A 112,370-nucleotide genomic window follows, 5' to 3' on the forward strand; every position below is an offset into this window, starting at 1 on the left:
CCGGTGTACATGGGCAGCGCCAGGTTGGTGAGCAGCTGCCGCGCTCCTTCCACCAGTTGCGGGGCGAGCTCCCAGTCGCGGGGGACCTGCCAGAAGTTGTGCGGGGTGATCTCGCTGAACTCACCACGCTCACCTGGGAAGCCGTGGTCGCGCGGCAGCATCGCCGTCGCCGCGGCCTCGAGGGCTTCGCACCAGCCGCGGGCGGCGTCGAGGCGCTCGGCGGGACCGGCCTGCGGGGCGCCGGCAGCACCGCGGGGAAGCACACCGCTGCGCCCGCGACCGTGGCGGACCCACTGCAGCAGTGCGTCGTTGGCCTGGCGCTCCTGGGGATTCTGCAGGTGGCGTCCGAGGTCGAAGAGCGCCTGGTAGGGCTGCAGGGCGATGAACTGCGTGTCGCCGTCGCACTGCGCCAGGGCGAGCGGCATGGATTCGACCACGGCGGCGAGCAGCTCCCAGCCCGGCGCGTCCCGGGCCGGGTCCTCGACTCCGAGAAGCGGATGCGGCAGGCGCGTCCAGTCCTGCTGGGCCGGCGACCAGACGGCCACCCCGCCGTCGTGGATCGGCCCCTCTCCCTGCCACAGCACTTCGCCGGTGAGGCGACCGATCATCCACCCGGTGACCAGCGACTGCAGCCAGCTGCGCGAGACGGGGACGAAATCGACCAGCGACCTCCCGCGGCGCATCGTCCAGAACGCCCCGCGCAACTGCGGCGACGCGGACTCCGTCCACTGCTTCTTGATCGGCCGCTGCAGCGACGAGAAGACGATCGGGTTGTAGAGGTCCGAGTAGTTGCCCAGGATCGTGATGCTCCTGGTTCGGGTGCCCTGGTTGACCGCCCGGTGCATGCGCCCGACCGTCTCGGGGTCCACCGAACCCTTCCGGCCCAGCTCATCGGCGATCATCGCCACCACGTTCGGGCTCTTGCCGAGGGGCATCTCGCTGAACTGGTAGCCAATCCGCACATCCTTGCCGTGGGTGGCGGAGACCATGCCGGCATCGACGGCGACGAGCGGAGCAGCGAGCTGCACGGCGGTCATGAACTTGTCCACGAACCTCCGGGCGGTCTCCTCCAGCTCGTAGGGGCCGGCGCCTGGACGGCTCAGGTACGCATCGAGCCCCTGGGTGATGAACGCGCCCATGACCTCGTTGGCCCGACCGACCCACACCCGAGCGCCCGCGAGGAGGGCGTCGTGGTCGAGGTCCACCTGGTAGACGGCCTGCCGCGACGGACCGGCAGCGGACAGCGCCTGCGGCCACCACTCCGAACGGCGTCCGATCCGGGCCGGGTAGCCGTTGCCGACCAGGCCCTTCAACCGGTTGGCCGTGCGTAGCTCGCTGCGGGAATCGGCGTGCAGCCAGGTCAGCACCTCGAAGACGGCGAGATCCTCGGACTGGTCCGCCGAGGGCGTCCCTCCTCCGGCGGCGAAGCCGCTGAAGGTCTGCACGAGATGGTCCGTGTAGGCGCGGGGGTAGCTGTTGATGTCCTCCAGCAGCACCTCGTTCTGGGCGGTGGCGAAGCGGCTCGGCACGTCCTCGCCGACCGGCCACTGGTGAACCAGCGACGTCGCCACCGTCGCGACCGGGGCGGAGCCGGCGGAGGCCGTCTCGGCATTCTCGAGCTCCTCGCGGCACTGGGCCAGCCCGGTGCGCAGCGGGCCGAGCAGGTCGCTGATCAGCTGGCTGAGCAGTTCCCCGACCTGAACACCGCCCTGCCGGAGGAACTGACCGCTCAACTGCTCCCGGAGGCGGTTCCCCGCCTGCCCGAGGGCGCCGTGACGGGCGTCGATGTTCGACGTGATCGCCTGCAGCTCGGCGGTGACCTCCTGGGCGATCTCCTGCGGGTGGCGCACCCCAGCGGAGCTGCGCATCAATGCTTCCGCCCCAGCCTGCAGGTCGGTGGCGAAGGTCTGCAGGACCCGCTCGGCGACCGGGAGGCCCCGCTCGCCGGCCACGCGCAGCGCCGCCGTCTCCAGCCGGGCCTGGATGCGGGGCACCCAGTTCACTGCGGCGTTCCGGAGCTCGAGCTCGGCCTGGTTCCGCACGCTGCCGAAGGTGGAGGTGATCTGCCCGGCCAGCTGCTGGGCGAAATAGGAGCCCTTGCCGCTCGGGCCGGACATGATCGGCCCCAGCATGTCCTGCACCGTCGAGGCGGTCAGCGCTTCCCGGCTCTGCGTGGACCAGACGTCGTCCACGAGTGCCGTGATCGTCTCGATGTTCCTGACCCGGAGGTCGGGGAGCCCGGTCCACGCGAGGAACTGCGGGTAGTACTCCGCCGCGGTGGTGCCGATGGCCTGCTGTGGGCTGCGCTGCCCCTGCTGGACCGACAGGTCCTCGTGCCCACGCAGCAGCCGGTCCAGGCCCTTGCGGGCGAGGCGCTGGGCGGCGTACTCGGCGTAGCGCTCGCGTCCGAGCCCGATCGAGGCGAACCCGATGGACCCGAAGACCATCGGCTCGGTCGTCTCGCCCTCGACTCCGCCGCGGGAGGGTTGGACGCCCAGCAGCGTGCGGTCCTCGAGGGAGGTGGCGGCCGACTCGAGGTTGCCGATCGCGTAGGCCTGCAGGTCGTTCTGCTGCGAGTTGGAGAGGAAGAGCGCGGTGAGCGACCGCGCGAAGCCGCGGTAGATCGTGTGCGACTCGCCGTCGCCGAAGCGGGCGCCGCTCGTGCCGTTGTAGGAGCCGACCGGGAAGGCCAGCATCGGACCGCGGCCCGGCGCCTGTGGGCGCGGTACGCCGCCGTAGACGGACCACTCCGCCGCGGTCCAGGGCTGCTGGCGGGCCGCCATGGCCGACATCAGCTCGGCGACCGTGCCGAGCGCGTTGGCGTTCACCCCGGCGCGGCGGTTCTTCTGCAGTTGGTCGAAGACGTCCGGCGTGTACAGAAACGCCAGCGACTCGGCGCGGAAGTTGGGCACCTGCGCCGCGACGGCGCGCAGGAGGTTGCAGACGTCCAGGGTCATCGAGGCGCCGGTCCCGCCTGCCAGCGAGGACACGACGAGGACGAGGGTCCCCTGCGCGGGCTCCGGCTTGAGCCCGAGCAGGGAGGAGAGCTCCCGCAGATCGCTGTCGGCGGCGCTCTGGTTGAGCCGTTCGGCGACCGGGACGAGCCGCTCGTACACGACCCGGGCACGGGCCAGGGTCAGCAGCCTGCCCACGGCCCGGAACTGGCCGGCGCCCAGGGTGATCGGCGTGTTGACCCGGGCGGCGTTGGGCCGCCAGCGCACCAGCTGGCTGAGCTGGCTCCCGGTGGGCTGGTTCCCGAGAGTGGCCTGCAGCGCCGAGTCGAGCACGGCGTAGTTGTCGGTGGGGGTACTCACCGGGATGTAGCTGCCGCCCTGCATCGGCACCGTGGGGGGCAGGCCGGCGTCCACGCCGTCGGGCGTCGGGGGGACGTCGACGTGCACGAACTCCCAGCAGCGGGGGAGGTGGTCCGCCGTCCAGCCGATCGCGCCGAGCTCGGACCGCAGCTGGTCCATCTGGTACTGCAGGGTCTTGCCGCCGGAGCCGCCGAGCCCGACGACGCAGATCTTGTACATGGTGGTTCTCCTGGTCTCGGTGTCGTCAGGTCAGCTGCGGAACGGGTCGTCGCCCGGGGAGGCCTAGAGATCGGCGCCTGCGCCGCCCCAGCCGGAGGTGAAGGGATCGCCCGGCTGCGTGCGGGTCGTCGAGCCGCCCTGCGCGGCGGGGGTTCCCCAGCCGCCCGAGGCGAACGGGTCGCCGCTCGAGGCCGCGGGCGTCCCGACGCCCAGCGGCGAGGGAGCGGGTGCCGGGACACCGCCATCCCATCCCGTGCTGAACGGGTCGTCCGGCAGCGGGGTCGGCTGGACAGGTCCGGCGGAGCTCGTACCGCCCGTGCCCTCACCCCTGCCCACGGCGGTCCGCAGAGACTCCACGGCGGCCGGCGCCTCGGCTCGGGCGCGCACGAGGATCTCCTCCCGCTGCGTCGGGGCAGCCGCGGAGTCGCTCACGAGGAGGAGCTGAGCCGCCACGTCCGGCTCGTCGGATGCGGCGGCCGAGCGCTCGACGAGCACGGTCCAGCTCCCGGCCAGGGCCAGAGGCAGCCGCGCACGCAGCGTCCTCGGCGCGCGCCCCCCCGGTGCGCCCGAGACGCCGACCCGGCCGTCCCCCTCGACCTCGGCGAACCCGGCCGCCGTGAGCTTCGCGCCGGCCCGGGCGCGCACGCCCACGCCTGACAGGCGCGCGCGGCGGCGTCCGCCCTCGATCGGCGGGACGAGGTCCCACTGCTCGGGCAGGACGGGTGTCCCGCCGTCGGCGCCCTGCAGACCGTTCGGGCCGATGCGGACCGGGAGCAGCACCGACCGGAGCGCGGTGTCAGGAAGCCGGGCGGCCAGCTTGCGGCCGAGCAGGAAGACCAGCACGGGGACGCCGATCCCGACGACCAGAGCCGCGAGGAGCACGAGCAGCCGGACGGAGCCGTTCGCGGGGCGGACCAGGTCGGCCAGGAACGGCACCTGGACCTCCGTCACCCGCTCCGGGTGGTCGGCGGGCGCGAGGGCCAGCGTGACGTCGCCCTGCAGGTCACCGGCGCCGATGTCCCTGGAGGCCAGCTCGAGGTCGATCGTCCTGTTCTCCCCGTCGGCGAGGCACAGCTCGTCGCCGTCCTTCAGCGCGGCCGTCACGTTCTCGACTTCCGAGGGGCGGACAGTGAGAGCTGCGCCCACGACCGAGACGCAACCCGGACCGCTGACCTCGAGTCCCCCGGTACCGGCCGCGGTGCCCTCGAGGCGCCCGAAGTCGATGCGATCGCTCTTCACCGTGGGAAAGCCCAGCGGAGGGAGGACGGCGATCTGCTGGGTGCGCACCTGCGGTTGGAGCACCAGGCCGCTGACGGTCGTCACCGAGAGCTCGGTGCGTAGCTCCGCCTGACCGGAGGGAAAGTCCTCGGGCACGGAGAGCGGGACGCCGGCGATCAACTGGGCGCCGGGAACGTTCTCCGCGAGGACTTCCTCCCGACTCGACGCGCCGAGCAGCACGACCTTCAGCGCCAGCGTCGGCGCGGGAACACCCAGCACGGCAGGAGTGCCGTCGGTGCGGACGAGCGCCATCGGCACCGCCCCCAGGTCATCACCCACGCGCCATTCGACGTCGGTTCCCGGGGCGACGACCGCGCCGAGGTCCGCCTGGATGGTCAGCTGGGTCCGCGACACCGCGTCCGGGTGCTGCCCGGTGGGATCGACGAAGACGACCTGCCACTCGCCCGTCCAGTTCCCCCCGCCGGCCGGAATCTGCGCGTCCACGGAAAAGGCTCCGTCGGAGAACCATGTGTACTCCAGGGCCAGGTCGCCAGCCGCGGCCGTGCCGGCCGGCGCCGCCGCGTCGTAGGCCAGCCGCACCGGGGTGGCGACGTCCGGCGGCTGCACGTAGACCTCGACCCCTGCCGCGTCGCTGGTCCCGACGAGGTGAAGGGACTGGATGGACGCGTCGAGGACGAAGCTGTGCGCCTCCTGGGGGCAGGTGCTGAACTCGCACACGCCCTGCTCGTCGACCGGCTGCGGGGGGTTCGCGGGATCGCCGATCGCATCGAACGCGAGGACCAGGTCCTCGACGTCGGACGCGGCGAGGAAGAAGCCGTAGGGGGCGATGGTCCCGCAGGGATCAGGAGCGCTCTCCGCGATGCTGCTGAGCAGCCCGAGGTCGATGCTGCCCCCGCCGGAGAGGCCGATCGCGATCGTCAACACCTTGTCGCGGCGCAGGCCGTCGGTCACACCACCGGCGCGGCAGATGTCCTCCCGCCCGGCGGCCTCCACCCGGTCCGCCGCCTCCTCGGAGGTGATCGGGACGCCCTCGACCCCGGGAATCGGGATGGTCTGCCCGTGCTCCGCCACCTCCGACGGCGTGGTGCGGGGAGTCAGGTCGTACTCGCCATCGGTGAAGAGCACGAGCGCCTGGCACGGTTGGGCGGCGTCGGGCTCGCGGCGGTCCAGCAACTGTTGGTGAGCCGTGCTGAGCGCCGTCCAGTAGTCGGTCTCGAAGCCGTCGTCGCGGATGGCGAAGTCTGCGACGGCCGCGATAGCACCCGCCTTCGTCTGGGTGTTCAGCGGCTGCCAGTCCAGCGCGGGGCGGACACCGGACGAGAACCCGTTCACCGCCAGGTCGATCGTGCTGTCGGTGCGCGCCGCTGTGTCTGCCAGCCGGTCCAGCAGCAGCTGGGCGGCCGTGACGCGGGCGTCGGCCGGATCGGAGGCGGTCAGGCTGTGGCTCTCGTCGACGAGCAGCAGGACATCGGCGTGCTTTGTCCCGGTCAGGCAGGCGCCCAGGCTCTGCAGCGACTGGCTGCCCGTGGGGCTAGGAACCGCGCCTGCGGGAGAGGGGTGAGTCAGCGCTACGCCGAGGAGGCCGACGCTGAGGGCCCAGAGGACGAGCGCCCGGCGTACCCAGTTCGGGGAGGTGGGGCGGGTCATGACGTGAACTCCTCGAGACGAGAGACCCAGTCGGCGAAGCGCCAGGCGTGTGCGGCGGCCATCCCGAGGGCGAGCAGCACGGCGCCCAACCGGAGCAGCTGGACCAGCGCCTCGTTGCCGAGGTACCAGGCGCTCGCTCGCCGACGGGTGTCCTGCACGGTCGCGACGATGAGCAGGCTCGTCGCGCCGAAAGTCGCCACCGCCCAACCGAGCACGTGCCACAGCCAGCCGTCGAGGAACAGCAGGGGGACGGTGATCAACGGCACCATCACGACAGCGGCTAGCAGCGCGATCGGCGGGCCCGTCCTGTGTCCCGAAGTCGGGGACGACAACCCCTGGGCGGGCGTGCCGAGACCCCAGGGATCGGATGCAGAGATCTGCGCGCCCAGCCCGGGGAACCCGGAGGGGGCTGCGCCGAACTCGCCAGGGGTCCCGCCGAGTCCGGGGAACGATGGCGTGCTCATGCGGACAGTGCGGCCATGGCGCGCGTGCAGGCGCGGGTGACCGTTGAGCGGTGCAGCAAGTGTTCCCCCGTTTGATCGGTGTCCGTCACGTGCGCGATCGACATGCAGTGGGCCGGCTCAGCTCGCGAGAAGCATGAGCTGAGGCTTCGGGTTGTGTCCGGTGCCCGACGAAGCCGTTCGTGGCCCCCTCTGCAGCGGGGGCACGGGAGCGTGCCGATCCCCACGCTCGAGCGGCAATGCCACGGTCCCCTCCTCGGCGGCGTTCCAGCCGCCAGGACCATAGGTGCGATATCGGGCGGTGTCGTTCACCAATGACGGCCCGTCGGGAAGGCTGGGGCGAGCGGTGCGGATTGGGTCCAGTGGGACTCGGGCGGATGAGCGGCATAACACGAGGCGGTGATCGAAGTCCTCATCCATACCTGACCAGAAGCCAGTCCTGTCGGCCGCTTTGACTGTGGAATCTTGATGCGATCCCTGAGCGCGGATTCGGGTTGATAGGTGGTGTTGTGTTGCTTCCCCAAGTCCTCGAGGAGCCCACCACCGACCGGATTTACGAGATGGCCCGACGAGCCAACACCTGGACCGTAGGGCGCCAAGTTGCGCCGGTCGGCCACCACGTTGGCGTCCGAAAGGCAAAGATCGTGCTGACCAGCGGCTCCCGGCCGACTCCCGCTGGAGCTGTCCGTGCCCTGCCGATAGAGGAAGGGTGCCTCGTTCCACCGTGCCCCGGCGCCGACCTGCCGTGAAGGGCCCCGCGGCCAGGAAGAGGAAGCCGGCGAAGGGCCGGCGCCGCTCCAGGCCGAAGCGCGCGTTCCGAACGGTCCTGCTAGTGATCCTCGTGACGGCCGGTGTGGTCGGGTGGCAGGCGGCCGGACAGCCCCTGCCCGGGCTGCCGTTCCTCGCCCCGGACGCCGCAGGGCGCGCCTGGCCGCTGACCGGCGTCCCCGTCGACGCCGTCGCCGCCCGGCCGGGGCTCGCGGTGAAGATCGAGAACTCGATTGACGCCCGCCCCCAGACCGGCCTGAACGCCGCCGACATCGTGTGGGAGCAGGTCGTCGAGGGCGGCATCACGCGGTTCGTCGCCGTCTACCACTCGAATCTCCCGCCCGAGGTCGGCCCGGTGCGGTCGATCCGGCCGATGGACCCCGCGATCGCGGCGCCACTGCACGGAATGCTGGCCTTCTCCGGCGGGCAGCAGCAGTACGTCGACGCCGTGGCAGCGGCCGGCTTGCAGGTGCTCAGCAACGACGCCGGCGCCGACGGCTTCTCTCGAACGACGACCCGCAGCGCGCCGCACAACGTCTACGCGGTCCCTCAGGCCCTCGTCGCCCAGGCCGACGTCGCGCACGGCGACCCGCCCGCCGCCCAGTTCGACTATGCCGCAGCCGATGAGCGACCCACGGCGGCTACCGCGGGGCAGCCGGCCACCACCCTGGCGCTCGAGCTGTCCGGCATCAGCCGCCCGGGCTGGACGTGGAGCGCCGCCGAAGACCGCTGGCTGCGCGCCGAGAGCAGCACCCTGTCCGTCGAGGCGGACGGCCGCCAGATCAGTGCCACCAACGTCGTCGTCCTGCGGGTCGACGTCGTCCAGACGGACGCCCTCGATCCGGCCGGCAACCCGGTCCCGGAGACCATCCTGACCGGCGGAGGCGACGCCCTCGTCGCCTCGAACGGCCACACGGTCGCGGCCACCTGGTCCAAACCCGGCACCGGCGACCGGGTGACGTTGACCGCAGCGGACGGCGCGCCAGTCACCCTGGCGCCCGGGACAACCTGGATCGAGCTGGTTCCCAACGGCACCGGTTCGGTGGCGACCGCCTGACAGGACACGGGCTGCGGAACACCCCGCCCGTTCGGCTGCGTTCCGTACGCTTGTCGATACCCAACGTGAAAGGATGGCGATCGTGGGCAAGCACCTGCGCGACGAGACGGCGGAGTTCAAGATGCCCCGGATCGGGCGGCACGCCGCCGACGACGAGGACGCGCTGGAGATGACCCACCGGTTCGATCCCGGCTTTCGCCGGCAGCCTCCCGTGCCAGGGGCGCAGGAGGATGCCGAGTCGCGGTAGCGGCCGTCTGCAGCCGTAGGACAATGGGGTCCGATCGCGGGTCGATGCCCTGTGCCGGCTCCTCGAGGCGCCGCCTGCAGTCGTCGGCGCCGATGCGGACGGGAGGCCCCACGCGGGCTCCGGGTGGTGGATCGGGACCCAGTTCAAATGGCCCCCAGCGGCTACGCGGGCTGCCGTAGTCATGTCGCCAGGCGGCGAGGCCTGAAGTCGGATTCCCGGCTGAGCCGCCGGGCTGAGCGGCGGCCTCCTGGAGCATCAGTGCTGCTGGTCACGTGCATCCAGCTCCGAGACCTCCGGCGAGAGGTTCATGCGACGCCGCGTGCGCTGCCGGTCGGCGCGGACCCATGGTGGCTCGGGCGTCGCTGCCCGACAACGGCGTGATGACGCCCGGAGAATGTGGTCTGCCGATCCCGGTCTCGCCCGTGAACTGGGTACTGGACGCCCAGACCTGGGGCGGGGCTTTGACGATGGTGGGTTTGTCGACCTCAACAGCGCACCCGCAACGCTGATTGCACGTGTGTGTGGGATCGCCACCGCGGAGGCAGAGACGGTTGACGAGGCGCGCAACGCTCGAGGCGGCAGGACTTCAACCTCGGCGAGCTGTTCGTCGACGTCTCGTTGTCCGCGGACGTGCAGGCGGTGCTCGACGAGCGCGCTCCTGTGAGTCACCTGTGACAGCCGTGACGGTGCACTCGCTTTGATGGCACAGCGACTGGTGATGGTCGGCGCGTTCGTGTAGGGCCCGAAGTTGCCGATAGTGGCTACGGACTCACTACGTGTCCTCGATCACCGCCGGACGAGCCGGCGACCAAGTACGGGGGGAACCCATGTCCACGCTTGAAGAGCCGACCGGCCAGGTGTACGCGCCGGGGCCGCAGCAGTACGCCCAGTCGCCCTACGCCCAAAATGCACCGGTGGGCTACAGCCAGCCGATGCCCCCGGTTCTGCACGGCCGCCCGCTGGGGCCGATTGGCAAGATCCGTAGCACCTGGGCGGTCATCGGGCTGAGCATCATCACCTTCGGCATCTACGGGCTGTACTACTACTTCGCTGCGCACGAAGAGATGAAGCAGCACTCCGGGGACGGCCTCGGTGGCGCGATCGGTCTGGTGCTCGCCATCTTCACCGGCGGTCTGGTCACCGTGTTCGCCCTGCCCAATGAGGTCGGCAACCTCTATGCCCGGCAGGGGCGCACCCGTCCGGTCTTTGCCACGACCGGTCTGTGGGTGGTGCTCGGCTGCCTCATCCTGGTCGGTCCCCTCGTGTGGCTCATCAAGACCAACGGCGCTCTGAATGCCTACTGGCGGAGCGTCGGCGCTCGCTGACTCTGCACGGCACCACGGAGCCCGCTTCCTCCTGATGGAGGGGCGGGCTCCGTGCGTTCATCAGGCCGGTCACAGCCAGGCCTCGATCTCGTCCAGCTGTTCGTGGGTGAGCCCCGCGAGGAGGTCCGGCGCCACCACCAGTACGTGCGGATGGGCGGCCAGCCATTCCCCGGTCTCGGCGGCCTGCTCGGCCAGGTCGTCGTCGATCCAGATGATCCGCCGGTCCGGCTCGGCCTCGGCGACCTCACGGGCGGCCGCCAGCTTCCACCAGCCCGTGATGCCGGCCAGTCGTCCGAGAAAGCCCTCCGGCGCGGAGTCGTCCCGGTCGTGGGTCTTCAGCCCGCGTGGCAGGCCCATCGGCTCGGCGAGCAGCCGGTCGGCGTCCGTCGTCCAGGTGGTGAGCCACTGGATCTCGACCCGGCCCGACTCGTGCAGTCGCCGCAGGCGGGCGGTGACGGTCGGGTCCCACGACAGCACGTATCCGTTGAAGGTGCCCCGCTGCCAGCCCTCCGGCAGGTCCACGCACACGGCGTTGAGCACGCCGTCGACGTCCAGCAGCAGAATGGGGACGTCGTCGGGCATGCGGAACACCTCCGGGTAGCAAGCCTTCAACCCCCGGGCCGCACCTTCAAGCGGAGGCGGACTTGCGCGCCATGGCCGTGATGCGGTCGGACGTCGCCCGCGGCTCGATGCCCAGCCCGCGCAGCGGCTCGGCCGCGACCTGCTCGCCCTGCAGATCGCGGGCCAGAGCCATGCCGAGCAGCGAGGCCAGCTCAGGCTTGCGACGGCGCAGCGCCCGTGCGCCGAGCCGCAGCACCGGCCGCGGCACCGAAAGCCGCCGGAACCGGACGCCGTAGGCGCGCTCGAACGCGTCCACCACCTGCTGCCGAGTCAGCGCCTCCGGGCCGCCGAGCTCGATCTCCTCCGGCGGATCGGCCATCGTCGCCAGCCGCACGCACGCCTCGGCGACGTCGTCCGCCGCGACCTCGTTGGACAGCGACCGCCCGCGGCCGAAGACGACCGCCAGCCGCTTGTCCGGCCGGATCCCCGTCTCCGGTGACAGCCACAGGTCCTGGAACGGCGCCGGCCGCACGATGACCGAGCGCATCGGCGAGGCCCGCAGCAGCTGTTCCGTCCGCAGCTTCGCAGCCATGAACGGCGCCAGGCGCACCATCAGGTCGGTCAGCCCCGCAACCGATACGAACACGAACCGCTCGACGCCGGCCGCCTCGGCGGCGCGGATGAGGTTCTCGTTCCCGCGGACGTCGACCTTCTCGATCGAAGTGTTCCGGTCGCCGGCCAGGGAACGGCCGATCCCGTTGGCGGTCGTGATCACGGTCCGGATGCCGGTCAGCGCGTGGTCGAGGCTCGCCCGGTCGGCCAGGTCCCCGACGGCCAGCTCGGCACCCAGCGACCGCAGGGCCTCGACATCGCTCGTCGCGCGGACCAGCGCCCGGAAGGGGATGCCGCGTTCGGCCAGGCGCGCGGCGATCCGGCCGCCCAGGTCCCCGGTGCCGCCGCAGAGCAGAACCTCGGTCATCGCGGTCCCTCCCGTCGCGACTCGCCATCCTCGCGCACCGGAGGCTGGGCGCCGACCACGCCGGCGACCACCGCGGCCGCGGCGTGGCCCGCCCTTACGGCCTCCAGGACCGGTGCCCCGGCGCGCCAGCCGGCCAGCACGCCGGCGGCGAAGGCGTCACCGCAGCCGGTCGTGTCACGCAGCCGCCCGTACGGCAGGGGCTCCACCGGCACCTGCCACGCGCCCGCCCGCGTCACGACGCGGGTCGGCCGCGCACCGGCGTGCACGAGCACCAGCTCCGGCGCCCACCCCGGCAGGTCGCCGACCAGCCCCAGTTCCTCCGCCTCGGCCGCATTGCAGAACAGCACGCCCGCCCGCAGCGAGGCGAGCAGGTCCACGTATCCGTCGACACCGTGGCGCCGGATCCGCGTGGCAGCCGCGACGTCCGCGCTGACCGGCACACCGTCCTCGCGCGCCAGCGACGCCGCCGTCCGCAAGGCCTCGGGAAAGCGCAGCAGGTCGTAGCTGTCCAGGTGCACGACCGCGGCACCGGCCAGCCACCCGGCACTGACGTCGTCCGGCTCGAGCGCACCCCCCCCCGCGGTCGGTGAGAAGCGTCCGCTCGCCGTCCGGATGGACCAGCACGGTGGACAGCGGCGTCCGGCCGCGGCGCACCAGCGCCGTCTCGACGCCGCGCCCGACGAGCTCCGCGAGCAGCCCGTCGGCCAGCGGGTCCGCGCCGGCCCAGCCGGCCAGCCGCGCCGGGACACCCAGTCGCGCCAGGTTCGCCGTCACGTTGGCCGGCGCCCCGCCCGCCGTGGTCGTCCGTACGACGCGCTGCTGGCCGCCGATGGTCAGGGGCTCGGACAGCTCCAGCACCTGGTCGGCCACGAGTTTGCCCAGTGCCACGACGGGGCCTGAGCCGGCCGGTCGCGGCCAGCCGGGAGCGTCCACGGCGTGCCCGGATCAGCCGGCCGGCTCACAGTCGGGCGCCGGGAGGCCCGCGAACTGCTCGAGCGAGACCAGGAGCGACTCGAGGCCATCGGGGCCGAGGACGACGGTGACGTGCGGGACGTCGGCGGCCTGCAGGAGGTCCGCGGCACCCAGCGCCTCCGCGAGCAGCGAGGCCTGCTCCTGCTCGGCGGCGGGGTAGGCGATCGCGCTGGCTGTGGCGTCGCCGGTCGTCGTGACCGTGCCGACCACCACGCCGGGGACCGCGAGGAGGTCGGCGGCCTCGTCGGCCACCGCCGGATCACCGGTCGTGTTCAGGATGTCGACGACGACCGACGCCTCGGGGGGGACCGGGCAGGACTCTCCGGTGGGCGTTGGCGTAGGCGTCGGGGACGCCTCCGGCGTGGTGGTGTCCGCGGCGGCCGGTGTCGACGTGGGAGCCGGAGACGTGGAGGTCGGGGTCGGCTCCGGTGTCGTGGGCTCCGGGGAAGTGGGCTCTGGCGAAGTCGACTCGGGGGAAGTCGGCTCGGGGGAAGTCGGCTCGGGGGAGGTCGGCTCCGGAGAAGTTGGCTCGGGTGTCGTGGGTTCCGGTGTCGTCGTCTCCGGGGGAGTGGTCGGCGGTGTCGTCGGGGTGACTGCCGGCTCGGGAGGGGGCGGCGGGGTCGTCTCGGGTGCCGGGGCCTGCGCCGGGGGAGCGGCGGCCGACTGCTCGATCGCCGGCGGCTCCGGGGGAGCGGCCGGCGGCACCGGCGCCGGCGCCGATTCGATGACCGTCGGCGGGAGAACCGGCGGCTCGATCCCGGCGTACGTCGCGGCCAGGCGCAGCACGAGGGCCACGTAGCTGCTCGAGTGGTTGTACGCGAACACCGCACGGGCCATGCCTGCCGTCGAGGACAGGTCCCCGCCGGCCCGGCAGAGGTACGCGGTGGCCGCGGCGGCCGCGTCGTAGATGTTGAACGGGTCCTCGCGGCCGTCGCCGTTACCGTCGCGGGCGAACGTCCGCCACGTCGACGGGATGAACTGCATCGGTCCCACGGCGCGGTCGTGCACCGTGTCGCCGTCCAGCCGGCCGCCGTCGGTGTCCGTGATCAGCGCGGTGCCGACGCCGTCGAGCGCGATGCCCACGATCGGCGGCGCGGACAGCCCGTCGGTGTGCAGGACCGCCCCGGCGAAGCGGCCGTGGTTGGACTCCACCCGGCCGATCGCCGCGAGCAGCGGCCAGCCGATACCGCAGCCGCTCGGGGCGCCCTCGGCCGCGCGCGTGTAGGCGTCGAGCGCGGTGGCGGGGATGCCGCTGGCGGTCAGCGCCGACGCGAGGGCGGTGTCCACCGCGACGGACCGGGTCTCCGGTTCGGGGGCGGGTGCGGGCTCCGGCGCCGGTGGAGGAGGCGGCTGCGCCGGAGGGACGGGAGCGTCGCCGGGCGCACCCTCCGGAGGAGCCAGAGTGGGTGGCATCGGCACCGAGGAGGGCGCGCTGCTCGCCGCTTCGGCGTGGGACCACGACACGTCGGCCCACGACGCAGAGGGCGTGCCGACGGCGGGGGCGAGCTGCTGCGGGAACACCAGCAGGGCGGCAGCCGTGAGGCCTGCGGTCGCGGCGGCCGACGTGAACCTGGCGTGCCGAACGGCCATCGGGCGCTCCCCATGCTGGAGGCTGGCGGGCGCGCCGCCGTCCGCGCGCCTTCCACTGCCCTCCATACCAGTGCGAGCAGGGCGGACGTTCAGACCGCCCACGCCATCCAGCGACACCCCGGCGTGCCGCTGACCCTCCGCATCGGGTCGAGCATCGCTGCTGGAGGCCGGCACGCGGTAACCGAGGCACGCACGGACGTCTGGTGCTCCAGCGGTCGGAGGTCTTCGATGGCCCGAAGCGCGGAAGACATCGTGCCGGCCGGGGGGAACCATGGCTGTCCGGCGAGGTCTGTGGGCGGGGAAGCGCGGTGTCCTGATCGGCGTCCTGGCCGTGCTGCTGATCATCGCCGGAGCGTCCGCGTGGTGGTTCTGGAGTAATTCCGGTGACAGCGGCAGCGCCGGGCCGACGCCGGCCGCGGCCCCGCGCCTGACCCAGCCGCAGGCGGATGAGCTGGCCGCACAGCTGGGCGACCCGGAACCCGCACGGGTCGCGGAGGCGTTGACGGAGGACGCCGCCGCGGCCTTCCTGGAGTCACCCGCGCCGCTGGTGCCTCCCGGCGCCACATTGACCATCGACGCGGCGTCCTTCACACAGACCGGCGACGTCGACGCAGTGGTGGCCGCCACCGTGAGCGGCGCGCAGTCCGCCGAGCTCGTCCTCTACCTGGGCCTGGAGGCGGGGGAATGGCACGTGATCAGCAGTTCGACCGTGTGAGCCACGCGCTCGCCGCCGTGCTGGGCCTCCTCCTGGTCGCCGCCGTGCTGGCCGGTACCCGCCCGGCGGTCGCGGCGTCCTGCGACACCGGCGGTCTGGGCCGTCAGGTCCCGGTGCTCCTCGTGCACGGCTTCCGCTCGAAGGGCGAGCACTGGAACAAGGAGCTGTATCCCCGCGGCAAGGAGCTGCCGGGCGCCCCGAACACGTTCGTCGTCCCGCCTTTCGACTACCACGGGCAGAGCACCCAGTGGATCCAGAACAACCCGGACAGCATGGCCGCGCTCGAGCTGGCCGAGCACATCGAGTGCCTGGCGAAGGCCTCCACGGACGCCGGCGGGCCGGGGAAGGTCGCTCTGGTCGGCCATTCCATGGGCGGCCTGCTGATCCGGTGCGCACTGACGCCCAGTTGCTCACACGGTCCCGACGTGGCGGCCGCCGCCGGACAGGTCGTCACCATCGGGACGCCGAACCTCGGCAGCATCCTGCGTCCCGGCCCCGAGGCCTCCGAGGCCGAGAACCTGTTCGGCCGGACCGTTCAGGCCGTGTGCGCGGCGAAGCGAGCCGGTGTTCACCTGTCCCTCAAGCTGGAGGTCTTGATCCGGGTCAGTGCCTGGGCCGGCCGGCCGCTGTGCCAACTCGTCGACGAGCTCTTCAACAGCTCTGCCGGTCAGGCGTTCGTCGAGTCGAAGGGCGAACCGGCGGGCAAGCTCGCGGACCTCCCGCAGTGGCCGGCCGGCGTGCACGTCCGCACCCTGGCCGCGGACATCCGGTTCACCTACCAGGTGGTCCTCTGGCAGCTGCCCGTGTACAGCGTCGGCGATGCCGTCGTCGGCCTCGATTCGGCTCGCTACGGCGCATCGAACGAGCAGCAGGACCCGCTCGGCGGCTCGCGCGTGGTGGACTGCGGTGCGATCGTCCTCAACGCCGTGTCGCTGCCCCCCACGTGCACGCACGTCACCGAGACGAGCGACGCGCGGTTCGCCGCGATGGTCGCCGAGGCCATCCGCGCTTGGATCCCGACCGTGGTCGACCCCTGTTCCGGGAACGAGGCCTTTGCCGCCGTCGCGGAGTTCACAGCTCCGGACCTGAACGCCGACGGCACCTTCGGGGGGTACGAGCTGCGCGGTTGCGCCGACGACTACGTGGTCGGCGTCGGGCTGCCGGTGGCGCGAACGGACTGGACCTACCTCGTCCTCAAGCGGCTGGCATCGGGCTGGGGCGAGCTCCAGCGGTTCCCGGTGGGATTGACGTGCGGCGAGTCCGGCCTGCCCGACGCGGTGGACGAGCTGATCGGGTGCGTGCCCACCGCGCCGACGGCACCCCCGCTCCCGGACGGCGCGATCGCGCTGCACGAACTGCTCCTCGGCTCCGGGGGTGACGGCCCCTCTGGAGAACCCGTGGACGCACTGGTGGCCGGTGCCGAGGCTGCCGACTCCACCACGCAGTGGGTGGGCTGCTCCGGCAGCACGGCCTGGGCCGAGTACCCCCTCGGCGGTCGGACGCGGCTGACCGCGCTCCTGGGTCCGCGGGACTTCGCCCCGGCCGACCTCGTCACGACCGTGCGAGTCCTCGTGGACGGCGACACGGTCGACCGGCTCACCGTGGACCGGAACGGCGTCGACGTCGACCTGACGCTGCCGGCCGGGGACGTCCTGAGGTTCGAGGCGCAGCTGGAGTCCGGTACCTGTGTCGACGTCCCCGAGGGCTTTCTGGCCTGGGGGAACGGGGCGCTGTCCGGTGGTGCTTCCGAACCGGAGTCGGAGCCGGTGACGGTCGAGGTCGACTCCCGGGCCGGGTGGGTGCAGGCTCCCGTCGTCCTGGAAGCCGGCCGGCGGTACGCCGTCCGCGTCTCGGGCTCCTGGACGGTGGACTACCGGAACTTCGCGGAGGTGGGCCCGGCCGGGTACGACGCTGCCACGGACGCGACCATCTACCCGGGCTGTCGGGACTGGCCGTATCCGTACGGGACCTTGCTCGGCCGCGTGGGAACCGACGGGGGCGTCGTGCCGGTCGGCGACTCCATCTCCTCGGCCACCGGCGGACCGCTCTTCCTGCGCATCAACGACGCCGACAGCTGCCTGGTCGACAACCAGGGGGCGCTGACGGTCGTTCTCGAGTCATGACCGGCCACCGGGGAAGCGTGGCGGGGAAGTCGGCCGCCGTCCTCGCCGTCTGCCTCCTGCTCGCCGGCTGTGGCCCGACCGAAAGCGCTCCGAGCGCACCGACCCCGACCGACTGGCGCAACACCACGTACACGGTGACCTGCGACGGCGTCGACCCGGACGGCTTCCGGGCCACCCTGGAGGACGGCGTCGCGCGGGTACCCGCCGACACGAAGTCCGGCTACGACCACTACGACGTCGCCTACGAGTCCGAGGCCGGCGGGGACGTCGACGGCGACGGCACACCGGACACCGTCGTCCTGCTGCAGTGCTCGCCGCAGCCGTCGAACGGCGTCCTCCAGGAGGTGCACGTCTTCGCCGCCGACGGCGACGAGCTCGGCGTCCTGCCCAGCCCGCGCGCGCTGCGCAAGGACACGATCCTGGCCCCGCTGTACGACCCGGACGGGCTGTCGGTGGAGGACGGCGACGTCGTCGCCCGGATGCACGCCTATGGGCCGAACGACAGCCACGCGAGCGGACCCTCCGTACCCCTCACCGTGCGCTGGCGCTGGGACGGCGAGAAGTTCGTCCGGCTCCCCTGACCGGCATCTGGACATCGCTCCGCCCTCGGGTGTCTGCTGACCCCACCACCCCCGTTGGTCGCCGTGCTCCGAGCGGAGGAGAAGCGGATGAACGGTGTGCACGATCTCGGCGGCACGGACGGGCTGGGTCCCGTCGTCGTCGAGAAGGACGAACCGGTCTGGCACGCGGACTGGGAGAAGGTCTGCTTCGCCCTGTTCCCGACCAACGCCGTCAAGGGTTACTTCGGCGTCGACGAGTTCCGCTACGGCATCGAGCAGATGCACCCCGCGGAGTACCTGCTCTCGCCGTACTACGAGCACTGGCTGCACACGGCCACGCACTACACGGTGAAGGCCGGCGTCATCGACCCCGACGAGCTCGAGCGGCGCACGCAGTACTACCTCGACAACCCCGACGCCCCGGTGCCGGAGAAGCGGGACCCCGAGCTGGCCGCGTTCATGGAGACGCTGGTCCGCCAGGGCGTGCCGGCCCGCCGCGAGTCCGACAAGCCGGCGAAGTTCGCCGTCGGCGACCGGGTCCGCATCAAGGACGACAGCCCGTTCGGCCACACCCGCCGGGCGCGCTACATCCGCGGCCGAACCGGCACCATCGAGGCCGCGCACGGCACCTTCATCTACCCCGACAGCGCCGGCAACGGCCAGGGCGACGACCCCCAGCACGTCTACACCGTCGTCTTCCGCGCCACCGACCTGTGGGGCGAGCACGGCGACCCGAACTCGACGGTGACGTTCGACGTCTGGGAGCCCTACCTCGAGAAGGCCTGATCCACTCCACAACGCCTGAGGAGAAGCCGGATGACCACCGAGACCCCGCTGCCGATCCCCAAGGCCGCGCAGCGCTCCGAGGAGGAGATCGCGGCCCGCGTCAAGGCGCTCGAGTCGATGCTGATCGAGCAGGGCGTCATGACCACCGACGCGATCGACCGCCTCGCCGAGATCTACGAGAACGAGGTGGGCCCCCACCACGGGGCCCGCGTCGTCGCCAAGGCGTGGACCGACCCGGAGTACAAGGCGCGCCTGCTGGCCAACGCGACCGAGGCCTGCCAGGAGCTCGGCATCGGCGGGCTGCAGGGCGAGGACATGATCGCCGTGGAGAACACCGACACGGTGCACAACGTCATCGTCTGCACGCTGTGCTCCTGCTACCCGTGGCCGGTGCTCGGGCTGCCGCCGAACTGGTACAAGGCGCCGCCGTACCGCGCGCGGATGGTCCGCGAGCCCCGCCGGGTGCTGCGCGAGGACTTCGGGCTCGACGTCCCCGAGTCGGTGGAGATCCGGGTGTGGGACTCCAGCGCCGAGCTGCGCTACTTCGTCCTGCCGCAGCGGCCGGCCGGGACGGAGAACCTGAACGAGGAGCAGCTCGCCGAGCTGGTCACCCGTGACTCGCTGATCGGCGTCGGCCAGCCGCTGGCGCCTTCGCGCGCGTGACGTCGCGGGACGACCGCGAGGCCGCCCGGCGCCGGGTCGAGCACCTGCTCCTGGAGCTCCCGCACCAGGAGCAGATCCGGCCCGAGGACGGCGACGTCGCGTTCGAGACGGCGTGGGAGATCCGCGCGTTCGCCCTCGCGCTGGCCGCGCACCAGAGCGGTCAGTACGACTGGCCGGAGTTCCAGCAGGCGCTGATCGCGGCCATCCGAGCGTGGGAGGACGCCGGCACCGGTGAGGAGTGGCGCTACTACGACCGGTGGCTGGAGGCGCTGGAGACCCTGCTCGCCGAGCGGGGGCTGCTCGACCCGGCGGAGCTCGACGAGCGCACCCGGGTGGTGCTGACGACGCCGCGCGACATGCACCACCAGCGGGCGAAGCGGGAGCCGGTCGCCGTCGACGCCGCGCGCCGATAGCTCTCCACGCCGCCCGCCGGGGAGCCGCGAGTGACGACGGTGGTCGCGTGGTACACCGATCACCGCCGTCCACGCCGTTCGACTTGAGGCTCTCAAGTCGAACGTCGATACCGATGCATGGCCAGCGGCACGACCGAGGTCGTCCAGGGACGCGTTTCCGTCGAGCAGCGCGTCACGCCCGCGCGCTGCCCGCAGTGCGTCATCACCCTGTCGCTCGACGACGAGCGACCACGGATCGGGTGGCTCCTGTGGGACGTCCACGTGCGGACGCACGCCCGCATCGGGATCGCGATCCGCTTCGAGTGCCCGAACGGCCACTGCAGTGACGACGACCCGGCCCTGCTCAAGGTCTTCCCCTCCCGCCGGTTCTGAGGCCGGCCGGCTCGGCTTCAGGCCAGGCATGCGGTAGGACGGCGACGTGCATCGGATCGCCGTCCTCGACGACTACCAGTACGTGGCCGCGAGCTACGCCGACTGGTCGCGGCTGCGCGAGCCGGTCGAGGTGGTGGAGTTCGCCGACCACGTCGACGATGTCGACACCCTGGTCCGGCGGCTGCAGCCGTTCGACGTCATCGTGGCGATGCGCGAGCGGACGCCGTTCCCGCGCGCTCTGCTCGAGCGGCTGCCGAACCTGAAGCTGCTGGTCACCACCGGCGGGACCAACAAGTCGATCGACGTCGCGGCCGCTGCCGAGCGCGGCGTGGTCGTGTGCGGCACGGGTGCGCACCCGTCGGGGACGGCGGAGCTCACCTGGGCGCTGATCCTCGCCGTCGCCCGGCACGTGCCGCAGGAGGACGCTGCCGTGCGCGCCGGCGGCTGGCAGCAGACGGTCGGCCTCGACCTGGCCGGCGGGACGCTGGGTGTGATCGGGTTGGGCCGGCTCGGGTCACGTGTCGCCGGGATCGGCCAGGCCTTCGGCATGGACGTCGTCGCGTGGAGCCAGAACCTCACCGACGAGCGCGCCGCCGAGGTCGGGGTGCGCCGGGTGTCGAAGGAGGAACTGCTCTCGTCTGCGGACGTCGTCACGATCCATCTGCAGCTGTCGGACCGGACCCGCGGGCTGATCGGGCGCGCGGAGCTGTCGCTGATGAAGCCGACGGCGATCCTGGTCAACACCTCGCGCGGCCCGATCGTCGACGAGCAGGCGCTGGTCGAGGCGCTGCGTGGCGGCGCGATCCACGGCGCCGGGGTGGACGTGTTCGACCAGGAACCGCTGCCGAGGCACCACCCGCTGCGGGAGCTGCGCCGCGCCGTCCTCACCCCGCACCTCGGCTACGTCACCGAGAAGACCTACGAGGTCTTCTACCGCGACGCCGTCGACGACGTCGCCGCCTGGCTGGCGGGTGAGCCGATCCGCGTCGTGACCGCGTGAGAGTCAGGCCGACCAGGGATCGACGAGCTCGACGCCGGTCCCGGCGAAGTCTCTGGCGTTGCGGGTCGCGAGCCGCGCCCGACGAACGAGGCAGATGGCAGCGATCTGTGCATCGAGAGCGGCGATGGGATGACCGGCCCGTTCGCGTGCCTCGGCGATGTCGCCGTACGCGCGCGCCGCAGCAGTGTCGAACGGAAACACTTGGGCGGGAAACGCGTCCAGCACGTCTTCGGCGAGTTGCCGCAGCTCGGCAGCACGGCGCCCCTCGGGCAGGCGTGCGAGGCCGAACCCGATCTCCGCGAGGGTGATCGCGGTCGTCGCCAAGGATCCTGGGGCCTGACCTCGGAGCCAGGCCACCACCGGTGGCGCCGGCGACGGTCGCATCAGCTCGGACACCACGTTCGTGTCGACGACGATCATGCGGAGAAGTCGGCCGCTCGCGCAGGTGACGTGCGTGGCGGGACCGCCAGGTCGACCCCGCCGTACTCGGCGAAGCGATCGAGCAGGGTGACGAAGAGATCGGCGGTCGGCTCGTCCTCCCGAACCGCGGCCGTCAGGATCGCGCGGATCTCGGCCTCCATCGAGCGACCGTTGCGCGCGGCGCGCACCCGAAGCATCTCGCGCACGTCCTCGTCGAGCCCACGCACACTGATCGCCGCCACCGTCCCACCTCCTGCTAGCAATGCTAGCGTCCTGTTCGCGACGCGGCGTCCCTCCCGGTGCCCGCGGCGAGCGTAGGGGACAACCAGGCGGCTGGAGAGCGGACGCGGTGATCTGTGGGCGACGGGCGATCCGGCCGGCGACTTGGGGCAATGGAGGCGGTGCTCACCAACCCACGCTCGCGTCCGGATGATCACACTGGCCTGGCGTGCACTGCCGCGGTCATCGTGCGCAACCGGGTCGTCGCTCGACCGTCTCGTCTCGGCTCGGCGACAGCCGCTGACCCGTTCCCCCTGCTGAGCCGCTCGCCGCCCCGCCGCTGGAAGATCCACCGGATGGGTCATGACGTTGCGGCGCCGCCCTCGCTCACCCCGCCGCTGGGGTGAGCCGGAAGGGCGGGGGCTCGATCAGGCCTCGTCGTCCTCGGCCCATCGGACCGGCACGAGCGGGTCCAGGTCGTCCTCCGGGAAGCCGAGCTGCTGCCGGATGCGGCGTCGCGAGCGCAGCAGGAGGAGCGCGCGGTAGTCGTCGTCGGCAGGGGGCCGGGCTTCCGGTGGGAGCAGGCGGGACGTTCCCATGGCCAGCCAGCGATGGGTCTGCTTCAGGTCGCCCGTGATCTCGTAGTTCTCCGCCATGAACACGTAGACGTCGGCGCTCGTCGGAGCCGCACGCCGGACCTCGTCGGCGATGCGGTCGGCCTCGTCCCGTAGGCCCGCGCGCAGCAGTGCCAGGTGCAGGTAGCAGCGGGCGTCCGGCTCGACGTGCCCCGGAGCGGCGACCGCGCGGCGGTGCATCTGCAGTGCGGCGTCATCGTCGCCAGCAGCGGCGAGATGCCACGCGGCTGCGTTCAGGAACTCCGCAGGAGTGACGTCGTCGTCCTGCGGGTGCGGCTCCTCTGCCCAGGTGACCAGCGTCTGCGCCGCCGCGCGGTGCGCCTTTGGGGTCCGGGCGGAGAACTCCAGCCGCTCGATGTCGTCATAGCTGAGCGGACCGCGCACGGAAGCACCGTAGGGCCTCACTCGCAGGGTAACGCGTGCCGACCAGCCATCTGCCGATGAAGAGCGCTCAGCGTTTGAGGCCGCTCAGCTGGATCCGTAGCGGACCCGCGCTGACGAGCAGACCGGCTCCGCGCTCCGGCGCGGCCGCGACCTTCGGTCGGGCCCAGCGCAGCGGCGTCACCTGCATCTCGAACGTCGGATTGCGACGCTCCGCCGGCACTGTGGCCGGCTCCGATGGCGCCTCCGCCGGCTCTGCAGGCGTCACCGGGATCGGCGCGGCGGTCCGGAGATCGGCCAGGAGTTCGTCCTGCAGCGAGCTGCGGCGGGTCGTCATGCGGGGATCCTCTCGGCGGCGGCGAGCACCTCGTCGGCGAGCGCCGCGTACGCGGACCCCGCCGGGCTGGCCGGGCTGGACAGGGTGATCGGGCGCTTGGCCAGCGTGCTGGTGACCACACGGCGCGACATCGGCACCCGGGTCTCGAAGATCGGCAACCCGGTGCCCTCCAGCGCGCCGGCGACCTCGCGGGCCGCCCGCCCGCGCTGGTCCCACAGCACGCAGGCAGCACCGGTCAGGACGGCGGAGGTGTTCTCGTACGCCTGGTGCTGCTGGACGAAGGCGGCGACCCGCAGGACCCCGATCGCCGAGCCCGGGTCGTTCGTGAACACGGCCAGCACCGAGTCGGCGGCGGCGACCGCTGCGAGCGTCAGGCCACCGAGGTCCCCGCGGGTGTCGAGCACGACGTGGTCGTAGTCGGCGAGCAGTGGTCGCAGCGCCCGCCGGACGCTCGTGGTCAGCCCGCCTGCCGCGGCCAGTTGGGCGGCGACGGTCTCGAGCACCGGATGAGCCGGGATCACGTCGAGCCCTGGGGCGACGTCGTGCCGGACGACGGCGCGCGGGTCCGCGGTCGGATCCTCGAGCAGGCCGGCGAGGCTGTCGTCCGCCGTCTTCGCGACCACCCCGAAGGCCCGCCCGAGGCTGTCCTGCGGATCGACGTCCACGGCGAGGACGCGGCCGTGCCGGGTCAGGGCGACGGCGAGGTTGGCCGCCGTCGTCGTCTTCCCCACGCCGCCCTTCGAGGAGCACACCGCCAGGCGCATGGCGGGAAGTGTGACGGAATGCGGCCCTCGCCCCGGGTAGGCGTGCCGGGTCGGCGGTGACGGTGCTCACGCATCGCACCGAGCCCACCGGCCTCACCGGTTCGTCGCCGCAAGTCGTAGCGGAGCGCTCACTCGGTTGCGGGCTGGCAGGCTCGGCAGGCATGAGACCCGAGGTCGCCGACGTCGTCGCCCGGCTCCGCGGATCGCGCCGCGCGGAGCTGCTCCGGGTGGTGAAGGACGCTGGACTCGACGGCGAGCCGCCGGCTCCCGAGCCGGACGTCGTCACTCCGTACCTCTGGTTGCTCGGCCGGATCGGCACCGGCATTCGGCTCACCCCGGCCGGCTTCCTGCCGACGGCGGTCGTGGAGGAGGCGATGCGGGCCCTCGGCTGGATCGACGACTGGCCCGGTAAGCGGTACCGCGAGGACCTGACCGCCCCGGTCCTCGACCTCCGGGAGTCGGCCCGGCAGCTCGGGCTCGTGCGTGTGTACCGGCAGGAACTGCGCCGCACGACCGTGGGCACCCGGCTGCTCGACGACCCGGTGGGTCTGTGGCGGCACATCGCGACGCACCTGCCGATCGGGCGCGGCCAACCCGAGCGGGACGCCGGCCTGCTCTGGCTGCTCGCGGTCGCCGCCGGCCGGCGCCGTCCCGACGTCGCCGTCGCGCAGGGCATGGCGGTGCTCGGCTGGGTCGAGGGCCGCACCGGCCGGCCGCTCGACGACTTCGCGGCGAGCCTGGCAGCGCGCGACACCTGGGCGGTCTTCTCCCGACTGGGGTTGCTCGGCCGGCGGGCCCTCGACGAGGAGCCGACCGCTTCGGCGGTCGCGCTGGCCCGCGCCGCCCTGCTGCACGAGGAGCCGCCGCAGCGGGCGAAGTCCGTGCCGGCCGTCGAGCTGACAATCACGCTCAAGGGCGTCGAGCCGCCGGTCTGGCGGCGGGTCGCCGTCCCCGCGCGGACGACGTTGGAGCAGCTGCACGGCCTGCTCCAGGCAGCCCTGGGCTGGGAGGACCGCCACCTGTGGCAGTTCGAGGTGGACGGCGTCGCGTACGGCGACCTCGAGGACGCCGACGACGAGCTCGCCGACCCCCGGAAGCTCACCGTCGGGTCGCTCGCCGACGGCACGGTGTTCAGCTACGAATACGACTTCGGCGACGGCTGGGAGCACGACGTCCGGCTCGAGCGCCACGCCACCGCGGCCGCTCCCGCCTGCCTGGACGGGGCCCGCGCCTGCCCACCCGAGGACTGCGGCGGCCCGCACGGCTACCGGCGCCTGCTCGAGGTGCTCACCGATCCGAGGCATCCCGAGCACGCCGACCTCGCCGACTGGCTCGGCGGCCCGTTCGACGCCGAGGCCTTCTACCCGGCCGCCGCGACCAGCGCGATGCAGCGGGCGGCACGCCGCCGCCGCTGACCCTGGGGACTTGAGGAGGTCCAGCGCGGAGGGGGCGTCCCGTCGCGCGTCCTCCGGAGCAGCAGCCGGATCGTTGCCGTCGGGTTGGGGACGTGCGTGCGGAGCTGCAGCGGCCGCGAGCGGTCGCTGGCCGCCGACATAGGGCGGCCGACCAGAACCAGCTCAGCAGGGAGCGACGGCGTCGATGCGACGCAGGTCAGTTCACCGAGGAAGGGAAGGCAGCGGCTTTCCGCCTCGAGCACGCCCGGCAATTGCACCGCCAGACCAAGGCGCTCCAGTCCATCAAGAACTACGTTGCGATCTGGTTCTGGTACTCGGTGGCTGCAGCCGTCTTCTTCATCGTCTCGCCGATGATGGCTGCGAGTAGCGGCTACTGAATCCGGTGACGAAGCGCCGTACGGACTTCACCGCCGACGCGCCTCGGCGAGATGGCGGTAGTGAGCTTTCTGTGACCGCTGGGAGGCCTGCGCCGTCTCCGGGACGAATTCGTCCGGAAAGTCGCGGCTCTCGCCCTCCGTGTGTCACCTTGGCCGCGACGGGGGTTCGCCGATGCAGCGGTCGGCGCTTGTAAACCGCCTCCGCAGATCACCGACAGGACACGCACGTGACGCACCCGCCCTACGGCTCGCCGCCCCCCGGAGAGCCCATGCCCGGACAGCCCTACCCGCCCATGCAGAGCGGGCAACCGGCCTTCCCCCCTCCGCAGCCTCCGCAGAAGAAGTCGGGATGGAAGAACCCCTGGGTGTGGGTCGCCCTGCTGGCGATCGTGGTCATCGGTGGCACCCTCGCCGGCCGCGGGAAGGACTCCACGGACACCAACACGGCCGCCGCTCCGACGACTGCCTCCACGACGACCGCCGAACCTCCGGCGAGCGTAGCCCCGCAGCCTCTCGCGCCCACGCAGGCGACAACCCCGCCGCCGGCCGCGCCCACCTCGGCCGGTGTCGACTTCCCGATGCCGGACGTCGTCGGCATGGATCTGCAATCAGCGCAGGACCTCATCCAGACGTTCGGGGTCTTCTTCAGCGTCTCGCACGACCTGCGCGGGTCGCGTCTGCAGGCGATCGACTCCAACTGGATCGTCTGCACGCAGAACATTCCCGCGGGTCAACAGGTGACCGGGGACGCCGAGGGGAAGATCGACTTGGGCGTCGTCAAGCGCGACGAGACCTGCCCCTGAGCGGAAGATCGCCGAACGGGGCGACGGTGCCCCGGTCGACTTCGGCCGGGGCACCGTCCGTTCTGGGCGGAACTGGTTGCCTAGACCTGGGACTCCGGCATGCCGGGAGAGAAGGTCAGCGGCCGGAGGAGCCGAACCAGTCGACGTCTTCCAGCAGGGCGAGCGCGTCGTCCAGCCGGGTGCGGAACGAGTGCAGGTCGCCGAAGTCCGTGGCGCCCAGGGCCGCGCCGGCGATGACCCCCATGCAGGCCCCGACCAGCGCCATCACCGCGGGGTCGTCGGCGGGCCGGCCGGCCGACTCGGCCAGGGCGATCCGCGACTGGTCCGACACCGCCAGCAGGTTCTCCAGCGACCGCGCCCGCAGCGCCGGCTCGCGCCGCACCAGAGCGGCCCGCGCCGCGCTCAGCTCCCACGCGTCCTCCGGCACGACGGCCAGCGTCCCGGCGAGGATCTCCCGAAGCGTCCGGACGGGCTTCGGCGACCTGCCGGCCTGCCGGAACGCCTCGACGAAGAGGTCGTCGTACTCGTCCTGGACGACGACGTCCTCCTTGGTGGCGAAGTAGCGGAAGAAGGTGCTCGGCGAGATCTCCGCGGCGGCGGCGATCTGGTCGACCGTCGTCCCCGCGTAGCCCTGCTCGCCGAAGAGACGCATCGCGTGCTCCTGGATCGCCCAGCGCGTCTTCGCCTTCTTCCGCTCGCGCAGCCCCTCCGTCATGCCGCGATTGTCACCGACTCCCGATCGGCGGACGGCGACGAACCGCGGGCCGGCAGCCGCAGCGCCGCCACCAGCGCACCGGCCACCGCCACCGCCGCGGTCACCAGGAGGACGACGGTCATCGCGTGCACGTACGCCGCGGACACCGACGCCGCCAGCGCCGGGTTGCCCTGCGCGACCGCCATCCCCGCGGTCACCGACTCCTGCGCCGCCTCGGCCGCGGGCGCGGGCAGCCCCGTGAGGTCGAGCCGGCCGGTGTAGGCGGCGCTGGCCAGGCTGCCGAGCACGGCCACGCCCAGCGCGCCGCCGACCTGCCGCAGCGCCATGGTGAGCGCGGTCCCCGATCCGCTGTGCTCCTCCGGCACCTCGTCGAGGACCGCGTCCATCGCCGGGGTGATGGTCAGCCCGAGCCCGGCGCCGGTCAGCCCGAGCCAGCCGGCCATCAGCGCGTACGGCGTCCCGACCTCGAGCGTCGCGCCGGCCCAGACCAGCGCCGCGGCGATGACCAGCAGCCCGGCGGCCACCGGCACGCGCGCGCCCAGCCCCACGGTCAGCCGCTCGCCGGCCTTCGCGCCGACGACCAGGCCGAGGATCAGCGGCAGCAGCCGCAGCCCGGTGCCCAGCGGGTCGAACCCGCGCACCGACTGCAGGTACAGCGGCACCACGAACAGCAGGCCGAGCATCGCGAACATCGCCACCGTTGCGCTGACCGTGCCCCAGGTGAACCGCGGCCGGCTCAGCAGCGCCAGGTCGACCATCGGCGTCGCCGTCCGCCGCTCCCACGCGACGAACCCGGCGAGCAGCGCGATCCCCGCGAGCCCGGTGAGCACCACCGGCGCGCTCGTCCAGCCGCGCACGGGCGCTTCGACGACGGCATACACGAGCCCGACCAGCCCGGCGGTCGACAGCGCCGCACCCGGCAGGTCAAGGGCCGACGGCGAGGTCTCCCGGGACGCCGGCAGCAGGACGGCGACCCCAAGCGCGGCCACGACCCCGAGCGGCACGTTGATGAGGAAGACCGAGCCCCACCACACGTGCTGCAGCAGCCAGCCGCCGAGGATCGGCCCCAGCGGCAGACCGAGCCCGAGCGCCACGGTCACCGACGCGATCGCCTTCGGCCGCTCGTCCGCCTCGAAGATCGACGGCAGCACGGCCAGCGGCACGGTCATGATCACGGCGGCGCCGATGCCCATGACGGCGCGGGTGACGATCAGCCAGGTCGCCGTCCCGGAGTAGGCGGCGCCCAGCGAGCCGAGGGTGAAGATCGCGATCCCGGTGACCAGCACCGGTCGCCGGCCGAGCCGGTCGGCGACCGCGCCCGCCGGCAGCAGCAGGCCGGCCAGCACCAGGACGAAGGCGTCGACCGTCCACTGCAGCTGAGCGGTGGACGCGCCGAGGTCCGCGGCGAGGGTCGGCAGCGCGACGTTGAGGATCGTCGAGTCGAGCCCGACGAGGACGACGGCGAGCATCAGGGCGCCGAGCACCCACCACCGCCGCGGATCGGGGGAAGTCGTCATGGCGGACCCTCCTGACAGACGCTACGAATCGATAGCTTCTACAGAATGAGAGTCGCTGTCAGATTTGTCCAGAGGCGGTCGGATGGTCTTGCACGGCTCCGCGGTCCTCGACAGGGTGCCCTCGCTGAGCATCGGCCGAGGGGAGCAGACGATGAAGTACGTCGTGACCTGGCGGGAGCGTCCGACCGGTTCGGCCGCGGAGTACGAGGCCGCGCAGAAGCGCGTGCTGGAGGTCTTCGCGGGCTGGACGATGCCCGAGAGCCTCACCTTCCACCAGTTCCTGGTACGGGTCGGTGAGTTCGGCGGTTACGCGGTCATCGAGACCGACAGCCCGGGCGACCTCCACTACCTCTGCACGGTGTTCGCGGCGTTCGCCTTCACCGTCGAGCCGGTCCTGGACGTGATGGACGCCGTCGCCGCCGAGCAGCGCGCGATCGGGTACCGGGACGCGCTCGCCACGGGGTGAGGACGGCTACAGGCCGAGGTCGCTGAGCCCGGGGTGGTCGTCGGGGCGTCGGCCCTGCGGCCAGTGGTACAGCCGGTCGGCCTCGGTGATCGGCAGGTCGTTGATGCTGGCCAGCCGCCGGCGCATCAGGCCGTCCTCGTCGAACTCCCAGTTCTCGTTCCCGTACGAGCGGAACCAGTTGCCCGAGTCGTCGTGCCACTCGTAGGCGAACCGGACGGCGATGCGGTTGCCGGCGAACGCCCACAGCTCCTTGATCAGCCGGTACTCGAGCTCCTTGGCCCACTTGCGGGTGAGGAACTCGCGGATCGCCGCCCGCCCGGTGAAGAACTCGGAGCGGTTGCGCCACTGCGAGTGCTCCGAGTAGGCGAGCGCCACCTTCTCCGGGTCGCGGGAGTTCCAGCCGTCCTCGGCCAGGCGCACCTTCTGCACGGCGGAGTCGTGGTCGAACGGCGGGAGCGGCGGGCGGGTCATGACAGCCTCCTGTCCAGGCCGAGCAGTGCGGCGCGGAAACAGCCCAGCGGCGCCTCGGCGACCCCGGCGCCGATCTGCCCGCTGCCGTCGGAGTTGTGCAGGATCCCGGTGGTCACCTTCGGCGTGATCCCGTGCTCGACGACCCGGCGGACGTCGACCGCCACCGGCGTGCCGCGCCCGCCGGAGGCCGGCAGCAGGATCCGGCTCGACCGGCCCACGCACACCCGGTCCAGCTCCCGGGTCAGCGCCGCCGCCGCCTCCAGCCCGCCTACCAGCGAGCCCACGGACGGCGACCCCTCCGCCGCCGCGCCGCCGAGCCCCACCAGCTCGAGCACCGCGCTGTCGCCGATGTCCGGCGCCCCGTCGTCCGGACCCCGACCCGGGTGGAACAGCGCGCGGCCCACCGGAGGCGCCGGCGCGAGGAACCACGCCGAGCCTGGCAGCCGGACGCCGAACGTCGTCCCGTTGCGGGCCATCGTCGTCACCACCGATGAGCCGGGCACCCGACAGGCCCACTCGGTCAGCGCCCGCGCCGCGGCCATCGCCAGGGTCAGGAAGAGCAGGTGGTTGGCGGAGAGGAACCGCGCCACCTCGACCCGCCGGGGGTGATCCGCGGCCATCAGCCCCGGCAGCAGCACCTTCAGCAGCAGGTTGGTCGCGGCCTGGGTGCGCACGTGCACGTCGTCGCCCATCGCCACCCCCTGGGCGGCCAGCGACAGGACGTCGACCGGCTCCTCGGCCGCTGCCACCGCCGAGGCCAGCACCGGCGCCACCGCCTCCCGCAGCAGCACCAGCCGCGCGACGGCGCCATCCGTGTCCCTCCCGAACCACGGCACGTCGCCCGCGCCCTGGCCCAGCGGCGCCCAGGCGGTGACGTCGTCCAGCGCGACCACCCACACCGGCGTCGACGGACCCACCACCGCCGCCATCGGGACGACGCCGCCGGACTCGTTCGCCGGCCCCAGCCCGACCGACCCCGACGTGAGCAGTTCGTCGGCCTCGCCGACCGAGGACGCCCACCCCTCGGCGACCACCGCCGCCCGCATCGACCGCCGCAGCGGATCGCCCACCTGGTCGAACGGCAGGGCCGGGCCCGCGTGCCGCAGCGACCGCCCGGTCAGCCCCGGCACAACCTCGCCGGCCGGGCGGACGGCGGACAGCACCGGCACCCCGGTGTCCAGCCGGCGGAAGACCTCCGCGTTGGCCTCGTCGATCCGCTCGTTCAGCGGTCCGCAGAGCCGGCGCAGCGCGCGCAGCGCCTCGACGTCGCCCCCGGCCGGCACCCGCCAGTCGACCTGCACGGCAGGCCGGCCCTGCGCCCGCACCGCGTCGGCGAACAGCGGCAGCCCGACGTTGACCACGGCCACCTCGTCCGGCAGGACCACGTCGGTGCTCATGAGGATGCCCCCTCCGTTCCGGGCTTTCGGTACAGAAAGCCCGGAGGTTCTCCCGGGCTTTCTGTACCGAAAGCCCCGGTGGCCAGCGCGGTGGCCCGCTCGATGAGCGCCCGCTCCGCGCCGCGGAACCCCGCCCGCCGCTCCCGCGCCAGGGCCAGCCACCGCGCCGCCTCGGTGGCGCAGGCCGCTGCCATCGCCTCCACCACCGGCGGCGCCGCACCGCCGGCCGCCGTCCGCGTCTCGACGATCCGCCGCGGGTCGAGCACCTCGGTCAGGTCCCGCCCGGCCAGCCCGATCGGCGCGCCGGTGATCTCCGCGGCCGCGGCGTCGAGCATCGCCCCGGTCAGGTCGACGCCGCGCAGCCCCGCGGCCTGCGCCCTCCGGACCGCCCGGCCGACCACCTCGTAGGCGGTGCGGTAGTCGACGTCGCAGGTCTGCATCACGTACTCGGCGAGGTCGGTGGCCTGGCTGAAGCCCGACTCCAGCGCCGCGGCCATCCGGGCTGCGTTGACCGTCAGCGTCCGCACCACGCCCGCGGTCAGCCGGGTGGTGCGCAGCGCCAGGTCCAGCGCCCGCGGCACCTCGCCGTACGCGTAGATGAGGTTGTCGCTGCGCGCCGACGGGCTCTTCACCACCGCCAGGAAGCCGCTGACCCGGCCGATCAGCGTGCCCGACGCCCCGCGGACGATCGACAGCGCGTACGGGTTGCGCTTCTGCGGCATGAGCACGCTGGCCCGGCTGTACCCGTCGGCCAGCGTCACGTAGTCGAACTCCAGCGACGCCCAGATCTCCAGGTCCTCGGCGAGCTTGCTCTGCGTGCCCACCAGGCTGGCCACCACCGCGAGGACGTCGACCAGCCCGTCGGTCTGCCACATCGCGTCGCGGGTGTGCTCGATGACCCCGTCGAAGCCGAGCATCGTCGCGACCGGGCCGCGGTCGTCGAGCAGCCGGCTGCCGTTGACGCATCCCGCGCCGCCGGGGCTGGCGTTGATCCACGCCAGCGCCTCGACCAGCCGGCGCACGTCGCGCAGCACCGGATAGGCGAACGAGAGCAGGTAGTGCCCGAACGTCGAGGGCTGGGCGTGCTGCAGGTAGGTCTGGTCGGGCATCCAGGTGCGGCTGTGCCGCGCGCTCACCGCGGCGAGGACGTCGGCCAGCGCCGCGCCGGCCTCGATCAGGTCGACCACCTGGTCGCGCAGGTGCAGCCGCAGCGCGATCCGCACCGCCTCCCGCCGCGGGCGGCCGGCGTGCAGCCAGCCGGCGTCGGTGCCCAGCTGCGAGACGAAGTAGCGCTCCCGGCTGTTGTACGGCTCCCCGAACGCGGGGTCGTAAGGGAACTCGTCGGGCGCCGTGCGGTCGGCCTCGAGCAGCAGGCGCAGCAGCCGGCGGGCCGGCTCCTCGCGCACCACGCCGCGGGCGTGCAGGTCCAGCACGTGGGCCAGGTCGGCCCGGTTGAGCCCGGCGTGCAGCAGCGGCGCGTCGGCGTTCTCCAGGTGGAAGCCGGACTCGACCAGCTCCGGCGCCGGCCCGCCGAGACTCATCGCAGCCATCCCGCGACCGCGTCGAGCAGCCCGCCGGTGTGCCAGAACAGCGCCGGCCGGTCGCCGGCCACCGCGGGCAGCGCGGCCAGCGCCTTCGCCGTGTAGACCGGGTCGAGCACCAGCCCCTCGGTGCGCAGTGCGAGGTCCGCGGCGGCCGAACCCTCGGGGGAGGGCAGCGCGTGCCCCGGCCCGCGGACGTCGACGATCTCGACGTCCGCGGCGGACGGCGCCGGCTCCCCGTGCAGCGCCGCCACGTCCTGCGCGAGTCCCAGCACCCGGGCGGCGATCTCCTCCGGCGGCCGGCTCACCGACGCGCCGACCAGCCGCAGCGGCCGGCCGTGCGCCACGTTGCCCGCCACCAGCCCGGCCAGCGTGCCCCCGGACCCGGTCGGCACGACCACCACCAACGGGCCAAAGTGGCCACTTCGGCCATGAAGCTGGGGGAGCACCTCGTCGACGGCGTCCCGGTAGCCCGACGCCCCCACCGGGCTCGCCCCGCCCCGGGGGACGACGTAGGGACGGCGGCCCGCGGCGGCCAGCTCCGCGGCCACCGACGGCAGGCAGGCGTCGACGGACGCCCGGTCGGGGTCGCCGGTGAACCGCACCGTCGCGCCCCACGCCCGCGCCGCGGCCAGGTTCGGGTGCGCCGCCCCCGCCGACCCGGCGAGCACGAGCACGCACTCCATCCCGGCCCAGGCGGCCGCGGCCGTCGCCGCCTGCACGAAGTTGGAGCCGGGCACCCCACCGGTCACCAGGACGTCGGCGCCCGACCGCCGGGCCTCCTCCATCAGCGGCCCGAGCTGCCGGGCCTTGTTGCCGGCGACCGCGAACCCGGTGAGGTCGTCCCGCTTGACGAGCAGCGGCGCGGCCAGCCCCAGCGCCGCCCCGAGCCGGGGCGCCTCCACCAGCGGCGTGGGGAGCAGCGCCGGGGTCACGGAGCCTCCCGCGCCGCACGGCCACGGGCCACGACCAGGTCGACCATCTCGCCGACCGCGGCGACGTCGGGCTCCAGCGCCTTGACGTCCTCCTCGCCGAGCAGCCCGGCGTTGATCAGCGCCCGGCGCATCGGCCGCCCGGTGAGCCTGGCGTCGGCGAGCGCGGCCTGCAGCGCCTCCCGGGCGGCGTCCCGGCCCAGCCGCGGGGTGAGCAGGGTCAGCGCCTGCTCGCTGCCGGTGGAGTCGTCGAGGTTCCGGGCCATCGCCGCGGCGTCGACCTCCAGGCCGGCCAGCAGCTCGGCGCCCATCGCGCACGCGGTGGCCGTCAGCAGGCAGACCTCCGGCAGGGCCACCCACTCGGCCTTCCAGCTGCGCCCGTCGCGCTCGTGCACGCCCGACATCCCCTCGAGCAGCACCCCTGCCGACGCGCGGGTCAGCCGCGCCAGGGTGTCGAGGTGCTCGCTGCGCTCGGGGTTGCGCTTGTGCGGCATCGTGATGCTGCCGACCGTGCCCTCGGCCCGTGGCTCGCCCAGCTCACCGAGCTCCGGCCGCTGCAGCTCGAACACCTCGTTGCCGATCCGCGCCAGCGTCCCGGTCACCATCGCGAAGACCGCGCCGACCTCGGCGATCCGGTCGCGGGCGGTCAGCCACGAGATGCCGGGGTCGCCCAGCCCGAGCTCCGCGCAGAACCGGCGCCGCACCGCCAGCGCGCGCGGCCCCTGCCCGGCGAGGCTGCCGACCCCGCCGCCGAGCTGGCCGACCAGCCAGCGCGGCGAACCCTCACGCAGCCGGTCCAGGTGCCGCCGCAGCTCGTCGGCCCACGAGGCCGCCTTCCACCCGAAGGTGACCGGTGCGCCCGGCTGGCCGTGGGTGCGCCCGGCCATGAGCGTGTCCCGGTGCCGCTCGGCCAGCTCCAGGGCGGCGTCCTCGGCACGCAGCAGGTCGCGGCGCACCTCGCCGAGGACGGTGCGCAGCGCCGTCGCCGTCCACGTGTCGGTGAGGTCCTGCACCGTCGCGCCGACGTAGAGGTAGCGGTGCACGTCCTCGGGCAGCACCTCCCGCAGCGCGCGGATCAGCCCGAGCGTGCTGTGCCCGCTGGCCCGGGTCTCGGCGGCGACCAGCGGGAGGTCGAGCAGCTCGACCCGCGCCCGCATCGTGAGGACGTCGGCGGCCGGGCCGGGGACCAGCCCCTCCGCGGCCTGCGCCCGGGCGAGTGCGGCCAGCACGTCGAGCCAGCCCTGCAGCCGGCCGCGCTCCTCGAACACCGCGCGGACGGCGGGCGTGCCCCACAGGTGGGCGTACATCTCCGAGTCGGCGATCCGCGCCCCGCTCACCGTGCTCATGGTTCGCTCCCGCGGGGCGCTCCGCTCCTCGCTCGTTCCTCGCTGCGATGCTCACGCCCCTGTCCGCTCACGCCGTCACCGCCGCCGCCAGCGCCGCGCGCAGCTGCCCGAACGACGCGCCCCACGGGGTGACCACCGTGCGCCCGTCGACCTCGTTGCGGTCCTCGAACAGGCAGCACTTGGTCACCAGCGCCTCGCCGGCCGGCAGCTCGAGACCGCAGGCCAGCGTGCGCGGGCACATGTCGATCTGGCGCACCGTGCCGCCGTAGAGGAAGTCGTGGATCGCCCGCGACCGCGCGCAGCCGACCAGCGTCCAGTCCGCCCGCGGCGGCACCTCGTCGAGGTAGGCGACGTCCGCCCCGGGCACGTCCATTCCGCCGCCCCGGCAGGGCAGCAGGTAGGCCGGGTCACGCGGTTCGGGCAGCAGGTCGGCCAGCTCGACGACGTGCGGCACGAGCTGCACGCCGGGCAGGTCGTCGGCGGTCGCCAGCACCCGCTGCAGCTGGTCGACCAGCTTCGCCGGCCGCGGGGGGACGACGTCGAGCACGTGCACCCGCACCGGCGCCGGGTCCAGCACGAAGCTCACGTGCCCGTACGCGCCCTCGACCACGACGCACCGCGCGCCGGGCGCCTCCGCGGCGGCGGCCAGCAGCTCGGTGGGCACGCCGGTGTCGACCCCCGGCCGGTGCAGGAAAGCGGTCTCGTCGGGGCCGGCCAGCAGCTCGACGTCCTCGACGGCGGAGAACAGCCCGGTCGTGGCGCCGCGCACCAGCCGGACCAGCGCCGTCCGCTCGCCGTTGCGCACCACCATGTGGTCGCTGCGCCGGTAGACCGGCCGCGAGGTGAGCAGCGCGCGCAGCGGCCCGGCCTCCAGCGGCACGTCGACGTCGGTGACCGAGACCTCGCGGTAGCGGTCCGGGTAGAGGGTCATCGCGGCACCAGGCCGAACGTGTCGGCGCGCAGCCCGAGCCGCAGCGCCTCCACGCCGAGGGTCTCCGCGGGCGGGATGTTGCCCAGGTTCACGTCCGGGCCGAACCGCCGGATCAGCCAGGCCTGCTGCTCCTTGCGCGGCGCCTCGAACACCGCGCACTCGACGCCGACGGCGTCCACCACCGCGGCGGCGACGTCGGTGCGCACGGCGCCGTCCGAGGCGAACAGGCCGACCGTGCCGCTCTCCCGCCCCTCGGTGACCACCCAGGTCGCCCCGGCGGCCCGGTCGGCGGCGGCCGCGGCCGCCCACGCGGCGGGGGAGACCTCCGCGTCGGGGTCCTTGCTGCCGATCTCGGCGAGGACGACGAACCGCGCGGCCGCCGTCTCGATCAGCGCGCGTTTGTCGGATGGACCGAGGGGTGCCACCCCGTTCGACACCTCGACGCAGGGGAAGCCGAGGTCCGCGGCCCAGGCCAGGAACTCGCCGGCCGCCCCCTGGTGCCAGGCGACCTCCAGCAGCGTGCCGCCGGTGCAGCCCAGCACGCCGTGCTCGCGCAGCACGGCGAGCTTGGCCGCCAGCCCGGGGTCGAGGTAGGCGGTGCCCCAGCCGAACTTCCAGACGTCGACGTACTCCCCGCACACCTCCAGCAGCCGCGCGGCGTCGGCGACGGGCAGCCCCTTGTCCAGCACGTGGGTCAGGCCGCGCCGCCGCGGTTTGCGCGCACGCGGGGGCACCGCGAGGAAGCCCGGCGCGGTATTCACCTTCCGACACATCCGACCGTCAGGAGGCCGCCGTGGCCGATCTCGCCTCGCTCGCCGAGCACCTCCGGACGCTGCCCGGGGTGCGGGCCAAGGCCGACATCGCCCTGGTGGCCGACGTGCTCGGCGGCGGCGACTGGTACGCCGGCCCGGGGGACGACGGCGCGGTGCTGCCCGACGGCGCGGGCTCGGTCGTGGTCGGCGGGGAGGCGATCCTGCCGGCGTTCGTCGCCGCCGACCCGCACGGCGCCGGGATCGCGGCGGTGCTGGCCAACGTCAACGACCTGGCCGCGATGGGCGCCCGGCCGGTCGCGCTGCTCGACACGGTGGTCGGCCGGCCGGAGGTGGCGCGGGAGGTGCTGCGCGGCATGCGCTGGGCCGCCGAGCGCTACGACGTCCCGATCGTCGGCGGCCACCTGACCCGCACCGACGGGCCGCCGGCGTTGTCGGCGTTCGGCATCGGCCGCGCCGAGCGGGTGCTCTCCGCGACGGCGGCCGGGCCGGGCCAGGTGCTGGTGCTGGGCTGCTGCCTGGACGGCGCGATGCGGACCGACTTCCTGTTCTTCCCCTCGTTCGAGCAGCGCGGCGACCGGCTGGCCGGCGACGTCCGGCTGCTCGCCGAGCTGGCCGCGGCCGGCGCCGCGGTGGCCGCCAAGGACGTGAGCATGGCCGGCCTCGTCGGCTCGCTGGCGATGCTGCTCGAGCCCGGGCGGCTCGGGGTGACCCTCGATCTCGACGTCCTGCCGGTGCCGGCCGGCGTGCCGCTGGCCGACTGGCTCGCCTGCTTCCCGGCGTTCGCCTTCCTGCTCACCTGCCTGCCCGAGCGGGTCGAGGACTGCCTGGCCGGCTTCCGGGCCCGCGGCCTGACCGCCGCCGCGCTGGGCGAGCTGGACGGCACCGGCCGGATCCGGCTGGTCCGCGCCGGGGACGAGGCGACCGTCTTCGACCTGGCCCGCGAGGGGGTCACCAACCTGCGCCGCTGAGCCCCGGGGCTTTCGGTACAGAAAGCCCGAGGTGCTCATGGCTGTCCCAGCGGGATCGACATCCACTGGTGCGGCACGCCCAGGTGGTCGGCCGGCGGCGCGGTCGGCACCCAGCCGAGGTGCTCGAAGAAGCGCACGTTGGCCTGCTGCACGCGGGCCTGCATCCGGGTGCCGCCCCGCTCGCCGGCCAGCGCCACGGCCAGCCGCACCAGCTGCCCGCCGATCCGGTCGCGGCGGAACGGCGGCAGCACCGCCAGCCGGTCGCCGTGCCAGAGCCCGCCGGTCAGCGGGTAGAGGCGGACGGTGCCGGCCGGCTCCCCCCGCACGAAGCCCAGCACGTGCACGGTCGCGGGGTCGTCGTCGTGCTCGTCGGCGTCCGTGCCGTCGAACAGGCCCTGCTCGGCGACGAACACCGCGCGGCGGATCGCCAGGTGGACCGCCAGCTCGTCACCGCCGGCCACCGGCCGGCAGCCGTCGCCGACCTCAGAGAGCGACGACGGGAAGGGACGGACGTCCGTCACGGATCCCCCTGTCCGAGCGCTCGAACGCGCCCAGGCCCGAGCAGGCCTGGCAGCGCGCGCAGCCGGCGGTGACCCCCGCGGCGGACATCCCGCGCGCGGCCAGGTACGGGACGACGCGGCGGTAGACGGCCTCCACGGCATCCCGCGGCGGCGGGCGGAACTCCTCCATGAGACTGCCCGGCACCGGCCGCAGCGGGACGACGAACGGGTAGACGCCCAGGTCGATCGCCCGGCGGCAGCCCTCGACGGTGAGCTCGACGTCCTCGCCCATGCCGAGGATGACGTAGGTCGACACCTGGCCGGGCCCGAACGCGGCGACCGCCCGCTCCCACGCGGCGAAGTAGGCGTCCAGACCCCAGCGGGCCTTGCCCGGGGCCACCCGCGCCAGGACGGCGGGGTCGAAGCTCTCGACGTGGATGCCGACCGAGTCGACGCCGAGGTCGGCGACCCGGTCGATCACGTCGAGGTCGGACGGCGGCTCGAACTGGACCTGCACCGGCAGCCCGGCGGCCTCCTTGACCGCGGCCGCGCAGCGCGCGACGTACATGGCGCCGCGGTCCGGCGTGGCGGTGCTGCCGGTGGTCAGCGTCGCGTCGACGGCGCCGTCGAGGTCGCGGGCGGCGACGGCCACCTCGGCGAGCATCGCCGGCGTCTTCTTCGCGATCGTGCGGCCGGCGGCCAGGGTGACGCCGATGCCGCAGAACCGGCACTGGTCGGCGGTGCCCCAGTAGGCGCAGGTCTGCAGCACGGTGCTGGCCACCGAGTCCAGGTGCAGCAGGGCGATCTGCCAGTAGGGGATGCCCTCGGCGGTGGTCAGGTCGTAGTAGCGCGGGCGGGGCGCGGCGGACGCCGAGGCCAGCCGCACGCCGTCTCGGTAGACGCCCCACCCGCCGTCGTCCTCGCCGCGCAACGTGTACGGGGAGTCCGCGACGTACGCCGCGCTGGTCGGCACGGTCGTGCGGACGCCCTCGACGTAGAGCATGCCGGCGTCGGCCGGGCCGGCCCCGCCGGTGCGGGTGGCCACGGGCACCTCGACGCGCAGCCCCTCGCTCTGCAACGCCGTGATCAGCCGGGCGACGTCCTCCGCCGAGGGTGCGGGCGCTTCCGTGGTCACGGTCATGAGCCGCCTCTTCCTGGGCCGCCACCGGCGTTCACTATCGGAAACATTCGGTGTGGCCCAGGCCTCTGTCAAGGCCTGGCGCACTGGACGGGGTGCTCGGCCCGGCCCCGGCCCACCGCCCGCCCCGGGCACCGGCGGGCCACGCCGAGGCCTGGCAGCTTTCGACCCTCACGCCGGCGAGCAGGAGTGCGGTGACAACGCCGTAACGCCCGGATGACGCCGCCTTCCTACCGTGTGTGATGCGCGACGGCGCCTCGCCGATCCGGAGATCGCCGAACGGCAGGATCCCACGTGGAAGACATCGCCTCCCGCCGGTGATCCGGAGCGACACGGCGTCATCGCGACGTTCTCGCAGCCAGAGCTCCATCCAGCGAGTCCGCCACGAGCCGCAGCCACGCCGGCGGCGCTCTGGTCCAGCGGGATCGGGAGGAGCAGTGCCACGCATCTCGATCGCACCATCGGTTCTGCACATCGTGTCCCTCGACGCGCCGCGCGACCTGCCGCCTGGGACGCATGGTGGTCCGTCCGTGGCGCCCGGTCGGACGCTCCACGAAAACCCGGCACGTGCCCGTGTCGTCCTTCTTCCCCAGGGCTGGAGTTCTTCCCATGAGCGGTCTCTTCTCTCCCCACCTCGACTCGCTCGACCCCGAGTCGCTGCCGGTGACGTTCGGCCCGCACCTGTCACGGAATGAGGCGCAGGCCCGGGTCGCTGCCGGGCCGTCGAACCAGCAGGTGGTCGATGCCTGCAAGCGGGCCTATCACCAGCACACCGACGCCGTGGACCAGTTGACCGTGGGAAGCGTCCACACGGGCCAGTCACCGAGCGCCAAGCCGCAGTTGTCCGCGATGCGCGCGTACAACTGGAACAGCCGGGTGGCCGCCCCCGGACTGGCGACGCCGCTCTACGAGAGCTCGACCATGGAGGGGGCGCGCAAGTCGGCCAGCGCCGACGGGTCGTTCCTCACGTTCTTCATCGGGCTCGAGGAGTCCGTAGACGTCTTCGTAGGAGCGCTCGCAGGCGTGGGCGTCGGTCTCCCCTTCCCGTGGCAGGGCACCGGTCCGCTCTGGATGGCCTACAGCGGGCTGCGGATCTCGTTCAACATCGATGTGGCCGTGAACCTCAACGCCGGCATATTCCTCGAGCCGCCGTCCGAGGTCGCCGGTGACTACCTCGGCCTGGAACTGTCCGCCGAACCGGTCGAAGAAGGCCCCTCGGTCGGCTTCGGCATCCACATGAGCACCGATCTCGCCACCGTGCGCGGCTTCTCGATCGGCGTGGGCCTCGAGCTGGGCATTCTCCCCGTCAATGCCGCCGTCGTCTACGGCGCGATCGCCACCAACCGGTCCTGATCCCCGCGTCGCCACGACCGAGAAGGGATGATCATGTTCTCACTCGTCGAGCGAGCCGTACTCGACGCCACGCTTCCGGTGGAGAGCTCGGAGGCAGACTCCGCCGTAGCGGCAGGGGACGGCCCGTCGAACCAGCAGATCCTGGACGCCGCGAAGGCGGCCTACGCGTCCTACCAGCCGGCGGTCGACGCCACGACGCTCGCTCTCGTGGCCTCGTTGAAGGACGCCGCGCTGGCGCAACCGATCACCGTTCTCGACGGGACCAACTGGTCGAGCCCCGGGCTGAACGGGGCCCTGGCCGCGCCCTTCTTCACCAGCACCGACGTCGCGACCGCGCTCGGCGTGGTGCGAAAGACGGACCTCAAGACGTTCTCCGTCGGCGTCTTCACCGCGCAGGTGCCCGGCGGCGGCCCCGGCATGGTTGGGTTCTCCGAGGACGTGCTCGGGCTCAGCAGCTACGGGCTCACGCTGACCCTGAACGTCTTCTCGCACATCGTCAGCGTCGATCCGCGTCACAACCTGCAGTACGGCGTCTGGCTGCCCGCACCGGACCAGCTGCACGACCTGGTGCTGGGCTTCTACGCCAACGCATCCCTGCAGGACATCGGCGTCAACCTGAAGATCCTCCTGACGAAGGCCCTGCAGCCCTACGGCTTCGTCACCAGTGCCGGCGCCAGCCTCCCGGTGTCCTCCGGGGTCTTCGCCGGCGCGACCGCGCAGTGGATCCCGGCGGGGCGGGAGGTCACGCTCGGCGGCCGTCACTGATCCGGCATGTACCGGCCCACTCACGCCAAGAGAAGGGGTCATCGAATGACCACTGTCAGCTCACCCATCGGCGACGTCCTCGAGTCGCTGAACGCCAATGACCTGCGGATCTCCCCGGCACTGGCCTACCGCTCGGGATCGGGATCCCACGTCGCCGGCACGGCCCTGCAGAGCCCGCCCTCCAATCAGCAGATCCTCGACGCGACGAAGGGGTTCTACTCGGGACACCACGCGGTCGTGGACGCCACGACGCTGAACTGCCGCGACGTCGCACAGCAGCAGCACGGCTACGTCTCCACGCTCAACTCGTACAACTGGAAGTCGCAGCAACTCACCCAGGACGAGCAGAACACGTCGGGCAACAGCATCTTCGGGAACGGCGGCGGCGGGCTCTGGGACAACACGCTCAACAACGTCAAAGCGGACCGGCTGTTCACCACCATCGGCGTCGGCATCGCGGCGGACGTGCAGTTCTTCGTCGGGGGCAACGGCGGCCTGGGCTGCGTCTGGGACATCGCGAAGCGCGAAGGCCCCAGGGGATACGGCTACGCCGTCGGCGAGATCGGCCTCCGGATCGACCTCACGCTCAACGTGCAGTGCGTCATCTTCAACCAGTTGCCGTCGGCGCTGGACTCGGACGTCTTCGGCCTCACCGTGGGGATCACCTCGGGCATCGGGCTGAACTTCTCGACCTTCTGGCAGGGCGACGCCAGCAACCTCCAGATACTGGGATATGTCATCGGCGCGGGTGTCGGCGTCGGCGCAGGCGGGACGATCTTCGGCGGCCACGTCTGGAACTTCGGATGAGTGCCGCCGTCACCGACGGGACGGGAGGCCACTCGTGACCCCGACCGCAGCGTCCTACGACTTCTTCCGCAAGGCGGCGACGCCCCTGGAGGTCGGCACGTTCCAGTGGCCGTGGGACATCGCCTCGAAGGGAGGGCACTACTTCTCCGACCACGGCGGGGTGCTCGACACCCTCACGTCCTCGGGGCGGGCCGTCACGAACTCCCCCAGCGGCGCCAACGCGGCGAGCGCCGTCGCGGCCAACCCGACGAGCAGCGCGGCGACCGACCAGGTGTTGAACAACGAGCTGTTCGGTCCGGCGTTGGACTCGGTGAAGGCGGACCAGCTGCTGCGGACGGTCTACATCGGGTGGGCGGGCGGCGCCCAGGTCGCGCTGTTCGGCGGTGGTGGCGGTGCCGGGGTGGCATACGACGAGCTGGACCACGGCAACCGTCGGGCAGTGACCTACGGCGCGTTCGCCGTCGGGATCGGCGGCCAGGTCACCACCGGACTCCTGGTCGGGGCGATGAGCCGGGAGCCGGGTGACCTCAATTCCGGTATCTGTCTCTACCAGTTCGGGGCCGCCCTCGTCGGGATCGGCGTTCTCGTGTCCGTCGTCATGAACGACGCCGATCTCAGCCTCATCGGGTTCACGATCAACCTGGGAGTCGGCGGCGGATTCTCCAGCGGAACCGGATACGGCAAGATCTCGACATAGTGCCCTCGGCGGCGCGAGGCGGCGAGCGCCCGCGGGTCCGGCTCCGGCTGGAGCGCATCAGTCGGGGCCGAGCCGATCCCGCAGCCCGGCCACGGCGGCGTCCCGGGCCGCGGCATCGGGATGGACGGTGATCTCGCCCGCGTCCACGACCTCGCCGGTCGCCAGGTCGAGCCGCACCCGCCGGGTCTGGTGCACGACGCGGCGGTACTCCTCGTCCGGTGCCGCGGTGACCAGCAGACCCTCGCCCGTGGCGGTCGCCACCTCCAGCCGGGAGTACGGCAGGAACGGGTCGCCGTCGGCGGCGCCGCTCTCCTCCACGACGACCCAGCCCGCGCCTCTCGTGCGGGCCTCCTCCACGCGCCGCAGCCGGCGGCGGACGACCTGCTCACCGCGCAGCTCGCGGTAGCGGAGGGCCAGGGCGGCGCGGGACACCAGCTCCAGGTCCAGCTCGAACACCGACAGCCCGCCGTCGTCGGCGACGGCGGCGACCAGCTCCGGGCCGCGCTCGGCGGCGGCGACGAGGGCGCTGGTGCCCGGCCCCAGCAGGCGCAGGTGGTCGGCGGTGGCCCGCACCAGCCGGACGATGCGCTGGTAGAGGTCCGGCCGCTCGAGGACGGCGGGATAGAGCCGCGCCTCGGCCTGCTCCCAGGAGACCGCCAGCAGGGTCGGCACCGGGCTGTCGTCGGGGTCCGGTGCGTCCGGCGAGGGGCCGGCGAAGGGATCGGCGGCGTCGGGGTTCATTGCGCTCCTCGGCGGGACGGGTTCACCATCTTCAACATGCCGTCTCCTATCCGATGCGGGAGAGGTGGCCGGCGATGAACCAGCGGACGGCCGTCGTCGCGGTCGGCGGGAACGCCCTGACCCGCGCCGACCAGCCGGGCAGCGCGGAGGAGATCGCGGCCAACGCCGCGGGGATGGCGGCCGCACTGGCGGGGCTGGTGCGCGCCGGCCGCCGGGTCGCGGTCGTGCACGGCAACGGTCCGCAGGTCGGCAACCTGGCGCTGCAGCAGGACGCGCTCGCGGACACGGTGCCGCCGCAGCCCCTGCACCAGCTCTCGGCGATGACGCAGGGCCAGCTCGGCGGCGTCCTCGCCCGGGCGATCGACGTCGAGTGCGGGCACGGCGCGGCGGTGTGCGTCCTCACGCACGTCGCCGTCGACCCGGCCGACCCGGCGTTCGCGCAGCCGACCAAGCCGATCGGGCCGTTCCTCGACCGCGCGGAGGCCGAGCAGCTGGCGCGCGAGCGCGGCTGGCGGGTGGTCGAGGACGCCGGCCGGGGATGGCGCCGGGTGGTGCCCTCGCCACGGCCGGCGGGGATCGTCGAGCTGGCCGCCGTCCGCACGCTGCTCTCGGCCGGCTCGGTGGTGCTCGCCGCGGGTGGCGGCGGGATCGCCGTCGACGCGCGCGCGATGGCCCCGCTCGACGCCGTCATCGACAAGGACCTCGCCGCGGCCGCGCTGGCCACCGCGGTCGGCGCCGACGAGCTGTACCTGCTCACCGGCGTGGACTGCGTGCTGCTCGACTACGGCACGCCGCGGCAGCGGCCGGTGCACCGCCTCGACGCCGAGGAGGCCGCGCGCCACCTGGCGGCCGGGCAGTTCCCGCCCGGCAGCATGGGGCCGAAGGTCACCGCCGCGCTGCAGTTCCTCCGGGACGGGGGGCACCGCGCCATCATCACCTCCGCGCCGCTGCTTCGGGCCGCCGCCGTCGGCGGGTCGGGCGCGGGCACGGTGATCGAGGGTGCGCCCGTGCCGGCGGGTGCGCGGTGACGGTCCGCGGGCTGCGGGTGCACCGCGACACGTACCTGGACTCGCTGCTGGTCATGGCGACCACGGTCGCCATGGACTCCCGGCCCGGGGTGAGCTGGGCGGGGGCGGTGATGGCGACCCCGCGCGGCCTCGAGGACCTCGCCGCGGCCGGGTTCTCCGCCGACGACCTCGACGGGCTGACCGCCAACGACCTGGTGCTCGCCGCGGCGGCCGACGACGACGAGGTCCTGGCGGCGGCACTGGACGCCGGCCGGGAGGCGGCCTTCGCCGAGCGCTCGCCGGCCGCGCCGGGCGCGGCCGAGGCGCCGCCCGCCGACCTGCGCGAGGCGGTGCGCCGCGCGCCGGAGTCGTCGGTGGCCGTCGTCTCGGTGCCCGGCGAGTACGCCGCGCTGGAGGCGCACCACGCCCTCACCGCCGGCCTGCACGTGCTGCTGTTCAGCGACAACGTGCCGGTCGAGGAGGAGGTCGAGCTCAAGGAGCGGGCGCTGCGGCTCGGCCGGCTGGTCATGGGTCCCGGCGCGGGCACCGCCGTCCTGGCCGGGACCGGGCTGGGGTTCGCCAACGCCCTGACCGCCTCCGGGGGGTGCGGCGTCGGCGTCGTGGCCGCCGCTGGCACCGGCGCGCAGGAGGTCTCGACCCTGCTCGACCGCTGGGGGGTGCCGGTCACCTCGGTGATCGGCGTCGGCGGGCGCGATCTCGGGAAGCACGTCGGGGGCCGCATGGCGCGGGCGGCGGTGCGGGCGCTGGCCGCCGACCCGGCGACCGGGGTGGTCCTTCTCGTGTCGAAGCCGCCGGACCCCGAGGTGGCCCACGCCGTGCTCGCCGAGTGCGGCTCGACCCCTTCGGTCGCGGTGTTCCTCGGTCTGGAGGACGGCGGCGACGACCGGCTGGTGGCCACGCTCGAGGCGGGCGCACGGGCCGCCGCGGAACTCGCCGGGACGACGGTGCCGGCGCCAGGCACCGGCCTGCGCGAGCGGGTGGCCGCCGCGGTGCGCGACCTGCCGGGGGAGCGGCGCGCGGTCCGCGGGCTCTTCTCCGGCGGCACCCTCTGCTACGAGGCGCAGTACGTGCTGGAGCGGGCGCTCGGGCCGGTGTGGTCCAACGAGCCGCTGCGCGCCGGGCGCACCCCACCACCCCCGGACGGCGCGCCGCTGCTGCTCGACCTCGGCGCCGAGGAGTACACCCGCGGGCGGCCGCACCCCATGATCGACCCGTCGCGCCGGCTCGAGCTGCTGCGGGAGGCCGCGGCCGACCCGTCGGTGGCCGTCGTGCTGCTCGACGTCGTCCTCGGGCACGGCAGCGCCGAGGACCCCGCCGGCGCCCTCGCGGAGGTCTGCGCCGGCATCCGCGGCCCGCGGATCGTCGCCTACCTGCTCGGCACCGAGGCCGATCCGCAGCGGTACTCCGCGCAGCGGGCCCGGCTGGAGCAGGCCGGCTGCCTGGTGCCGGAGACCAACGCGCAGGCCGCCCGCGCCGCGGCGGCGATCGCCCTGCGCCGTCCGGAGCTCGTCGAGGAGGAGGCATGAGGCCGGTCGCGCTGCTGACCTACTCGACCAAGCCGCGCGGCGGCGTCGTGCACACCCTCGCGCTGGCCGAGGCGCTCACCGAGCTCGGTGTCGACGTGCGGGTGGTCGCGCTGGGCGACCCGGCGGCCGGCTTCTACCGGCCGGTGCGGGCGCCGGTGGTGCTCGTGCCCGGACCCGCCGACTCGCCCGACCTCGAGGCCAAGGTGGCCGGCTGCATCGACGTCCTCGAGCGGGTGCTGACCGACGTGGTGGCGACGACGCCGGACGTCGTGCTGCACGCCCAGGACTGCATCAGCGCCCGCGCCGCCGCCCGGGTGCGCGACGCGGGGAGCGCGGTGCCCGTCGTCCGCACCGTGCACCACGTCGACGACTTCACCAGCCGCGTGCTGATGGACTGCCAGCGCGCCGCGATCCTCGAGCCGGACGTCGTCCTGGCGGTGACCGACGTGTGGCGGGAGATCCTCGCGGCCGACTACGGGGTGCGCGCCGGCGTGGTGCCCAACGGGGTGGACGTCGACCGGTACGCCTCGGGGTCGGTCGCCCGGGCGGCGCAGTTGCGGGCGTCGGTCGGGGCGGCGGACCGGCCGCTGCTGCTCGCCGTCGGCGGGCTGGAGCCGCGCAAGGGCAGCGACAACCTGGTCCGCGCGCTGGCCGCCGTCCGCCGCACGGGTGTCGACCCGGTGCTCGCGGTGCTCGGCGGGCACTCCTTCCAGGACTACCGCGCCTACTCCGACGCGGTCCGCGCCTCGCTTCCCGCGCTCGGGCTGGAGCTGGGCCGGGACGTGGTGGAGGTGGGCACGGTGCCGGACGAGGACATGCCGTCCTGGTACCGCGCCGCCGACGCGCTGGCGTTCCCCTCGGTCAAGGAGGGCTTCGGGCTCGCGGTGCTGGAGGCGATGAGTGCGGGGCTGCCGGTGGTCACCAGCGACCTGCCGGTGTTCCGGGAGTACCTCGTCCCCGGCCGGGACGCGCTCCTCGCGCCGGTGGGGGACGTCGACGCGCTGGCCGGCGCGCTGCTCGCCGTCCTCACCGACGAGCCGCTGCGGGCCTCCCTGGCCGCGGCCGGGCACGAGCTGGTGCAGCGGTTCACCTGGGCCGCGAGCGCCCGCCGCCACCTCGAGGTCTACGCGTCGCTCGTCCGCGCCCCCGCCCCTGCCTGAGGGGCCAAAGTGGCCACTTTGGCCCTACTGGGGGCGCAGGGCCATCCAGAGGGCGACGGCGTCGGTGGTCCCGGGATTGCGCCAGAAGTGCGGCTGCACGGTGCGGAAGTGCAGCGAGTCGCCGGGCTCCAGGCAGTAGCGCTGTTCGTTGACGACGAACTCCAGCCGCCCCTCGAGCAGGTAGACCAGCTCCTCGCCGGGGTGCTCCATCGCCTTCTCGCCGCTGCTGGCCCCGGGGACGACGGTCGCGCGGGCGCCGGCGAGGAAGAACCGGCCGTAGGCGCCGCTGATGCCGGCCAGGTCGATGCCGGTGTGCGAGGTGAGGATCGGCCGCTGGTCGCCGTCCTTGATGAACACCGTCGGATCGGAGGCGACCTCCTCCTCGTCGACGAAGTACGCCACCGGGCGGCCGAGCGCGCCGGCCAGCTTGAGCAGCGTGGTGATGGTCGGCACCATGCCGCTCTGCTCGATCTTGTGGATGGCGGCCGCGGAGACGTCGGAGCGCGCGGCCAGCTGCTGCAGCGAGAGCCCGGCCTGCTTGCGCAGCGAGCGCAGCTTCGGGCCGATGCCGGAGACGATCTGGGTGAGGTCCTGGGTCATCGGTCGGCCCTTCGTGCCAGCGGCGGTGGCCGTACGCCGGAGTTGCGGAACCAGTGTGGCCCACGCCGCTGCCGTTCCGGACACCCTTGACGCCTCGGTTGCGGCTGCACAGGATAGTTGACGCCTCGTTCCCCATGTTGAACGACCATGCGGGGCTCACCCCGGCGAAGGAGGCCTTCGTGGCCAGACGCATCGTCATCATCGGCGGGGGCGCGGCGGGCATCGGGGCGGCAGGGGCGGCGCGGGGCACGGACCGGGACGCCGAGATCACCGTCTACACCGAGTACGAGGACGCGGCCTACAGCCCCTGCGGGATCCCCTACGTGCACGGCGGCGAGATCCCCGACTTCGAGCGGCTGTTCCTCGGCACCAAGCAGCAGTACGCCGACGCTGGCATCGACATCCGCTACTCGACCGCGGTCAGGGCGATCGACCCGCGCGGCAAGAACGTGCGCGTGGGCAACGGCCCGCCGGTGCCCTACGACGCGCTGGTCGTCGCCACCGGCTGGGACTACGGCAAGCCGGACGTCCCCGGCGCCGACCTGGCCGGCCTCTACTACATGAAGAACATCCGCGAGGCGATGCGGTGGCACGAGGTGCTCGACGGGGTCCGGCGCGCCGTCGTCCTGCACGCCGAGCCGCTGGGCATGGAGATGGTCACGGCCCTGTGCCACCGCGGCATCGAGACCCACCTGGTCGACCCCAACCCGTGGGCGCTGTCGATGGCCACCGACCCCGACATCGTCGCCCCGGTGCAGGAGTCGTGGCAGGAGATGGGCGGGCACCTGCACTTCAACACCAAGCTGGAGGCGATCCTCGGCGACGAGGCCGGCCGGGTCCGCGGGGTGGCCACGTCCGGCGGGGAGATCGCCTGCGACCTGGTCGTCGTCTGCACGCACAAGGTGCCGCGCACCGACCTGGGCACCGCGGCGGGGCTGGAGCTGGGCTCGGCCGGCGGGTTCGTCGTGGACGAGACCATGGCGACCTCCGTGCCGGGCATCTGGGCGGCTGGCGACTGCGCGGAGATCCCGCACGGGGTCAGCAACGTCCCGATCCAGGGGCTGTCCGGCAGCCACGCCTACGCGCAGGGCAAGGTCGCCGGCGTCAACGCCGCCGGCGGACGGCGGTCCTACCAGCCGGTCTACGTGCCGTGGGCGATGGTCGCCGGCAAGTGGATGATCGGCGGCGTCTCGTTCAGCGAGACCCTGGCGACGGCGCTCGGCATCCCGTACGTGATGGGGCAGGCCCAGGGCATCTCTCGCGCCCGGTACTTCCCGGACGTCAAGCCGGTGAAGATCAAGCTGCTCGCGCAGCCGGGCAGCCTCAAGCTCATCGGCGCGCAGATGGTCGGCGGCGAGGGCATCAAGGAGCGGGCCGACTTCCTCGCGATGGCGGTGCGCAAGGGGATCACCCTGCGCGACCTGGCGACGATGGAGAACGTCTACTCACCGCCGATCGGGGCGCTCAACGAGCCGATCGCGCTGGCCGCGCAGGACGCCCTCGTCCGGCTGGAGGGCTGAGGTGCGGTTCGCCCGGCGGCTGCGCGCGGTCTCCGAACGCCAACTCATGATCGCCGCCGAGCGCGACGTCGCCGCCCGCTACGGCACCACCCCGCCGCTGCCGCCGCGCGGCGTGGACCGCTTCTGGCAGCAGGTCTACGTCCCCGCCTACCACCGACTTCCCTGGAAGCTCCGCTCGACGGTGATGCGCGCGATGCCGGGCAGCCACCGCCGGACGTGGCATCAGCCCGAGCAGGGGAGCGGCCCGGCCGTCTGACGGCCCGACACCGAGAACACCACCGAGTCAAGGAGGACCGTCATGAGCAGCAAGACCGTGGACATCCCCAAGGCCCAGGACGGCGACGTCCTCTACGACCTCGAGGAGAAGGTGTTCCCGGACATCAAGGCCGAGCCGGGGCAGAAGGCGTTCGTCTTCATCCACACCGTGCCGTTCGAGGGGTCGGTGGCGCTGGTCAACCTGAAGACGGCGACCCGCCTGGTGCGCAAGGGCTTCGACGTGCACATCGTCCTCTACGGCCCCGGCGTGCTGCTCGGCTCGCGCACCCGCGGCTTCCCGCAGGTGGGCACCGAGGGCTTCCCCGGCAACCTCGCGGTCAACGAGCAGATCAAGACGCTGCTCAAGGAGGGCGCCTCCATCTACGCCTGCCGGTTCGCGATGGGCGCCCTGTACGGGTTCCGCGAGGACGACCTGATCGACGGGATCAAGGCGTTCAACCCGCTCGACGTCCTCGACTCCGCGCTCACGGCGTGGAAGGAAGGCGCCTTCCAGCTCAACACCTGGACCGTGTAAGGACCCCCTGCCCCCCACCGCTCGCGAGCTCGCGGCGGGCCCCTGCAGGGGGCCGCCGCGGCTCGCGCACGAGATGGAGCCGCGATGGAGCGCGTGCACGACATGGGCGGGCGGACCCGCGCGTTCGGGCCGCTGCCGCCGATCGACCCCGACGAGCCGGTGTTCCACGACGCGTGGGAGGCCAGGACCTTCGCGCTCGCGCTGCTGTGCAACCGGGTCGCGGGGGCGAACCTGCACGCCTTCCGCTACGCCATCGAGCGGGTGCCCGAGGAGGAGTACCTGTCGGGCTACTACGAGCGGTGGCTGGCCAGCGCGGAGATCCTGCTGCTGGACAGCGGCATCCTCGCCCCCGGCGCGGTCGAGGCCCGGGCCCGCCGGCTGCAGGGGGAGGACGTCGAGGAACCGGCCGCTCCCGAGCCGCACAAGCCGACCATGGCCAGCGGCGGCCCCGGCAACCTGCGCACCGTCGAGGCGCCGCCGGCGTTCTCCGTCGGCGACGAGGTGGTCACGCAGACCGAGGAACCCGCGCCGCACACCCGGCTGCCGTCCTACGTCCGCGGCAAGCGGGGCACCGTGACGGCGGTGCTGCCGGCACAGGTCTTCCCCGACACCGCCGCGCAGTTCACCGGCGAGAACCCGCAGCACGTCTACGAGGTCCGGTTCGACTCACGGGAGCTGTGGGGCCCGGACGCCGAGAACGCCACGCTCAGCGTCGACCTGTACGAGAGCTACCTGGAGAAGGCCCGATGACCGACGTGCGGGAGACCGCCGACCCGACCCTGAGCCCGGCGCTGCGCGCGGAGGCCCTGGAGTCGCTGCTGCTCGAGCGCGGCCTGATCGACACGGAGACGGTCGAGAAGTTCATCCGCACCTACGAGACCGCGGTCGGCCCGATGAACGGCGCCAAGGTCGTCGCGAAGGCCTGGACCGATCCCGAGTACAAGCGCCGGCTGCTCGAGGACGGCTCCGCCGCGATCGCCGAGCTCGGCTTCAGAGGCCCGCAGGGCGAGCACATGGTCGTGCTGGAGAACACCCCGACCGTGCACCACGTCGTCGTCTGCACGCTGTGCTCCTGCTACCCGTGGCCGGTGCTCGGGCTGCCGCCGTCCTGGTACAAGGACCCGGCCTACCGCTCGCGCGTGGTGCGCGAGCCCCGCGCGGTGCTCGCGGAGTGGGGCACCGAGCTCGGCCCGGACGTCGAGGTGCGGGTCTACGACTCCAGCTCCGAGGTGCGCTACCTGGTGCTGCCGGAACGCCCGCCGGGCACCGAGTCGATGTCGGAGGAGGAGCTGGCCGGGCTGGTCACCCGGGACGCGATGGTCGGCGTCCGCCGGGTGGCCGCACCGTGACCGTCGCGCTCGACATCGACGGCCCGGCCGCGCCGCCGCGGTCCAACGGCGAGCTGGTCTTCGCCGAGCCGTGGGAGGGCCGCGCGTTCGGCCTGACCATGGCCCTGGTGGACGCCGGCGCGATCGACTACGAGACCTTCCGGACGGCGCTGATCGACCGGATCGCCGCGGCGGATCCCGACGGCTTCAGCTACTACCGCTGCTGGCTGCAGGCCCTGGAGCAGGTGCTCGCCGGCGCCGGCCTGGTCTCACCGCAGGACGTCGGGGCGCGCTCGGCCGCGTTCGCCGCGCGCCCCGCCGGTCACGACCACCGCCACGAGCACGGGCACGACCACGACTGAGCGGGGCGGCACCAACACCGCCGTGGCGACGTGGCGCGGCGGCTGGCTGTGCTCGGTCGAGGCCGGCGGCTTCCGGCTGACCGTCGACGAGCCGGAGTCGGTCGGCGGCACCGGCCGCGGGCCCATGCCCACCGACCTGCTGCTCGCCTCGCTGTCGTCCTGCTACGCCCTCGCGCTCGTCTGGGCGGCGGGCAAGCGCGGGGTCGAGCTGCCGGACCTCACGGTCACCGCGACCGGCACCTACGCCGGCCCGCGGTTCTCCTCGCTCACCCTCACGGTGGGCACCAGCGCGCCGGTCGACCAGGTGACGCCGCTGCTGGAGCCCGCGAAACGGGTCTGCTACGTGTCCAACACCTTCGCCGCGGTGCCGGAGATCGACGTGCGCCTGGGCCAGCTCGCCGGCTCTTGAGGTGCGGCGCCGCCCGGAGGAGCCTTGCCCCGCATGAGCGTCCCGCCTCGAGACATGGGCGAGCGGCTGGCCGCGCTGGCCGGCATGCGCCCCTGGTGGCCCCTGGTCGAGCCGTCGCCGCGGTGGATCCGCGTCCGGCTCGGCGACGAGCTCGTCGCCGACTCCCGCCACGCCGTCCTGTTCGTGCAGTACGGACCCGAGGCGCTGCCGCGGACCTTCCTGCCGACCTACTTCCTCCCGCCCGACGACGTCCGGCCCGGCGTGCTGGTCGACCCGGCGGACGACGACGGCATGACCACCTGGACCGTGCAGGCCGGCGACCGCCGCGCGGCGCGCGCCGCCTGGACGCACCACGACCCGCCGGAGCACCTGGCCCCACTGGCGAACCTGGTCACCTTCTCCTGGGGCACGGCGCTCACCTGGTTCGAGGAGGACGAGCCGCTGGTCGCGCACGCCCGCGATCCGCACAAGCGGGTGGACGTCGTGCCCAGCTCCCGGGAGGTCCGCGTCGAGGTGGACGGCGAGCTGCTGGCCGAGAGCACCCGCCCGCTGCTGCTGTTCGAGACGTCGCTGCCGGTCCGCTACTACCTGCCGCCCGAGGACGTCCGCACCGAGCTGCGCCCCAGCCCGACGACCTCGACCTGCCCGTACAAGGGCGTGGCCAGCTGGTGGTCGGCGCGGGTCGGCGACCGGGTGCTCGAGGACGTCGCCTGGAGCTACGAGTCGCCGATCCCGGAGAACCCGCGGATCGCCGGCCGGATCTGCTTCCGCAACGAGCACGTCGACCTGATCGTCGACGGCGAGACCCAGGAGCGGCCGGTCACGCCCTGGTCATGAGGTGCCGGAGAGCTGGCGCACGGCCTGGTCGATCGGCGCGCTGTCCTGCTCGACCGGCTCCATGTACAGCCGCGCCCACGCGATCAGACCGTCGTCGCGCAGGCCCATGACGGTCGCGCCCTTCATGAGGAAGGGGCGGCCGTCGGCGTGGCTGCCGCGCCACACCCACTCCGACCAGGTCGTCGTCCCGTCGGTGGTCTCCTTGACGACGCCGACCTGCAGGTCGGGGACGCCGCGGAACATCTGCGCCCAGTTCTCGACGACCTGGTCGCGGCCGCCGAAGCCGCGGTTGGGGTGCACCGGCTGCTCGCTCCGGTAGTCCGGGGCGAACAGCGCGGCGATGGCCTCGAGGTCGTGGGCGTTCATCGCGTCGCGCAGACGCCTGATCGTGGCGTTCATGCCGGGCCTCCCGTGCGTGGGAACGCCCACCAGGCAGCCACCGCGGGCCGGCGCTGTCAATGCCTCCGGTGCCCCGGCCGCGCGATGCACGGCCGGGACACCGGAGCGCGGCTCAGACGAGCCGGCGGGCGCCGACGGCCCCCGGCATGTACGCCAGGTCCACGACCTTGACCGGCTGGCCCGCGGTCGACGCGTGCACGATCTGGCCGTTGCCGATGTACATCGCGACGTGGCTGACCGGGCTGTAGAAGAACACCAGGTCACCGGGCTGCAGCGCGTTCAGCGACACCGGCGTGCCGATGGTCGACTGCATCCGCGACGAGTGCGGCAGGGAGACCCCCGCCGCCTTGTAGGCGAACTGGGTCAGGCCCGAGCAGTCGAAGGAGTTCGGGCCGGCGCCGCCCCAGACGTAGGGGTCACCCCGCTGGGCGAGTGCGGTGTCGACCGCCTTCTGGGCGGCGGCGCTGGCAGCGACGGCCGGGGCTGCGACGGCGGTCCCGCCACCTCCCGGATCCCCGGTGTTGGCGGAGGCGACTCCCGGTGAGAGGACGATCCCGGCACCGGCCAGGAGGGCCAGGGCGGGAGCGGTGAGGCGACGGGCGAGGGACGTGTGTGCAGTCGTCATCGACGACGGTTCTCCTTGTTCTCCGAAGCCGCCTACCGAGTTAGCTGACGGGTTCGGGCTGGGGAACTCGCCCGGCGCGACCGGCCCCCATGACGGTCGCGCTTCACCCCAGTACTGCGGTGGGTCCCCGGCCCGGGCGCCGGCACGCGGCCGGCCGCCCGGTTCGGCGGCGTCCGGGGGGGTTCCCAGGTTCGGGAGTTGTGCGGCCCCGTCCGGACCGCGCAAACGCTAGGAGGGTCTTTGGACCCCGGCGAATCCAGTCAGCGTCGCGTTTCGCGGGTCCGACACGCCCGGCGCAGGGGTGACTCGCCGTCCTGACCAGCGGGAACGTCGAGCCTGGCCGCCGGCCTCCAGCCGGAGCCCGCCCGCCCGGGGGCCGCAACGGGCGGTGCGCGTAACTCCGGCGTACCGGCACGGCACCACGCGGGGTGCTCGGCCGAACCCGCGCCGGCACCGTTTCCCGGCCGCTGCGGCGGGCATCGAACCGGCGGAAGAGGAGGTCGACCATGACCCAGGGACCGACGGGCGGAACCCGCAGCGAGGACCAGGAGCAGGTCACGGCGAACCCGGCGCAGTCGCCGCGGGCCGCGCAGGGCCCGATGTCGGACGACGTCACGCGGGTGCCGGACAACGACGTCGAGGAGGGCGCCGACGCGAAGAAGCCCGGCATGCCCGACGCCACCGGCCCGACCGGTTAGCGCATCCGCTCCAGCGCCGCGGTGAAGCTGGCGTTCCACAGCCCGAGGTAGGGCCAGGTGGCGGCCACCCGCGCGGTCGCCTCGTCCGCCGAGAGCCCCTCCGTGCGGCGCAGCCACGCGCGCAGGACCAGCCCGGTCCGCGACGCGCCGCCGTGGCAGTGCACGAGCAGCCGCCGTCCCTCGGCGCGCAGGGCCGCCATGTCGGCGAGCACGTCCTCGAGGACGACGTCGAGCTCGGTGTTGTAGTCGTTGTCGGCCAGGTAGGCCATGCGCTGCACCTCGTGGCCGAACGGCTCGCCCAGCCGGCACAGCGAGATGACCGCGAAGTCCGCGTCGCTGTACCGGGCGCCGTCGAGGTTGCCCGCCCAGATGCCCGGCAGCACCTCGCGCGGGCCGATCCGCGGGATGACACCGGGGTCGTACGGCGGCGCGGCCCGCCCGTCGAGCGCCGCGGCGAGCTCCTGCAGGTCGTCGAGCCGCCAGGACCGGCCCGCGGCCTCACCGTGCACCACCGACGACCAGCGCATCGGGATGCCGGCCATGCCGAAGGTCGCCCCCGCCAGGGCACCCGCCACCGCGGCGTCACCCGTTGTCTCCCCGCCGGCGTCGATCGCCCGCCGCAGCACCTCCGCGAAGCTGCCGGCGTGCCGGAGTCCCGTGGGGTCCTCGCCGTCCAGCGCCCGGCGCATCGTCCCGGCGAGATGCGCGCTCTCGTGGCCGTCCGGGCCGCCACGGCCACGAGACGGCGCATCTCGCGCGGCCCGGATCGCCCAGGGCAGCGCCTGCACGCGGGACGCCGGCTCGACCGGCTCGCCGGCGACCAGCTTCGTCCCCACGACCAGCGCCGCGGCGAACTCCGCGGTGAACCGGCCGGGCGGGTCGCCGCACATCTCGGTGCGCACCCCGCGCGCCGGCACGGGGAACCGCCGCGAGAACTCGCCGGGCGGCGACCCGGCGAACGGCGCACCCAGCGCGTCGCCCACGGCCGCGCCGACCAGCGCGCCGGCCACCCGGTGCGACCGGTCCATCCGCGGGGCGCTCACCCCGCCGACGTTACGGGGCCGGGTCGGCTCAGCCGCGGCGGCGCCGCTTGGGCGGGTCCGCGGCATCCCCGGACAGCCGGGCCTCCGTCTTCGACGCCAGGGCCCGCGGCCAGCCGTCGTCCCGGGCCAGCAGGGCGAACTGGCGGGCGACGATCCCGGCCACCTCCTCGGCCGGCAGCCCGCACGGGAACAGCACCTCCCGCAGCGCCCACCCGCGGCCGGCCACCTCGGACGACGCCACTGTGACCGCCAGCCGCTCCACCTGCCGGGCGGTCATCTGCCGCGCCGCCCAGCGCAGCGCCGTCCGCAGCGACTTCTCCGGCGTGACCCCGGCCAGCGTCGAGGCCCACTCGGCGTCGTAGAGCACCAGCTGCCCCAGCAGCTCGTCGTGCGCCTTGGTCCACGACGCCGAGGCCCACTGCCGCAGCAGCGCCTCGCGCACCACGGGTCGCCGCGCCACCAGCCCGGCCAGCCCCGGGACGTCGTCGGTCAGCCCGACCAGGGGGACGTCGTGGCCCAGGCCCAGCGCCTGCTCGACCAGCAGCCCCGCCTCCGCGCTCATCCGCGCCACCCGGCGCCCGCGGGCGAGCTCCCGCACGAAGCCCGACGACAGGTCGCCCTGGGTCAGCCCGCCGTAGTCCGTCGTCCGCGCCCGACCGCCGTCGAACACCGCCCGCAGCACCGCGCCGATCTCCACCGCGCGCACCCCGGCCTGCGCCGCCGGGTCGCGGGCGACGGCCGTCAGCAGCGCGGCCTCGACGGCCGCGTCCTCCGCCGCGGCCGCCGTCGCCGCCGACGCCGCGCGCGGCGACTGCAGCCAGGATCCGACACCCGGCGAGGCCAGCACCGTGGTCAGCTGCGCGTCGGTCAGCGCCGCGGGGTCGAGCTCCATCCACTCGTCGGCGAACAGCCACGCGTCGAGCGCGTCGAAGCCGCCGACGTCGTCGGGGCAGAGGTCGCCCTTCGCCGCCGCCTCCAGCAGCGCCCGCGCCCGCGCGCCGTTCGCGGCGTCCGCGGGCGGCGGCCGGTACGAGCCGACGAGCACCCGCACGGCGGCGGCGTCGCCCATCGTCTCCGCCGTCCGCACGTGCAGGGAGACGCCGGCGGTCAGGGCACGCGGCAGCACGTCGAACACCATGGACACCGACGGCAGCTGCACGACCCCGCCGCCGGACTCCACAGCCGCGAGCACTGCGGCCACCGGTGCCACCAGGGCGTCGATCTCGTCGGGCGTCAGCGCCGGCACCGACCGGCGGGCGGCCGGCACCCGTATCGGCGCGGCGTCCCGGGACGGCTCGGCGCCGAGGGGCAGCGCGGTCACGAAGCCGCCGGCCCGCTGCAGGGCGAGCACGTCGCGCGCGGTCAGCGCGCGGGCGCCGTCCCACAGCAGGTGGACGACGTAATTGCCCTGCCGACCGAAGTCGTCGGAGACCACCGGCACCTTCGAGTAGGCCAGGCGGCCGCCCGAGCAGGAGAGCACACCGAACGCGTCGCCGTCCGTCGGCTGCCCGATCAGCGAGCCGAGCGACGACCGCGACGTCCCCAGGGCCTTGGGCCAGTCCCGCGACATCGCGAAGACGCCGAACCCCGGCCCCTCCAGCGTCCGGCTGGCGGAGGTGTAGACCAGCTGCGGGCAGGCGGTCATGCCCGCGGCCATTCGGCCAGCGCCTGCTCCAGCTCCAGGCCCTCGCGGGGGATGAACCGGTGCCGCGCCAGCAGCACCAGCAGCGGGTCGAGCACGCCGGTCGGGGAGATCGACGGGTAGTGCCCGGCCTGCGGCTCCGACCCGGTGGCCGACACCGCGTGCACGGTGGGGTCGGGCAGCCGGCCGAGCAGCGCCGTCAGCAGGTTGGAGCCGCCGTTGTTCTCGAGGAAGTCGACCAGCCGGCCGCTGTTGGCCCGCACCTCCTCGAACAGCCGCGGCAGCCCGGCGGGGGAGAGGTCGGCGTCGCGCAGGGCGTCGGCCGGGAAGTCCGGCCGCGAGCAGAGCTTGTCGGCCTTGGCCAGGATCACCGACGCGGAGACGTCGGCGAGGTAGGCGTCCTTCTTCAGCCCGCGGGCGCTGCGCAGGAGGTCGGCCAGGTTGACCAGCATCTGGGTGGGCCGGGCCAGCCCGATCGAGGACTCGCCGGGGTCCGCGGTCGAGGCCAGCCCGGGGAACATGCCCGGCGAGAGGACGACGATGACCGAGCTGGCGACGTAGAGGAACTTCCCGAACCGGCCGAGGTCCTCCTTGCGGTAGAGCTGCTCGCCGGAGGCGTCGAAGAAGACGACGTTCATCGACCGCTCCGGCGCCCCGCGGCTCGACCGCCGGAACACCACCGTCAGCGGCTCCGGGGACTGCCCCTCCTCGAGCAGCAGCGGGGTCAGCGGCAGCTGCCGCTTGTCGACCAGCAGCGGCTGGCGGTGGTTCAGCTCGAACCGGTCGGCGCTCTCCTCGTCCATCTCGACCGAGATGTCCAGCGGCGCCAGCGCCCCGGCGTAGAGCTGGTCGAGCAGCACGGTGAGGTAGGTGCTCTTCGACGCGCCGGTCAGCCCGACCAGCCCGACGACGACGGTCGGCCGCTCCAGGTAGTCCGGCGGCAGCCGGTGCCCGTTGGGGCAGACCGCCGCCAGCCGCCGCGCGTCGCCCAGCGCGGCCTCGAACTGCGTCGACCGCGCCGGGCCGGGCTGCTCCACCGCGCGGAACGGCTCGGTGAGCCGCTGCCAGCGGGTCTGCCGCGGCGGCGGGGCGACCCGCTGGCCGGCGGAGTTCTGCCACGCCGAGAGGTGGAACCGCTCGAGGCAGCGGGGGCAGACGAAGGCCTTCGCCGGCATCTCAGCGCACCGTCAGCACGAAGATCAGCAGCGTCGACAGCGCGAAGACCAGCAGCAGCACCTGCTGCCGCCGCAGGTAGCGGTGCCGCCGCGCCTCGAGCGCCTGCTGCGCGAGCGCCCGCTGGTACATGCCGGTCAATGACCCTCCTCGCTGGCGCTCGTCGGGCCCTTGCCCGGCGGCGGTGCTGTGTTCATGGGTGACCTCGCAAGCTCGGTCACTTGGGACTCCTATCCGAAGGCGACGTGGTAGAGGACGGCGAGGACCAGCCCGGCGAGCATCCCGAGCAGGACGGCGACCCCGATCGCCACCGCGTAACCGGTGGAGGTGTCGGCGATCGCCCGCTCCAGCCGGGACAGGTGGTAGCGGGCGACCTCGACGACCGCGTCCAGCGAGCGGAAGTCGCCGAGCACGGTCCGCGGTGAGGGGATCTCCGAGGCCTGGCCGAGCCAGCGGGTGCTCTGCTCGACGTCGCGGGCCAGTTCCGACAGGGACGGACGGCGCTCGGGCTGGAACCGCAGCGCGTGGGTGACGCTGTCGAGCAGGTTGTGCGGTACCGGCGCGAGGTCGATGCGCCCGGCGCGCAGCTCCAGCCAGTAGTCGGCGGGGGAGAGCTCGTCGTCGGGGTCCACGGGATGCCGCGCGCCGGCGGCGTAGGCGATCACCATGCCCCAGCTGTAGACGTCGCTGGCCTCGGTGAGCGGCAGCCCCTGCAGCTGCTCCGGGCTGGCGAACAGCTTCGAGCCGAAGCCGGCCATCGCCGAGGTGACGGTTCCCGCCTGCTCGGTGCCCAGGTAGCGGCTGATGCCGAAGTCGACGAGGAAGACGCCCTTGTCGCTGATGATGATGTTGCCGGGCTTCACGTCGCGGTGGACGACCTTGGCCGCGTGCGCGTCCCGCAGCGCCCGCAGCAGGCCGATCGCGATGCGCCGCAGCTCCTCGGCGTTGAGCCCGCCGCCCTCCCGCTGGGCGAGGAACTCGTCGAGCGGCAGGCCGGCGATGAACTCCTGCACGTAGTAGGGGCTCTTCGCCTCGAGGTCCTGGGCGACGATCCGCGCAACCCGCGGGCTCTTGATCCGCGCGGCGTTCTCCACCTCGCGGGCGAACCGGCGGCGGGTCAGCTCACCCGCGTCCGCGGGCAGGCACTTGATCACGACCAGGGGCGCCTCGTCGTCGGCGCGGGCGACGAAGACGTCGGCGCCCTGCCCGCCGCGGGGCAGCCGGCACAGGACCGTGTACGGGCCGATCGCGGCGGGGTCGCCCGGCTCGAGCGGGTGGACGCGGCGGGCGCCGATCAGCGGGGTCAGGGCCTCGGTCGGAGGAAGCTCCTCTGCCACCACACCCGCTCCCTCGTCCGTCCGGGGAGGCCGACGGTAAGCGGTCGCCCTCGCGACCAGAAGGCCTCCGTCCCCGCTCACGCGCGGGGCCCCGCGGCGGTTCCCGGGGCACCGGCCGCCCGCCCGGTGCCTGTTAGGTTGCCAGCCGTGCGGCGACGACCGGATCGAGGCCGGTCCCGGCTGCCCGTGGCCGCCGGGCGGGTCGCCGTCCTCGTCGTGCTCCTCCTGGGCGTGTTCGTCCTGCTCCGGCTCAACGACCAGCCCGGTCTCGCCGTGGCCCTCTACGGCCTCGTCCCGATCGTGCTGGCCACCTTCTGGTTCGCCCTGCCCGGCGGGCTGCTGGCGGCGGCCGCGACGCTCGCGGCCTTCTTCGTCGACGAGTCCCTCTCGCCGTCCCCCGGCTTCACGCAGAGCGACCTCGTGCTCGCGATCGTCAACCGGGCGGTGATCTTCCTCGGCGTCCCGATCCTGCTCACGGTGCTGTTGCGCCGGGAACGCCGGCTGACCCGCGAGCTCGCCGTGCAGCGGACGGAGCTCGCCGAGTTCGAGTCCCTCCGGGCCGCGCTCACGCCGGCCGCCGTCCCGCGGCGGCCGGGACTGGACGTGGCGACGGCGTTCGTGCCGGCCGAGGGTGAGGTCGCCGGTGACTTCTACTTCGTGGTCGAGGGCCCCGGCGGCAGCACCACGGTGGTCGTGGGCGACGTCGTCGGTCACGGCCTCGAGGCCGCGCGCAGCGCCGCGTTCGTGCGGGCCACGATGGCGACCTTCGCCCGCTACACCGACGACGCGGCCGAGCTGCTGCAGCTGGCCGACACGGCGCTGACCGAGCGCGGAGGCCCCGTGTCGCAGTTCGTCACCGCGGTGGTCGTCAACATCTCCCGCGACGGAGAGCTCCGCTGGGCCACGGCCGGCCACCCCGCGCCCTGGCGCCTGGCCACGGCCGTGTCGCTGGCGGAGGGCGGAGCCGGCATGCCGCTCGGACTGGGCCTCGGGCAGCGGCGCCTGCCGGTCCACCGGGCCGTGCTCGACGGCGGCGTCCTGCTGTTCACCGACGGCCTGACCGAGGGCCGCAGCGCGCGGCGGCGGCCGGGCGCCGGCGTCGAGCTCTTCGGTGAGGAGCGGGCGCGGGAGGTCGTCCGCGCGCACCCCGACGCCGCGCCGGAGGCCGTGGTGACCGCGGTGGTCGCCGCGGTCACCACGTTCGCCGGCGGAGAGCTCGCCGACGACCTCTGCGTCGTGGCCGTCCGCGGCCGCCCCTAGAGGTCAGCTCGGCACGCGGTCCAGGACGTAGGCGCCCGGCGCCGGCTCGATCGGCGGGTAGGAGGTGCTGCCGAGCTGGGCCGGCGCGTCGACCAGGTCGCCGGAGCGCTCGATCGTCCACTCCGCCCAGTGCTCCCACCAGCTGCCGCTGCGCTTGGTCGCCGACGCCTTCCAGTCCTCCGGGTCCGGCCCGGGCGCGCCGCCGACCCAGTACGAGGACTTCGGGTTGCCGGGCGGGTTGACCAGGCTCTGGATGTGCCCGCTGGAGCTCAGCACGAAGGTGCTCGGCCCGGACAGCAGCTGCGTCGTCCGGTAGGTGCCCTTCCACGGCGTGAGGTGGTCGGTCAGCGCGCCGGTGACGAACGTCGGCACGGTGATGTTGGCCAGGTCGACCGGCGTCCCGAGCACCGAGGTCGCGCCGGGGACGACGAGGGAGTTGTCCCGGAAGATCTGCAGGAACTGCTCGTGCAGCGCCGCGGGCAGGTTGGTGCCGTCGGCGTTCCAGGCGAGGATGTCGAAGGCCGGCGGGGCCTCGCCCATCAGCCACTGGTTGACCAGGTAGTTGAAGACCAGGTCGTCGGGGCGCATCCAGGTGAACGTCGAACCCATGGAGCGGGCGGTGATGACGCCGCCGGTCTTGGAGATCCGCTTCGCCAGCCCGAGGATCCGCTTGCCGGAGAACGCCCCGAGCGGCGCGCGGCTGTCGAAGTCGAGCAGGGTGACCGCGAAGCTGGCGCTGTGCACGGAGGTGTCGCCGAGCGCGGCGAGGTGGTTGAGCAGCGTCGTCTGCACGATGCCGCCGGCGCAGAAGCCGAGGGTGTTGACGTCGTCCGAGCCGGTGATCGACTTCGCCACCGCGACCGACCGGCGGACCCGCTCGGCGTAGGTGTCGAGGTCCCAGTGCGCGTGCTTGCGCGACGGGTTGCGCCAGCTGATCAGGAAGACCTGCAGACCCTGGGCGACGGCGTGCTCGACGAAGCTGCGCCCCGGCCGCAGGTCGAGGAAGTAGTAGCGGCCGATCGGCGGCGGCACGATCACCAGCGGCCGCTGCCGCACCTGCGGCGTCGACGGCCGGTACTGGATCAGCTCGATGACGTCGTCCCGGTAGACCACCGAGCCCTTCGTGCAGCCGAGGTCGCGGCCGACCTGGTAGGCCGAGCGGTCGGTCTGCTGCGGCATGCCGCCGTTGGTCCGGACGTCCTCCGCCAGGTTCTTCAGGCTCCGGACGACGCTGGCGCCACCGGTGTCGATCGCCCGCTTCACCGCCGCCGGGTTGCCCAGGAACGTGTTGGTCGGGGCCAGGGCGCTGGACAGCGCGTTCACCGTGAAGCGGGCGCGCTCCACCTTGCGCCACTCCGCGCCGTCGGCCTCGTACCGCTCGACCAGCCGGTCCAGGGACGACGCCAGCGCCAGGTAGGACTGGCCGAGGCGCCGGTAGGCCGGGTTCGACGTCCAGGCGGGGTCGGCGAACCGCTTGTCCCCGGCGGGGTCGATGGCGTCCGTGCCGCGGACGATGCCCGCCAGGTCCCGGCCCAGGCCCACGGCCTCGCGGGCCAGCCGCCGCGGGTGCAGCAGCGCGCCGGCCGCGTCCACGGCGGCGGCGCCGACGGGGGGCGGGGCGACGGCCTCGGCGGCGTCGGGTACGGGCGTCTTCGGAGCGGCGGTCACGCAACCTCCAGGAGAGCGAACTGGATGGTTTCGGACGCTAAAGGTCCGTTGCACAGGCCATCCAGGGACCTCCGGCCCTGCTCACCCGAGGGATCGCTCACAACCGGCCGGTAACTACTGGGGCCAAAGTGGCCACTTTGGCCGTCAGTGGGCCAGGGCCTCGCGCACGCGGACGACAACCGCGTCGAGATCTCGCAGATCCGCCGCGCTGAGCCGGATCACGCGCCACCCGGCGGCCAACAGCCGCTCGAACCGGGCATCGTCGCGGACGATCTGCGCGCCGTCGAAGTGGTACGCGCCCTCGTACTCCACCGCGAGCCGCGCTTCCGGCCAGGCGAGATCGACCCGGGCGACGAACAGGCCGCCGACCCTCACCTCGAACTGCGGCACCGGCTCCAGCCCGCCGAGCGCCAGTGCGACGCGGACGCGGGACTCCGGTGCCGACTCCGCCCGCCCGTCCACGAGCGAGAAGGCGCGGCGGACTCGGGTGACTCCCCATCTGCCCGCGCCCGTATCGACCATGGCGGTCAGGCTTGTGCCCTCCACCGTGCCGGCACGAACCATCGCGTCCAGGGCAGCCACCGCGGTACCCAGCGGCTCCAGGGCGGCGACGTCCCAGGCGGTGCGCAGAGCCGAGCTGACAGGCACGCCATCGAGCAATTCCACGTCGAGCAGGGACAACTCGGTCCGGTGGACCTTCACTCCCCGCGGGCCCTTCCACAGCACGTTCGCCGGGCGCAGGACGGTGACCGGGTCGTGGGTCCCGGCGAACGCGGCACCGTGCCAGGCAGCCGCCGAGTGGCCCCCGATGGCCGCGCCCTGGGGGAGGAGGAGCGCCACCGCCCGGCAGCGCAACTGGTGATCGAGAGGCAGAGACGGATCCGCGTAGACGCCCTGCACGAGCCGGCGGTAGCTGCGCTCGCGCAGTTGCCTGCGGGTGAGCAGACCGTCCGCGATCGCATGGCTACCGATGAACACTCCGGGCAGCAGGCGTCGAGTCACCGGGCGAGCGTGGCCGACCAGCGCGGTCGCCCGCCGCCGCCGTCCACAGGAGGGCCAAAGTGGCCACTTTGGCCGTACGGGGGGTGGGCGCTAGCCGAGCTGGAAGGGGTCGCGCGTGCCGCCGGTGAGCTCCACCCACACCGACTTGGTCTCGGTGTACTCGTCGATCGCCTCGATGCCGTTCTCCCGGCCCAGCCCCGAGGAGCCGAAGCCGCCGAAGGGCATGTTGGGCGCCACCACCCGGTAGGCGTTGACCCACACCGTGCCGGCCCGCAGTTTCGCCGCGACCCGGTGGGCGCGGTGCACGTCCTTGGTCCACACCGACCCCGCCAGCCCGTACGGGGTGTCGTTGGCCAGCTTCAGCGCCTCGTCCTCGTCGGTGAAGGTCACCGCCGCCAGCACCGGCCCGAAGACCTCCTCGCGCACGATCGTGTGCTGCGGCCCGACGCCGGTGACCACGGTCGGCTGCACGAACAGCCCGCCCTGCTCGGCCGGCGAGCCCCCGCAGGCGAACGTCGCGCCCTCCTCCCGCGCGCCCCGCAGATAGCCGAGCACCTTCTCGTACTGCGGCCGGTTGGCCACCGGGCCCATCTCGGTCTCGGGGTCGGTCGGGTCGCCGAGCCGGATCGTGCGGGCCCGCTCGGCCACCTTCGCCACCAGCGCGTCGTGGACGTCGGCGTGCACGATCAGCCGCGAGCCGGCCATGCAGGTCTGCCCGGTCGCCGCGAAGACGCCGGCCACCAGGCCGTTGGCGGCGGCGTCGAGGTCGGCGTCCGGGAAGACGATCTGCGGGCTCTTGCCACCGAGCTCCAGCGTCACCCGGTTGACGTTGGCCGCGGCCGCCTGCGCCACCCGCACGCCGGTCGCCGTCGAGCCGGTGAACGCCACCTTGTCCACGCCGCGGTGCCCGGCCAGCGCGGCGCCGGTCTCCCGGTCCCACGCGGTGACGACGTTGAGCACCCCCGCCGGCAACCCGGCCTCGTGCAGGATCTCCGCGAAGGCGACCGTCGAGGCGGGGGAGTGCTCCGAGGGCTTGACGACGACGGTGTTGCCCGCGGCCAGCGCCGGCGCCAGCTTCCAGGTGAGCAGCAGCAGCGGCGAGTTCCACGGGGTGATCGCCGCGACCACCCCGACCGGCTCCCGGCGGGTGTAGCCGAAGTAGTTCGCGTTGACCGGCGGGATGGTCCGGCCCTCGAGCTTGTCGGCCAGCCCGGCGAAGTAGTGGAACCACTGCGGCAGCACCTGCATCTGCCCGCGCATCTCGCGCAGCAGCTTGCCGGAGTCGCGGACCTCCAGCAGCGCCAGGCGCTCGGCCGCGGCGCCGACGGCGTCCGCGCAGGCCCGCAGCACCGCCGCCCGCTGGAAGCCGGTGAGCGCGCCCCACTCGCCGTCGAACGCCGCGCGGGCCGAGCCGACGGCGGCGTCGACGTCCTCGGGGCCGCCGTCGGCCAGCCGCGCCCACGGCCGGCCGGTGTAGGGGTTCATCGACTCGAACGTGCGCCCGCCCAGCGCGTCCACCGCCTTGCCGTCGATGAACAGGCGGAACTCCTCGAGCCGCTCCTCGGCCATCGCGATCCCCCTAGGTCGTCGTCTCCGTCCCGTGCGAGTGCCCGTGCGAGTGCGAGTGCGGATGCGCGTGCGAGTGATCCGGCACCGGGTCGCCCGCCCGCAGCGGGGCCCCGTGGTAGCGGCCCTCGTGCGCGAGGATCGGCCGCTGGTCCCCGCGCAGCTCCTCGTGCTTTTCCTCGAGCTTCTGCCGGGCACCCCACTCCCGGCGCAGCTGCCCGAGGTACTCGCGGTTGCCCTCGTAGGTGCCGCGCCAGGTCTGCGGCATCAGCTCCATCGGCCGGCCCGGGTCGGCCTGGCCGGCCAGCGCGACCCGCGAGGGCACCTTGACGGCGGAGGCGCCGCACGGGCAGGCGGCGGTGTCGCTCGCCGCGAGCGGGGCCATCGCCTCGAAGCGGTGCCCGGCGGTGCAGCGGTAGTCGTAGAGCGGCACCGCCGTCACCAGTTCTCGATGGACTTGCCGAAGATGTCGGCGATGTCGTCCTCGGTGACCGGCCGGGGGCAGGTGGCCAGCAGCCGCTGCTGCTTCATCGTGCCGGGCACCAGATCGGGGATGTCGGCCTCGGTGTAGCCGACCGCGCCGATGCCGTTGGGGATGCCGATGTCGCGCATCAGCTCGATGAGCACGGTCGGCAGCTGCTCCCGCGGGTCGTTGGCCTTGTCGGTGTCCGGTCCCAGCATCGAGGCGGCCTTGAGGTGCCGCTCGGGCGCGGACTCGAAGCTGAACCGGAAGGCCTCGGGCGCGGTCAGCGACACCGACATCCCGTGCGGGACCATCGGCTCGTCCTGCGGGTAGCCGGACGGCCGGAAGTCCTTGACCATGCCGGCGATCGGGTAGGCGTTGGCGTGCGGGATGTGCACGCCGGAGTTGCCGAACCCCATCCCGGCGAACGTGGCCGCGGCCATCATGTCGGTGCGCGCGCCGATGTCGTCCCCCTCGTGCACGGCCTTGCGGAACGACCGCGCCAGCAGGGTCATCGCCCGCTCGCACCACAGGTCCGAGATCGGGTTGGAGCCGCAGTAGGTGACCCGTGCCTCCGGCTGCTTCTTGTCGAAGGTCTGGTACCAGCGGGCGGTGTAGCTCTCCAGCGCGTGGCACACGATGTCCATGCCGGACGCGGCGCTGACCTCCGGCGGCAGGGACAGCGTCAGCAGCGGGTCGACCACCGCCAGGGTCGGGCGCAGCCGCCAGTGGCTGATCCCCGTCTTCACCTTCATCGAGAGGACGTCGAGCACGCACATGGCCGTGCTCTCCGACCCGGTCCCGGCCGTCGTCGGGACGGCGATCAGCGGCTTGAGCTGCCCCTTCGGTGCGCGCGCCTGCCCGATCGGCTTGTTGATGTAGTCCATCAGCTCACCGCCGTCGGTGGTGAGCAGGTTGACCGCCTTGGCCGTGTCGATCGCCGAGCCGCCGCCGACGGCGATGAACCCGTCCCACGGCCCCTGCGCCTTGGCGTAGCCGGCCGCCTTGTCCATGCTCTCGTCGGTCGGCTCCACGTGGACGCCGTCGAAGATCTCCGCGCGGATCTCGTACCGGGTCAGCGAGTCGGCGATCCGCTGCGGCAGGCCGGCGGCGTGCACGTTGGCGTCGGTGATGATCAGCACCCGCTCGACGCCGTACTGGGACAGGTCGAAGCCGATCTCGTCGACGGCGCCGGGGCCGAACTTCAGGGGCGGCGCGCCCCACGTGAAGATCGTCTCCTCGGTCTGCGGGGGGTCGTACGTCGCGGTCATCGGTCGCGCTCCTCGTCCGGGGTCAGCGGTAGCTGCCGGCGGGCGCCGTCCGCAGCTGGTGGATCTGGTCCGCGTCGTGGCCGAAGACCACGGTCGCGTTCGTCTCCTCGGCGATGCCGCGGATCTTCTCGACCGAGGCGTAGAACTGCTCGAGGTTGTTCACGATCGCCGCGGGCACGGTGGGCGGCCCGTAGCTGGCGCCCATGTAGACGGCGTCGGCGGTGAAGATCATCGTGCCGCTCTCGGCCAGGTCGACCCGCATCGACATGCTCCCCGGCGTGTGCCCCGGGGTCTGGATGAAGCTGACGCCCGGGAGGAAGTCGGTGACGTCACCGGAAACGGTCTCGAACTGCAGCCCCTCGTAGTCGGCCTTCAGGTGGGCGCCGTTGAACGGCCCGTCGAAGGCGTGGCACCACTCGTGCTCCTTGTCGCTGCACACGAGCCTCGCGTTCGTCCCCTCGAACAGCCGGGCGTTGCCGGCGTGGTCGAAGTGCAGGTGCGAGAAGACGACGTAGTCGATGTCGCCGGGCGCGATGTTGAGCTGCTTGAGCCGGGAGTCGAGGTACTCGTCCTCGGAGACCTTGTCGTAGGGGAAGAAGTCCTGCAGGCCGGTCGGCCCCCAGCGCTCCTCCCAGTCACGCGGGCAGCTGGTGTCCCACAGCAGCCGGCCGTCGGGGGTGTCGACCAGCACGCAGTGCGTGGGGACGTCGACCCACTCGGCCGGCTGATCCTTGTTCTGGCGCGAGCGCATGGCTCGCCCCGGAGCCAGCAGCAGCCAGGTGAGGTCTGCGGTCATGGCGCCGCAGGGCAGGATGCTGACGGTGGTCTCCGTGGCCATGGGGGTCTCCCTCGCGCTGAGAGATGGGTAGGTGCCTTGCGGCTGGTGACTGCACCTTTCGCCCGACCGAAGAGTTGTGTCAAGCGTCACATGGACGCGGTCAGCCGCTGACGCGTTTGTAGAGGTCGGGCGGGGCGACACCGGCGGCGACGACGGCGTCCGACCACTCCTCGAGCTGCCGGATCAGGCCGTCCAGCTCCGGGCCGACGGCGTCGAGCGCGGGCCGCAGGGCGGCGTCCGTCCGCTGCTCGATCCCGTCGCGCAGCCGCCGTCCCTCCTCGGTGAGCCGGCCGTCGGCGACCAGGCCGCGGGCGGCCAGCTCGGCGTCGGCCGCGGCCATGACCTCCGGCGCCCAGCCGCGGGTGCCGGCGTAGGCGGTCGGCGCCCAGCCGATCCAGTACTCGGTCAGCAGGTTCATCTGCACGCCGCTGATCCCCGCCGCGACGTTCGCGGCGATGTGCACGTCGCCGCGGTACTCGCGCAGCAGGGTGCACGCGTGCCAGAGCTGCCCCAGCGGATCGGCCGGCCAGGGCAGGGAGACCTGCCCGGCGAACAGCGGGCGCCCGGCGAGGTCCGCGGCGCAGACGTCGGTCGCGGCACGCAGCAGCCCCACGGCCTCGGTGACGTCGGCGTCGCCGAGGACGGCGCGCAGCGTCTCCACCACGCCCTCCTCGCGGGCGGCGAGGACGTCGGCCCGGGACGCCTTCGCCCGCCCCTCCTCGTACCAGGAGGTGAGGACGGCGGTCTCGAAGACGCCGAACGCGGCCACCACCACCTGCGGCACCGGCTCACCCATCGGCGCCGTCCGCCCCCAGACGTAGCCGGTGATGAAGTCCAGCCCCAGCGCCGCGAGCCGCTCGTTGACCGGCGGGCCCCACCAGCTGACCGTGGCGATCGCCTCGGCGGCGTCGCGCAGCCGGCGGGCCGGGGTGTCGGGCAGCGGGGGCGGCGTCCGCTCCTCCGCCGGCGGGACCAGGAAGATCGCCTTCGCCTCGGCGTAGTCCATGCCGCGCATCGTCGTCCCGGACGGCGGTGATCACCACGGCACGGATCACCACGGCAGGGATCACCACGGCACGCCGCATGGCCGAGACTGGACCCGCGCAGTGTCGCGTACCGAGGAGCCCGCCATGAGCCTGACCGCCGCCCGAGCCGAGAGCAGCACCGACTCCGCCCTGCGGCAGATCGAGCAGCGGCTGCTCTGGCTGGCCACGAACATCGTCCACCACGCCAACCGCGTGCGGCCCAACCCGACCGGGCTGAAGGTCGGCGGCCACCAGGCCTCCAGCGCGTCGATGGTCACGATCATGACCTCGCTGTGGCTGGAGCAGCTGCGGGCCGACGACCGGGTGTCGGTCAAGCCGCACGCCTCGCCGGTGCTGCACGCGATGGAGTACCTGCTCGGCCGGCTGGACCGGAAGTACCTGACCACACTGCGCGAGTTCGGCGGCCTGCAGTCCTACCCGTCGCGGCTCAAGGACCCGGTGCCGGCCGACTACTCGACCGGATCGGTCGGCATCGGGGCCACCGCGCCGATCTGGGGTGCGATCGCCCGCCGGTACGTCAACACCCAGCTCGGCGCCGGCGGCACCGGCCGGCAGTGGTCGCTGGTCGGGGACGCCGAGCTCGACGAGGGCGCCGTCTGGGAGGCGGTTCTCGACCCGATGGTCGCCGAGCTGGGCGAGGTCAACTGGATCGTCGACCTCAACCGCCAGTCCCTGGACCGCGTCGTCCCCACCTTCGGCGCGCCGCGGCTGTCGGGCATGTTCACCGCCGCCGGCTGGCAGGTGCTCACCGTCAAGTACGGCCGGCTGCTGGAGGAGCTGTTCGCCCGGCCGGGCGGTGCGGCGCTGCGCGAGCGCATCGACGACATGTCCAACGCCGAGTACCAGCGGATGCTCCGCCGGACGCCGGCCGAGCTGCGCGAACTCCTGCCCGGCGAGCGGCTGCGGTCGGGCGCGATCGCGCAGCTCATCGCCGACGTGCCGGACGACGAGCTGGTCGCCGCGGTGCGCAACCTCGGCGGGCACGACCTCTCCGCGCTGCGCGAGGCGTTCGACCGGATCGACGACACCCGGCCGACGGTGATCCTCGCGTACACGCTCAAGGGCTACGGGCTGGCGATCGAGGGGCATCCGCAGAACCACTCGGCGCTGCTCACCGACGCGCAACTGGCCGAGCTCGCCGACGACCTCGGCCTCGACGTCGCCGACCCGTGGGCGACGTTCCCGCCCGACAGCGACGCGGCCGCGCTGCTCGCCGAGGCGGCCGCCCGGCTGACCCGCGTCGAGCCGGTGGCCGAGCCGGCGCCGACCGTCCCCGCCGACCTCGGCCGCACCCCGCACGGGACGGCGACGACGCAGGCGGCGCTGGGCCGGACGCTGCTCGACCTCAACCGGGCCGCCCCCGAGGCCGGGCAGCGGATCGTGACCGTCAGCCCCGACGTGTCGAGCTCCACCAACCTCGGCGGCTGGGTGAACAAGGTCGGCGTCTGGTCGCACGAGGCGCGGCAGGACTGGTTCGCCGACGACGCCGAGACGATCCTGCACTGGCGCGAGCGCCCGTCGGGCCAGCACATCGAGCTGGGCATCGCGGAGACCAACCTGGTCGGCGCGATCGGCGAGCTGGGCGCCACCTGGAGCCGCTGGGGGCAGCCGCTGCTGCCGATCGGCGTCCTCTACGACCCGTTCGTGGAGCGGGCACTGGAGCCGTGGTCGTTCGGCATCTACGCCGGCGGGCAGTCGATCCTGGTCGGGACGCCGTCCGGGGTGACGCTGGCGCCCGAGGGCGGCGCCCACCAGTCGATCACCACGCCGTCGGTCGGGCTGGAGCAGCCGGGCTGCGTGTCCTACGAGCCGGCGTTCGCTCTGGACACCGAGTGGTGCCTGCTGGCGGCGCTGTCCCGGCTGGGCCGGCCCGGCGGCTCGTCGGCGTACCTGCGGCTGTCGACCCGGCCGGTGGACCAGACGCTGGCCCGGATCCCGCCGGATCCCGCCGCGCGGGAGCGGCGGCGCCGGCAGGTCGTCGCCGGGGCCTACCGGCTGCGGCACGACGTCTCCGATCCCGGCATCACCCTCGTCGCGATGGGCGCCGTCGTCCCCGAGGTGCTCGCCGCGGCCGAGCGGCTGGACGGGCTCGGGTTCCCCGCCGACGTCGTCGTCGTGACCAGTCCCGGGCTGCTGTTCCGCGCCCTGCAGGCCCGCCGCGGCCTGGACGACGGGCCGACCTGGATCCTCGAGTCCGCGTTCCCGGAGGACCGGGCCGCGCCGATGGTCACCGTGCTCGACGGGCACCCGCACACGCTGGCGTTCCTCGCCGGCGTCCGCGGCGTGCCGGGAACGCACCTCGGCGTGACCTCGTTCGGCCAGAGCGGTGACCTGGCCAGCGTGTACGAACTGCACGGACTGGACACCGAGACCGTGGTGGGCGCGGCGCTGGACCTCGTCGACTGACCGGACCGAGAAGGGGAGACACACACGTGAAGCTGATGCGCAGCGCGATCGCGGCCGCGATCGCCAAGAAGGTCTTCGACGAGGCACGCAAGCCGCAGAACCAGCAGAAGATCAAGGACCTGATCGCCCAGATGCAGAACAAGTCCGGCCCGAAGCGCCCGAGGGGCCGCTACTGATCGAGTCCCGCGTTGATCATCGGCAGGTGGTTGCCGCCATCGGCGTGTCCACCAGCCACCTGCCGATGATCGACCGCGAAAGCGCTCAGCTGACGCGCCAGCGGAGCTGACCGCTCCCGCCGAGGATGCAGACCAGCGGTCGGTCGGCGGCGGTCACGGCGACCGATCCCTCGGCCGGGCAGGGCTTGCCGGGGCTGTCGCCGCCGACCGCGTCGGCCGCGGGGACGGCGACCGGCTCGGGGGACGGCGCCGTCGTCGTCCCGGGCGGGGCCGGCTGGGGTGCCGACGGGACGACGGGCGCCTCCGGGACCGTCGACGTGGGCGCCGCCTCCCCGTGCGGCAAGCCGCCCCGGCCCGTGGGCTCCGTGGCCGGATCGGTCCTGAGCGAGGAGCCGTCGTCCGGCCGCTGGGACCCGGCCGGCGCCGTCACCGTCAGGCCGCCGACGAGCGCGAAACCCACCCCGGCGGCCGCCACGAGCGCCGCCGTCCAGCGGGCGGACAGCGGACGGGTGCTGCGGTCTTCGGACCAACGCACGGCGGTCGCCTCCAGGTGCCGAGAGTGCACCGACGGTAAGCAGGCGATATCGCAGCGTTCCGGCTGCCGCGCCCCAGCGGCGCCGAGGTCGTGACGCGTGTGACTGGTGGGGCGTTCTCCGCCGGCGGGGCAGGGCAGCCACCGTTCACTACCGGGATTTCTGTACCGAAAGCCCGGAGGGGCGGACGTCAGTCCGCGTTGATCAGACCCGACTCCTGCTCGGCGAGCCGGCCGTCGGCGAGCGCGGCGTCGAGGGCGGCCTCCAGCAGCGGGGCGATCGTCGGCGTCCGCCGCTTGTAGCCGAACACCGTCGCCGCCTGGGTGAGCAGCTCGTCGCGCGCCATCCCCGCGGCCGCGCGGCAGAGCGCCGCCATCGCGTTGACGATCTCCTCCGGCGGCACGTGCTCCAGCGGGCGCTCGCTGCTGGCCGCCTGCCGGCGGAAGACGGCGTACTCCGCGCGGTCGGCGCCGTCCGGCCACATCCAGGCGTCGGCCAGCGCCGAGGGCGGCAGCACCGCGAGGATCGCGTTCCTCCGCGCCTCCGTGACCCGGTTCAGGCCGAACGCCCCCGCGGTCAGCCGCACCAGCCGGTCGACGTGGATCGGCCCCTCGGCCTTGATGCCGGCGGTCAGCACCCGCCGCACCGCCCGCGCCGACTTCGCCGCCGGCAGCTCGTCGAGCACCGTCTTCTCGCCGGCGGTCCGCGGCGTCCACGGCACGAACGCCGTCTCACCCTCGAGGACCGCGGGACCGGCCGGCGTGGGCGCGGCGGGCTTCGGCCTGGGCGCCGGCGCCGGGGCCGGAGCCGGGGCGGCCGGCACCGCGACCGACGCGGTCACCGACGCCCGCAGCGCGGCGACGCCCTTGAACGACTCGACCGCCGCGGTGGGGAAGGGGATCGGCGCCGGGACCTCGACCGGGGCCGACTCGATCGCCGTCGCCAGCTTCTCGACGACCGCCGCGGGGTCGGCCAGCCACGACGGCAGCCACACCCGCTCGACCACCGGCCAGCGCAACAGCCCGCCGAGCACCTCGACCGGCAGCCCGTCCCGGTCCCCGACGGTTCCGCGGCGGGCCCAGGACGGCCCGTCCAGCAGCACCGCCATCACCGGGGTGTCGGGGTCGGCGGCGCGCGCCACCGACAGGTCGATGCGGAACTCCGACAGGCCGACGTCGGTGCGCACCACCAGGCCGCGGTCGCGCAGCGCGGCGGCGATCTGCTCGCGGTGCCGGTCCACGACCGCGGTCGAGCGGGCATCCCGCGGCAGCACGTCGGTGCCCATCGCGGCCAGGTCCAGGTAGGCCCGCAGGTGCTTGATGCCGACCGAGGAGGTCTCCTCGGCCCGCAGCTGCCCCGGGTCGAACGACGAGAAGACGACGACCTGCCGCCGCGCGCGGGTCACCGCCACGTTGAGCCGGCGCTCGCCGCCGACCCGGTTCAGCGGGCCGAAGTTCAGCGGCAGCTGCCCCTTCTCGTTCACCGAGAACGCGGTGGAGAAGAAGACGACGTCGCGCTCGTCGCCCTGCACGTTCTCCAGGTTCTTGACGAACAGGCCCTCGCCGTCGGAGCGGTCCAGCGCCTCGGTCAGCCGCTCGTCGTCGGCCCCGTTGTCAGCATCGCGCAGCAGCGACTCGATCAGCGCCCGCTGCTGGGCGTTGAAGGTCACCACGCCGATCGACGGCAGCGTGCCCGGCGACAGCGCGAAGCGGCGCCGGATCTCCGCGACGATCGCCTCGGCCTCGACCGGGTTGGTGCGCAGCAGCCGTCCCCCGCCCGAGCGGTGGAAGGTGCCGTTCACGCGCACCAGCGAGACGCCGCGGCCGTCCGGCTCGGCCGACGGCCGCCCGTGGGTGGGCGCCGGGAACGACGAGAGCCGGTTCTCGTAGTACTGGCCGTTGGAGAACGCGATCAGCGACTCGTCCTGGCTGCGGTAGTGCCACGACAGCCAGTGCCGCGGCACCCGCGCCTGCACGCACTCGGAGAGGATCGACTCCTCGTCCTCGACCGCGGTGCCGCCGAAGTCCGAGGTCTCGTCCTCCGCGCCGGTGGTCGGCTCGGCGAACGACGTCGGCGGCATCTGCCGGGAGTCGCCGACGACGACCGCCGTCCGTGCCCGGCCCAGCGCGCCCACCGCGTCGGCCACGCGGATCTGCGAGGCCTCGTCGAAGACGACGATGTCGAACAGCCGGGTGTCGGCGGGGAAGAACCGCGCCACCGAGTCGGGGCTGACCAGCACGATCGGCATGACCGTGGTGATCAGCTCGCCGTACTGCGCCAGCAGCGCCCGCACTCCCAGGCCGCGCCGCTGGCGGGCGAGCTCCCGCTGCAGCGCGCCGACCTGCCCGGCGCCCAGTGCCGCGTCGAACGGCCGCGCGTCGATGACCGCGGCCGGCAGCGCCGAGGTCAGGTGCCGGCGCACCGCCTGCGACGCCGCGGTGAACCGGCGGATCGCCTTCTCGTGGAACTCGGCGTCGAACAGGTCCAGGCCGGTCGCGTCCCGCCGCTCCGCCACCGACGCCTCGGCGACGCCCCGGTCGAACGCGCGGACGGCGTCGTCGGCGTGGACATGGCCGCCCACCAGCAGCGCGCGCGCCTCGATCAGCCCGGCGGTGCGCAGCGGCTCCAGGGTGTCGAGGAAGGACACCCACCGGCGCAGCGACATCAGCCCGGGGTGCTCGACGCCGCGCTCGGGGCGGGTCATCGTCCAGCGCAGCGCGAGGCCGTCGTCCCCGGTCCACTGCGACAGCGCGGGGGAGGTGGTGCGGCAGACGTCGAGCAGGCGGACGACGGCGTCGCGCAGCCGGGTCACCTTCGTCGCGCCGGCCGGGTCGCCGGTCTCGCCGGCGACGATGAGCTTGCGCAGCGCGACGTGGAACGGCCCGGAGCCGTCGACCGCCACCGCGGCCCGCCGCAGCCACGCGACCTGGTGGTCGATCAGCCCCGGGTCGGTGAACGGGTTCCAGCCCTCGCGGACGGCGATCCCGGGGATGGACGCCGCCCGCGCGGCGATCGCCGTCACCCCGTTCTGGACCCGCCACAGGCCCTCGACGAGGGCGGGCACGTCCTTGGGCTTGACCGTCGCGTCCGGCTTGAGGTGCGCCGTCAGCCGGTCGCGGACGGCGATCAGCCGGCGCCGCCGGCCGAACCAGCCCGACGCCGCGGCGCTGTGCGCGGCCACGTAGATCTCGGCCAGCGGCAGGGTCAGCGCCTCCGGTGTGGCGACGTCCATGCCCGGGTGGCGGAACGCGGTGAACGCCGCGACCTCGCCCTGCATCGCCGCCGTGGCCGCCGTCCAGTACTCGCCGAACGTCTCGTCGAGGACGTCGAGGCCGACCGGCGGGCCGGTGAGCAGGTGCGCGACGGCGTCGAGGTCCTCGGGGGTCCGGGCGTGCCGCAGCACCGAGGCCAGCGGGGTGCCGACCGGCAGGTCGCGCACCGCCTCGTCGACCTCGACGGCGGCGGCGTGCGCCGCGGGCAGGTCGATGGCCGGCGAGTCGACGAACGCCCACGGGTGCCGCGGGGAGGGGCGGGTCAGGTCGGCGATGTCGGGCAGGAGCACCAGCGCGCGGCGCACCGCGGTCAGGGTCTCCTCGGACGCGCCAGCCACGAACGGCAGCGGCACCGGCAGCGTCGGCACGTCGGTGCCGGCCGACAGCTCCGCCGTCCGCGCCGAGTAGAGCGACAGCCCGGCGGCGTTCGGCGCGTGCAGCCGGTCGGCGTAGCGGGCCAGCAGCCGGCGGGCGCTGCGCAGGTCCTCGTCGTCGGCGGCCAGGCCCTGGGTGTCGACGGCGACGGCGTGCTCGAGCGCCTCGCGGATCTGCGCCCGCACCACCGACGCGCGGCTGCCCTTGTCGTGCAGGTCCAGGGCGAACGGGCCCATGCCGACGGCGTCCAGCCGGCGGGCGACGACGTCGAGGGCGGCCCGCTTCTCGGCTACGAACAGCACCCGCTTGCCGTCGGCGACCGCCCGGGTGAGCAGGTTGGTGATCGTCTGCGACTTGCCGGTGCCGGGCGGGCCCTCCAGCACGAAGGTGCGCCCGGCGGCCGCCTCGGCGATCGCGCGCAGCTGCGACGCGTCGGCGGGCGCCGGCAGCGCCGCGGCGAGCTCGTCGAGGTCGGCGAACTCGGCACCGCCGCGGACGGGGTCGTCGAACGGCTCGTTCGGCTCGTAGACCAGGTGCTGCACCAGCGCGTTCTCGGTGAAGCGGGCCCAGTGCTCGTCGAGGTCCTTCCACAGCCGGTACTTGGCGAACTGCAGGATCGCCAGGTCCGCGGTCGGCTCGACGCGGTAGGGCAGCCGGTAGCCGACCAGCGCCGTCCGCATCGCCTCCAGCGCGGCGTCGAGGTCGACGCCGGCGCCGTCCGTCGTCGGCTCGGCGAGCTGGGGGACGGTGAGCCCGTGCAGCTGGCGCAGCTTCTCGAGCAGGCAGTAGTTGGGCGTGCTGGAGCCGGACTCGTCGAGGGCGATCCGGTAGCCGCCGGTCCGGCCGGTGGGCGTGAGCGTGACCGGCACCAGGATCAGCGGCGAGCGCAGCGGCCGGCCGTCGAGCTCCCACACCAGGCTGCCCAGGGCGAGGAAGAGGTTGTTGGCGCCGGTCTCCTCGACCACGGTCTTGGCCTTGTAGGCCAGGTTGCGCAGCTTGGGCAGGTAGCCGGCCTCGGTCACGTCGGCGTGCACCGAGCGCCGCTCGACCAGGGCCTCGGCGAGCTGCTCGTCGGGCAGGTCGCGGGCGGTGGCGGCGCCGCGCTCCCGGGCGACCGCGGCCAGCTGGTCGGCCGGCAGCAGGGTGATCGGCGTCCCGTCGTGGACGAAGTTCTCGAGGACGCCCAGCGACCCGCCGGGGACGACGAGCGGCAGCCCGGCACGCTCGGTGTAGTTGATCAGCCGGTTGCGCAGCGAGAGGTCGAGCAGCGCGTTCTTCCACTGCTGCACGCGCGGCGGCGCATCGGGGCGGACGGCGCCCTCCCGCGGCTCGGCCGGGGGAGCGGCGTGCCGGGATTCGGTGGGGCGGTACTCGACGATCTGCAGGACGCCGTCGGCGTCGCGGGCGCGGGCGGGCAGCGGCAGGATGCCGTCGCGCCGGGCGCGGTGCACGTCGGTGACGCCGAGGACCCGGTCGAGCTCGCCGGTCAGCCAGTCGGCGTAGGCGGGGCGGGGCGTGCCCTCGGCGGTGAGCTGCGTCGTCTCGACCAGGCCGATCAGCCCGAGGTCGACGAGGTTGACCAGCGGCGCGACGTCGGTGGTGGCGGCGCTCTCGGCGCTGCGCTCCTCCCGCCAGTAGCCCAGGAACGCGTGGCCCTCGGCCAGCCACAGCAGCGGCCGGACGCCGGCCTGCTCCAGCGCGGCGGCGAGCAGGACGACGGTGTCCAGCGGTGTACCCACCCGCCAGGTCAGGACGTCGCCGGGCGTGCGGACCTGCTGGCCGATCTCGGCCCAGCTGGCCGGCGGCTCGCTGAAGCGGATGCCGTGGCCGCGGATGGCCTCGCCGAGCGCCGCGACGATCGCGTCGACCCGCTCCGGGCCGCCGTCGTAGCCGTCGACGAGGTCGCTGCCGGTGTCCCGGTCGAGGATCGCCGCGGCCTCCTCGACCAGGCCGGTCACCGCGGGGTGGTTGGGCTGCACGTGCGCGGCGAGCATCTCCAGCGCCAGCGGCACGGGGGTGGCCAGCCACTGCTGGGCGGCGAGCACCCGCACCGGCGTGCTGGCGTGCCCCAGGACCTGCTCGCCGGCGGCCACCTCGACGTCGATGAGCCCGGGGCGCTGGCTGTCGACCTGCAGCATCGCGGCCGGGTCGAGGGTGAGCGCGACGTCCGGCAGCACCGTCGTCCGGCCCTCGTCGAGGTCGGCGGTCAGCTCGACGGCGGTGCCGATCGGGCCCTCGGGGTCGCGCACCGACAGGCGCACCGTGGCGCCGCGGACCTGCGCGGTCGAGGTCAGCGCCAGCCGGTTGACCACCGGGACGCGGTTGTGCGCGAGCGCGTAGCTCAGCACGGGGGTGCTGGTGATCTCGACGGAGACCGACGCCGCCGGGACGACGTCGGCCGTCCGGAGGTCAGCGGTGTCCATGCGACTTGTCTACCGGGTGTGGACGGACCAGTCCGCCCAGGGGTCTGGTGTCCGGGGCGGGTGTGACGGGTGTGACCGATGGATGCCCGAGATCACAGCGTGGACACGTGGCGTGAGGCGCCGTGTACGCCGATGGGGTCTTTCTGCCCGCGCGCGGGGTCGGCTCGGTCGTGACCGGGGTTACGGTCCGGCCGACCGCGCCTGACGACGCGCCGGGGGACGCCGCAGGCGCGTCGCGGCCGCTTCCGCGGGGCGGTTCCCGGCGCTACCTTGGCGCCGCTCCTTCGCTCTGGACAGGCCCGTCTCGGAACTCGCCGGAGGACGTCATGGCCGCGGATGCCTCGCTCGCGCCAACCGCAGGATCCCCCCGCCCGCCGGTGGTCGCGGACCCCGACCGCGAGGAACGCCCGGGGGTGGTGCCCGGCGGGACCGCAATTCGCCCCGCGACCGCCTCGGAGCCGGGGGAGGAGCGCCGGCCCGGCGAGCAGATCGTCGAGGTGGCGCCCGAGGACCCGGGGACGATCACCGAGGTGGGCCCCGAGGTGCAGCCCGAGATCGGGCCGGAGGTGCAGCCGGAGATCGGCCCCGAGGTGCAACCGTCGGAGCCGGAGCCGTACCGGCCCGAGCCCGCCGAGGTGCTGCCGGAGGTGATCCCCGAGGTCGCCCCGGAGGTGCAGCCGTCGGAGAGCGAGCCGTCGGGGCCGGACTATCCCTCCGAGGTCGTCACCGAGGTCGCGCCCGAGGTGGCCCCCGAGCGCTGACGCCGGACGGAGGTCCCGCGCATGGCCGCCGTGCCACTCCTCGCCCCGCCGTCCCCGGGGCCGGTGGTGGCCGGGCCGCCGGACGACGAGCGCGCCGAGCTGCTCGCGCTGCTGCGCCGCGACGGCATCCTGCACCGCACCGACGACCAGCCCGTGCTCTCGCGGGACGGCTCCTCGGCGCGGTGGATGCTCGACTCGCTGCCGGTCACCCTGACCCCGCGCGGCGCCGAGCTCGCCGCCCGCGCCCTGCTGCGCCTGCTGGAAGGGTTCGAGGGGCGCCAGCTGGCGACGTTCGGGCTGACCGGCGTCCCGCTGCTGCAGGGCTGCGTGCTGATGGGCGGCGGCCGGTACTCCGGCGTCCTGGTGCGCAAGGAGCGCAAGGCGCACGGCTCGCTGAAGCTGGTCGAGGGCCGGCTCGACCTCGACGAGCCGGTCGTCATGGTCGACGACTCGATCAGCTCCGGGCAGTCGATGCTGGCCTGCGCCGGGCGGCTGGTGGAGGCGGGCTTCGAGGTCGAGGGCGGCGTCGCGCTGGTCGGCTTCGGCTACGAGCGCGGGCCGGCCCGGATGGTCGCGGCCGGATACCGGACGGCGACGGTCTTCGACATCTGGGCCGACTTCATCCGCGGCATGGACGGCGAACCGGACTACCCGCTCAACCCGACGAAGCGGCCGGTGCCGCCCGCGACCGGTCCGCGGCTGCCCGAGGGGCGGCACCCGGCGGTGCTCGCCCGCGAGGTCATGGCCGGGTTCCTGCGCACCGGCGACGTGCCGCGGGCGCCGCGCACGCTCGACCGCGGCTACGACGGCGCCGGCGGCTGCTGGGTGAGCGTCCGGCGGCGGTCGCGGCTGCACGACCGCCCGGCGCGCAGCGGGTTCTGGCACTTCCCCGGCGAGGACGCCGGGCCGGTCCCCGAGGACCTGGTCCGCGCGGCCGTGCAGACCGCGGAGCAGTTGCGCACCCAGGACGACCCGCTGCGGCTGCTCGACGAGTGCGCCGTCGCCGTCACGTTCTTCGGCGCGCTGCAGGAGTGCACCGTCGGAGAGCTCGACAACGACCGCTACGGCATCGTCGTCCGCAGCCGGGAGCGGGCGCCGCGCATGGGCGGCGCCCTGCCGCGCATGCCCGGCATCGCCACGGAGTGGGAGCAGTACCTGCACGCGGCCCGGCGCAACGCCGGCCTGCTCCCGCACGAGCCGCACCTGCTCTACCGGCACACGGTCGAGAAGGTCGTCGAGCCGGGGCAGGCGTGGCAGCCGACCGGCGTGCCGGTCACGGGCCGCCCGTGGTCCGCCGACCCCGACCTGGCGCGGCCGGTCGCGGAGGCGGCCCGCGCGCACGTGCTGCGGGCGCTCGGCCGCGCGGCGCGCGTCCCGGCCGCGCCGGTGCTCCCGGACGCCGTCCAGGGGCTGTTCGTCACCGTCTACTCCGGCGGGCGGCTGGCCGGGTGCGTCGGCGTCCTCGCCGGGGACTGCGCGAGCCGGCTGGCCGAGTGCGCCGCGGCCGCCGTCCGGGACCGGCGCTTCCACCGGGCACAGCCGCACGAGGAGGTCGCGGTGGCGGTCTCGCTGCTGTCCGCCCGGCACGAGATCGGCACGGCCTCGCCCGAGTGGGTCGTGGGCCCGACCCGGTTCGCCGAGCAGGCCCTCGCGGTCCGCCAGGGCGAGCGCGCCGGCTTCGTGCTGCCGTCCGTCGCCGTCACCCACAACCTCTCGCCGCAGGGGTACGTGCTCGAGGTGATCGACAAGGCCGGCATCACGCGCCCGCCCTACACCTGGACGCGCTACGACTGCGCCACCTGGCTCGCCGATGCCGACGGCGTCCGGCGGATGCGCCACGCCCTGCCGGAGGCCGCGCCGGCGAGCAACCCCGCCGCGCAGCTGGACCGGCTCGAGCCGCTGCTGCGGCGCTACACGCTGCGGCACTCCACCTCGCCCGACGAGCCCTACCTCGCCCGCTACGCGGTCTTCGCCGACCGGCTGCACTCCGGCGCCCACCCCGCGCGGATCGCCTACGGCGCCTGGGTCGAGGCGCGCGCCGGAATGCGGCGGGAGGCGGAGGACGACCTGACCCGCCTCGCAGCGCCCGACTCGATCGCCGAGACGGCGTTCGCCGCGCTGGCCGCGCTCGCCCTGGGCCGGACCCCGGACGTCGCGCCGCTCGTCGACGCGATCGACCGGCACGGCCGCTTCGCCACCCACCGCGATCCGGCCCGCGCCGCCGAGGCGTTCCAGGACTACGCGCCCGGGCAGGCACTGCTCGCGCTGGCCGCGGCGGCGGGCGCCGGCGTCGACGTCCCGCTGGGCCCGGTCGAGCGGGCGCTGGGCCACTACCGGCGGCGGTTCCGGCAGAACAGCGCCTGGGGCGCGGTCGCCTGGCTGACCCAGGCGGGCGCGGCGTGGGGCCGGCTGCTGGGGGAGGAGCACACCCGGTTCGCGTTCGAGGTCGCCGACGGCGCCCTGCGCCACCAGTCGGCCAAGCACGGCGGTTTCCTGAACGACCACTCGACCGACCCGCCCGGCGCGACGACCGCGCTGTACCTGGAGGGCATCGCCGCCGTCCGCGCCGCCGCCGAGGAGACCGGCGACGTCGTCCGCGAGGAGCGCTACCGCACGGCCTGCGCCCGCGGGCTGGCGTTCCTCGACCAGCTCGTCTACCAGCCGCGCGACACCGCCGTCCTGCCCAACCCGGAGTGGGCGCTGGGCGGGGTGCGGACGTCGGCGACTGCCAGCGACGTCCGCATCGACTACGTGCACCACGCCCTCTCGGCGGTGCTCGGCCTGCAGGGGGTGTTCGCGCCGTGAAGCCGGTCGCGCTGGTGAGCATGCCGACGATGAGCACCCGCTTCCCGTCGTTCCAGCTCGCGCTGCTCACGCCCGTGCTGGAGCGGGCCGGGTACGAGGTGCGGCCGATGTCGCTGTTCCTCCGGTTCGCCGAGCGGCTGGGCCCCGAGCTGAACGAGGCGCTGGCCGACGTCTACCCGTGCATGGTCGGCGAGTGGATCTGGTCGACCGCCGCCTTCGGGCCGCGCGACGACGCCGACGAGTACGACGCCGACGAGTACATGGCGCACTACGGGTCGAACCTGGCGGCGATCTGCCAGCGGGCCGGGTGCACCGTCGCCGACCTGCGGCACGTGCGCGACGTCGTCGCCGTCGAGTGGCTCGAGGAGGTGGTCGAGAACGTCGACTGGTCGGCGTTCTCGATGGTGGGGCTCTCCGTCACCTTCCAGCAGATGGTCGCCTCGCTCGCGCTGGCCAGGGCACTGAAGCGGCGGCACCCGGAGCTGCCGGTCGTGCTCGGCGGCGCCACGTTCGAGGACGACATCGCCGGCGAGGTCATGGCCCGCAACCCGGCGGTGGATCTGGTGCACTGCGGTGACGCCGACGTCTCGCTGCCCGAGCTGGTCCGCCGGCTCACCGCCGGCGAGCCGATGACCGGCCTGCGCGGGGTGATGTGGCGCGACGAGGACGGCGCAGTCCGCTACGAGGGCCGGGCGCCGAACTTCGCCGACCTCGACTCCTCACCGGTGCCGGACTTCGACGAGTACTTCGCCACCCGCCCGCACGGCGACCGCCGCGAGGTCATGCTGCCGATCGAGACCGCCCGCGGCTGCTGGTACGGCATGAAGCACCACTGCGTGTTCTGCGGCCTCAACCGCGCCGGCATGGAGTTCCGCCGCAAGAGCCCCGAGCAGGTGCTGGACATGCTGCAGCGGCTCTCCGGCCGGTACGGCACCCGCTGGTTCAACGCGATCGACAACATCCTGGCGCCGGCCTACATGGCCCGGCTGTTCGGCCGGCTCGCCGAGGAGCACAGCGACCTGCGGCTGCACTACGAGATCCGGCCGAAGATCAACCGGACGCAGCTGCGCGAGCTGCGCCGCGGCGGGCTGGTGTCGGTGCAGCCGGGCATCGAGAGCTTCAGCACCCACGTGCTGACCCTGATGCGGAAGAACGTCACCGGGATGGGCAACCTCGAGCTGCTCAAGTGGACGACGTACTACGGCATCAACAACTCGTACAACATCCTCTACGGCTTTCCCGGCGAGACCGAGGCCGACTACCGGATGCAGGCGGAGATCATCCGGCGGATCCCGCACCTGCAGCCGCCGTACGCGATGGCGCAGGCCCGGCCCGACCGCGGCTCACCGATGCACGAGGAGCCGGGCGGGCACGCGATCTCGTTCCTGCGGCCCTCGGCGTGCTACCGCTTCATCTACCCGCCGGACTACGACCTGCGCCGCATCGCCTACTTCTTCGAGCACGGCTTCACCCGGGACCTGCCGGTCGACGGGCCGCGGGAGTGCCGGTCGCTGGTGTCGGCGTGGAAGTCGCGGTGGTCGTCGGGGCGCCGTCCGTACCTGCGGTACGTGAAGACCTGGCGGTCGGTGAGCATCCACGACGGCCGGGGCGCGGAGCCGCGGGGCCACCGGTACGACGGCGACGCGGCCGCCCTCTACGAGCTGTGTGCCGACGCGCGCACCCGGGAGGAGCTGCTCGCGGCGACCGAGTACGACGGCCCGTCCCTCGACCAGGCGCTCGCCGAGTTCACCGACCGCGACCTGGTGCTGTGCGTCGACGACCGCTACCTGGCGCTGGCGCTGCCGGAGAACCCGTACCACTGAGGGTCACGGCCGCCCGGCGTGCGGCACCTCCACCTCGGTGGTCACCAGCACCGCCTCGCGGGCGACCGACCGGGTGTGCTCGAAGAAGTCCGGCGCGGCGCAGACCAGCAGGGTGCGGCCGTCGTCGCCGCCGAGCATGCAGGCGAAGACGCCCATCCCGTCGGGACCGGCGACCTCGTCGACGATCCGCCCGCCTGGCGCGACCCGCACCACCCGGCCGTGGAAGCCGTCGGCCACCCAGACGTGCCCCTCGGCGTCGAGCGTGCAGCCGTCGGGGCCGACGACGATCTGCGGCGCCAGCTCCTCGATGCTCGAGCCGGTCGGGAGCGGGCCGAACTCCGCCCACACCCGTCGGTTGCCCAGCGAGCCGTCGGGCGCGACGTCGAACGCGCTGAACCGGTTGCCCCAGGTCTCGCCGACGATCAGCGTCCCGTCCGGGGTGATGACCGCCCCGTTCGGGAAGTGCAGGTCCTCGGCGACCACGGTGACCGTGCCGTCCGGGTCGACCCGCTTGAGCGTCGTCGGCACGATGGCGCCGCCGCCCATGAGGTCGAAGCCGAAGTCGCCGACGAAGACGTGACCGGCGTCGTCGACGACGCAGTCGTTGAGGTGGCCGCCGCAGTGCTCGGACAGGTCCGCCAGCGTCGACAGCTCGCCGTCCGCGAGGCGGAGCAGCCGCCGGTCCTTCATCGACACGATCACCATCGAGCCGTCGGGCAGCCAGCCGAGCCCGGAGGGCTGCTGCTCGACCTCGGTGACGACGGTGCTCTCGCCGTCCGGGGTGATCCGCGTGACCCGGTGCGTGTAGAAGTCCGACACCCACCAGGCACCCTCGTGCCAGCGCGGACCCTCGAAGTACGAGCCCCCGGTGAACAGCGTGCGCAGTGACCTCGTCGTCATGCCGACGGACGTTATTGCGCCAGCTCGGCGACCGCCTCGGTGAACACGGTGAGCGCCGGCTCGTAGAGCTCCGGCGCCGTGTACTCGTCCGGCGCGTGGCTGACGCCGTTGCGGCTGGGCACGAACAGCATCGCCGCCGGCACGCGCTCGGCCAGCACCATCGCGTCGTGGCCGGCGCCGCTGACCAGCTCGACCACCTCGGTGCCGGTGGCCGCGACCTGCCGGGCGAGCAGCGCCCGCAGCTCGGGGGCCAGCTCGGTGGCCGGGTGCAGGAACGTCGGTTCGACGTCGGCCGCCAGCCCCTCCGCCGACGCGGCGTCGTTCGCGTGCCGGTGCACCAGCTCGTCGGCCCCTTCCATCGCCGCCGCCGTCGCCCCGCGGATGTCGACGGTGAACCGCGCGACGCCGGGGATGACGTTGGCGCCGCCCGGCTCGACCTCGATCCGGCCGACGTTGACGGTCATGCCCTCCTCGGCGCGGACGGCGTCGCGCAGGCCCAGCAGGGCGCGGGCGGCCCCGGCCAGCGCGTCCTGCCGCGCGTCCATCGGCGTCGTCCCGGCGTGGTTGGCGGTGCCGCGCAGGGTGACCACGTAGCCGCGCATGCCGACGATCGCCGACACCACCGCCACCCGCTGCCCGGCCCGCTCCAGCCGCGGGCCCTGCTCGATGTGCAGCTCGAGGTAGTGCCCGACCCGGTCGACCACCGCGGCACCAGGGAGCGCGGCCGGGTCGCTGCCGGACTGCCGCATGGCGTCGCGCAGCACGACGCCGTCGGCGTCCACCCGGTCGAGGAACTGGGTGACGTCGTCGCCGCAGAAGGCGTGGCTGCCGAACATCGACGCGTCGTAGCGGGTGCCCTCCTCGTCGTTGAACGCCACCAGCCAGACGGGACGGCGGGGCGTGAACCCGCGCTCGCGCAGCCGGTGCAGCACCTCCAGGCCGGCCAGCACGCCGAACGCGCCGTCGTAGCGGCCGCCGTCGGGCACCGTGTCGAGGTGCGAGCCGACGACGACCGCGGGCGCGTCCGGCTCCGTGCCCGCCCACCGGCAGACGACGTTCCCCGCCGGGTCGACGTGCGCGTCCAACCCGAGCTCGGTGGCCTTGCCGACCAGCCACGCGTTCGCCTCGGCGAGCTCGGCCGACCACGCCACCCGCGTCACCCCGCCCGACGGCCGCCCGCCGATCGCACCCAGCTCGTCGACCCACGCCGCCAGCCGCTCGCTCATGCGGCGGCCCTACCCGTGCGGTGGTCGCAGGACGCTTGTGCTCTGAGTGCAGGGGCACTCAGAGCACAAGCCCCCTGGGTGCAGGGGTGCCGGCCGGTCGACGGCGTGCGCGGAACCGATGAGGGCGCCATCGCCGATCCGTCCTACTGGCGTGGCCCCACGACGGCGCTGGGGCCCCGTCCGCGCAGGAGGGCACCATGAGCACCGACACCGCCACCCTCGAGGGCACCGGCTCGGCTCCGGGAACCGACGCCCGCGCCGCGGCGCTGCGCACGCTCGACCCCCTCGTCGGCACCTGGACCGTCTCGGGCCCCGACGGCCTGACCGGCGAGGTCCGCTACGAGTGGATGGACGGCGGGAACTTCCTCGTCCAGCACGTGGAGCTGACGTCGGCCGACGGCGACACCCGCGGGGTGGAGTACATCGGCTACGACCAGGCCGACGGGGAGCTGCGCTCGCACTTCTTCGGCACCGGCGGCGAGATCCTCGAGTACACCTACCGGCTCGAGGGCGACCTGCTCAGCATCTGGTTCGGCGGGACGGACTCGCCGGCCCGTTTCGAGGGGCGATTCAGCGCCGACGGCACGACCAACGCCGGGGCGTGGCAGTGGCCCGGTGGCGGCTACGCGTCCACGATGACCCGCGCCGGCTGAGCCGCGCCGGCGGGGTCACGCGCCGGCGTAGCGCTGCTCCAGCTCCTGCACCTCGGGCAGGCCGATCAGGTCGGTGAACTCGCCGAACGTCGGCAGCCCGGACAGCGACGGGACGCCGTCGGCCTTGAGCGTCGCCAGCAGGGACCGGATCCCGGCCGTCGCGGCCAGCAGCGGGCCGATCGGGAAGATGACCAGCGAGAAACCCAGCTCGGCGATGCGCCCCAGGGAGAGCGGCGGGGTCTTGCCGCCCTCCGCCCAGTTGAAGACCAGCGGCGCGACGTCGCGCAGCTCGGCGGCGACCGTCGCGATGTCGTCCTCCGAGGTCGGCGCCTCGACGAAGAGCAGGTCGGCGCCGGCGTCGGCGAACGCCTTCGCCCGGCCGATCGCCTCGTCCAGGCCCGCGACGGCCACCGCGTCGGTGCGGGCGATGATCACCAGGTCGGGGTCGTGGCGCGCCTCGACCGCCGCGCGGATCTTGCCCACCATCTCGTCGGCGCCGATCAGCGCCTTGCCGCTCATGTGCCCGCACTTCTTGGGCATGACCTGGTCCTCGAGCTGGACGCCGGCCACCCCGGCCTGTTCGTAGAGCTGCACGGTCCGGAGCACGTTGAGCGCGTTGCCGTAGCCGGTGTCGGCGTCGGCGATCACCGGGACGTCGACGGCGGAGACGATCCGCCGCGCGTTGTCGGCCATCTCCGTGCCGGAGAGCAGCCCGACGTCGGGCCGGCCGATCAGCGAGGCCGTCGTCCCGAAGCCGGTCATGTAGACGACGTCGAAGCCGGCCTGCTCGATCAGCCGGGCCGACAGCGCGTCGTACGCGCCCGGCGCGACCAGCGGCGACGGGCCGCGGAGCAGCTCCCGCAGCCGGGCCCGGGGAGTGCGGTCCGTGCTCAGCAGATTTCCCACCGCGACCTCCGCTTGTATGCAGACACGGGCAAGTTACCGAGAGGCATTGCCTCCCGGAATCCGTCCGCCCTAGGTTTGCACACAATCTGCCGAGGGATGTGACGGGTGACACGTTCGCTGACGTCCGCCGAGCGGACGCTCGCCGCGCTCCGGGAGCTCATCCTGGACGGCGGCCTGCGTCCCGGCGCGCGGCTCGGCGAGGTGGAGCTCGCCGACCGGCTCGGGGTCAGCCGCACGCCGGTCCGCGAGGCGCTGTCCCGGCTCGCCGCCGAGGGACTGGTCGAGATCGCGCCCAACCGCGGCGCCCGCGTGGCCACCTGGACCGTCGCCGAGCTCGAGGGCGTCTTCGACCTGCGCGCCTCCCTCGAGCCGCAGCTCACCGGCTTCGCCGTCGCGCGCGCGACCCAGCGGGACGTCGACGACCTCGAGGAGCTCGCCCAGCGGATGTTCGTCGTCGGCAGCCCCGGGCCGGGCCAGGACCTCGACGCCCTCGTCCCGCTCAACCGCGCCTTCCACGACCGGCTGGTCGCGCTGGCCGACCACCCGGCGCTCGCCGCCGCGCTGGCCGCGGCGATCCACCCGCCGATCGTGCTGCGCAACTTCCACACCTACGACGAGGCGTCGCTGCGCCGCAGCCTCGCCCACCACGCGGAGATCGTGGCGGCCGTCCGCGCCGGCGACGCCGACTGGGCCCGGGCCGTCATGACCGCGCACATCTCCAACGCCCGCGCCGTGATGGTGCGCGCCGCACGGGAGCAAGCCCGAGAAGAGGAGGCCTCATGAGTTACCGGCTCGGTGTCGACGTCGGCGGCACCTTCACCGACGTGCTGCTCGTCGAGGAGGGCAGCGGCGCCACCTGGCGGGCGAAGACCGCCTCGACGCCGGCCGACCAGGCCGTCGGCGTGCTCACCGGCATCGGCAAGGTGTGCGCCGAGGCCGGCATCGAGCTCGCCGAGGTCGCCCAGGTGCTGCACGGCACCACGGTGGCGACCAACGCGATTCTCGAGGGCAAGGGCGCCACGGTCGGGCTGGTCACCACCAAGGGCTTCCGCCAGGTGCTGCAGATCGCCCGCTCCTTCGTCCCCGGCGGGCTGGCCGGCTGGATCATCTGGCCCAAGCCCGAGCCGCTGGCCGACCTGCAGAACACCGTCGAGGTCGACGAGCGGATCGCCAGCGACGGCAACGTCGTCCGCCCGCTCGACGAGGACGACGTCCGCCGGCAGCTGGCGAAGCTGCAGGGCCGCGGCGTGCAGGCCCTCGCCGTCAGCCTGATCAACTCCTTCGCCGACCCCGCCCATGAGCGGCGGATCGCCGAGCTGGCCGCCGAGCTCCTGCCCGGCGTCCCGGTCTCGCTGTCCTCCGACGTGCTGCCCGAGCTGCGCGAGTACGAGCGCACGCTCACCACCGTCGCCAACGGCTACGTGCAGCCGCAGGTCAAGAAGTACGTGCAGAACCTCTCCGACCGGCTGGGCGAGGGCGGCGTGGCCGGGGAGCTGGCCATCCTGCGGTCCGACGGCGGCCTGCAGTCCGCGGACGCCGCGATCGCCGCGCCGGTGACGATGCTGCTCTCCGGCCCGGCCGGCGGGGTCACCGGTGCGGTCTGGGTGGCCGAGCAGTGCGGCTACCGCGACCTGATCACCTTCGACATGGGCGGCACCTCCACCGACGTCGCCCTCGTGCAGGGGCTGACCCCGCGGATCGGCCGGGAGACCAAGGTCGGCGACCTCACCGTGCGCGCGTCCAGCGTCGACGTCCGCACGGTCGGCGCCGGCGGCGGGTCGATCGCGCACGTGCCCGAGCTGACCAGGGCGCTGCGGGTCGGGCCGCAGTCGGCGGGCGCCGACCCCGGCCCGGCCGCCTACGGCAAGGGCGGCGTGGACCCGACGGTGACCGACGCCAACGTCGTCCTCGGGTACCTGCCCTCGTCGCTGGCCGGCGGCGAGATCACCCTGGACGTCGACGCCGCCCGCGCCTCGGTCGGCAAGATCGCCGAGGCGATGGGGCTGGAGTCGGCCGAGGCCGCGGCCGCGGGGATCGTCGACATCGTGAACGAGAACATGCTCGGCGGCCTGCGGCTGGTCACCGTGCAGCGCGGCTTCGACCCGCGGGACTTCGCGCTGGTCGCCTTCGGCGGCGCCGGCCCGCTGCACGCCAACGCCCTGGGCAAGCTGACCGGCGCCTGGCCGGTGATCATCCCGCCCGGGCCGGGGCTGCTGTGCGCCCTCGGCGACGCCACCACCAGCCTGCGCGACGAGTCGGCGCGCACCGTGCTGCGCCGGTTCGCCGAGCTCTCCGGCCCCGACTTCGCCGGGGTGCTCCGGGAGCTGGCCGCCGACGCCGGGCAGCGGCTGACGGCGCAGGGCCTCGACCCGGCCGAGCAGACGGTCAGCTACCAGGTCGACGTCCGCTACCACGGGCAGGGCTTCGAGATCCCGATCGACGTCGACCCGGCCTGGCTGGACGACGACGACCCGCTGGCCCGCCTCGCGAGCACGTTCGACGCCGAGCACAGCCGGCTGTTCAGCTTCCTGCTCGAGGTCGACCACGAGATGGTCAACGCCCGCGCCACGGTCACCGGACCGAAACCCGACGTCGCGCCGGTGCACCTCGAGCAGGGGGACGGCGACCTCTCCGGCGCGCTGGTCGACACCCACCCCGTCTTCGTCTCCGGCGGTCAGGTGGCCGCGAACGTCTACGACCGGGCGAAGCTGCGGGCCGGCGACGTGATCCGCGGCCCGGCGATCGTCACCGAGATGGACTCGACCACCCTCGTCCTGCCCGAGCACGCGGCCACCGTGCACGCCTCGGGCTCGCTGCTGATCACCCCGGAGGCGTGACCATGGCCCGGATCATCGAGACCGCCACGGGCGCGGTCGACAGGGTCGACGTCGACCCGGTGACCCTCGACCTCATCGAGAACGGGCTGCGCAACGCCCGCTACGAGATGGACGAGGTGCTGTTCCGGACCGCACTGTCGCCCGGCATCCGCGAGCAGCACGACGAGTTCCCGCTGATCGGCGACCCCAGCGGCAAGATGGTCGTCGGCCAGTTCGGCCTGTCCATCCCCGACTTCCTCGACGGCTTCGACGACTCCATCGAGGAGGGCGACGTCCTGCTGACGTCGGACCCCTACTCCTGCGGGGCGGCGATCAGCCACGCCAACGACTGGCTGCTGGTGCTGCCGATCTTCCACGAGGGCCGGGTGGTCGGCTGGGCGTCGATGTTCGGGCACATGAGCGACGTCGGCGGCAAGACGCCGTCGTCCATGCCGACCGACGCGCAGACGATCTACGAGGAGGGCGTGGTCATCCCGCCGTTCAAGCTCTACCGCAAGGGCGAGCTCAATGGCGACGCGCTGCGGATCATCCTCAACCAGGTCCGCAAGCCCGACTGGAACCGCGCCGACCTCAACGGGCTGGTCGCCGCCTGCCGCACCGCCTCGCGGCGGGTGGTCGAGATGTGCGAGCGGTTCGGCACCGCCACCTACCTGTCGGCGCTGGACGCGCTGCTGCAGCGCAACTACGACGCCATGAAGGTCCTGCTGCAGATGGTGTTCGAGGAGGGCCGCACCCTCTCGTTCACCGACTACATCTGCGACGACGGCGTCGGCAACGGCCCGTACGAGCTGAAGCTGTCGCTGACGCGGACCGGCGACCAGGTGCACCTGGACTTCACCGGCTCCTCGCCGCAGGCGGTCGGGCCGGTGAACTACTACCTGAACGAGAACCTGGCCCGGATGTTCTTCGGCATCTACATGATCACCGTGGCCGATCCGCAGATCCTCTGGAACGACGGCTTCTACCCGCTGGTCGACGTCACGATCCCCGACGGGTCGTACTGGAAGCCGAAGTTCCCGGCCGCGCTCAACGGCCGCAACCACGGCATCGGCCGGGTGTTCGACCTGTTCGGCGGGCTGCTCGGGCAGACCAACCCGGCGCTGCTCAACGCGGCCGGCTTCTCCTCCTCGCCGCACTTCATGTACTCGGGCTTCTACTCGTCCGGCGAGCGGAAGGGGGAGTGGTTCCAGCTGTACTCGATCGGGTTCGGCGGCATCCCCGGCCGGCCGCTCGGCGACGGCCCGGACGGCCACTCGCTGTGGCCGAGCTTCGTCAACATCCCGTGCGAGTACCTCGAGTCGTACTACCCGCTGCGGATCGAGACGTGGGAGACCGTCGCCGACACCGGCGGGCCGGGCCTGCACCGCGGCGGCAACGGCGTCGACGTGGCCTATGTCTTCGAGGAGCCCGGCGAGATCGCGATCCACGACGACCGGTGGCTGACCTACCCCTGGGGCGTCAACGGCGGGCACCCCGGCGCCCGCGGCACCAAGTGGATCGTCCGCGCCGACGGCACCCGCGAGGTGCTGCCGAGCAAGATCCACGGCGTGCGGGTGTTCCCGGACGACGTCCTGCACTTCGTCACCTGGGGCGGCGGCGGGTGGGGCGACCCGCTGGAACGGGACCCCTCCCTGGTCGCCCTGGAGGTGCGGCGCGGGCTGGTCACGGCCGACGGCGCGCGGCGCTACGGCGTCGTCGTCACCGACGACGGCACGGTGGACGACGAGGCGACCCGGGCGCTGCGGGAGCGGCTGCGCGCCGACCGGCCCGCCGATCTGCCGGTGTTCGACATGGGCCCGCCGATCGAGGAGCTGCTGGCCCGCTGCGAGGAGGAGACCGGGCTGCCGGCGCCGAAGCGCCCGGTGTGGAGCGCGGCGTGACCGGTCACCCCGGCGAGATCGGCGATCTCGCCCGCTTCACGCCCTCGAAGGGGGCGACATCGCCGATGTCGTCGGGTAGGAACGCGGCGTGACCGGTCCGCACGGGGCGCCGTTCACCGGCCGGGTCGGCTGGGGGACGCGGCCGGCGGTGCTCGTCATCGACCTCGTGCGTGCCTACACCGAGCCGGGCGGGCCGTTCGAGCTGCCCGAACCCGGCCCGGCGGTGGCGGCCGCGGACGCCCTGGTGACGGCGGCCCGGGCCGGTGGGCACCCCGTCCTCTGGACGGCGGTGCGCTACGCGACCGGGCTGGCCGACGGCGGGCTGTTCGTGCGGAAGGTGCCGGCGCTGGCCTGCTTCGCCGAGGGCGCGCCCGGCGGCTGGGGCGAGCTGACGCTCAAGCCCGAGCCGGAGGAGCCGGTGGTGGTGAAGCAGTACGCATCGGCGTTCTTCGGCACGCCGCTGGCCGCGACGCTGCACACGCTGGGCGTTGACACGCTGGTGCTCGCCGGCGTCTCGACGTCCGGGTGCGTGCGGGCGTCGGCGATGGACGCGCTCAACTCCGGCTTCCGCCCGCAGGTGGTGCGCGAGGCCTGCGCCGACCGCTCCGACGCGCTGCACGAGAACAACCTCGCCGACCTCGACGCCAAGTACGCCGACGTCGTCGGCCTCGAGGAGGCGCTGGCCCACCTGTAGGGCCAAAGTGGCCACTTTGGCCCTACAGGGAGGTCGGGTGCCGAGGACGAGCGCGGGGGTGCTGCTGTACCGGCGCGCGGCGGACGGCGTCGAGGTGCTCATCGGTCACATGGGCGGGCCGTTCTGGGCGAAGAAGGACGCCGGCGGCTGGTCGATCCCCAAGGGCGAGTACGAGGACGGCGAGGACCCGTTCGTCGTCGCCCAGCGGGAGTTCGAGGAGGAACTCGGCTCGCCGGTGCCCGCGACGGAGTTCACGCCGCTCGGCGAGGTGAAGGCCGGCGGCAAGGTGCTCACGGTCTGGGCGGCCGAGGGCGACCTGGACGCCGACGCCTCGCACAGCAACACGTTCCTGCTCGAGTGGCCGCCGCGGTCGGGGCGCATGCAGGAGTTCCCGGAGATCGACCGCGCCGCCTGGGTCGGCGTCGACGAGGCACGGGAGAAGTTGGTCAAGGGACAGCTGCCGTTCCTCGACCGGCTCCTCGCCGCGCTCGATTAGGTGGCGATCGGCGGCAGGTGCAGGTTCACGCCGAAGAGCACCAGCGGCCAGAGGATGACCGCGATGATCAGCGACAGGATCTCCGACAGGCCGGCCACGCTGTTGTAGCCGTTGGTCAGCGCGACGACGACGCCGATGGCCAGGTACACGAGGCCGAACAGCGAGATGCGCACGGGTCCTCCTCGGGGCTCGGGCCTGCGAGTGTGCGCCGCCGTCCTGTGCCGCGCCTGTCAGTCCCGCGTCAGGGAGCCGCGAGCCAGAGCATCTGCACCCAGGTGCTCCGCACGTTGCACTGCCCGATCAGCACGGCCCCCTGCGGGCCCGGCACGATCGACCGGACGTCGGGGCCGGAGCCACAGCCCACGTCCAGCGGCCCGCGCACCTCCCCGGTCCGCAGGTCCACCGCCCGCGCCCCCTCCGCGGCCGGCAGCAGCGCCCACACCTGCGCCGCCTCCACCGACAGCGTGTAGTCGAAGACGCGGTCCTCGAGCTGCACGAGCACCGGCCCGGCGCCGCCGCCGTCGGGCACCGCGAGGATCCACGCCCCGTCGGGCACCGCGACGACCAGGAACACGGTGCCGTCCGGGGCGACCGTGACCGCCTGGGTCTCGGCCCGCTCGGCCAGGCTGGTCACCCGCACCGGGGCTCCGGCCGGCACCAGCCCGGCGTCGTAGGCCAGCAGCGTCGGGATCCGCCGCTCGGGCACGTCGGTGGGTGAGGCGTCGAAGACCAGCGTCACGCCGCCGCCCGGCCGGGCGACCAGGCCGGCGAGCTGCCGCGCGAGGGGGAACGCCGAGGCCGCCGCGACGTCCTCGGCGAGGTCCCGCTCGGCGAGCACCCGGCCCGTCGCGGCGTCGACCGCGGCGAGCGCCTCCCGGATCCCCGCGCCGGTCTCGACGGTGCTCACCAGGTACAGCGTCCGGCCGTCGGGGGACAGCGCCGACCGGGCGTCCGCGGAGACCGTGCCGCGCTCGGCGGGCACGACCGGCACGGTACGGACGTCGCCGTTCCCCGGGGCGACCACCTCGAAGCCCAGGGCGGACGACGGCAGCCGCCCGGCCACCGCCACCGTCCCGTCCGGCAGCAGGTGGGTGCCCACCACGTTGTCGACCCGCGGGATCGGCACGGAGGCGGTCACCGCGAAGCCGCCGCCGGCCGGGCTCACCGTCGCCAGCCGCTGCGGCCGGCCGTCCCCCTCCTTGTCCAGGACGACGTAGGCGCCGCCGTCCGCCGCGGCCACCGTCGAGCGGGCCCGCCAGAACGGGCCGGGCGTCGCCGGGCTCAGGTCCACTGCGGCGCGCAGCCTGGTCAGCGGGCCCGCGCTCGGCGGTGCGTCCGCCGGCGGGCCGGCGTACGCGGGCAGCCCGGTCGAGGCGTCGGTCGGCCGGCCGGGCAGCGCCTCCTGGGACGACGGCGGCGACGGGGTCGGCTCGGGCGTGCGGGTCCGCTCGGCGGTGCAGCCCGACGCCAGCAGGCAGCCGGCCAGCGCGGCCGCGACCAGCACCCGCCTCACGGTCCGGCCAGCCAGAGCATCGCCGTCCGCTGGGCCGGCGGGCCGCACTCACCGGCGAGCACCGCCCCGGTCGCTCCGGCCCTGAGGTCGCGGACGTGTAGCCCGCCGTCGCAGCCGAGGTCGAGCGGGCCGGCCTCATCCCCGGTGCGCAGGTTCACCGCGCGGGCGCCGGCCAGCGCGGGCAGCAGCGCCCACTGCTGCGCCGGCTCCACCGCCAGCGCGAAGTCGTGCGCGGGATCGGGCAGCACCGCGAGCACCGGCCCCGCGCCGCCGCCGTCGGGTACCGCGAGCACCCACACGTCCTCGCGCACCTCCACCACGACGAACACGGTGCCGTCGGCGCCGGCGGTCACCGCCTGGGTCTCCGCGCCCTCGGCCAGGTCGGTCAGCCGCACCGGCTCGCCCTCGGTGGTGAGGTCGGCGTCGAAGGCGAGCAGCGTCGGGATCCGCTCCAGCCGCGCGGCGACCGGCGAGGCGTCCAGCACCAGCGTGACTCCGCCGCCGGTCCGGGCGACCAGCCCGGCGGCCTCGAACCCGGCCGGGACCACCGACACGGCGGCGATCTCGTCGGTGAGCACCTGCCGGGCGACGACCCGCCCCGAGCCGACGTCGATGCCGACCAGCTGCTCCGGGAAGGCCGGCCGCTCCCCGATCGAGGTGGCGAACAGGTACAGCGTGCGCGCGTCGGCCGAGAGCGCCGACCGGCCGAAGGCGCGGACGTCCTCCGGGTCGAACGGGACGGCGACCGTCGTCCGTGCCGCTCTCGTGCCGGGGTCGACGACCGCGACCCCGTACCCGCCGGGCGAGCCGTCGTCCGACGGCAGCTCCCCGAGCACCGCCGCCCGGCCGTCGGGGAGCACCTGCAGCCCGGTGACGGACGCGAACGGCGGCAGGGCCACGGCCGAGGCGACCGCGAAGGAGTCCCCGGCCGGCGCAACCGTGGCCAGCCGCGGCGGGCTGGAGTCGACGGGGGAGAGCAGCACGAGCACCCGCCCGTCCGGGGTCGGGGCCGCGGCCACGGGCACGGAGAAGACGGTCGGCGTGGCCGGGGTCAGGTCGACCGCGGCGCGCAGCGTGGTCAGCGGCCCGGTGCTGGCCGGCGCCCCGGCCGGCGGGCCGCCGTAGCCGGGCAGGTCGGTGGTCGCCTCGGTGCCGAGCGCGGACCGCGGCGCCGGCACGGAGTCGTCGGCCGGCTCGGGCTCGGCCCGGTCGCGGGACGCAGGGCAGCCGGCCAGCGTCGCCAGGAGTGCCCCGGCCAGCGCGACCCCGGCCAGCCGGTGCCCTTTCATACCGTCAGGTGTAGCACCGCGGGGGCGGCCCGCGCCGGGTTCAGGCCCCGACCAGCCAGAGCATCGGGGTGCCCGGCGCGCGGACGTCGCACCGCCCGAGCAGCAGCGCGCGGGACGGACCCGCGCCGGGGAGGACGTCGAGCACCGGCTCGGCCGAGGGGCAGCCGACGTCGAGCCGGCCGACGGCGCCGGTGGCCAGGTCGACGGTCCGGGCGCCGCCGCGGGCCGGGAGGAGCGCCCAGCCTGCGGGGTCCACAACCACGGCGTCGTCGTAGCCGTGCCCGCCGATGTCGAGCACGTCGGTGACGACGCCGCCCCGGACGGCGGCGAGCAGGTCACCGTTCGGGGGCTGCACGGTCAGGTAGACGGTGCCGTCGGGGCCGAGGGCCGCGGCCTGCAGATCGGCCCGGGCGTTCCCGATCGGGAGCCGCACCGGGTCGCCCGCCGGTTCCAGGGCGGCGTCGTAGCTGAGCAGCCCCGGGTCCGGCCCGGCGAACGTGTCGGCCTCCCACGTGTCGAAGGCCAGGGTGACGCCGCCGTCGGGGCGCGCCAGGAGCCCGCCGGAGTAGGTGCCGACCGGGTAGCCGGAGACCTCGCGCACCTCCTCGAGCAGGTCCCGCCCGCCGAGGAAGGCGCCGGTGCGCGGATCGACCGCGACGAGCAGGTCGAGGTTGCGGTCGTCGACCGCGGTCGCCACGAACAGGTAGAGCGCCGCGCCGTCGGCGGACAGCGCCGAGCGGCCGAAGGTGAAGGCGGTGCCCTCCTCGTAGGGGACGACGACGGCGGTGCGGGCCGCGCCGGTGGCCGGGTCGACGGCGGCGAACCCGTAGTCCCGGCCCGGCCGCGGGAACTGCCCGGCGACGAGCACCTCCCCGGTGGGCAGCAGGTGGACGCCGAACACCTGCGCGAGCCGGGGCACGGGCACCGCGCGGACCAGGGCCCCGCCGCCCTCGACGGTGGCCAGCACCGGGTCGGTGCCGTCGGCCGGCTGCAGGACGACGTGCGCGCCGCCGTCGGGGGCGGCGACCGCGGAGACGACCTCGGCGGGCCGGCCGGGCAGCGCGGGGGAGAGGTCGACGGCGGCGCGGAGAACGAGCTGCGGACCGCCGTCCGCCGAGCGTGGCCGGGTGGTGGGCGGGGGCGCCGCGGTCGCCGGGGCGGGCTCTGCCGCGGGGGGATCGGGCGCGGTGCAGGCGGGCAGCGCGAGCAGGGCGACGGTGGCCGCCCGCGCCAGGCGCCGGTGCCCGGTCATGGCCGAAGGGTGGCACCGGCGGCAGCGCCTCGGCTGCGGGAAGCACGCGGGCGGAGGTCTCGCTCCGGTAACGGATCGCCCCATCCCCGCCGAGGAGCAGTGACGCGCGTCACCCGGACTGGCAGGGTCCCCGCACCCCGCTCCGGGGGATCGGACCCGAGGAGGCCCGGAAATGTCGTGCGCGCACTGCACCAACCAGGAAGCCCCTGTCGTCGCCGTCCGCAGTCGCTTCTGCGTCAGCTGCGGCCGCCGGCTCCCGCCGTCCCCCCTGCCGTCCCGCCGGGTCCGGCTGCCGCTGCAGCGGACGCTGCACGAGGAGCCCGCCCCCACCGCATGACGCGGAGTGGCTCGGGAGCGGAAACCGCTCGCGAGCCACTCCATCAACCGGCGGTCAGGGGACGAGCGCCGGTTCCCGCTGCGGGGGCGGCGCCGGGACCTCCTCCGACTCGCGGATGCCGTAGCGGGCGTAGAGCCGGCGCAGCGGGCCGGGGGCATACCAGTTCGCGTTGCCCAGCAGCCGCATCGTCGCGGGCACCAGCAGCGTCCGGACGATCGTCGCGTCGACCACGATCGCGATCAGCATCGCGACGCCGATCATCTTGATGAAGGTGATCCCCGAGAGGGAGAACGCCGCGATCACGATGATCAGCAGCAAGGCGGCGCTGGTGATGATGCCGCCGGTGCGCTGCAGCCCCGTGGCGACCGCCCGCGTGTTGTCGCCGGTCAGGTCGTACTGCTCGCGGATGCGCGACATCAGGAACACCTCGTAGTCCATCGAGAGCCCGAAGACGATCGCCAGCACGAGGATCGGCTGGGTCGCCTCGATGAACCCGGTCGGCTCGAAGTCGAGGAACCCGGACAGGTGTCCCTCCTGGAAGATCCAGACCAGCGCGCCGAAGGAGGCGCCGATCGACAGCACGTTCATCACCAGCGCCTTCAGCGGCAGCACCACCGAGCCGAAAGCCAGGAACAGCAGCACGAAGGTCGTCGCGACGACCATGAGCGCCATCCACGGCAGCAGCGAGCCGAGGCTGTCGAGCAGGTCGGTCAGCACCGCGCTCTGCCCGCCGACCAGCGCCCGGCCGCCGTCCGGCGCCGGCACCTGCCGGATCTCGCCGACCAGTTCCCGCGCGTCGGCGTCCACCGGGTCGCCGGCGTAGGCGACGGCCACCTTGGCCACGTGCTCGCCCGCTGCGGTCACCTGTGCACCATCCACCCCGGGGACGGCGGCGACGTCGTCGACGTAGGACTGCAGCGCCGCCTGGCCCGCCGCCGAGTCGACCGTCTCGGGCAGGGTGACGACGACCTCGATCGGCCCGTTCGCCGACGGCGGGAAGTCGCGCTCGATCGCCTCGGTGACGACGCGGCTCTCCGTCCCGGCCGGCAGCACGCGGACGTCGATGCCGCCGAACTGCACCTTGAGGAACGGCAGCGCCAGGCCGACCAGCACCGCGACGACGACGACGGTGTAGACGATCGGCCGGCGCATCACGCTGCGGGCTATGCGGTACCAGGCGCCGTGCTCGGAAGGGGCCGAAGTGGCCACTTTGGCCCTGAACAGGCGGCGGAAGAGGGGGCGCACCGACAGGGCGTCGACGCGCGGCCCCAGCATCCCGAGCAGCGCCGGCAGCAGGGTCAGCGCCGCCAGCATCGCGATGAGCACCGCGCTCATCCCGCCGAAGCCCATCGAGCGCAGGAACACCTGCGGGAAGATCAGCAGCCCGGCCAGCGCGATCGCGACGGTCAAGGCGGACACCGCCACGGTGCGGCCGGCGGTGGCCATCGTGCGCGCCAGCGCGTCCTCGACGCTCCCCTGGCGGCGGATCTCCTCGCGGAACCGGCTGACCACGAACAGCCCGTAGTCGATCGCCAGCCCCAGGCCCATGATCGTGACCACGTTGACCGCGAACACCGACACGTCGGTGACGCTCGTGAAGGCGCGCAGCGCGGCGAACGAGCCGAGGATCGCCGTCCCGCCGATCGCCAGGGGCAGGCTGGCGGCGGCCAGGCTGCCGAAGATGACCACCAGCAGCACCAGCAGGACCGGCATCGAGATCGACTCGGCGCGCGCGATGTCGGCGCTGACCCGGTCGTTGATGTCCTCGTTGATCACCGCGTTGCCGCCGACCTGCGTGGTGAGCCCGGGAGCCTGGACCTGGTCGCGGAGCTCCGCGGCGTCGCCGTCCGGCCCGAGGGTGAGGACGGCGTAGGTGGCGTGCCGGTCCTCGCTCACCAGCGGCGCGGCGCCGGTGGTCCAGAACGTCGTCGCGCGGGCGACCTCGTCGGCCGGGAGGGCGTCCAGGGTCCGCGTGACGGCGTCGGCGAAGGCGGGATCGTCGACGGTCAGGTCGTCGCTGGAGTAGAGGACGACGACGTCGGCGGCGTCGCGGCCGAGCTCGGCGGCGGCCACCTCGGCGGCCGCCGAGCTCTCGCTGTCGGGGTCCTCGAACCCGGCGCCGGTGAGCTTGCCGAAGACGCCGGTGCCCCACACGGCCGCCGCCGCGACGAGGACCAGGCCCAGCACGACCACCCAGCGGCGGCGCCGGTACATCACTCGCCCGAGGGCCTCGAACATGGCGTCTCCCGTGTTAGTGTCGGTCACCGAAGTGAACGGTGTTAGCGAACGGCGCTAACTCTGCATACGGTGTTCACCGAAGTCAAGCGAGGAAGCGCGGGTCATGACAGATGGCATGCCGGCTCAAGGCATCAGTCGCCGCGACCGCGTGCGTGCCGACACGGTCCGCGAGATCAAGGACACCGCCCGCCGCGTGTTGGTCGAGCAGGGCGGCGAGGGCTTCGCACTGCGGGCCATCGCCCGCGAGATGGGCATGACCGCGCCCGCGCTGTACCGCTACTTCGACAGCCGGGAGAACCTCGTCGAGCACGTCGTCGCCGATCTCTACGACGAGCTGTGCGCGCACCTCGAGGAGGCGCGGGACGCCGCCGACCCACCCGTGGCGGCGGTCCAGCTGCTCGCCTGCAGCCGCGCCTTCCGCCGGTGGGCGCTCGCCCACCACCAGGAGTTCGGGCTGCTGTTCGGCAGCGCCGGCGACGGCGTCGTCCCGTCCGGCGACCGGCTGCACGCCGACGCGACGAGCCCCGCGCACGCCGCCGCCGAGCGCTTCGGCGCCATCTTCGCCGCGCTGATCGCGCAGGTGTACGCCGAGCGGCCGTTCCCGGTGCCGGCCGACGAGGACATCGATCCGGCGCTGGCCGGCCAGCTGCGCGAGTGGTGCGCGCACCTGCCGATCGCGCAGCTGCCGCTGGGGGTGGTGCGGGTCTTCCTGAGCTGCTGGGTCCGGCTCTACGGGCTGGTCGCGATGGAGCTCTTCGGCCACCTGAAGTTCGCCCTGAGCGACGCCGAGCCGATGTTCGAGGCGGAGCTGCGCAGCCTCGCCGAGGTGCTCGGCATCGCCGACCAGTACGCCGTCGTCCGGCGGGCGTGACGCAGTTCACTGCTAGCAATTCGCTTGCTCTAGTTAGCACCAAGGAATCCGGGGCATGCTGCAGACGTCAGGTCGAGACGATGTCTGGAGAGTCCCAGTGACCGAGAACCCCGCCCTCAAGAACGACCGGGCCAAGATCATCAACCAGCTCCGCGCCCTCGTGCTGCTGACGCAGACCGAGGAGCAGATCGCGCGGACGCGCATCGCCCAGGCGCGGACCGACGCCGTTCGGCGTGAGCTGACCCAGAACGCCGACCACGCGGCGGAGCGGACCCAGGCGATCACCGAGCAGCTGCGCGCCCTCGGCGGCGTGCCCGACGTCGTGACCCCCGCGCTGGGCCGGCTGTCGGCCGGGCTGAAGGCCACCTTCGAGCAGGCCGAGCCGCTGGAGGAGGCGCTGCTGCAGGACCTGCAGCTCGAGCACCAGCTGCTCGACCGCGCCACCTACCTCAAGGTGCTCGCCGAGAAGGCGGAGCTGCCGCAGGTCCGCCAGCTCGCCGAGCGGCTGGTCACCGCGCACGAGGCCACCGTGGAGTGGCTGACCGTGGTGCTGGCCGAGGAGGCGCTCGGTGGTCCGGCCGCGCTGCAGCCGACGCCGCTGCAGAGGGTCGCCGGCACCGTGGCCCACGCCGCCGTCACGCCGTACCGCTTCTGGGCCAACCGGGTGAACGAGACCGTGGACAGCGTCGCGCAGCGGCGTGAGCAGGCCGGCGATCGCCTCGGTGACGTGGCCGGCAAGGCCGGCCAGCTGACCTCCGCTGTCCGGGAGACCCTCGCCGCCGGTCGCGCCGCCTCGCTGCGCCGCGCCGAGCGGATCGCCCGCCGGGAGGGGCGCCGCGACGAGGCCGACGCCGCCAAGGCCGCCCGCGAGCAGCTGGGCGACGTCTCCGCCGACGAGCTGCCGATCAAGGGCTACGACTCGCTGTCGCAGCCGGACGCGATCAAGGCGGTCAAGCAGCTCAGGACGCCGCACGACATCAACGTGATCATCCGGTACGAGGAGACGCACAAGAACCGGTCGAGCGTGGCCAGCGCCGCGCAGACCCAGCTGGCCGCCCTCGCCAAGGAGGCCGTGGGCGTCGACAGCTGACCCCGCACTGATCGCGAGGCCCGCGCCCCTGTCCGGGGGCGCGGGCCTCGCCGACTTTCCGGTCTCGAGCGTGGGAGATGCGGCGCGCCGCCGGCCTGCGGGAGGGTGGGTCCATGCACATCACGCCCGAGGCGCTCGAGCGGGAGTTCTCCCTGCCCACCGCCGCCACCCGCTTGGACTTCCTGGCCCGCCGCGACTCCGGCGGGACGACCCTCAACACGGTCGCGGAGGTCGCCGAGGACGACTGGAGCGCCCTCGTCGCGACGGCGACCTCGCTGGACGTGGAGGAGTCCCTCGAGCTGCTGGCGCTGGGCGAGGTGGTCAGCCGCAAGGCGTACGACAGCCGGCTCACCGGCATGCGGGCGGCGCTGCGCGGCGGCGCCGGATGGGACCAGATCGCCCGGGCCCTGGGCATGACCCCGCGCGAGGCGTGGGACGTCTACCACGAGCTGCTCGCCGCCGAGGACCCCGAGGACGCCGCCTCCGCCCGCGAGCTCGCCGGCGCCCGCCCTACGCGCTGAGCCCCAGTGCGTGGTTTTTCGGGCTTAACCCCGGTGGTTCAGCCCGAAAAACCACCGACTACTGGACCTGGACGCCCCGCCAGAACGCGACCCGGCCGGTGATCTCCTTCGCCGCGTCCTTGGGCTCGGGGTAGTACCAGACCGCGTCCTTGTTCACCTGGCCGTCGAGCTCGAGGCTGTAGTACGAGGCGGTGCCCTTCCACGGGCAGACGGTGTGCGTCTCGGACGGGCGGAGGACGTCGTCGCGCACCGCCTCGCGCGGGAAGTAGGCGTTGCCCTCGACGGTGACGATGTCGTCGGACTCCGCGATCACGGTGCCGTTCCAGGTCGCTGTGGCCATGCCGGCGACAAGTGTCGGTCGGGCGTCGTTTGTTCCCGTCGGTGCTGGACGAACTCGGAGGTCGAGGGGATCAGTCGGGAAGCACCTCCCCGAGGAGCCACCGGGCCAGGAGTCGCTCGGCGAACTCCGGGGTCTTGGGGATGTCGACGGAGTCGGCCGCGACTCGGGCCGCTCGCTGTTCCAGGCGCTTCAGCGTCTGTCGCCCGCTGTCGGTCGACCGCAGCTCCGCCAGGGGGTTGTAGGGCGGATCGTCGGTCACCAGTGCCTCGGTGTTCGCACGCAGCCGCACACCGTCGGGATCCCCACCGTCATGGGCGAGGACGGCTTCCTGCATCGCACGGACCCACTCGCGGCTCTGGCCGAGAACCCGGCCCAGATGGGCGATGGCGTCGAGCCGGCCCCAGAGCCAGTCGTGCACCCGCCACTCCGGCTTGCCGAAGCCGGCGAAGTGGCTGGCGCGGGAGCCGTACAGCTTGCGGTCTCCGAAGGCGGCCGCCGCGCCCGACTGATCGAGCGGCGATGTCCCGGGGGCATCCAGCACCGGTGCGTCCACGTCGGGGCCCAGGCGCAGGAACCGGAACAGAGGCGTGCGCCGATACGGCGCGCCTGCGTGCAGTGCGCGTGCGCAGATCTCCACGGCCAGCGCCAGGCGGAGGGCGTCGTCCGCCTGGACCTCAGGGACGTACTGCCGGAGTCCCTCGGCGAAGGCCGTCGCGGCGGTTTGCAGGCACTGCTGCAAGGTCACGGAGATCTTGAGGCGCTCGCACACCTCGTCGACCACCTCCGCCGCCTGCTCGTCGGTGCCGAACCGGCCGACGTCCTCGGCTCGCAGCGCGGCTTCCAGTGCGTCGCTGACCGCCTCGATCCGACGGAGGGCGTGGGAGACCTCGCGGGCGGCCTGGCTGACGTCCTGCCCGTCGTGGAGCCGCCGCATCAGGTCCCGGGCGAGGAGGCGGACGCAGCGCTCGGCCGCGGCGACGCCCCATTCCCACGGCGTGGCGAGGGGAGAGACGCCTGGTCCGAAGGCGGGCGGGGGCGGCCGCAGCGCCGTCGTCGCCGTCCCAGGGCTCGTGGCCGCGGGGCTCGCCGGGAACTGCGCCGTGGGACTCCTCAGGTCGTGGGCCCTGAGCCGATCGGCGCCTCCGGCAAGTGACCGGGCCTCGACGATCCGACCCGCCGAACGCCCCCGCCAGTACGTCGCCAGAAGTCCGCCTGCCGCTGCCTGGACGTCGGTGTAGCTGGTCGAGCCGGTCCCGTCGCTCAGCGCCGTGTCGAAGAGGTCGACCGCCTGGGCCTCCGTGTCGACGGCATGGATCAGATGATCGAGTTCGTCGATGTCCGTGCGGAAGTCCCCTTCGCGAGGCAGCAGGACCGCGTTGGCCAGCACGCTCGTCAGTTCGGGGGGACCCTCGGTGGTGCGAGCGTGCTCGCCCGACTCGGTGCCTCGCGACGGCACGACGTACACGAGCAGCCGCTCGACGTCGGTGTCGGGTGCCCGGCGGCTGATGCTGTCCAGGACGGGCCCGAAGGGGGCGTTGTCCAGGATCCCGCCGTCCGCCAGCCACGCCTGCTCCGTGTCGGCGGCGGCCAGCACTCGCAGCGGAGGTCCGGCCATCGTCGGCGTCTCCTGCACGGGTTCGAAGGCCACCGGATACGACGCCGACGCCCGCACGGCGGTCGCCAGCTCGTCCGCGTACTGGCTGAACTCCTGGAGGTCGCGGTCCTCGAACTCGCCGGAGTCCGGGACGTAGACCTCGTGCGACGGGTCGTGCCGGAAGCGGTACAACCGACGGTGGTCCTGCGTCTTGAAGGCCTGGTCGAAACCGTCGCGGAACTCCTGGTCCGCTCGTCCGAGTGCGGTGGCGGTGACGAACAGCGTGACGGGCGGCGGCTGCGGAGCCGACGGGACGCGGCGTGCTTGATCCAACCTGCTCCGCACCCCGAGCGCATCGAGCGTCTCGACCACCTGCTCGGTCAGGTACCTGCCGTTCAGGAGCGAGCGCTGCTCGTCCTGCTCGTCGGGCAGCAGCTTGCCGTGCTCCAGCCCTGCCTTCACCTCCCACAGTTCGCGGAGGAAGGGTGTCCTCCGCCGCGCTCCGGGGGCGTCCGCGGCATCCGGCCAGTCGAGGCGGCCGCCACCGGCGACGGCGGCGGCGAGGAGGGCGCCGTTGATCCCCCCGGCACTGGTGCCGGCCACGATGTCGACCACCACTCGCCGGCCCTCCGCCGCCGCCTTCCACTGCTGCCACGAGAAGCGGTCGTACACGGGGACGTCCGCATCGCCGTCCGCGCCGCTCTCGCTGGCCCGTCGCAGCAGATCGATCTCGTGCGTCACTCCGGCCATCCAGACGGCGAGGCTCACGCCTCCGTTCATGACCAGGGCAAGGCGCAACTCCGGGCGGGAAGGCGTCGACATGGCCGGTCAAGTTAGTGACGTCGATCACAGTGCGGAACGCCTCGGTGCGGCGCGAGCACCCCGTGGGGTGTCGCGCGCGGCCGGTGAACCGCTGCTCGCTGTCCGCCACCCGACGGCTCCACGCCCGGACTGCTCAGCTGCCGCGGACGCGGGCGACGCCGCGGCGGTACTGCGCCTCGCCGACCAGGTTCCACAGCACGCGCGCCCAGGCCGGGATCTTGGCGAGGGTGTGCGCCTTCTCCTCCGGCGTGCACGTCTCAAAGGCCAGGCCGAGCCAGAACAGGCCCTGGGTCTTGTCCATCTTCTTCGCGGCGTGCGCCCCGAAGGCCTGCCACTCCGCGACCGTCAGGTGGTCGGCCATGATCGGCAGCAGGAACGTCTCCTCGTCGTGCAGGTGCTCCACCAGCGCGGCGGCGAGCGCGGCCAGCTCCGCGGCCAGGCGCGCCCGGCTGTCGACGTCCGCCCGCGCCTCCCACTCCCGCCAGGCGTTCGGCAGCGAGTCCAGCAGCTCGGCGACCCGCTCGTGCTGGCGTTCCATGCGGGTGATCAGCTCGGCGTCCATCGGGCAGCGCTCGAGCAGCGCCGGCCAGAAGTGGGTGTCCTCGTACTCGTGGTGGTGGTGCAGCACCGTCGTCACGAAGCGATAGTGGCCGCCCAGCACGCGGGCTCGGCGGCGGTCGCCCTCGGCGGTGCCGCTCACCAGCGCGGGCAGCATGCCGAGCTCCTGGCGGAAGGTCCGGTGCACGACCACCATCTCGTGGACGTTCGGCTTCTCGGTCGTCGCGGTCATCGTCGTCGTCCTCTCGGGGATCCGGGTGTCGGTGACCCCGAGACTCCGGACGCCGCTTGACCGCGCCTTGACCGCCGCTGGACGGCGCCGGCACCTACGCTGCCAGGCGCCATGACCGACCGGACCGGCCTGCGGGTCCTCGTGCTGGGACCCACGGAGGTCCGGCGCGGGGGAGAGGTGCGCGAGCTGCGCGGCGGCGCGCCGCGCCGCCTGCTCACCGTGCTCGCCGCGGCCCGCGGCGAGCCGGTGACCGACGTCCGGCTGGCGGAGCTGCTGTGGGGCGGCGCGCCGCCCGACCGGTGGGCGGCAACGCTGCAGTCGCACGTCTCCCGCCTGCGGACGGCGCTCGGGGACGACGACCGCAGCGTGCTGCGCCGCGCCGGCGACGGCTACGCGCTCGTCCTGCCGGCCGGTGCGCTCGACGCCGACACCGCCGCGCAGCTCGTCGCCCGCGCCGCCGCCGAGGCCGATCCCCGCGCCGCCGTCGCCCACCTGACCGCCGCGCTGGAGCTGTGGCGGGGCACGCCGTTCGACGACGCGGGGGACGACGACCTCTCCGGCGTCGGCCCGGAGCGCGCCCGGCTGACCGAGCTGCGGGAGCAGGCGATCGAGCAGCGGCTGGCCCTCCGGCTCGGGCTCGGCGACGCGGTCGCCGTCCTCCCGGAACTCACCGCCCGCACCGCGGAGCGGCCGTTCCGCGAGCGCGGCTGGGAGCTGCTGGTACTGGCGCTGTACCGAACCGGCCGGCAGGGCGACGCGCTCGCCGCGCTGCGCCGCGTCCGGTCGCTGCTCGACGCGGAGCTGGGCATCTCACCCGGCGAGGAGTTACAGCGACTGGAATCAGCGGTGCTGAACCAGGATCCGCGGCTGCTGCTGGGCGCGCCGCCGGCCCCCGCGGCCGCTCCGCGCACCCCGATCCGCCGGCCGGCGACGCGGTTCGTCGGGCGCGGGACCGAGCTGGCCCGGCTGGCCGCCGCGGTGGCCGACGCGCCGCTGATCACCGTCACCGGGCCGGGCGGCGTCGGCAAGACCCGGCTGGTCGTCGAGCTGCTCGCCGACCGCGCCGACCCCGACGGGCCGTGGCTGGTGCGGCTGGCCGACGTCTCCGGCGCCGGGTTCGTCGCGCTGTCGGTGGCCGCGGCGCTCGGGCTCTCCGAGGTGCACGGGGACGGCGTCGCCGCCGTCACGACCGCGCTGGCCGGCCGGCGCGGGCTGCTGGTCCTCGACAACTGCGAGCACGTGCTCGACGAGACGGCGGAGCTGGTGGCGCGGCTCCTCGACGCCGCGCCGGGCCTCACCGTGCTGGCGACCAGCCGTGAGCCGCTCGGCGTCGAGGGCGAGGTGGTGCTGCCGCTCGCGCCGCTGGCCGGCGACGCGGTCGCGCTGCTCACCGACCGGGTCGCCGCCGTCCGGCCCGGGTGGACGCCGTCCGCCGAGGACGCCGAGGCACTGACCCGCATCGCCACCGCGCTCGACGGGCTGCCGCTGGCGCTGGAGCTGGCGGCCGCCCGCAGCCGGCTGCTGGCACTGCCCGAGCTGGCCGGCCACCTGCACGACGCGCTCACCTTCTCCGCCCGGACCGGCCGCGGCGGGCTGAACCCGCACGCCACCCTCGCGGCGGCCATCGACTGGAGCCTGGAGCTGCTCGCCCCGGCCGAGCGCGACCTCGTGCTCCGGCTGTGGCCGTTCGACGGCGGGCTGACCGTCGACGCCGCCGAGGCCGTGGCCGGCGCGGAGGTGCTCCCGCGGCTGGCCGCCCTGGTCAGCCGCTCGGTGCTCACCGCCGACACCGCCCGCACGCCGACCCGGTTCACGCTGCTGGAGACGGTCCGGGCCCGCTGCCGCGAGCTCGACCCGGCGCCGGAGCAGAGCCGGCGGGCGCACGCCGAGTGGGTGCGGGCGCTGGTCGCCGACGTCGACCGGGGCATGCAGGGACCGGCCGCCGGCGCGGTCACGCGGCGGATGGCCGCCGAGCTGCCGAACCTGCGCGCGGCCCTCGCGCACGACCTCGAGTCCGCGCCGGTCGAGGCGCTGCGCAGCGTCGCCCGCCTGGACTGGTGGTGGTACCGCCGCGGCGCGGCGACCGAGGGGCTGCGCTGGCTCGGCGCCGCCCTGGCCGCCGCTCCCGACGGCCCCGCGGTGTGGCGGGCGCGGGCGCAGACCGCGCTGGCCTCGCTGCGCGCCCTCGACGGCGACATGGCCGGCGCCCTCGCGGCGTTCGACGCGGCCGCCGCCGAGCTGGACGCGGCCCCGCCCGACGACCCGGAGCTGCCCGCGACGCGCGTGCTGGTCACCCACTACGCCGCGCTCGCCGCGCTGTACACCGGCGACCTGGCCACCGCCGAGCGGACCGCCCGGGCCAACCTGGCGCCGGCCCGCGCGCTCGGCCTCGGACCGCTGGTCGCCGCGCAGGAGATCATCGCCGGGGCCGCCGCGGGGGCGTCCGGGCGGCTGGCCGAGGGCACCGCGCTGCTGCGGACGGCGATCCGCACCGGCGAGGACGTCGGGCACGCCTGGGCGGTCGCACTGGCCGAGCGCATCCTCGCCGCGCTGGTGCTCGGCGACGGGCGGCCGGGGGAGGCGCTGGACCTCGTCGTCCGCGCCGGGCGGCGGTCGGTGGCGGAGGACGACCTCTCCGCCGTCCTGAGCGGGCTGATGGTCGCCGCCCCCGCGCTGGCGGCGCTCGGCCGGCCGCGGGACGCCGCCGCGGTCGCCGCCGCCGTCCTCGCGCGGGCCCGGCGGGTGGGGGTGCGGCTGGAGTTCCTCAGCATCGGGCTGAGCCCGGACCTGCTCGCGCCGCTGGCCGCCGCCGGCGCGGAGGCCGACCGCGGCCGGGGCACGCGGACCGGGGAGGAGGGCTCGCTGGCCGAGCTCGCCGCCCTCGCTGGCTGAGGCGCAGGCAAAGCCCCCGGGCTAGGGGCGGATGTTCTGGTTCAGGCGGAACAGGTTGTCCGGGTCGTAGCGGCGCTTCACCTCGCGCAGCCGGGCGTAGTTGGCGCCGTAGTTGTCGGCCACCTTGGCCTGGTCGTCCGAGGAGGCGAAGTTGACGTAGCCGCCCGGCTCCGAGTACGGCGCGATCGCGGCGTGGTAGTCCTTGACCCAGCGGATGTTGGCCTCGTTCTCGGCCGCGTCGGCCCACATGCCCGCGATCACGAAGGCGAACGACGCGTCCCGGTGCCCGAAGGCGGTGGCGTCCGAGGGCACGTCCTGGACGGCGCCGTCGATCGGGTAGAGGTGCACCGCCGTGTGCACCGAGGGAGTCCGCGACCCGTACTCCAGGTGCGCCGCGATCGCCTCGTCGGTGAGCTCCTTCGCATAGGCGGTCTTCCAGTAGTGCTGGAGGCCCTTCGGGTAGAGCGCGTCGAACGCGGCGTTGAGCGCGGGGTAGGGCATGGGGCCGACGTGCTCGGCCACCGGCCGCGCCACGTCGCGGAAGCCCTGCAGGACCCGCTCGCCCTCGTCCTGCGCGCCGGCCCAGCACGACACCACGGCCAGGTGGGGCCGCCCGTGCCGGTCCTCCGGGATGAACGGCAGCGGGGGCGCGATGTGGAAGCCGGGGAAGCCGCCGTAGTCGCGCGGCGCCGTCCGGATGAACTCGCGGAAGTACGCCAGCACGGCCGGTGCGTCGGCGAGGTCGAAGAACATCGGCCCGCCGAGGATCGTGCTCACCGGGTGCACCCGGTAGGTGAACCGCGTGACGACGCCGAAGTTGCCGCTGCCGCCGCGCAGCGCCCAGAACAGGTCGGCGTTCTCGTCCTCGCCGGCGGTCCGCACGCTGCCGTCGGCGGTGACGACCTCGGCGGAGAGCAGGTTGTCGCAGGAGAGGCCGTGCCCGCGGGCCAGGTAGCCGATCCCGCCGCCGAGGGTCAGCCCGCCGATGCCCGTGGTGGACACGACCCCGCCGGTCGTGGCCAGCCCGTGCTCGCCGGTGACGTCGTTGAACCGGCCCCACGTGGTGCCGCCGCCGGCGCTGGCGGTGCGCCGCTCGCCGTCCACCGCCACGGACTGCATGTCCGACAGGTCCGCGACGATCGCGTCGTCCGCCGTGCCGAAGCCGGGCACGCTGTGCCCGCCACCGCGGACGGCGAGCGGCGTTCCGGTGTCCCCGGCGAAACGGACCACGGCGGCGACGTCGTCCGTGTCCGCGCAGCGCACGACCGCGGCGGGCCGTGCGTCGATCATGCCGTTGTGGACCCGGCGCGCCTCCTCGTATCCGGCGTCGCCGGGGCGGATGAACTGGCCGTCCACCTGGCCGGCCAGCAGGTCCAGTGATGCAAGTGCCATGACGGATCCTTGTCGACGATGGGCTCCGGAGCGGGAGCCGCGTCGAGGCTAGGAGCGGGGGACCGGGCCGCACATGACCAGAACCGGCGAGATCCGCGCGGCGGCGGCCATGGTCAGATCTGGCCATCGACGCAGCTCCCGCGGCGGGGCTAGCCTGCCGCCGTGTCCGGCTGGGTACCGCCCCTCCCGGCGCGCTGGGCCGATCCGGCGCGTCCGACCTTCGTCGGCCGGCGGGCGGAGCTGGCCACCCTCGAGGAGATCTGGGCGGCGGTCGACGCCGGCCTGCGCCAGGTCGTCTTCCTCGGCGGAGAGCCCGGCGGTGGCAAGTCCCGGCTGCTCGCCGAGGTGTCGACGGCGCTGCACCGGTCCGGCGCAACCGTGCTGCTGGGCACCTGCGCGGCCGAGTTCGGCGCGCCCTACCAGCCGTTCGTCGAGCCGATCGAGGCCCTGCTGGCCCGGTCGCTGCCCGAGCGGGACGCCGACCGGCTGCGGACGCTGGCCGGCCAGCCGGCGGCCGCCGACCACGAGCACCGGCGGGAGCTGTTCGACTCGGTCGTCGACGCGGTCCGCACGGCCGCGGGCGAGGCGCCGCTGGTACTGGCGCTCGAGGACCTGCACTGGGCCGGCCCGGCCGCCCTCCAGCTGCTGACCTACCTCGTGGAGCGGACGGCGGAGTGCCGGCTGCTCGTGCTCGGGACGCACCGCACGACCGCCCCGGACCGCTCCGGCGCGCTCGTCGGCACGATCGCGCAGCTCTACCGGCTCGACGGCGTCCGCCGCCTGGACCTCGCCGGGCTGGACACCGAGGACATCGCCGAGTTCCTGCTGGCCGAGGGCCAGCTGTCGCTCAAGCGCGCGCGCAGCTCCGCGGCGCTGCTGCGGGACCAGACCGGGGGCAACCCGTTCTTCCTGCGCGAGCTCTGGCAGGACCTCTCCGCGCGGGGCGCGCAGCCCGACGACCTCAGGGCGCCGATCTCGGTCCGCGACACGGTCGCCAGCCGGCTCGAGCGGTTGCCGGAGGTCGAGCGCCGGACGCTGGAGCTGGCCGCCGTCATCGGCGAGGACGTGGACGTCGCGGCCCTGCTCGCCGCGGCCGACACCGAGCGCGCGGTGACGCTGACCGCCCTGGACGGCGCGGTGGCCTCCGGCCTGCTGGAGGCGCCCGTCGGGGGCGGCATCCGGTTCGTGCACGCCCTGGCGCGGCAGGCGGTGCTCGAGCTGATGCCGGCGTCGCGGCGGGCGCTGCGGCACGCGCACGTGGCCGGCGTCCTGGAGACGACGATGCCGCCGTCGGAGGCGCGCTCCCAGCGGCTGGCGTTCCACTACGCGCAGGCCGCGGCCCTGGGGTTCACCGAGCAGGCGGTGCGCTATCTGACCGAGGCCGCGCAGGCCGCCGACCGCAGCCTGGCGCACGAGGACGCCGGCGCCGCCTACGAGCAGGCGGCCGCGCTCGCCGCCGTCCCCGCTGAGCGCGACCGGCTGCTCCACTCCGCCGCCGCGAGCCACCTGATGGGCGGTGACTTCGGCCGGGCGCGGCTGCTCGCCGAACGCGTGGCGGGCACGGCCGGGCCGCGGGAGCGGCTGGAGGCCGCGATCCTCTACGAGGACGCCGCGTGGCGCCCCGGCCTGCACGGCGCCCGGGCGGTGGAGCTGCTCACCGACGGGTTGCACGCCGTCACCGGTGACCCGGCCGATCCGCTGCGCGTCCGCGGCATGGCCAGCCTCGGCCGCGCGCTGGCGTTCACCGGCGCCACGGAGGTCGCCGCCACGGTCGGCGACCACGCCATCGTCCTGGCCCGGTCGGCGGACGACGACCACCTGCTGGCGCACGCGCTGCAGGCGTCGCTGTGGAACGGGATGCGCCCCGCGGACATGCCGACCAAGCTCGAGCGGGCCGCGGAGCTCACGACGCTGGCCCGGCGCACCGAGGAGCCGCGGTACCTGGCCCAGTCCGCCTACTTCCGTGGCGCGATCGGCTACATGCGCGGTGATCCGGACGGCCTGGCCCAGGCCCAGGAGGACCTGCTGCGGGCCGGCCGGTTCAGCGGCGAGGACTTCTACGCGTACGTGGCCGGCTGCATGCGCTACGCACTGCAGTTCGTCGAGGGCGACCTGACCGGCGCCCAGCGCACCTGCGACGAGCTGCTGGAGTTCGGCGAGGCGTTCGGCAGCGACGACACCGAGGGCGTCTCGGCGGTGCAGAGCTTCATGGTCCGGCGCGAGTCCGGCGCGCTGGAGCGGATCCGCCCGCT

At 74.0% G+C, this 112,370-nt stretch carries 103 protein-coding genes, 2 pseudogenes and 1 riboswitch (2 of these 106 cut by a window edge); of the genes and pseudogenes, 49 read left to right on the plus strand and 56 right to left on the minus strand.

Features of this window, described 5'->3' with window-relative positions; all coding sequences use genetic code 11:
• The 3 genes from ACWIYF_RS08605 to ACWIYF_RS08615 all read right to left on the minus strand — a co-directional run.
• A protein-coding gene (locus tag ACWIYF_RS08605; protein WP_448627706.1) for a tubulin-like doman-containing protein crosses the window boundary here: on the minus strand, window positions 1-3,533 show its 5' portion. The gene continues 46 nt to the left of window position 1, outside the view; 3,533 of the gene's 3,579 nt are visible here — the first part of the coding sequence; its start codon is at window positions 3,531-3,533; its stop codon lies beyond the left edge, outside the window.
• 63 nt (window positions 3,534-3,596) lie between these two features.
• Complete coding sequence (locus ACWIYF_RS08610; RefSeq protein ID WP_448627707.1) at window positions 3,597-6,419, minus strand: VWA domain-containing protein; 2,823 nt, start codon at window positions 6,417-6,419, stop codon at window positions 3,597-3,599.
• Window positions 6,416-6,679, minus strand: a complete 264-nt coding sequence (locus tag ACWIYF_RS08615) for a hypothetical protein (RefSeq protein WP_448627708.1) — start codon at window positions 6,677-6,679, stop codon at window positions 6,416-6,418. Before ACWIYF_RS08615 ends, ACWIYF_RS08610 begins: the two co-directional genes overlap by 4 nt.
• A 1,033-nt stretch (window positions 6,680-7,712) precedes the next feature.
• Here ACWIYF_RS08615 and ACWIYF_RS08620 point away from each other — a divergent pair.
• The 3 genes from ACWIYF_RS08620 to ACWIYF_RS08630 all read left to right on the plus strand — a co-directional run bounded on the left by ACWIYF_RS08620 (window position 7,713) and on the right by ACWIYF_RS08630 (window position 10,277).
• Window positions 7,713-8,705 carry a DUF3048 domain-containing protein gene (locus tag ACWIYF_RS08620; RefSeq protein WP_448627709.1) on the plus strand — a complete coding sequence of 331 codons (993 nt, stop codon included), beginning with the start codon at window positions 7,713-7,715 and terminating at the stop codon, window positions 8,703-8,705.
• 73 nt (window positions 8,706-8,778) lie between these two features.
• On the plus strand, window positions 8,779-8,952 hold the full coding sequence (locus ACWIYF_RS08625) for a hypothetical protein (protein WP_448627710.1): 174 nt from the start codon (window positions 8,779-8,781) through the stop codon (window positions 8,950-8,952).
• A 776-nt stretch (window positions 8,953-9,728) separates the two neighbouring features.
• Complete coding sequence (locus ACWIYF_RS08630; RefSeq protein ID WP_448627711.1) at window positions 9,729-10,277, plus strand: DUF4234 domain-containing protein; 549 nt, start codon at window positions 9,729-9,731, stop codon at window positions 10,275-10,277.
• 69 nt (window positions 10,278-10,346) lie between these two features.
• On the opposite strand, the gene ACWIYF_RS08635 is transcribed toward ACWIYF_RS08630, so the two are convergent.
• From ACWIYF_RS08635 to ACWIYF_RS08665, 7 genes and pseudogenes are all read right to left on the minus strand, one after another.
• A complete protein-coding gene (locus ACWIYF_RS08635) occupies window positions 10,347-10,859 on the minus strand; it encodes an HAD domain-containing protein (RefSeq protein WP_448627712.1) in 513 nt (170 codons plus the stop codon).
• A 46-nt stretch (window positions 10,860-10,905) separates the two neighbouring features.
• Window positions 10,906-11,817, minus strand: coding sequence for an SDR family oxidoreductase (locus ACWIYF_RS08640; RefSeq protein ID WP_448627713.1), 912 nt, complete (start codon window positions 11,815-11,817; stop codon window positions 10,906-10,908).
• On the minus strand, window positions 11,814-12,431 hold the full coding sequence (locus ACWIYF_RS08645; protein WP_448628733.1) for a carbohydrate kinase family protein: 618 nt from the start codon (window positions 12,429-12,431) through the stop codon (window positions 11,814-11,816). The genes ACWIYF_RS08640 and ACWIYF_RS08645 overlap by 4 nt, the downstream gene beginning before the upstream one ends.
• Window positions 12,406-12,750 (minus strand): annotated as a pseudogene (locus ACWIYF_RS08650) (carbohydrate kinase family protein); the annotation flags it as partial. The pseudogene ACWIYF_RS08650 and the gene ACWIYF_RS08645, both read right to left, overlap by 26 nt.
• 12 nt (window positions 12,751-12,762) lie before the next feature.
• Entirely contained in the window at window positions 12,763-13,068 is a 306-nt protein-coding gene (locus tag ACWIYF_RS08655) for a LytR C-terminal domain-containing protein (RefSeq protein ID WP_448628734.1), read from the minus strand.
• Entirely contained in the window at window positions 13,049-13,663 is a 615-nt protein-coding gene (locus tag ACWIYF_RS08660; RefSeq protein ID WP_448628735.1) for a pentapeptide repeat-containing protein, read from the minus strand. Before ACWIYF_RS08660 ends, ACWIYF_RS08655 begins: the two co-directional genes overlap by 20 nt.
• A pseudogene (locus tag ACWIYF_RS08665) lies at window positions 13,663-14,724 on the minus strand (lytic transglycosylase domain-containing protein); the annotation flags it as partial. The gene ACWIYF_RS08660 and the pseudogene ACWIYF_RS08665, both read right to left, overlap by 1 nt.
• On the opposite strand from ACWIYF_RS08665, the gene ACWIYF_RS08670 reads away from it, so the two are divergent.
• From ACWIYF_RS08670 to ACWIYF_RS08705, 8 genes are all read left to right on the plus strand, one after another.
• On the plus strand, window positions 14,651-15,094 hold the full coding sequence (locus tag ACWIYF_RS08670; protein ID WP_448628809.1) for a hypothetical protein: 444 nt from the start codon (window positions 14,651-14,653) through the stop codon (window positions 15,092-15,094). The pseudogene ACWIYF_RS08665 and the gene ACWIYF_RS08670 overlap by 74 nt on opposite strands.
• Window positions 15,064-17,217: an esterase/lipase family protein gene (locus ACWIYF_RS08675; protein ID WP_448627714.1), complete on the plus strand. Its 2,154-nt coding sequence runs from the start codon at window positions 15,064-15,066 to the stop codon at window positions 17,215-17,217. The genes ACWIYF_RS08670 and ACWIYF_RS08675 overlap by 31 nt, the downstream gene beginning before the upstream one ends.
• Before the next feature lie 17 nt (window positions 17,218-17,234).
• On the plus strand, window positions 17,235-17,798 hold the full coding sequence (locus tag ACWIYF_RS08680; protein ID WP_448627715.1) for a hypothetical protein: 564 nt from the start codon (window positions 17,235-17,237) through the stop codon (window positions 17,796-17,798).
• Window positions 17,799-17,885: 87 nt separating this feature from the next.
• Window positions 17,886-18,563 (plus strand): nitrile hydratase subunit beta, encoded by a 678-nt coding sequence (nthB, locus tag ACWIYF_RS08685; RefSeq protein WP_448627716.1) that lies wholly within the window; start codon window positions 17,886-17,888, stop codon window positions 18,561-18,563.
• 30 nt (window positions 18,564-18,593) lie between these two features.
• The gene (gene nthA, locus ACWIYF_RS08690; protein ID WP_448627717.1) at window positions 18,594-19,226 is read left to right on the plus strand and encodes a nitrile hydratase subunit alpha; all 633 of its coding nucleotides are present in this window, start codon (window positions 18,594-18,596) and stop codon (window positions 19,224-19,226) included.
• Window positions 19,223-19,639 carry a nitrile hydratase accessory protein gene (locus ACWIYF_RS08695; protein ID WP_448627718.1) on the plus strand — a complete coding sequence of 139 codons (417 nt, stop codon included), beginning with the start codon at window positions 19,223-19,225 and terminating at the stop codon, window positions 19,637-19,639. The genes nthA (ACWIYF_RS08690) and ACWIYF_RS08695 overlap by 4 nt, the downstream gene beginning before the upstream one ends.
• 117 nt (window positions 19,640-19,756) lie before the next feature.
• On the plus strand, window positions 19,757-20,011 hold the full coding sequence (locus ACWIYF_RS08700) for a hypothetical protein (protein ID WP_448627719.1): 255 nt from the start codon (window positions 19,757-19,759) through the stop codon (window positions 20,009-20,011).
• Window positions 20,012-20,057: 46 nt separating this feature from the next.
• On the plus strand, window positions 20,058-21,011 hold the full coding sequence (locus ACWIYF_RS08705; protein WP_448627720.1) for a D-2-hydroxyacid dehydrogenase family protein: 954 nt from the start codon (window positions 20,058-20,060) through the stop codon (window positions 21,009-21,011).
• A 3-nt stretch (window positions 21,012-21,014) separates the two neighbouring features.
• Here the strand turns inward: ACWIYF_RS08705 and ACWIYF_RS08710 are convergent, their stop codons facing one another.
• From ACWIYF_RS08710 to ACWIYF_RS08730, 5 genes are all read right to left on the minus strand, one after another.
• Window positions 21,015-21,431, minus strand: a complete 417-nt coding sequence (locus ACWIYF_RS08710) for a PIN domain-containing protein (protein WP_448627721.1) — start codon at window positions 21,429-21,431, stop codon at window positions 21,015-21,017.
• Window positions 21,428-21,673, minus strand: a complete 246-nt coding sequence (locus tag ACWIYF_RS08715; protein ID WP_448627722.1) for a FitA-like ribbon-helix-helix domain-containing protein — start codon at window positions 21,671-21,673, stop codon at window positions 21,428-21,430. Before ACWIYF_RS08715 ends, ACWIYF_RS08710 begins: the two co-directional genes overlap by 4 nt.
• Window positions 21,674-22,078: 405 nt before the next feature.
• The gene (locus ACWIYF_RS08720) at window positions 22,079-22,669 is read right to left on the minus strand and encodes a hypothetical protein (protein ID WP_448627723.1); all 591 of its coding nucleotides are present in this window, start codon (window positions 22,667-22,669) and stop codon (window positions 22,079-22,081) included.
• Between the two features lie 67 nt (window positions 22,670-22,736).
• Window positions 22,737-23,003 (minus strand): hypothetical protein, encoded by a 267-nt coding sequence (locus ACWIYF_RS08725; protein WP_448627724.1) that lies wholly within the window; start codon window positions 23,001-23,003, stop codon window positions 22,737-22,739.
• On the minus strand, window positions 23,000-23,767 hold the full coding sequence (locus ACWIYF_RS08730; RefSeq protein WP_448627725.1) for a ParA family protein: 768 nt from the start codon (window positions 23,765-23,767) through the stop codon (window positions 23,000-23,002). Before ACWIYF_RS08730 ends, ACWIYF_RS08725 begins: the two co-directional genes overlap by 4 nt.
• 161 nt (window positions 23,768-23,928) lie before the next feature.
• Between ACWIYF_RS08730 and ACWIYF_RS08735 the strand changes: the two genes are divergently transcribed.
• The 3 genes from ACWIYF_RS08735 (at window position 23,929) to ACWIYF_RS08745 (ending at window position 26,362) form a co-directional block, all read left to right on the plus strand.
• A complete protein-coding gene (locus ACWIYF_RS08735; protein ID WP_448627726.1) occupies window positions 23,929-25,182 on the plus strand; it encodes a plasmid pRiA4b ORF-3 family protein in 1,254 nt (417 codons plus the stop codon).
• 92 nt (window positions 25,183-25,274) lie between these two features.
• Window positions 25,275-25,559, plus strand: a complete 285-nt coding sequence (locus tag ACWIYF_RS08740) for a hypothetical protein (protein WP_448627727.1) — start codon at window positions 25,275-25,277, stop codon at window positions 25,557-25,559.
• A gap of 269 nt (window positions 25,560-25,828) precedes the next feature.
• Window positions 25,829-26,362 carry a hypothetical protein gene (locus ACWIYF_RS08745; protein WP_448627728.1) on the plus strand — a complete coding sequence of 178 codons (534 nt, stop codon included), beginning with the start codon at window positions 25,829-25,831 and terminating at the stop codon, window positions 26,360-26,362.
• Between the two features lie 115 nt (window positions 26,363-26,477).
• On the opposite strand, the gene ACWIYF_RS08750 is transcribed toward ACWIYF_RS08745, so the two are convergent.
• Window positions 26,478-27,077, minus strand: a complete 600-nt coding sequence (locus tag ACWIYF_RS08750; RefSeq protein ID WP_448627729.1) for a TetR/AcrR family transcriptional regulator — start codon at window positions 27,075-27,077, stop codon at window positions 26,478-26,480.
• Window positions 27,074-28,594, minus strand: a complete 1,521-nt coding sequence (locus tag ACWIYF_RS08755; RefSeq protein ID WP_448627730.1) for a DHA2 family efflux MFS transporter permease subunit — start codon at window positions 28,592-28,594, stop codon at window positions 27,074-27,076. The genes ACWIYF_RS08750 and ACWIYF_RS08755 overlap by 4 nt, the downstream gene beginning before the upstream one ends.
• Window positions 28,595-28,745: 151 nt before the next feature.
• Between ACWIYF_RS08755 and ACWIYF_RS08760 the strand changes: the two genes are divergently transcribed.
• Window positions 28,746-29,060 carry a DUF3303 domain-containing protein gene (locus ACWIYF_RS08760; protein ID WP_448627731.1) on the plus strand — a complete coding sequence of 105 codons (315 nt, stop codon included), beginning with the start codon at window positions 28,746-28,748 and terminating at the stop codon, window positions 29,058-29,060.
• Window positions 29,061-29,066: 6 nt separating this feature from the next.
• Here ACWIYF_RS08760 and ACWIYF_RS08765 read toward each other — a convergent pair whose 3' ends face one another.
• The 7 genes from ACWIYF_RS08765 to ACWIYF_RS08795 all read right to left on the minus strand — a co-directional run bounded on the left by ACWIYF_RS08765 (window position 29,067) and on the right by ACWIYF_RS08795 (window position 36,439).
• Window positions 29,067-29,531, minus strand: coding sequence for a nuclear transport factor 2 family protein (locus ACWIYF_RS08765; protein WP_448627732.1), 465 nt, complete (start codon window positions 29,529-29,531; stop codon window positions 29,067-29,069).
• A complete protein-coding gene (locus ACWIYF_RS08770) occupies window positions 29,528-30,928 on the minus strand; it encodes an oxamate carbamoyltransferase subunit AllG family protein (RefSeq protein ID WP_448627733.1) in 1,401 nt (466 codons plus the stop codon). Before ACWIYF_RS08770 ends, ACWIYF_RS08765 begins: the two co-directional genes overlap by 4 nt.
• Window positions 30,925-32,478, minus strand: a complete 1,554-nt coding sequence (locus ACWIYF_RS08775; RefSeq protein ID WP_448627734.1) for a lyase family protein — start codon at window positions 32,476-32,478, stop codon at window positions 30,925-30,927. Before ACWIYF_RS08775 ends, ACWIYF_RS08770 begins: the two co-directional genes overlap by 4 nt.
• Window positions 32,466-33,404 (minus strand): 1-aminocyclopropane-1-carboxylate deaminase/D-cysteine desulfhydrase, encoded by a 939-nt coding sequence (locus ACWIYF_RS08780; protein WP_448627735.1) that lies wholly within the window; start codon window positions 33,402-33,404, stop codon window positions 32,466-32,468. The genes ACWIYF_RS08775 and ACWIYF_RS08780 overlap by 13 nt, the downstream gene beginning before the upstream one ends.
• On the minus strand, window positions 33,401-34,747 hold the full coding sequence (locus tag ACWIYF_RS08785) for a class-II fumarase/aspartase family protein (RefSeq protein WP_448627736.1): 1,347 nt from the start codon (window positions 34,745-34,747) through the stop codon (window positions 33,401-33,403). The genes ACWIYF_RS08780 and ACWIYF_RS08785 overlap by 4 nt, the downstream gene beginning before the upstream one ends.
• A 67-nt stretch (window positions 34,748-34,814) precedes the next feature.
• Window positions 34,815-35,678: a DUF7714 family protein gene (locus ACWIYF_RS08790; protein WP_448627737.1), complete on the minus strand. Its 864-nt coding sequence runs from the start codon at window positions 35,676-35,678 to the stop codon at window positions 34,815-34,817.
• A complete protein-coding gene (locus tag ACWIYF_RS08795; RefSeq protein ID WP_448627738.1) occupies window positions 35,675-36,439 on the minus strand; it encodes a phosphosulfolactate synthase in 765 nt (254 codons plus the stop codon). Before ACWIYF_RS08795 ends, ACWIYF_RS08790 begins: the two co-directional genes overlap by 4 nt.
• A 32-nt stretch (window positions 36,440-36,471) precedes the next feature.
• Here ACWIYF_RS08795 and ACWIYF_RS08800 point away from each other — a divergent pair, with 32 nt between their 5' ends.
• Complete coding sequence (locus ACWIYF_RS08800) at window positions 36,472-37,419, plus strand: AIR synthase related protein (RefSeq protein WP_448627739.1); 948 nt, start codon at window positions 36,472-36,474, stop codon at window positions 37,417-37,419.
• Between the two features lie 35 nt (window positions 37,420-37,454).
• On the opposite strand, the gene ACWIYF_RS08805 is transcribed toward ACWIYF_RS08800, so the two are convergent.
• Window positions 37,455-37,940, minus strand: a complete 486-nt coding sequence (locus tag ACWIYF_RS08805; protein WP_448627740.1) for an MSMEG_0567/Sll0786 family nitrogen starvation N-acetyltransferase — start codon at window positions 37,938-37,940, stop codon at window positions 37,455-37,457.
• Window positions 37,903-39,060: an MSMEG_0568 family radical SAM protein gene (locus ACWIYF_RS08810; protein WP_448627741.1), complete on the minus strand. Its 1,158-nt coding sequence runs from the start codon at window positions 39,058-39,060 to the stop codon at window positions 37,903-37,905. The genes ACWIYF_RS08805 and ACWIYF_RS08810 overlap by 38 nt, the downstream gene beginning before the upstream one ends.
• 606 nt (window positions 39,061-39,666) lie before the next feature.
• On the opposite strand from ACWIYF_RS08810, the gene ACWIYF_RS08815 reads away from it, so the two are divergent.
• From ACWIYF_RS08815 to ACWIYF_RS08830, 4 genes are read left to right on the plus strand one after another with little or no spacing between them, the layout of a single operon-like run.
• Window positions 39,667-40,410: a hypothetical protein gene (locus ACWIYF_RS08815; protein WP_448627742.1), complete on the plus strand. Its 744-nt coding sequence runs from the start codon at window positions 39,667-39,669 to the stop codon at window positions 40,408-40,410.
• A gap of 33 nt (window positions 40,411-40,443) precedes the next feature.
• Complete coding sequence (locus tag ACWIYF_RS08820) at window positions 40,444-41,175, plus strand: hypothetical protein (RefSeq protein WP_448627743.1); 732 nt, start codon at window positions 40,444-40,446, stop codon at window positions 41,173-41,175.
• A gap of 45 nt (window positions 41,176-41,220) precedes the next feature.
• Window positions 41,221-41,982, plus strand: coding sequence for a hypothetical protein (locus ACWIYF_RS08825; RefSeq protein ID WP_448627744.1), 762 nt, complete (start codon window positions 41,221-41,223; stop codon window positions 41,980-41,982).
• 34 nt (window positions 41,983-42,016) lie between these two features.
• Window positions 42,017-42,679 (plus strand): hypothetical protein, encoded by a 663-nt coding sequence (locus ACWIYF_RS08830; protein ID WP_448627745.1) that lies wholly within the window; start codon window positions 42,017-42,019, stop codon window positions 42,677-42,679.
• A 57-nt stretch (window positions 42,680-42,736) separates the two neighbouring features.
• Here the strand turns inward: ACWIYF_RS08830 and ACWIYF_RS08835 are convergent, their stop codons facing one another.
• On the minus strand, window positions 42,737-43,420 hold the full coding sequence (locus ACWIYF_RS08835; RefSeq protein ID WP_448627746.1) for a hypothetical protein: 684 nt from the start codon (window positions 43,418-43,420) through the stop codon (window positions 42,737-42,739).
• Between the two features lie 74 nt (window positions 43,421-43,494).
• Here ACWIYF_RS08835 and ACWIYF_RS08840 point away from each other — a divergent pair, with 74 nt between their 5' ends.
• The 3 genes from ACWIYF_RS08840 to ACWIYF_RS08850 are packed head-to-tail and all read left to right on the plus strand — an operon-like array spanning window position 43,495 to window position 47,134.
• Window positions 43,495-44,448, plus strand: a complete 954-nt coding sequence (locus ACWIYF_RS08840; protein ID WP_448627747.1) for an amino acid kinase family protein — start codon at window positions 43,495-43,497, stop codon at window positions 44,446-44,448.
• On the plus strand, window positions 44,445-45,974 hold the full coding sequence (locus ACWIYF_RS08845) for an FdrA family protein (protein ID WP_448627748.1): 1,530 nt from the start codon (window positions 44,445-44,447) through the stop codon (window positions 45,972-45,974). Before ACWIYF_RS08840 ends, ACWIYF_RS08845 begins: the two co-directional genes overlap by 4 nt.
• Entirely contained in the window at window positions 45,971-47,134 is a 1,164-nt protein-coding gene (locus ACWIYF_RS08850; RefSeq protein ID WP_448627749.1) for an MSMEG_0565 family glycosyltransferase, read from the plus strand. Before ACWIYF_RS08845 ends, ACWIYF_RS08850 begins: the two co-directional genes overlap by 4 nt.
• A gap of 24 nt (window positions 47,135-47,158) precedes the next feature.
• On the opposite strand, the gene ACWIYF_RS08855 is transcribed toward ACWIYF_RS08850, so the two are convergent.
• Window positions 47,159-47,734 carry a cupin domain-containing protein gene (locus ACWIYF_RS08855; protein WP_448627750.1) on the minus strand — a complete coding sequence of 192 codons (576 nt, stop codon included), beginning with the start codon at window positions 47,732-47,734 and terminating at the stop codon, window positions 47,159-47,161.
• A gap of 179 nt (window positions 47,735-47,913) precedes the next feature.
• Between ACWIYF_RS08855 and ACWIYF_RS08860 the strand changes: the two genes are divergently transcribed.
• From ACWIYF_RS08860 to ACWIYF_RS08895, 8 genes are all read left to right on the plus strand, one after another.
• Window positions 47,914-49,254 carry an FAD-dependent oxidoreductase gene (locus ACWIYF_RS08860; protein WP_448627751.1) on the plus strand — a complete coding sequence of 447 codons (1,341 nt, stop codon included), beginning with the start codon at window positions 47,914-47,916 and terminating at the stop codon, window positions 49,252-49,254.
• A 1-nt stretch (window position 49,255) separates the two neighbouring features.
• Window positions 49,256-49,510 carry a hypothetical protein gene (locus ACWIYF_RS08865; RefSeq protein WP_448627752.1) on the plus strand — a complete coding sequence of 85 codons (255 nt, stop codon included), beginning with the start codon at window positions 49,256-49,258 and terminating at the stop codon, window positions 49,508-49,510.
• A 42-nt stretch (window positions 49,511-49,552) separates the two neighbouring features.
• Window positions 49,553-50,044: an MSMEG_0572/Sll0783 family nitrogen starvation response protein gene (locus tag ACWIYF_RS08870; RefSeq protein WP_448627753.1), complete on the plus strand. Its 492-nt coding sequence runs from the start codon at window positions 49,553-49,555 to the stop codon at window positions 50,042-50,044.
• A gap of 84 nt (window positions 50,045-50,128) precedes the next feature.
• Complete coding sequence (gene nthB, locus ACWIYF_RS08875; RefSeq protein WP_448627754.1) at window positions 50,129-50,794, plus strand: nitrile hydratase subunit beta; 666 nt, start codon at window positions 50,129-50,131, stop codon at window positions 50,792-50,794.
• Window positions 50,791-51,393 (plus strand): nitrile hydratase subunit alpha, encoded by a 603-nt coding sequence (nthA, locus tag ACWIYF_RS08880; RefSeq protein WP_448627755.1) that lies wholly within the window; start codon window positions 50,791-50,793, stop codon window positions 51,391-51,393. The genes nthB (ACWIYF_RS08875) and nthA (ACWIYF_RS08880) overlap by 4 nt, the downstream gene beginning before the upstream one ends.
• A complete protein-coding gene (locus ACWIYF_RS08885; protein ID WP_448627756.1) occupies window positions 51,390-51,734 on the plus strand; it encodes a nitrile hydratase accessory protein in 345 nt (114 codons plus the stop codon). Before nthA (ACWIYF_RS08880) ends, ACWIYF_RS08885 begins: the two co-directional genes overlap by 4 nt.
• A gap of 22 nt (window positions 51,735-51,756) precedes the next feature.
• Complete coding sequence (locus ACWIYF_RS08890; RefSeq protein ID WP_448627757.1) at window positions 51,757-52,143, plus strand: OsmC family protein; 387 nt, start codon at window positions 51,757-51,759, stop codon at window positions 52,141-52,143.
• 33 nt (window positions 52,144-52,176) lie between these two features.
• On the plus strand, window positions 52,177-52,980 hold the full coding sequence (locus ACWIYF_RS08895) for a DUF427 domain-containing protein (RefSeq protein ID WP_448627758.1): 804 nt from the start codon (window positions 52,177-52,179) through the stop codon (window positions 52,978-52,980).
• Here ACWIYF_RS08895 and ACWIYF_RS08900 read toward each other — a convergent pair.
• Window positions 52,975-53,379, minus strand: a complete 405-nt coding sequence (locus tag ACWIYF_RS08900) for a nuclear transport factor 2 family protein (protein WP_448627759.1) — start codon at window positions 53,377-53,379, stop codon at window positions 52,975-52,977. The genes ACWIYF_RS08895 and ACWIYF_RS08900 overlap by 6 nt on opposite strands.
• A gap of 112 nt (window positions 53,380-53,491) precedes the next feature.
• Window positions 53,492-54,004, minus strand: coding sequence for a C40 family peptidase (locus ACWIYF_RS08905; RefSeq protein ID WP_448627760.1), 513 nt, complete (start codon window positions 54,002-54,004; stop codon window positions 53,492-53,494).
• Between the two features lie 15 nt (window positions 54,005-54,019).
• A riboswitch (cyclic di-AMP (ydaO/yuaA leader) is annotated at window positions 54,020-54,153 on the minus strand.
• 357 nt (window positions 54,154-54,510) lie between these two features.
• Between ACWIYF_RS08905 and ACWIYF_RS08910 the strand changes: the two genes are divergently transcribed.
• On the plus strand, window positions 54,511-54,702 hold the full coding sequence (locus ACWIYF_RS08910; RefSeq protein WP_448627761.1) for a hypothetical protein: 192 nt from the start codon (window positions 54,511-54,513) through the stop codon (window positions 54,700-54,702).
• On the opposite strand, the gene ACWIYF_RS08915 is transcribed toward ACWIYF_RS08910, so the two are convergent.
• From ACWIYF_RS08915 to ACWIYF_RS08935, 5 genes are all read right to left on the minus strand, one after another.
• A complete protein-coding gene (locus tag ACWIYF_RS08915) occupies window positions 54,699-55,745 on the minus strand; it encodes an ADP-ribosylglycohydrolase family protein (protein ID WP_448627762.1) in 1,047 nt (348 codons plus the stop codon). The two genes, ACWIYF_RS08910 and ACWIYF_RS08915, sit on opposite strands and share 4 nt — an antisense overlap.
• Before the next feature lie 28 nt (window positions 55,746-55,773).
• Window positions 55,774-57,402, minus strand: coding sequence for a hypothetical protein (locus ACWIYF_RS08920; protein WP_448627763.1), 1,629 nt, complete (start codon window positions 57,400-57,402; stop codon window positions 55,774-55,776).
• On the minus strand, window positions 57,387-58,562 hold the full coding sequence (locus ACWIYF_RS08925; RefSeq protein ID WP_448627764.1) for a hypothetical protein: 1,176 nt from the start codon (window positions 58,560-58,562) through the stop codon (window positions 57,387-57,389). The genes ACWIYF_RS08920 and ACWIYF_RS08925 overlap by 16 nt, the downstream gene beginning before the upstream one ends.
• Before the next feature lies 1 nt (window position 58,563).
• On the minus strand, window positions 58,564-58,701 hold the full coding sequence (locus ACWIYF_RS08930) for a hypothetical protein (protein WP_448627765.1): 138 nt from the start codon (window positions 58,699-58,701) through the stop codon (window positions 58,564-58,566).
• An 89-nt stretch (window positions 58,702-58,790) separates the two neighbouring features.
• Window positions 58,791-59,897 carry a serine/threonine-protein kinase gene (locus ACWIYF_RS08935; RefSeq protein ID WP_448627766.1) on the minus strand — a complete coding sequence of 369 codons (1,107 nt, stop codon included), beginning with the start codon at window positions 59,895-59,897 and terminating at the stop codon, window positions 58,791-58,793.
• Window positions 59,898-60,044: 147 nt separating this feature from the next.
• On the opposite strand from ACWIYF_RS08935, the gene ACWIYF_RS08940 reads away from it, so the two are divergent.
• Entirely contained in the window at window positions 60,045-61,157 is a 1,113-nt protein-coding gene (locus ACWIYF_RS08940) for a PP2C family protein-serine/threonine phosphatase (RefSeq protein ID WP_448627767.1), read from the plus strand.
• Between the two features lie 3 nt (window positions 61,158-61,160).
• On the opposite strand, the gene ACWIYF_RS08945 is transcribed toward ACWIYF_RS08940, so the two are convergent.
• The 7 genes from ACWIYF_RS08945 to ACWIYF_RS08975 all read right to left on the minus strand — a co-directional run bounded on the left by ACWIYF_RS08945 (window position 61,161) and on the right by ACWIYF_RS08975 (window position 68,971).
• A complete protein-coding gene (locus ACWIYF_RS08945; RefSeq protein ID WP_448627768.1) occupies window positions 61,161-62,825 on the minus strand; it encodes a PHA/PHB synthase family protein in 1,665 nt (554 codons plus the stop codon).
• Window positions 62,826-62,969: 144 nt separating this feature from the next.
• Window positions 62,970-63,827: an endonuclease domain-containing protein gene (locus ACWIYF_RS08950; RefSeq protein WP_448627769.1), complete on the minus strand. Its 858-nt coding sequence runs from the start codon at window positions 63,825-63,827 to the stop codon at window positions 62,970-62,972.
• Between the two features lie 90 nt (window positions 63,828-63,917).
• Window positions 63,918-65,396, minus strand: coding sequence for an aldehyde dehydrogenase (locus ACWIYF_RS08955; protein WP_448627770.1), 1,479 nt, complete (start codon window positions 65,394-65,396; stop codon window positions 63,918-63,920).
• A gap of 10 nt (window positions 65,397-65,406) precedes the next feature.
• Window positions 65,407-65,835 (minus strand): FmdB family zinc ribbon protein, encoded by a 429-nt coding sequence (locus tag ACWIYF_RS08960; protein WP_448627771.1) that lies wholly within the window; start codon window positions 65,833-65,835, stop codon window positions 65,407-65,409.
• Window positions 65,832-67,127, minus strand: a complete 1,296-nt coding sequence (locus ACWIYF_RS08965; RefSeq protein ID WP_448627772.1) for a hydroxyacid-oxoacid transhydrogenase — start codon at window positions 67,125-67,127, stop codon at window positions 65,832-65,834. Before ACWIYF_RS08965 ends, ACWIYF_RS08960 begins: the two co-directional genes overlap by 4 nt.
• Before the next feature lie 22 nt (window positions 67,128-67,149).
• Window positions 67,150-67,965: an N-acyl homoserine lactonase family protein gene (locus ACWIYF_RS08970; protein ID WP_448627773.1), complete on the minus strand. Its 816-nt coding sequence runs from the start codon at window positions 67,963-67,965 to the stop codon at window positions 67,150-67,152.
• 100 nt (window positions 67,966-68,065) lie between these two features.
• On the minus strand, window positions 68,066-68,971 hold the full coding sequence (locus ACWIYF_RS08975; protein WP_448627774.1) for an SCO6745 family protein: 906 nt from the start codon (window positions 68,969-68,971) through the stop codon (window positions 68,066-68,068).
• A gap of 124 nt (window positions 68,972-69,095) precedes the next feature.
• Here ACWIYF_RS08975 and ACWIYF_RS08980 point away from each other — a divergent pair, with 124 nt between their 5' ends.
• Both ACWIYF_RS08980 and ACWIYF_RS08985 read left to right on the plus strand, forming a co-directional pair.
• On the plus strand, window positions 69,096-71,417 hold the full coding sequence (locus ACWIYF_RS08980; protein ID WP_448627775.1) for a transketolase-like TK C-terminal-containing protein: 2,322 nt from the start codon (window positions 69,096-69,098) through the stop codon (window positions 71,415-71,417).
• A 26-nt stretch (window positions 71,418-71,443) separates the two neighbouring features.
• Entirely contained in the window at window positions 71,444-71,593 is a 150-nt protein-coding gene (locus tag ACWIYF_RS08985; protein WP_448627776.1) for a hypothetical protein, read from the plus strand.
• An 85-nt stretch (window positions 71,594-71,678) separates the two neighbouring features.
• Here the strand turns inward: ACWIYF_RS08985 and ACWIYF_RS08990 are convergent, their stop codons facing one another.
• Together ACWIYF_RS08990 and ACWIYF_RS08995 are read right to left on the minus strand one after the other, a co-directional pair.
• Window positions 71,679-72,128 carry a hypothetical protein gene (locus ACWIYF_RS08990; protein ID WP_448627777.1) on the minus strand — a complete coding sequence of 150 codons (450 nt, stop codon included), beginning with the start codon at window positions 72,126-72,128 and terminating at the stop codon, window positions 71,679-71,681.
• A 188-nt stretch (window positions 72,129-72,316) separates the two neighbouring features.
• Window positions 72,317-78,196 (minus strand): DUF4011 domain-containing protein, encoded by a 5,880-nt coding sequence (locus tag ACWIYF_RS08995; protein WP_448627778.1) that lies wholly within the window; start codon window positions 78,194-78,196, stop codon window positions 72,317-72,319.
• A 377-nt stretch (window positions 78,197-78,573) separates the two neighbouring features.
• On the opposite strand from ACWIYF_RS08995, the gene ACWIYF_RS09000 reads away from it, so the two are divergent.
• From ACWIYF_RS09000 to ACWIYF_RS09010, 3 genes are read left to right on the plus strand one after another with little or no spacing between them, the layout of a single operon-like run.
• On the plus strand, window positions 78,574-78,957 hold the full coding sequence (locus tag ACWIYF_RS09000; RefSeq protein WP_448627779.1) for a hypothetical protein: 384 nt from the start codon (window positions 78,574-78,576) through the stop codon (window positions 78,955-78,957).
• 21 nt (window positions 78,958-78,978) lie between these two features.
• A complete protein-coding gene (locus tag ACWIYF_RS09005) occupies window positions 78,979-81,762 on the plus strand; it encodes an AMMECR1 domain-containing protein (RefSeq protein WP_448627780.1) in 2,784 nt (927 codons plus the stop codon).
• 14 nt (window positions 81,763-81,776) lie between these two features.
• On the plus strand, window positions 81,777-83,585 hold the full coding sequence (locus ACWIYF_RS09010; RefSeq protein WP_448628736.1) for a RiPP maturation radical SAM C-methyltransferase: 1,809 nt from the start codon (window positions 81,777-81,779) through the stop codon (window positions 83,583-83,585).
• Between the two features lie 3 nt (window positions 83,586-83,588).
• On the opposite strand, the gene ACWIYF_RS09015 is transcribed toward ACWIYF_RS09010, so the two are convergent.
• Window positions 83,589-84,485 carry an SMP-30/gluconolactonase/LRE family protein gene (locus ACWIYF_RS09015; protein ID WP_448627781.1) on the minus strand — a complete coding sequence of 299 codons (897 nt, stop codon included), beginning with the start codon at window positions 84,483-84,485 and terminating at the stop codon, window positions 83,589-83,591.
• Window positions 84,486-84,496: 11 nt separating this feature from the next.
• Window positions 84,497-85,711 (minus strand): allantoate amidohydrolase, encoded by a 1,215-nt coding sequence (locus tag ACWIYF_RS09020; protein ID WP_448627782.1) that lies wholly within the window; start codon window positions 85,709-85,711, stop codon window positions 84,497-84,499.
• Between the two features lie 197 nt (window positions 85,712-85,908).
• Here ACWIYF_RS09020 and ACWIYF_RS09025 point away from each other — a divergent pair, with 197 nt between their 5' ends.
• Complete coding sequence (locus ACWIYF_RS09025) at window positions 85,909-86,364, plus strand: hypothetical protein (RefSeq protein ID WP_448627783.1); 456 nt, start codon at window positions 85,909-85,911, stop codon at window positions 86,362-86,364.
• A 15-nt stretch (window positions 86,365-86,379) separates the two neighbouring features.
• On the opposite strand, the gene ACWIYF_RS09030 is transcribed toward ACWIYF_RS09025, so the two are convergent.
• On the minus strand, window positions 86,380-87,270 hold the full coding sequence (locus ACWIYF_RS09030) for an isocitrate lyase/PEP mutase family protein (protein ID WP_448627784.1): 891 nt from the start codon (window positions 87,268-87,270) through the stop codon (window positions 86,380-86,382).
• Between the two features lie 105 nt (window positions 87,271-87,375).
• Here ACWIYF_RS09030 and ACWIYF_RS09035 point away from each other — a divergent pair, with 105 nt between their 5' ends.
• From ACWIYF_RS09035 to ACWIYF_RS09055, 5 genes are all read left to right on the plus strand, one after another.
• Window positions 87,376-88,053, plus strand: a complete 678-nt coding sequence (locus ACWIYF_RS09035; protein WP_448627785.1) for a GntR family transcriptional regulator — start codon at window positions 87,376-87,378, stop codon at window positions 88,051-88,053.
• The gene (locus ACWIYF_RS09040) at window positions 88,050-90,107 is read left to right on the plus strand and encodes a hydantoinase/oxoprolinase family protein (RefSeq protein WP_448627786.1); all 2,058 of its coding nucleotides are present in this window, start codon (window positions 88,050-88,052) and stop codon (window positions 90,105-90,107) included. The genes ACWIYF_RS09035 and ACWIYF_RS09040 overlap by 4 nt, the downstream gene beginning before the upstream one ends.
• A gap of 2 nt (window positions 90,108-90,109) precedes the next feature.
• Window positions 90,110-91,987 (plus strand): hydantoinase B/oxoprolinase family protein, encoded by a 1,878-nt coding sequence (locus ACWIYF_RS09045; protein ID WP_448628737.1) that lies wholly within the window; start codon window positions 90,110-90,112, stop codon window positions 91,985-91,987.
• A gap of 88 nt (window positions 91,988-92,075) precedes the next feature.
• Window positions 92,076-92,681 (plus strand): isochorismatase family protein, encoded by a 606-nt coding sequence (locus tag ACWIYF_RS09050; protein ID WP_448627787.1) that lies wholly within the window; start codon window positions 92,076-92,078, stop codon window positions 92,679-92,681.
• A 37-nt stretch (window positions 92,682-92,718) separates the two neighbouring features.
• Entirely contained in the window at window positions 92,719-93,177 is a 459-nt protein-coding gene (locus ACWIYF_RS09055; RefSeq protein ID WP_448627788.1) for an NUDIX domain-containing protein, read from the plus strand.
• On the opposite strand, the gene ACWIYF_RS09060 is transcribed toward ACWIYF_RS09055, so the two are convergent.
• The 5 genes from ACWIYF_RS09060 to ACWIYF_RS09080 form a co-directional block, all read right to left on the minus strand.
• The gene (locus tag ACWIYF_RS09060; RefSeq protein WP_448627789.1) at window positions 93,174-93,350 is read right to left on the minus strand and encodes a hypothetical protein; all 177 of its coding nucleotides are present in this window, start codon (window positions 93,348-93,350) and stop codon (window positions 93,174-93,176) included. The two genes, ACWIYF_RS09055 and ACWIYF_RS09060, sit on opposite strands and share 4 nt — an antisense overlap.
• 68 nt (window positions 93,351-93,418) lie before the next feature.
• Entirely contained in the window at window positions 93,419-94,681 is a 1,263-nt protein-coding gene (locus ACWIYF_RS09065; protein WP_448627790.1) for a hypothetical protein, read from the minus strand.
• A gap of 5 nt (window positions 94,682-94,686) precedes the next feature.
• Window positions 94,687-95,979 carry a hypothetical protein gene (locus tag ACWIYF_RS09070; protein WP_448627791.1) on the minus strand — a complete coding sequence of 431 codons (1,293 nt, stop codon included), beginning with the start codon at window positions 95,977-95,979 and terminating at the stop codon, window positions 94,687-94,689.
• A gap of 40 nt (window positions 95,980-96,019) precedes the next feature.
• On the minus strand, window positions 96,020-97,231 hold the full coding sequence (locus ACWIYF_RS09075; RefSeq protein ID WP_448627792.1) for a hypothetical protein: 1,212 nt from the start codon (window positions 97,229-97,231) through the stop codon (window positions 96,020-96,022).
• 391 nt (window positions 97,232-97,622) lie between these two features.
• The gene (locus tag ACWIYF_RS09080) at window positions 97,623-99,833 is read right to left on the minus strand and encodes an MMPL family transporter (protein WP_448627793.1); all 2,211 of its coding nucleotides are present in this window, start codon (window positions 99,831-99,833) and stop codon (window positions 97,623-97,625) included.
• A gap of 121 nt (window positions 99,834-99,954) precedes the next feature.
• Here ACWIYF_RS09080 and ACWIYF_RS09085 point away from each other — a divergent pair, with 121 nt between their 5' ends.
• The 3 genes from ACWIYF_RS09085 to ACWIYF_RS09095 all read left to right on the plus strand — a co-directional run bounded on the left by ACWIYF_RS09085 (window position 99,955) and on the right by ACWIYF_RS09095 (window position 102,288).
• Window positions 99,955-100,677, plus strand: a complete 723-nt coding sequence (locus tag ACWIYF_RS09085; protein WP_448627794.1) for a TetR/AcrR family transcriptional regulator — start codon at window positions 99,955-99,957, stop codon at window positions 100,675-100,677.
• Window positions 100,678-100,774: 97 nt separating this feature from the next.
• Entirely contained in the window at window positions 100,775-101,767 is a 993-nt protein-coding gene (locus ACWIYF_RS09090) for a ferritin-like domain-containing protein (protein ID WP_448627795.1), read from the plus strand.
• A 113-nt stretch (window positions 101,768-101,880) separates the two neighbouring features.
• Window positions 101,881-102,288 carry a hypothetical protein gene (locus ACWIYF_RS09095; RefSeq protein ID WP_448627796.1) on the plus strand — a complete coding sequence of 136 codons (408 nt, stop codon included), beginning with the start codon at window positions 101,881-101,883 and terminating at the stop codon, window positions 102,286-102,288.
• 58 nt (window positions 102,289-102,346) lie between these two features.
• Here the strand turns inward: ACWIYF_RS09095 and ACWIYF_RS09100 are convergent, their stop codons facing one another.
• From ACWIYF_RS09100 to ACWIYF_RS09110, 3 genes are all read right to left on the minus strand, one after another.
• Window positions 102,347-102,628, minus strand: coding sequence for a DUF427 domain-containing protein (locus ACWIYF_RS09100; protein WP_448627797.1), 282 nt, complete (start codon window positions 102,626-102,628; stop codon window positions 102,347-102,349).
• A gap of 70 nt (window positions 102,629-102,698) precedes the next feature.
• On the minus strand, window positions 102,699-105,044 hold the full coding sequence (locus tag ACWIYF_RS09105) for a DUF3376 domain-containing protein (protein ID WP_448627798.1): 2,346 nt from the start codon (window positions 105,042-105,044) through the stop codon (window positions 102,699-102,701).
• Between the two features lie 133 nt (window positions 105,045-105,177).
• Window positions 105,178-105,834, minus strand: a complete 657-nt coding sequence (locus tag ACWIYF_RS09110; protein WP_448627799.1) for a hemerythrin domain-containing protein — start codon at window positions 105,832-105,834, stop codon at window positions 105,178-105,180.
• A 111-nt stretch (window positions 105,835-105,945) separates the two neighbouring features.
• Here ACWIYF_RS09110 and ACWIYF_RS09115 point away from each other — a divergent pair, with 111 nt between their 5' ends.
• Window positions 105,946-108,726, plus strand: coding sequence for a BTAD domain-containing putative transcriptional regulator (locus ACWIYF_RS09115; protein ID WP_448627800.1), 2,781 nt, complete (start codon window positions 105,946-105,948; stop codon window positions 108,724-108,726).
• Between the two features lie 21 nt (window positions 108,727-108,747).
• On the opposite strand, the gene ACWIYF_RS09120 is transcribed toward ACWIYF_RS09115, so the two are convergent.
• Complete coding sequence (locus ACWIYF_RS09120; protein ID WP_448627801.1) at window positions 108,748-110,118, minus strand: FAD-binding oxidoreductase; 1,371 nt, start codon at window positions 110,116-110,118, stop codon at window positions 108,748-108,750.
• 162 nt (window positions 110,119-110,280) lie between these two features.
• Between ACWIYF_RS09120 and ACWIYF_RS09125 the strand changes: the two genes are divergently transcribed.
• On the plus strand, window positions 110,281-112,370 hold the 5' portion of the coding sequence (locus ACWIYF_RS09125) for a helix-turn-helix transcriptional regulator (RefSeq protein WP_448627802.1). 757 nt of this gene lie beyond the right edge of the window; 2,090 of the gene's 2,847 nt are visible here — the first part of the coding sequence; the start codon lies at window positions 110,281-110,283; its stop codon lies beyond the right edge, outside the window.

Source organism: Geodermatophilus sp. URMC 64 (assembly GCF_053502555.1).

Excerpts from the sequence above, each read along its gene's own strand:
- ACWIYF_RS08610 (WP_448627707.1), bottom strand. The coding sequence starts at position 6,419 with ATGACCCGCCCCACCTCCCCGAACTGGGTACGCCGGGCGCTCGTCCTC.
- ACWIYF_RS08625 (WP_448627710.1), top strand. The coding sequence starts at position 8,779 with ATGGCGATCGTGGGCAAGCACCTGCGCGACGAGACGGCGGAGTTCAAG.
- ACWIYF_RS08635 (WP_448627712.1), bottom strand. The coding sequence starts at position 10,859 with ATGCCCGACGACGTCCCCATTCTGCTGCTGGACGTCGACGGCGTGCTC.
- ACWIYF_RS08640 (WP_448627713.1), bottom strand. The coding sequence starts at position 11,817 with ATGACCGAGGTTCTGCTCTGCGGCGGCACCGGGGACCTGGGCGGCCGG.
- ACWIYF_RS08670 (WP_448628809.1), top strand. The coding sequence starts at position 14,651 with ATGGCTGTCCGGCGAGGTCTGTGGGCGGGGAAGCGCGGTGTCCTGATC.
- ACWIYF_RS08675 (WP_448627714.1), top strand. The coding sequence starts at position 15,064 with ATGGCACGTGATCAGCAGTTCGACCGTGTGAGCCACGCGCTCGCCGCC.
- nthB (WP_448627716.1), top strand. The coding sequence starts at position 17,886 with ATGAACGGTGTGCACGATCTCGGCGGCACGGACGGGCTGGGTCCCGTC.
- nthA (WP_448627717.1), top strand. The coding sequence starts at position 18,594 with ATGACCACCGAGACCCCGCTGCCGATCCCCAAGGCCGCGCAGCGCTCC.
- ACWIYF_RS08700 (WP_448627719.1), top strand. The coding sequence starts at position 19,757 with ATGGCCAGCGGCACGACCGAGGTCGTCCAGGGACGCGTTTCCGTCGAG.
- ACWIYF_RS08710 (WP_448627721.1), bottom strand. The coding sequence starts at position 21,431 with ATGATCGTCGTCGACACGAACGTGGTGTCCGAGCTGATGCGACCGTCG.
- ACWIYF_RS08725 (WP_448627724.1), bottom strand. The coding sequence starts at position 23,003 with ATGACGACCCGCCGCAGCTCGCTGCAGGACGAACTCCTGGCCGATCTC.
- ACWIYF_RS08730 (WP_448627725.1), bottom strand. The coding sequence starts at position 23,767 with ATGCGCCTGGCGGTGTGCTCCTCGAAGGGCGGCGTGGGGAAGACGACG.
- ACWIYF_RS08735 (WP_448627726.1), top strand. The coding sequence starts at position 23,929 with ATGAGACCCGAGGTCGCCGACGTCGTCGCCCGGCTCCGCGGATCGCGC.
- ACWIYF_RS08745 (WP_448627728.1), top strand. The coding sequence starts at position 25,829 with ATGCCCGGACAGCCCTACCCGCCCATGCAGAGCGGGCAACCGGCCTTC.
- ACWIYF_RS08750 (WP_448627729.1), bottom strand. The coding sequence starts at position 27,077 with ATGACGGAGGGGCTGCGCGAGCGGAAGAAGGCGAAGACGCGCTGGGCG.
- ACWIYF_RS08755 (WP_448627730.1), bottom strand. The coding sequence starts at position 28,594 with ATGACGACTTCCCCCGATCCGCGGCGGTGGTGGGTGCTCGGCGCCCTG.
- ACWIYF_RS08760 (WP_448627731.1), top strand. The coding sequence starts at position 28,746 with ATGAAGTACGTCGTGACCTGGCGGGAGCGTCCGACCGGTTCGGCCGCG.
- ACWIYF_RS08765 (WP_448627732.1), bottom strand. The coding sequence starts at position 29,531 with ATGACCCGCCCGCCGCTCCCGCCGTTCGACCACGACTCCGCCGTGCAG.
- ACWIYF_RS08770 (WP_448627733.1), bottom strand. The coding sequence starts at position 30,928 with ATGAGCACCGACGTGGTCCTGCCGGACGAGGTGGCCGTGGTCAACGTC.
- ACWIYF_RS08775 (WP_448627734.1), bottom strand. The coding sequence starts at position 32,478 with ATGGCTGCGATGAGTCTCGGCGGGCCGGCGCCGGAGCTGGTCGAGTCC.
- ACWIYF_RS08785 (WP_448627736.1), bottom strand. The coding sequence starts at position 34,747 with ATGAGCACGGTGAGCGGGGCGCGGATCGCCGACTCGGAGATGTACGCC.
- ACWIYF_RS08790 (WP_448627737.1), bottom strand. The coding sequence starts at position 35,678 with ATGACCCTCTACCCGGACCGCTACCGCGAGGTCTCGGTCACCGACGTC.
- ACWIYF_RS08810 (WP_448627741.1), bottom strand. The coding sequence starts at position 39,060 with ATGACCGTGACCACGGAAGCGCCCGCACCCTCGGCGGAGGACGTCGCC.
- ACWIYF_RS08815 (WP_448627742.1), top strand. The coding sequence starts at position 39,667 with ATGAGCGGTCTCTTCTCTCCCCACCTCGACTCGCTCGACCCCGAGTCG.
- ACWIYF_RS08820 (WP_448627743.1), top strand. The coding sequence starts at position 40,444 with ATGTTCTCACTCGTCGAGCGAGCCGTACTCGACGCCACGCTTCCGGTG.
- ACWIYF_RS08825 (WP_448627744.1), top strand. The coding sequence starts at position 41,221 with ATGACCACTGTCAGCTCACCCATCGGCGACGTCCTCGAGTCGCTGAAC.
- ACWIYF_RS08835 (WP_448627746.1), bottom strand. The coding sequence starts at position 43,420 with ATGAACCCCGACGCCGCCGATCCCTTCGCCGGCCCCTCGCCGGACGCA.
- ACWIYF_RS08840 (WP_448627747.1), top strand. The coding sequence starts at position 43,495 with ATGAACCAGCGGACGGCCGTCGTCGCGGTCGGCGGGAACGCCCTGACC.
- ACWIYF_RS08850 (WP_448627749.1), top strand. The coding sequence starts at position 45,971 with ATGAGGCCGGTCGCGCTGCTGACCTACTCGACCAAGCCGCGCGGCGGC.
- ACWIYF_RS08855 (WP_448627750.1), bottom strand. The coding sequence starts at position 47,734 with ATGACCCAGGACCTCACCCAGATCGTCTCCGGCATCGGCCCGAAGCTG.
- ACWIYF_RS08870 (WP_448627753.1), top strand. The coding sequence starts at position 49,553 with ATGAGCAGCAAGACCGTGGACATCCCCAAGGCCCAGGACGGCGACGTC.
- nthB (WP_448627754.1), top strand. The coding sequence starts at position 50,129 with ATGGAGCGCGTGCACGACATGGGCGGGCGGACCCGCGCGTTCGGGCCG.
- nthA (WP_448627755.1), top strand. The coding sequence starts at position 50,791 with ATGACCGACGTGCGGGAGACCGCCGACCCGACCCTGAGCCCGGCGCTG.
- ACWIYF_RS08895 (WP_448627758.1), top strand. The coding sequence starts at position 52,177 with ATGAGCGTCCCGCCTCGAGACATGGGCGAGCGGCTGGCCGCGCTGGCC.
- ACWIYF_RS08900 (WP_448627759.1), bottom strand. The coding sequence starts at position 53,379 with ATGAACGCCACGATCAGGCGTCTGCGCGACGCGATGAACGCCCACGAC.
- ACWIYF_RS08905 (WP_448627760.1), bottom strand. The coding sequence starts at position 54,004 with ATGACGACTGCACACACGTCCCTCGCCCGTCGCCTCACCGCTCCCGCC.
- ACWIYF_RS08910 (WP_448627761.1), top strand. The coding sequence starts at position 54,511 with ATGACCCAGGGACCGACGGGCGGAACCCGCAGCGAGGACCAGGAGCAG.
- ACWIYF_RS08920 (WP_448627763.1), bottom strand. The coding sequence starts at position 57,402 with ATGGCCGCGGGCATGACCGCCTGCCCGCAGCTGGTCTACACCTCCGCC.
- ACWIYF_RS08925 (WP_448627764.1), bottom strand. The coding sequence starts at position 58,562 with ATGCCGGCGAAGGCCTTCGTCTGCCCCCGCTGCCTCGAGCGGTTCCAC.
- ACWIYF_RS08955 (WP_448627770.1), bottom strand. The coding sequence starts at position 65,396 with ATGGCCGAGGAGCGGCTCGAGGAGTTCCGCCTGTTCATCGACGGCAAG.
- ACWIYF_RS08965 (WP_448627772.1), bottom strand. The coding sequence starts at position 67,127 with ATGACCGCGACGTACGACCCCCCGCAGACCGAGGAGACGATCTTCACG.
- ACWIYF_RS08970 (WP_448627773.1), bottom strand. The coding sequence starts at position 67,965 with ATGGCCACGGAGACCACCGTCAGCATCCTGCCCTGCGGCGCCATGACC.
- ACWIYF_RS08975 (WP_448627774.1), bottom strand. The coding sequence starts at position 68,971 with ATGGACTACGCCGAGGCGAAGGCGATCTTCCTGGTCCCGCCGGCGGAG.
- ACWIYF_RS08980 (WP_448627775.1), top strand. The coding sequence starts at position 69,096 with ATGAGCCTGACCGCCGCCCGAGCCGAGAGCAGCACCGACTCCGCCCTG.
- ACWIYF_RS08995 (WP_448627778.1), bottom strand. The coding sequence starts at position 78,196 with ATGGACACCGCTGACCTCCGGACGGCCGACGTCGTCCCGGCGGCGTCG.
- ACWIYF_RS09005 (WP_448627780.1), top strand. The coding sequence starts at position 78,979 with ATGGCCGCCGTGCCACTCCTCGCCCCGCCGTCCCCGGGGCCGGTGGTG.
- ACWIYF_RS09015 (WP_448627781.1), bottom strand. The coding sequence starts at position 84,485 with ATGACGACGAGGTCACTGCGCACGCTGTTCACCGGGGGCTCGTACTTC.
- ACWIYF_RS09020 (WP_448627782.1), bottom strand. The coding sequence starts at position 85,711 with ATGAGCGAGCGGCTGGCGGCGTGGGTCGACGAGCTGGGTGCGATCGGC.
- ACWIYF_RS09025 (WP_448627783.1), top strand. The coding sequence starts at position 85,909 with ATGAGCACCGACACCGCCACCCTCGAGGGCACCGGCTCGGCTCCGGGA.
- ACWIYF_RS09040 (WP_448627786.1), top strand. The coding sequence starts at position 88,050 with ATGAGTTACCGGCTCGGTGTCGACGTCGGCGGCACCTTCACCGACGTG.
- ACWIYF_RS09045 (WP_448628737.1), top strand. The coding sequence starts at position 90,110 with ATGGCCCGGATCATCGAGACCGCCACGGGCGCGGTCGACAGGGTCGAC.
- ACWIYF_RS09070 (WP_448627791.1), bottom strand. The coding sequence starts at position 95,979 with ATGAAAGGGCACCGGCTGGCCGGGGTCGCGCTGGCCGGGGCACTCCTG.
- ACWIYF_RS09075 (WP_448627792.1), bottom strand. The coding sequence starts at position 97,231 with ATGACCGGGCACCGGCGCCTGGCGCGGGCGGCCACCGTCGCCCTGCTC.
- ACWIYF_RS09095 (WP_448627796.1), top strand. The coding sequence starts at position 101,881 with ATGCACATCACGCCCGAGGCGCTCGAGCGGGAGTTCTCCCTGCCCACC.
- ACWIYF_RS09100 (WP_448627797.1), bottom strand. The coding sequence starts at position 102,628 with ATGGCCACAGCGACCTGGAACGGCACCGTGATCGCGGAGTCCGACGAC.
- ACWIYF_RS09105 (WP_448627798.1), bottom strand. The coding sequence starts at position 105,044 with ATGTCGACGCCTTCCCGCCCGGAGTTGCGCCTTGCCCTGGTCATGAAC.
- ACWIYF_RS09110 (WP_448627799.1), bottom strand. The coding sequence starts at position 105,834 with ATGACCGCGACGACCGAGAAGCCGAACGTCCACGAGATGGTGGTCGTG.
- ACWIYF_RS09115 (WP_448627800.1), top strand. The coding sequence starts at position 105,946 with ATGACCGACCGGACCGGCCTGCGGGTCCTCGTGCTGGGACCCACGGAG.
- ACWIYF_RS09120 (WP_448627801.1), bottom strand. The coding sequence starts at position 110,118 with ATGGCACTTGCATCACTGGACCTGCTGGCCGGCCAGGTGGACGGCCAG.